Source organism: Acinetobacter lwoffii (assembly GCF_022967985.1).
Classification (GTDB): Bacteria; Pseudomonadota; Gammaproteobacteria; order Pseudomonadales; family Moraxellaceae; genus Acinetobacter.
In genome coordinates this window covers 1-115343 of record NZ_JALJVC010000005.1, presented here as the reverse complement: position 1 = coordinate 115343, position 115343 = coordinate 1, and the positions used below count along the sequence as shown (strand labels likewise).

Below are 115343 nucleotides of genomic sequence, written 5' to 3'. Positions count from 1 at the left end.
ATTGCGCATAACGCAACCTTCGATATGAACTTCCTGGATATGGAATTCAAACGTGCAGGTTTTAAAGCACTCTCCGAGGTTTGTGACGTCACCGATACCTTGGCACTGGCCAAGTCCAAGCATCCCGGGCAGAAAAATTCGCTGGATGCCTTAGTGCGCCGTTACGAGATTCCACAACGTGACCGTACTTTCCACGGTGCCTTGCTCGATGCGGAAATCCTGTCCGATGTTTATCTGGCGATGACCGGTGGACAGGTGTCTTTTGATATCGATGCCCTGTCCCAGTCTGAAGACCAGAACAGCCGTTCAGGGATGGCCAAAGTTGAAATTGAATTACCGGTGATTCTCCCGTCAGAACAGGAATTACAGGAACATGAGAATTGGGTCAAACAATTCGAAGAAAAACATGGAACTGCTTGCCTTTTCGCGAAATAAAATCTACATTTCCGGGGATACTTTAGGTTTAAAACTATCGTTCTTCAGTTATAGTAAATACAAAGAGGCCCCGTAGTTTAAAGCGGGGCTCATATATAGATAATACTCCAGGAAAGGTGCAGATCATGTCTTACCAAACCTCTATACATTTTGATCCAACAGCTTTACTGATAATAAAAAATGAGGTTGATAACTCGATCAAGTTAGTCGAATCAGCAGTAAGCACCTTGGTAGAAGACCAGACTTTACCTTTTGGTATTGATGATGCATTAAATCAGTTCGAACAATGCGCCCAAGTTCTGGCACTCATCGACATGTCCAGTCTGGCAAAAGTCGCTCAATATTCAGCAGAACTGATGCGCAAGATTATGGGGAATCCGGCGCAGGTCAATACTCAAGAAGTGATCGCCTTGAGTGAAGGCACCACCATGCTGAAACGCTATATCGAATTTATCTGTTTGCGTGAAGTGAAAATTCCACAGTTTTTGCTGGATACCCTGAACCGTCTGGAACTGGCTTTGGGTAAACCGCTGACGACTGAAGGCCAGCATGTAGAATCGCTACTGGATTGCGTCACCCCTGATTTTGCACTGCCACAAGCACCAAGTCTGGAAAAATCCCAATATGTACACCGCCTGTATAAGCTGTCACTCAACAAGCTGATCAATCAGGAAGAAAGTGAACTGGATCTGCAAGCCATCAAACTGGTGGGGGCTTATCTGGCAGGACTTGCAGAACAACATGACAGCAAGCAGTACTGGAATCTGGTCTATGTCGCGTTGAACAATATTGATCACCTGCTGATTAATGAGCCACGCCTACGCACATTGGTGAGCATTGAACGTAACATGGCACAGTATTTTAGCTCGGCAGACAGTTTCAAGGCTTCGCTGGCTGATCTGGCCAATGTGCTCAGCCTGTGTATCAGTCAGGAAGATGAAACTGCGCAATCTATCCGTAGCCAGCTCAATGTGGGCGATGACCTGCTGACCGATATGCAATTACAGGTCTTCAGTCGCCATCTGTATGGCCCAGACTTTGAAACCATGCATACCATCAGCGAATTGGTGACCACGGAAATGGCGCAAATTCGTAATGACATCGAGTTCAACTATCAGAACATGACGCCTGAAAAGACTCAGGAACTGCAGGCACAACTGAATAATCTGGCGAATATCTTCAAGGTATTGAACCTGAATGAAGCCTATCATGACCTGACCCGTCAGGCCGCTTCACTGAGCCAGCCGGAGATGATGCAGGATGCCAGCTTTGCCCAGCAGTTGATGAATGTCATTCTGTCTGCCATGAACTCGATTGGCGTACTGGAACGTCATCACACTTCGAGCCGCTTGCAGCTGCGCGTCAACAACATGAATATTTCTCTGGACCGTCTGGATGAAGCACACGCTGCTTTACTCACAGAAACCAAGGCCCTGATCGAGCTTTCTAGCCAGATTCTCAGCAATTACCTGCAAGATCATGACTTGACTGCACTCGAACCTGTTCCAGTACAGTTTTGCGAGATTGGCGGCGCGATGCTGTTCCTGAATGCAGAACATGTTCGTACTGCATTCACCACCACTGCAGAATTCATCAAGAACCGTATTGATCTGTCGATTGCATTAAGTCCGGAAGAAATTCATCGTGCTTTAGACACCCTGGCCAGTGCCGACATGATGATTGATAACTTAAAGAACAAACAGCCTGTATTACAGGCGATGTTTCAGGTAGCATTGGACAGTAGTGAGAAACTCAAAATAGTTGCCTAATGTCCAAATTATCACTTGCTTATATTTTTCAACAACAGCAACTGCTGGTCGATCAACACTTTCAACTTCCACGAGTTGAAGCCTTAGCAAGTGATTTGCTACTCCACACGGGTGATCAAGTGATTGCCCGTGATCTCCTTCCCGATGAGCCTATTCCTGCAGGCTTACAACTGGTTCCCATCCGTCAGCTGTTACAGTTCTGGAATACCCAGCAATTTGAACAGGCCAGTCGTGCGGTACAGCTTTTAGAATGGCGTCGTAACCATAAATTTTGCAGTCATTGCGGCACAGCGACTGAAGCGCATGCTGTTGAATATGCCATGGTCTGCCCATCCTGCAACTACCGTCAGTATCCACGGGTACAGCCTTGCGTTATTACTGTTATTACCAAAGGTGAAGACGAGATTCTGCTGGCCAAAAATGCACGTAATACTAAAAGCCAGATGTATGGACTGATTGCCGGTTTCGTTGAAGTGGGTGAAACGCTGGAAGATGCAGTACGTCGTGAAACGCTAGAAGAAGTTGGCTTACAACTCAAGAATATTCAGTATCTGGCCAGCCAGCCCTGGCCTTTCCCAAGCAATCTGATGATTGCCTTCAAGGCAGAATATGCTGGCGGTGAGCTACAGCTGCAGGAAGAAGAAATTAGCGATGCGCAATTCTTTAAATTCGATCAGCTGCCTGAAATTCCGTTTAAAGGCAGTATTGCCCATGCCATGATCATGCATGTGACTCAAGGTACGCCCGTCGCAGACGACACCAAGACCTGGCTGTAAATCTGTATTTGAAAGATTTAGCCCAACGGCTCAAAAAAAGAATCCAGGGGAGATCATCCACTGGATTCTTTTTTATCTAGTGCTTGGTTAAACTAACATATCAGTATCAGGATTTAAATGCATCCTCGAGCGCCCAAAGCACCTGTGCCTTGGTCTGGAAAAACCGGCTAAACAAACTGGAGAGTGAACCCACAATCGTAATATGACCAAGTTTCGGAATTTGAATCAGATGGCTATGATTGCCCTTCTCTTTCAGTACGCGGTCCAAATCCTGGCTATTGAAATGCCCAACAATCTTGTCTTTTTCGGCAATAAACAGATAATGCCGGATTGAGCTATTTTTAACAAAATAATAAGGCATCACCTGCTGATAAGGCACCGCCTGATCAAATGCATCGGCACAGATCGGATCATTTTTGTAATCAAAATGATAAGGCCCCGCCAGACCAATAATCGCCCGAATTTGACCGTGGTCAATACTGGCAGATTGCGGATGGTACAAGGCAGACATGACATTAAAGGCCCCGGCAGAATGTCCCATCAGGACCAGATTATCAGCACAGATCTGCAAGTGCTTAGCCGACTGCTGCAAATGATTCAGTAACAAATGCAGATCATGAATATAAGTTGGGAAAATATGTTGTGGTGCCAGATGATAATTCATTACCACCACGTCATAACCTTCTTTGGCAAAAGCCTCGCCAATAAACTGATAATCCTTTTTATCGCCATGTAACCAGGCACCGCCATGCACAAAAACAATCAGGGGACGATGGAGCAAAGGCTGCTGACTCCGAAACAGGTCAAAGCGTTGCCGGGATTTCAGGCCATAGGCCAATTGGGTTTCGACTGTGTAACCTTGTTTCGGAGTTAAACGATTTAAAGCATAACTACCAAAATCGTATAACCGGAAATCTTGATAGTGCTGTTGAAACTGCAAAATACGCTGTGAGAGTTGGGTTTTAAACTGGCCGACCTTATGGTTCATAGGTCGGTTCAACCGTATCAGGATCAATCGCCACTGGCGTCTGTTCAATACCCGGCTGCGCATATGCCGGTGCGGCAAAGTTTTGATTAGCCAGACTTGAATATTGCTCCACATTATCAATTAGGGTCACAATTTTAGTGACATTACCCACCTGTTGTAACACCTGATTCAGGTCAGCAATCTCGGCACCATTTAAACGACCCATCACATACAGTACGCCATCTTCAGTATGCACATGCACTTTACTATCCGCTACCACAGTCGCTTTCATGATCAAGCCACGGGTATTTGCAGTCACCGCAGTATCCTGCATGATGGTGCTATAGCTGATCTGATTGCCGACAGTAATAAAATTATGTACCGCTTTGACATCACTCATGGATTTGACATTGTCTTCGGCTAATTGTTTCAGATGGGCATCCGGCACCTGACCGGTCAACAAGACATTGCCATGGAAACTTTCAATATTGACCCGGGCCTGCTTAAAGCGCGAATCCAATTTATAAAGATTAATTTTTGCAGTACGGACAATTGAGGAATCAATAAATACCTGCCCCAAGGTACGCGCCCCACTTTCAGTTCCGACAGGAGCCGTACCTGTGCCGCTGGAAATAAAACTTGCACAACCTGATAAACTTGCGACACACAGCATTGTTATTGCAATACGCTTAACCACTCAGCAAGACTCCTTCATTTTATTACGTCTTTTTTAATCTAATCATCTGTTTCATGCTCAGATCATGTCAATTCTGCTTGAACTTTACAATGATCTTGAAGCAAATATAAGCATCTTTAGACCTTATTTTGTTCAAAGGTTAATAAACTCTTGATCAAAAGTAAAAGCATTTTCAATCCATTCCAGATCATAAGGGTATTGCGAAAAGTCATGCTGTATGGTTTTTGCAAATTGCTGTTTAAAATCAAAACAAATCACGTCAAAACGATAGTAATAGTGTGCAAATTGTGGATTTTTCTGAATAAAGCACATTGCCGTCTTGAGCATCTTTACCTGTTTTGCTCTGGAAATCGACTCGATCGCTTGCGCATATCGGGTTTGCGCACGTGCTTTGACTTCCACAAAGACCAGTTCCTGATCACGCACCAGAATCAGATCCAGCTCGCCATAGCGACTGTGATAATTGGCTGCCAGGAACTGAAATCCATGGTTTTGCATCAATTGGGCCGCTTGCTGCTCCGCCCATGCACCTAATTGCTGTCGTAGCATTCCTCTTTCGCTCATAGTAGCTTGACGCCTGTGCCACTATACTGAAAACATTGTGGACTACGCTGAATACTGTGGTCCGTGATTTCAATCCGGCCAGTTCTACCCTGAAATTCAATATGCTGCAAATGCGGTTGTGACAGGTACTGCTGGGTAATCTGCCAGGCATCTCCCCCGAAGGCAATCAGCCGCTGATAGGACATATCCACCGGTTCTTTAGCATAGGCCTGTACAACATCTGGCCAGTCAGCCAGATAAAGTACCGGAACATCACAGAACTTGATCCCTTTCGGGGGTCTATGCTGCTCGCTGATCGCATTGGCCACGGTATACATCCGTTTATGGCTTAATTCAGGTATGGCAGCCAGCCCTTCTGCATTGCCGAGGTATAACAGCCCTTGTTTTGGTATTAAAAAAATGGGGGCCTTGTTCACGATCTTGAATTTCAGATCACTTTGACTGAACAATGACATCAGCAACAGTTCATGCTCGGCTTCACTGCCCGGCTGGCGTAAAATCAGCAGCTGTTGAATTCCATCTTTGTGCAATAAGGTTTTTAAGGCAGCGGCATCTTCTTTTTTGGACAGGCTGAATTGCCAGACTTGGGGTGATGACCCTGCTACATCATTCAGGCTGAGGGTACGTACTTTAGGTTTGCTCTTGAGTAGTTGTTCCACATCGCTACGTGCCAATGGACCCACCACCATTTTGGTCTTTTTATTGACATGCTGTTTCAGTAGCTGGGAGATATTTTTCTGATTGGAATTGACCCATTTTAATGGAACTTTCTGCCCGGAAGTAGCATAAGCACTGAGAAAACCCTGTTTGATACTCGATGCAGCTCGCGCCAAAGGCCCGGATTCGGGTAGAATGATCAGCACTTCTGCTTGTACGCTGCTGATGGAGCTGACCAAACACAAGCCCAATATTTTATTTTTAATCTTCCATTTTTTATTATTCAATTTATTCCACATGGAGAAACCTATGAGTGCTCAGTTATTTGTTGTTGCGACTCCAATCGGGCACTTAGATGATATTAGTTATCGTGCACTTCAGGTGTTAAAGTCGGTGAGTCTTATTGCTGCCGAGGATACACGAACTTCAGCACAATTGCTTAAACACTTTAATATTCAAACACCTCTGACCGCTTGCCATGAGCATAATGAAAGCAACAAGATTGATCAGCTGATCCAGCGCCTGCTGAATGGCGAAGATATGGCCCTGATCAGTGATGCTGGCACTCCCCTGATTAGCGACCCTGGCTTTAAATTTGTCCGTGCTGCACAAGCGCATAATATTCGCGTGATTCCTGTACCTGGTGCTTGTGCGGCTATTGCTGCCTTAAGTGCTGTTGGCTTGCCGAGTGACCGCTTCAGCTTTGAAGGTTTTCTGCCATCCAGACAAAGTCAGCGCCTGCTGAATCTGGAAAAACTGAAAGATGAAACCCAGACTTTAATTTTCTATGAAGCACCGCACCGGATTCTGGAGTCCGTTAAAGATATGGCCAGCGTTTTCGGAGCAGATCGCCCGGTCGGTTTTGCGCGAGAAATCACCAAGACTTTTGAAACTATCAAGAAAATGACCTTGGGTGAATTGGTGGAATTCATTAGCAATGATCACAATCAGCAAAAAGGCGAAATTGTTCTGGTGATTGGCGGTGCCACCGAAGAAAAAGATCTGGATCAGGAAAAGCTGGATAAATTATTGAATCGCCTATTACAGGACCTTTCGGTCAAAGCTGCTTCACAACTGGCGGCAGATTTAACCGGAATCAAAAAGAAAGTCGCTTATCAACGTGCTTTAGAACTGACTTCGGCAAACGACTAATTGCTTTAGATTTTCTATTACGTTTGGATTTGCAAAAAAAACACCACATTGAATGTGGTGTTTTTTATAAGAAACAAGTTAATCAATAACTTATTCTTTGGCTACTGATTCATCTGCTGGGACTTCAACAATACGACCACCATTGGCAAGGAAAGCCGCAATTTCGTCTTCAAGTGCCTGACGTTTCTTTAACTTTGCAGTGACGGTTAAGGTTTCAGCTTCTGCAAGATCGGTATCATTGACGACCTCTGTGCTATCTGCTGCGCCTTTTTCAGCTGCTTTTGCTTCATCATCGTCAACGATTGAATCTTCAACGTCGTCATCATAATCATTCATGTCTGTCATTTGCATCTCCCCAAAAATGGCGCTTGCTTGGTATTCCAAGCCAGGTGTCGAATTAAGTGAAATTTAGCAATCTCTTTGGGCTTCGCCTAGTACCAAACATCAAAAAATCGTATCTTTTTTAAACAAAATCGTTACTCTTTATTGGTGTTTGTTTAAAAAATTTACATTTCTGTCTTAAGCTGCGTAGCGTGTGTCTTTAAGTAAACCCAGACCATTGGCTTGCGCCATAAATGCATCTTTCAACATGGGCTGATTTTCTACCTGTTTCAGGCCGAAATTGCGTGCCCAAACCATCGGGAAGAATAATGTGGTTTCCATCCAGCCAATCGCAGACATGCTGTGCATCATGGCATCGTTCTGGCCCTTACGGCGATGCTCATAGCGTTTTAGGGTCTGCTCATGTGCCCATACGCCACGCGCCTGATCATGCAGCAAAACATCACAAAGCACGGCAGCATCCAGACAGCCAATATTCACCCCTTGACCTGCTAGTGGATGAATGACATGTGCGGCATCTCCAATCAGTGCTAAACCATCTTGAACGTATTGCTGGGCGGCGCGGGCTTTTAAAGGGAAAGTGGCACGTGGTGTCGCCTGCAATACTTCACCCAGCATATGCTGGCTTTCACGGGTTAATAGCTGGGTAAACTCAGCATCTGACAACGCTGCATATTCTTCGGCATAATCCTCTGGCAAGGTCCAGACAATCGATTGCCAGTGTCCCTGCTCTTCCGGATTAAGGCTGGCCATAGGTAGAAAAGCCAATGGACCGGTTTCGAGAAAAATCTGACGTGCCATATGCTGATGAGGCTGTGCAGTTTTAATGGCACAACTGATGCCCGCCTGTTTATAGTCCAGTACATCAATATCGATAAACGCTTGCTCACGGACAAAGGAGTTTGCACCATCTGCGCCAATCACCAGTTTAGTTTGGAGTTGTGTACCATCAGCCAGATGAATGACCCACACACCGACGCCACGTTCGATGCGGCTGACTTTGACCTGTGTTCTATAATCTTGAATATCTTCAAGCATCTTTTGCTGAATGGCCAGATTCAAAATGCTTGGTTCCACCATCGAGCCTAAAACCTGTTCTACCGAAGGTGTTTTTGCAGAAGGCTGGCCAAAATTGATTTCGCCATAGCCATTTTTATTCCAGACCTGCATGCCGGTATAAGGCTGCTGACGTGCTAAATTTTCCCAGACACCCACCGTTTTCAACAGGTGAATGGTTGCCTGACTTAAAGCCAAGACACGCGGATTGGCCACACACAAAGTTTTATTTGCATACAGAATTGGTGCTGCATCCAGAACTGTAGGCTGCACACCACCTTGAGCTAACAGAAGCGCTGTAAGTCCACCAACCAGCCCACCACCAATAATGACGACGTCTAATATTTCGTTAGTTTGATTTAAGCTCATGCTTTTAACCCCATGGCATAATTTGCAACGAGTGGCTTGATGCCAGGAATCGTATCAAAAGCGATTAAACCTGTATTACGCATCAGCTTTAAAAATGGATTCTGGTTACTAAAGCCACGTACCACTGAATCACAGAACTTGATCACACGCTGCTGGTCACTGAGACGAGATTTTTCATAGTCTTGTAATATTCCAGCATCGCCCAAGTCTGCGCCTTGTACCTGCTGTTCTTTCAGGTAACGCACCAATACATGCGCATCACGCATACACAGGTTAAAACCCTGACCAGCGACCGGATGAATCGTATGGGCAGCATTGCCCATCAATACGACACGGCCAACAGCCTGTTTTTCGGCTAACACTTGAGACAATGGAAAACTGAACCGTTTTCCGGTTTTCTGGAATTTTCCGGCACGATCACCATACGTTTCCTGTAAGGCATCCAGAAAATGCTGGTCATTTTCATCCCCCAACCATTCTCCTTCAGTACCTTTTTTCACTGGCCAGACCACTGAACGACGATACTCACCCGGTAGTGGTAAAAGTGCCAAAGGCCCTAAATGGCTGAAACGCTCAAAGCCCACATGAGCATGTGGCTTTGAAGTTTGTACTGTGGTCACAATCGCAACCTGATCATAATCATGTTCTGACGCACCAATACCCAAGGCTTTACGGCAGAAAGAATCCCGCCCATCGGCGGCAATAACCAGTTTGGACTGTAATTTTAGTGACGATTCACCACGCTGAGCTTCGATATAAGCAAAGTCTGTATCTTGGATAAGGGATGTCACTTGAACACCATCAATCAGTTCAATCAATGGCTCTTTTTTGACTTGGGTCAGCAGTACACGACCGAGCCAGGCATTTTCAATGACCTGACCAAAGCTTTCGACTTTTTCCTGTTCGGCTTTCAGTCGAGCCTTACCAAAACTGCCCTGTTCGGTAATATTCACTTCCAGAATTGGGGTAGCATGTTCTTGCAAGGCATTCCAAAGTCCAAGCTCCTGATAGATCTGCACGCTACGGCGTGACAAGGCACTGTTACGTGCATCAAAACTGGAATGATATGGCGCAAGATTTTCATCATCATAATTTGGGTATTTAATGGCTTCCAACAGTTTGACTGCAATATTGATTTTCGCCAACATCAATGCGAGGCTTAAGCCGACCATACCACCACCGACAATGATGACTTCTTGTTGCATGCTTACTTCCTTATCTGTTTATTCGCATCTATGGCGAATTACATAAAACGTATACTGATTTTATCTTACCTCAAGGCTTTAAATTTTTATAATGATTCGTTTTATTTAGTTTTCTCCATGATGATCCAGCCTATATTGAAAAACCAAGACATCGCGCTTTTCAGTCCCCAACTTCGGCAATACAGTATAGGCATTGATCCGTTCAACGATTTCAAACCCTGTCTTTAAAAGCACTTGGTGTGCCTGTATATGTTCTGCATCACAGAAAGTATCTAGTGATTTAAATGTAAGATATTGTCTAAAATACTGAATCACTGCTTTCATCGCCTCAAGCATATAGCCCTGCCCCTGAAATCGAGGACCAAGTCCGAAATGAATTTCAAGGCTGTTATTTTGCTGTTGAATGATCGTTAGTAACCCGATTGCCGGATGACTTTTTCGCTCAGCAATCACCCATGAAAATCCTTCACTAGGTTGCTGCCAATAGCTTAACGCCCATTTCTGCAACATCTGTTGAGTTTGACTGACTGTTGTATGCACCTGCCGTTGTAAATATTTTGATGCTTCAATGTCGCCACAATACTCTTGGAATAATAAAAATTCATCTCCAACTTTATATGCTCTTAAGTCCAACCGAGTTGTCTTTAATTCAGCAACTAAAATATTTATACTCACTTTTATCAACTCAGCATTAAAAAACGGAATGTTGTAATTTCATTTGGCACTTATACGATTCGATCGCAAACCTAGTCAAATTGGTATAACTCGATCTACTCGCTTCGCACAATTTTGAATACATATTGCTACTGGTAAATCCTGAATGATAAAATTGTGAATCAAGCCATTTATAAATAAGCTGATAATCACTGTCAGGAGCAGAAGGCCCATTTTCAATCACTATTATTTTCTTATTTTGAGAGAGTTTTATAAATATAACTCGATTTTTTAGCTAACAGATATTTTAAAAAAAATTTATCCAACCATGTACAACCTAATCTTATTTGTATGATAGTAATCATTAATCTTTAGCTAAGTGTTGTTGTAGATCTGAGGATGGTTCTATTAATAACCTATAAACACCTATATAAAAAACCCCGGAAATCTACCGAGGTTTCTTCATCTTCCACACTATTTCTATCCTCTCGGCAAGTTACTCGAAGACATGAATCCTATCTTGCAAGAAACTCGCCCAAGAAGATTAGCTTAACGCACAATATTGGTATGATGATCTGTGTGGTGTACTGTTTTACTCAACTTCGTTCCTGTATAAATCAGGTACAATGCCGACAAACCAACCAATACATAAACAATTCGAGATAAGGCGCTCATATCACCAAAGATTGCAGCGACCAAATTAAAATCGAATGCACCAATTAAACCCCAATTAATGCCACCAATGATTGTTAAAGCATAAGCAATCCAGTCAATCGTATTTAATCTCATAAGTGTTCTCCTGCTGTTATTTAAGTTTATTTAAGGATCAGAGAAAGTATGAGAATCTCAGCGCATTTAATATGTAGCTTTGATGCTAAAAACAGATTTTCTGTGTTGACTTCCTGTCACTTTTTAAGCTGTAAATTTTACTTAGGTTAGTTTTATTTGACTTGTTCGAGATAAACGTAAGCTAAGTCACTTTTTGATCGATTCGATATAGCTAGGAATTCTTATTTAAAACGACATAGAAATTTCATAAAAAAAGCCGATCTCGCGACCGGCTTTCTGTATTTTTTCAAATTAAGCAGCGCGGGCTTTCGCCATCAATGCTTCAATCTCTTCTACCGTTTTGACGACTTTCGCAGTTAAAACTAGCGGGCCATTTGCAGTGGCCACGACATCATCTTCAATCCTGATGCCAATTCCACGCCATTTGGCATCCACTGTTTCATCATCAGGCGCGATGTAGAGACCCGGCTCAACGGTCACGACCATGCCCTCTTCATACGAGCGCCATTCACCATCAACCTTATAAGCACCGACATCATGCACATCCATACCGAGCCAATGCCCCGTACCGTGCATGTAGAACTGACGAAAAGCTTCTTTTTCTATAATCTCGTCGATATTACCCTGCATCAAGCCAAGATCGAGCAAACCCTGCACCAAAATAAGCACTGCAACATTGTGAGGTTCTTTATACGAGTTACCAATTTGCACGGCATTGATCGCAGCGATTTGAGCATCCAGTACTACGTTATATAAGGCTTTCTGTTCCGGACTGAATTTACCATTTACCGGAAAGGTACGGGTAATGTCTGAAGCATAGAACTGATATTCAGCTGCAGCATCAATCAGGACTAAATCGCCATCTTTCAGTTCTTTGTCATTTTCTACATAATGCAGGATGCAGGCATTTTCACCGCCACCGACAATACTGTTATAAGCCGGAACACCGCCATTTTTGCCAAAGACATAATTCAGCTCGGCTTCCAGCGCATATTCCATCATACCCGGACGTACTGCTAGCATCGCTTGAGTATGTGCATCAGCAGAAATATCGGAAGCAATCTGCATTAGTTCAATTTCATTTGCATCTTTATGCAGACGCATTTCATCGACAATACGATCCAGCTGAATGACTTGCGCTGGCGCAGAAGTCCCACGACGGCTTTCACCACTTGCAGTCGCAATCCATTTGGCGACACGCGCATCAAACTCTGCATGCTGTCCAATGCGATAAAATAACTGATCTTTATTTTGTAACTTTTCTAAGATTTCTTCATCCAGCAAATCAATCGCATAGGCTTCATCTGCATCATAATCCTGAATAGCCCCGTCAATACCCGCGCGGTAGCCGTTCCAGATTTCCATTTCCCGATTACGTTCACGACAGAACAAACTGTAGCTATAGCCTTCTTCTTCAGTGTCAAAGGTTTCAATCACAGCCACAGCTTCAGGTTCCGCGAATCCGGTTAAATAGAAGAAACTACTGTCTGCACGGTATTTATAATCTGCATCACGGTTACGCATAGCTACCGGACTGGTCGCGATAATAGCGATACTGCGTAAACCGATTTCCCCTGCGAGGATTGCGCGACGCTCCTCAAAAACTGCCTGTGTCAATTTCTTCATTACACCTTACTTCTTATCGATCAATACTTGTATTTAGAATATAGTCTTGAAATCAGACTATAGATTTCACTGTAAACAGCAAAATATATGCCTGATTTCAAGCAGGTGATGACTCACCTCAGCATTTCATCAGCTTAGACGTTTAGGCGAGAAAATCTCGACTACACTTTGCGCTTCTGTAGTAGCGACTTTAGGCTGATTTTTTTGACTAAATTGCTGTAAGAGTGGCGTTTCTTCAACTTCGACCTTTTTACGCCCTAAAGACAGACTGACAGGAATCAGACGCACAAATTCGTACAATTCCTGATAGCTTTCTTCACCTTCAGCATCATCGTCTGAGTCTTCAACTTCAACTGCGGCTACATCTTGTAAATGTTCAATCAGCTCAACTTCATCCTGACGGATATGTCCTGAAGCCAGTCCGAAACCTAAGACCACGCCTGCACACCAGTCCGCCAGAGCCTGTACGCGTTCTGAAAGCACATGCTCATCATCAGGCAGCAAAGGTAAATAATCCAGCTCATCTTCAGACAATGCATGGAACACATCTTCAGCTTCGCCCGTCAACAACTCTAATGCTTCGGCATCCAGTTCAGGTACATCCAGTGTTTCTAAAATCTGTAACCACTCTTCACTGCTTGGCGCCTGGGTGACACACACAATGCCCGTGAGCAAACCATGTAGTTCGCTAGGGCTAGAAATTTCCTCAATTGAAGAAAAATTGCGGTGCCATTCGGTCCAACCTGAAATATCGTCTTGCATTCGTTTATCCAATCTTTATACTGCTTATATATTACCTTTGTTTGCAACACTGTGCGACCTCGATATGTTAGAAGAATTACAGCGTCTACAAGTGCAGATCGGCGTGTTAAAAACGCGACTTGCACGGCTTGAAAGTGAAAATTCCAGTTTGCGCGAAGAGCAAGACTCTTCAATGATGCAACATCAACAGCAAATTGAACAAAAAAATAGCGTGATTGCGCAAAAACAACAAGAAAATGAAAATCTGACAGAACAATTGACGGATTCTCGTGCCCAATTTCAACTGCTCAATAATGATGCAACTGCACTGGCAGACCGTTATGGCCGTCTGGAAAAAAGCTGTACCGACCTAAAAAACCGTTTTCAGGAAATTCTGGCTGAACGCAATGAGCTGCGCATAGTTAAGGAAAAGATGATCCTTGAACAGCGTCATGCTCAGCAGGAAATTCAGCGTCTGACTCAGGAATCTGAACGCTTAACCCAGAAAAATGAAAATGCCAAAGCCAAGGTTGAAGCGATTATTCAACGTCTAGCGATTCTCGGTACTGCGCAGGATCATCATGCACAGGAAATTCAACAACTGGCCCATCCGACTGAAGCGACTGAGGAAGCCTCATCATGAGTGAACAAATTGCAATTGATCTCAGAGTATTGGGGCATAGTTTCCGTTTGGCCTCTACTCCTGACAAGCAGGAAGAATTAGAACGTGCGGCACAGTTATTGAATGATAAATATGATGAATTTCGCCGTAAAGCACCACGCATGGAACCGAGTAAGCTGATTATTATGGTAGCACTTGAGCTGATGCAGGAGGTCTTGAATATGAACAGATCACTGCAACAATATGCGCATTGCGAGCGTTTGTTACAAACTATTTTAGAAGAAGTTGAAGAACTGACTGAATAATCTCGAATTCTGTTTAAACTTCGGACATTCGACCGAACTGTTTACAGTTCATGAACAGCATAGAGTTGCCACACCGGGATTATTGTTTATAATTAACTTAACTCTGAGGTGTTCGCCAGCGGGTCTATTCCCCTGCCGATACTAACACTTATGGGTGTGTTCTGTATATTTAGAGTGTATGCCCATCTCCGTATGGGAAACCCAGCAAGTATACGTCGCATCCTCCTTGAACTCATCGGGTTCAGGGTAACGACACATGCAGCGGCATCTTCGGAGTACTTCAATTTCTTTTTCAAAATATAATTATAATTTTTCCTGAATTTCCTCTTATTTTAATTTTATAGTCTTTCTCTCGAACATTCTTCCAGATTCATTTTATTGATGTAATAATCATCTTGCATGAAAATGAACTCTTTTAAATTAAAAAAAGAAATCTAAATTGCTTTAAGTTAAATAAAGATGAAAAAGTTTTTGGTAACTCACTCCCCTATTTTTTAGGCAATTTTATCTCGATATAAAATATGCATCGCCCAGATTGCAGCAGGAATCCAGCCTAAAATCGAAATTTGAAGCATTAAGCACACTGTCGCTTCGACTGGTCGATGAAGGGTCATAAATAATGACCAAGGGAAGATAAATGCAATAATTGATTTCATTTTTAAAACCCTCTTTTGCCATGTTTTAAATTTTTATATCCAGTTTTTATGGGCACTTAAAACTGGTACTAAGATTTAGATATTTTTAATGGGATCAGCAGAATCTCTGTACATGCTGTAATCCCGCGTAAAAATATCCTGAAAGCCTAATTCAGCCAGCTTAAATGAAGCTTAAAAATTATTTTAAATCCGCTAACCTTTGCATATTTTCAATCAAAATATTGACGTTTGAATGAAACAGTCTTTGCTTTAACTTTTACTTTCCATAGATTCAGATCTGAATAAAATCTTGAATCCCTAGACCTTTATTTACTTACTGCAGCTAGTGTACTCAAGGGTGATACTCGCCAAATCACATCACCGACATCATCAGCAACCAAAATGGCACCTGAAGAATCTACCGCCACACCGACCGGTCGCCCATATGCATCGCCCTGATCACTTAAAAATCCAGTCAAAACATCTTGAGGTGGGCCCATCGGTTGCCCATTCTGAAAGGGAACAAAAATCACTTTATAGCCACTATGCGGTTTGCGGTTCCATGAACCATGCTGGCCAATCAGCGCACCGTTTCGATATTGAGGCATCAGGTCTGCCCTATAGAAGGCCAAGCCCAATGAAGCTGTATGATTGCCCAATGCATAATCCGGTGGAATTGCTCGCGCAACTAAGGCAGGTTTTTGCGGTTTGACCCGTGTATCTACATGTTGGCCATAATAACTATAGGGCCAGCCATAAAAAGCACCTTCTTTGACAGAGGTCAGGTAATCAGGAACCAGATCATTACCGAGCTCATCACGTTCATTCACCACTGTCCAAAGTGTGCCGCTCTTAGGTTGCCAATCCATGCCATTCGGATTACGCAGTCCGGTGGCAAAAGGTCGCGCTTGAGCACTGGCTATGTCAAATTCCATGATCAGTGCCCGGCCCTGCTCTTGCTCTAAGCCATTTTCAGCGACATTACTGTTGGAACCCACCGTGATATAGAGTTTGCTTCCGGCAGGATTGGCAATGACATTTTTGGTCCAGTGATGGTTTAAACGACCTGCCGGTAAATCCAGCATCTTGGTACCAGTTGCTGTAATTTGAGTCGCACCGTTCTGATAAGGAAAACGCATCAGGGCATCAGTATTCGCCACATACAACATATTACCGACTAGCGCCATGCCAAATGGAGAATTGAGATTCTGTAAAAATACGGTTTTTTGTTCAGCCACCCCATCTCCATTGCTATCGCGAAGTAGACTGATGCGGTTGGCACTGGGATGAGATGAACCTGCACGTTGCATCACCCATTTCATGATTTTGCCTTTGATCCCTTTACTATCATCGGGCTTAGGCGGTGCATCGGTTTCGGCCACTAGTACATCACCATTCGGCAATACGTACAGCCAGCGCGGATGTCGCAGTCCTTTGGCAAATGCCTGAACTTTCAAACCTGTCGCGGGTATAGGCATTTCGCCCGCAGGCCAGCCTTTGGCAGGCGCAATATTGACCGTAGGCAGCAAGCTTGATTTTGGTTTGGGCAAATGTGGCTGGGAACCATAACTGTCAGTGATGGGCGATTTGGAAGGCATCGTACATCCTGTCATAGCCAAGAAAGATGCACAGGCGGTACCAGCAACTAAAAGTCGTATGTGCTGAATAAGCATTTTTATCTCTTGTTATTATCATCCTCGACTTACTTTAAAAAACAATTTGAGATGCCACTAGCGGGTTCTTGTTTTTTCTGGTTATGAATTGGTTATCAATTTTAAGTCAGGTCTGATATTTTTCTTGCTATAAAATAAATTTATCCTGATTAACTTACGCAGGACTAGAGGATAACATTTCCAGTGTAATTTTTTTCACCTCATTACGGCTGTGCCGGATATGGGCATCCAATATAGAGAGACAGAACGCTGCATCTTGTGCAAGTAATGCCCTTAAAATCTGTTGATGTTCGGCATAGGTCGCTGTAACCCGATAATCCTTGGAAAAATCCAGACGGCGTATGATGCGAATTTTCTCGCTGATCTCACTGTGAATTTTCGCCATTTCTGCATTGCCGGCTGCAAATACCAAATGACAATGAAATGCTTCATCTTGTGCAGATAGCTCCCTGAGATCATAGACATACTGTTCTGGTTGAACACACCAGGTTTGAATCAAAACAGCTAGGGCAACCTGCAACTGGTCTTTGGGCATTAGACACAGTTGTTCGACTGCATAACATTCCAGCAAAATTCGCAGATCATATAACTCTTCATAGGCTTTAAAGTTTAGTGGCCGGACCTTCCAGCCACTTCTAAACTGAACGTCCACATAGCCTTCCTGCTGCAAACGATACAAAGCTTGCCGAATAGGTGTACGGCTGACGGCATAGCTTTCAGCAATTTCCGATTCGGTAAACCGCTCTCCCGGCATCAGTTTAAAGTCAAAAATATCATTTTTAATTTTCTGGAGAACCAGCTCAGACAGATTGTCTGAGCTTTTTCCGGTCGCTTTAGTACTTGGATTGCGAACAATAGTCATGGCTCACTCCATTACTCCATATAGACCAGTGGCTCACCACTATGCACGGTCTGACCAGAACGGCAGATAATCGCTTTAACGATACCATCATCGTCAGCATAGACCGGCAGTTCCATTTTCATGGCTTCAATGATGGCCACCGTGTCGCCTTTTTTCACAATCTGCCCCGCTTCTACAAAAATCTTCCAGATATTGCCGGTCATAGAGGCGTTGAGAGGGACATACTGGCTGTAATCGGTGTCATCCTGCAGCACTTCTATTTCTACAGGTGCATCAAACTCGTCTTTCCAGCGTTCTACCTCGGCACTAAAAGCAGCCTGCTGCTGCGCTTTAAAGGTGGCAATGCTGTCCTGTTCTGCAGCAAGGAAATCCTGATATGCTGCAAAGTCAAACTCGCATTCCTCAATTTTAATTTCTGCCAGACCATGGGCGAAATCAGCACGGAACTGATCCAGTTCGGCCTCAGTGACCTCATAATATTTAATCTGGTCAAAAAAGCGTAAGAACCATTGCTGATCGCCAAACTGCTTGTTCTTTTTAAACTTGTTCCAGATCGGCACGGTACGGCCAATCAACTGATAGCCACCCGGTGAGTCCATGCCATAAATACACATATACATGCCACCAATCCCGACAGTCCCTTCAGCGGTAAAAGTACGGGCCGGATTATATTTAGAACTCAGTAAACGGTGGCGAGGATCAATGGGCACTGCACAAGGTGCAGTCAGATATACATCACCTAGCCCTAAAATCAGATAATTGGCATCATAAATGATGTCCTTGACCTGCTGGCGGTGACTTAAACCATTAATCCGCTGAATAAAATCGACATTATTCGGAAGCCAGGGGGCTGTGGCACAGACGCTTTCCTGATAACGCTCAACAGCACCCAGAGTCGCCGAGTCCTCAAAGGCCATGGGTAAATGGATAATTCTTGAAGGGATTTTAATGTCACGCAAATCGCCCATCTGTTCTTCAAGACCAAGCAGGAAGTGAATCAGTTGCTGTTGACTCAAACGCAGACCATCATATTTAATTTGCAAGGACCGTACACCAGGTGACAATTCCAGGATACCGTCCAGATCAGCCTCACGGATCAGTTGCATCAAGCGGTGTACGCGCAGGCGTAGGGCCAAATCCAGTACGTTGTCACCATATTCCAGCAAGATATAACTGTCACCTGCCTGACGATATACAGCTTTTGGTGCATCTGGCGTAGCTTCACGCAATGCCAGGATACTTTCTGCCTGAACTGCCACGATTTCAGCCTCATGGGTCATCTCTGCCTTGGCAAAGTTTTGGAGGGTTTGAATTTGCTGCCGCTCCAGCGCATTGGCCTGTTCTACCGAGATTGGATAGAAGCTAATCGTGTCATCGGCTTTTAGTTGACCAATTTTCCAGAGTTCAGCTTTGGCAATGGTCACCGGACAAACGAAACCGCCCAGGCTCGGACCATCTTTGGCAAGAATTACGGGGAAATCACCGGTAAAGTTGATTGCACCAATGGCATATTCACAGTCATGTACATTGGATGGATGCAGACCCGCTTCACCGCCATTTTCACGCGCCCAGCTTGGCGTCGGTCCGGTTAAACGGATACCCAACCGGTTCGAGTTAAAATGCACTTTCCAGCTTGATGCAAAAAACTCCTCAATATATTCAGCTTTAAAGAAATCAGGAGCGCCATGCGGGCCATAGAGCACACCAATTTTCCATTCCTTGCCATAACTTGGAATCAGAGCTGTTGCCAAAGCTTCAGGTTCTGCAATCGCTAAAGGTAGACCATCGGCCGGCAGCTCAGGATTCACCATCTTAATCATGTCACCAGCCCGTAACACTCGGCCTGCATGTCCACCAAAATTACCTAAAGCAAAGGTAGAACGGCTACCCAGATATTCCGGCACATTCAGACCATTTCGTACAGCCAGGTAGGTCCGGCATCCAGATTCAACCTGTCCAATTTTTAGGGTTTGGCCTGCTTTTACCTGAATAGGCTGCCAGAAATTTACTGCTTCATCATCCAGACTTACCAGACAAGGTGCGCCAGTTAAAGCAATGATATTTTCTGCATGAAATTTGAGGATTGGACCTTGCAGGGTAAATTCAAACCCGGCGGCGGCCTCGACATTCCCAACAATTTTATTGGCCAGCCGGAAGGCATAATCATCCATTGGGCCTGAAGGCGGTACACCAATATCCCAATACCCGACACGACCCGGATAATCCTGAATCGAACTTTGTGTACCCGGCTGAATCACCTCAATCACATTCGGCACATATTTGAAATCATCCAGCATGCGTGTCCAGATCTGCATCTGTTCAAAACGTGGATCTGAAATAACAGTATGCACATAATCCAGATTGGTACTAATACCATTCAGGCGAGTTTCAGCTAAAGCTGATTTAAGCGTATGAATGGCAGTATCACGATCTTCAGCATGCACAATAATCTTGGCAATCATCGGGTCAAAGTATTGGGAAATTTCAGTTCCGGTACTCACCCAGGTATCAACCCGGACATTTTCCGGAAAAAAGACATCGGTCAAAATCCCTGGACTCGGCTGGAAATTCTTAACTGGATCTTCGGCATAGATGCGTACTTCAATCGCTGCACCTTGAGGCTGAATACTGCTTAGATGCTTCCAATCCAGAGTATCACCTGCTGCAACTTTCAACATGCATTCAATCAGGTCTAAACCGGTCACCATTTCAGTCACCGGATGCTCCACCTGCAAACGGGTATTCACTTCAAGGAAATAAAACTCGTCATGCACTGCATCATAAATAAACTCAACCGTACCGGCACTGCGATATTTCACCGATTTGCCCAGTTCAACTGCCGCCTGATGCAGTTTTTGACGGGTTGCTTCAGGTAAATGAGCCGCTGGGGTTTCTTCCACGACTTTCTGATTACGGCGCTGCAATGAGCAGTCGCGTTCGCCCAAAGCCACCACCTGTCCCTGTCCATCTCCAAAAATCTGAACTTCGACATGACGGGCTTTATCGATAAAGCATTCCAGAAATACTCCGGCATCTTTAAAGAACTGCTCACCCAGACGTTTTACACTTTCATAAGCCTCCTGAAGTGCATCTGCATCATCACAACGGGTCAAGCCAATTCCGCCACCGCCTGCTGTACTTTTCAGCATAATCGGATAGCCAATTTTTTCAGCTTCTGCCAAAGCTTCGTCCAGACTATTTAGCAGCCCTGTACCGGGAGTCATGGGTACATTGGCAGCTGCAGCAAGTTCACGCGCCCTGTGTTTTAAGCCGAATTCCAGAATCTGCTCCGGTGTTGGCCCCATGAAAGCAATATTATTTGCTTCGCAGGCACGGGCAAAGTCAGCACTTTCTGACAGAAACCCATAACCCGGGAAAATTGCTTCGGCTCCGGTATTTTTGGCTGCAGCAATCAATTTTTCGATACTCAAATAGGTATCGCCAGGTTTGGTCCCTTCTAAGGACACTGCAATATCTGCATCAATCACATGCTGTGCATAACGATCTGTTTCTGAATAAACGGCGACACTGGTTACACCCATTTTTTTTAATGTGCGAATGGCGCGAACAGCAATTTCGCCGCGGTTTGCAATCAATACAGTCTTAAACATATGAATCCTCTGTTATTTTATCTATTTTCTGAATCTGCCGAATTGATCTATTTTTTTTGATTAAGCTGCTGCATATAAGCCTACCGCCGTCACTGATCTCTGGCAGCCTCTGATACATACAGTCCGAAATACAGTTTTTTGAATACATCAATTTTTGTTTGAATAAGATATGCAGCAGTCCTAACCGGAATCCAGACAAGTTCACCCACCTCAACATGGGTAGTGCGTTGAGCAAGATGATTCAGTTGAAGCTGTTTTGGCTGATCGGCATCGCGCCATTTTCGGACTGTCCAGCCGATCATTTTCTGATGAAGCATTCTGTATCCAATCTTGTATCCAAGTTTGAATACAGTTATGCAGAACTTATGCCAGTTTAATTTTTATTTTATTTTCAATGTCTTAATAAAATTTAAGATGTATAAATTAGGGAGAATTTCATTGGATGGTTGTTTTTGGTTCAGCCTGTTTTCAATTCAGTGCAAAAATTATTCTGGAACTCATATTGCATGATCTGCATCATTTCAGCTTTTGCAATGCTCATATAAAAGCCCATCTTTCGATGAGCTTCTAAGTAAACTATTCTATTTATAGCTTAGGACAGTCATAAAAATTGAGTGTATTAAATACCTGAATTGAAAGGTTGAATCAGCGTGCATTTGTTATTACGGTGATTCATTACTTCACAGGAATCATTAAGTGCTAATAAGGCGTCCCAGACCACATGACATAAGGCACAGCGGTATCCGGTTGCGTATGTTTAGGATACATATCATAGAAACGAGCTTCAGCACCGACGATCATGACATGGGGACCCGTTTTGACCCAATGATTGCCCGCACTAGGCTTCTTGGCATAGGGATCGACATTACTGGCATCCGTACCACCTGCCAGCATATACATGAAGCCTACTTTTCCAACTGTGGGCTGTTTATTCCCCATCCAGGCTTCTGCCCATTCTAGAGCGGCCTGATCCATACACATTGGGTCTGGACCTGGAGCGGTCAGATTATCAGGCATACAGGTAAAACCATTATTGCCCTTGCGCAAGGTACGTATTTTGCCATCTGCACCGACAGCGACAATCGTGGCTGCAGCGGCTACTTTCTTAGGTGCAGCAGTCATGGCACTTGCAATGGCTTTCTTATCGGCAGCAGATGAAGCTGCGCCTGAGCTGGCTTTGCCCGACATGGGCGGTTCAACGGCTAAAGCGGCAGGTGCAGACAGCGCGACCCATCCCGCCATAAGCAGTAATTGAGGAAAATTCATGGCACATTCTCCTTGAATCATCATGAAGAAATTGGATTTAGGTTCAGATCAAGTTGGATTAATCTGTAATTTTTGTAACGTATCCTTATAGAGTTGAGGGATAATTTGAGTTGATCAAAAGAAAGGAGAAGATTTAACTATTGCAGTGAAATTGCGCTACACAGCAATATCAACTGCAATGAAAGACAATATCTTTGGCGCTTAACCACGAAATGCTGCTTCGATCACGGAGATGTCAATTTTCTTCATGGTCATCATCGCATTAAATGCGCGCTTGGCCGCAGCACGGTCAGGACTGTTACAGGCGTTGATGAGGACCGCTGGCGTAATCTGCCAGGAAATGCCCCACTTGTCCTTGCACCAGCCACACTCACTTTCCTGACCGCCATTGCCCACAATGGCATTCCAGTAGCGATCTGTTTCCTCTTGGTCTTCAGTAGCCACCTGAAATGAAAATGTTTCATTATGCTGAAAACCAGGACCACCGTTCAACCCGATGCAGGCAACGCCCATTACTGTAAATTCGACCGTAATGACATCACCTTCTTTCCCAGAGGGATAATCTCCAGGGGCAAGGTTGATCGCGCCAACTGAGGAGCCTGGAAAGGTTTCTGCATAAAATCGTGCTGCACCTTCGGCATCGTCATCGTACCAAAGGCAGACGGTGTTCTTCGCAATATTCATCATCTTCAATCTCCATTGATTTAGGTCTTACGCGTTCTGCCTAAGTCCAATGTGTCCCATATATCGGTCGAGAATAGTTATATGATCCCTTGTCTATCTTTCACCAAAAACAGAATAAACCTACTTTAGAATTGTATTTTTATTGATCGAAAGCTGTTTCAAAGTGCTTAAACTCATGCATTTCCAGAGTTTGTCACTGAACAATTGATTGCTTGGAAAATCGTGAATCAAAAAAAATAAATTGACCGTTTCAACACATTTTAACAACCAGTGATGCAACTGTTTTTTAACTTTGAAACTGGTGACAAATTAGCTAAATTTAAATCAGCAGATACGGAATAATATAAAATTGCAGCTTACAATTATTTTTTACTTTTCCAGAATTCCCACTTAGACTAGAGCACAAATTTGTTGCATATGCTTTTTGCCCTATGACCATTCAGGAATTAAGAAGATACCTTCGTAAAACGCGTCGTCATCTCTCTAAATTTGAGCAAAGGCAATCCGCACAAAAAGTTCTAAACCGTCTGATCCGCAGTCCAGAATTTATTCATGCCCAACGTATTGGCCTGTATTTGCATGCTTTTGGGGAGATTCAGACCCAGGCGATTATTGAACGCTGCTTTAAACTGGGCAAACAGGTGTATCTACCAGCGATTTGCGACATGAATCAGCAGCTGGTCTGGATCCGGATCACCCAGCACCAATACCATAACAAGCGCTTTGCCCATCATCGGCTGGGTATGCGAGAGCCCATGAGCACCCGTGGTGTACATGTTTCCAAACTGGATTTATTGCTCATGCCACTATTGGCCTGTGATACTTCGGGCACACGGATTGGTATGGGCGGCGGTTTTTATGATCGTACCTTGGCTTCTGCACCTGGGCGTCCATTCCGTCTGGGGCTGGCGCATGACTTTCAACTGCTGGCACAGCCGTTAAAACGTGAAACATGGGATCAGCCCCTTGATGCTTTAATCACCCCGACAGTTTTTATAAAATTCAAACGTTAATTTTGCAATTTTACCCTTGCTAACTACTTTAAAATCACATAATTAGTCATTTTTCATACAATTTAATCTTAACTGCCCTTGTATTTTTAAAATTACCCATCACTATTAAAAGCATGGCAACACCGTTGTCACTCATTAGGAGTGCTCATGTCTGAAATTATTATGAATCAAGAAACCTTAGAGCCTCAGGTTCCAAGTGTACTACCCCTTTTGGCGTTGCGTGATGTGGTGGTTTATCCGCATATGCAAATTGCGCTGTTTGTCGGTCGTGAAAAATCGATCAATGCAGTTGATGTGGCTCGTAACAGTGACAATCTAGTATTTGTAGTTGCGCAAAAAGATTCGCTTACAGAAGAAATTGATCACGACAATTTATATCAATACGGTACTGTCGCGAAGATTGTGCAAGTTGTGAATCACGAAAATGATGAAAACTGTATTAAAGTCCTGATCGAAGGCCTACACCGTGCCAAGCTGAAAACCATCATTGACGAAACTGAGTATCTGACAGCAGAGCATGAACTCAGCCCAATGACGGTGAGCGTCGATGCAGACACCCAAGCTGTGCGCTTGCAGGAATTACGTGCGCTTTTCGCTCAATATGCAGAAGCGAAACTTCGTAATGCGCGTGAACTGATCACCGCAGCCAACAAAATTGAAGATCTATTACAGTTATTGTTCTTCGTCGCAACCCGTGTTCCATTGAATATTGATGTCAAACAGAAATTCCTGGAACATGACGAATTCGAAGCGCATTTGACTGAGTTGATGACTTATCTATTGCAACAGTCTGAAGAACAACAGATTGAGCAAACCCTGCATGACTCTGTTAAACGTCAGATGGAAAAGAACCAGCGCGAATACTTCCTGAATGAAAAAATGAAAGTCATTCAGCGCGAGCTTTCTGATATGAACGGCGGCGCGGAAGATGATGTCGCTGAAATTGAAAAACGTCTTGCTGAAGCAGATTTGCCTGAGCATGTACGCAAGAAAGCTGAAAACGAGTTCCGCAAGCTGAAAGCGATGCAGCCTGCTTCGAGTGAAGCTGCTGTGGTACGCAACTATCTGGAAGTGATTCTAGATACACCGTGGAATAAAGCCAGCAAAGTCAGCATTAACCTGAACAAAGCACAGGAAATTCTGGATGCAGACCACTATGGTCTGGACGATGTCAAAGATCGCATTGTGGAATATCTGGCAGTTCAGTCTCGTGTGAAAAAATTGCGTGGTCCGATTCTGTGTTTGGTTGGTCCTCCAGGTGTCGGTAAAACTTCACTCGGTGAATCAATTGCTAAAGCAACTGGTCGTGAGTTCGTGCGTATGGCGCTGGGCGGCGTACGTGATGAAGCGGAAATTCGCGGTCACCGTCGTACCTATATCGGTGCGATGCCAGGTAAAATTGTGCAGTCATTGACTAAAGTGGGCGTAAAAAACCCGTTATTCTTGCTCGATGAAATCGACAAGATGGCGCAAGACTACCGTGGCGATCCGGCTTCTGCGATGCTTGAGGTACTTGATCCATCACAGAACAACAAGTTCAGCGATCACTATCTGGATCTTGATCTGGACCTGTCTGAAGTAATGTTTATCTGTACCGCAAACAGCATGAACATTCCTGAGGCCCTGCTAGACCGTATGGAAGTAATTCGTCTTCCGGGTTATACCGAAGAAGAGAAAGTCAATATTGCGGACCGCTACCTTGTTCCTAAAGCCATCAAGAACAATGGTCTACGTGCCAAAGAGTTGACCGTGCATGAAGAAGCAATTCGTGACATCGTGCGTCGTTATACGCGTGAAGCCGGTGTTCGTAACCTTGAACGTGAAGTGTCAAAAATTGCACGTAAAGTGGTGAAAGAGGCTGTTAGCAAGAAATCTAAAAACCTTCAGGTTGAAGTGACCGCAGCGAATCTTCCAGAATACTTAGGTCCACATAAATTTGACTACGGTATGGCGGAAGAAGAAGCGCAAATCGGCCGTGTAAATGGTCTGGCTTGGACTTCTGTTGGTGGTGAATTACTGACCATTGAAGTTGCAGCAGTACCAGGTAAAGGCAAGTTCATTACCACCGGTTCTCTTGGCGATGTCATGAAAGAATCGATTACTGCTGCAATGACTGTGGTGCGTACCCGTGCGGATGAACTCGGCATCGAAGCCTCGCGCTTTGAAGAAACCGACGTGCATGTGCATTTACCTGAAGGCGCAACACCGAAAGATGGTCCATCGGCAGGTTTGGCTTTGACTACAGCATTGGTATCTGCTTTCACAGGTATCCCGATTCGTCCGGATATCGCGATGACAGGTGAAACCAGTCTGGGCGGCCGTGCATTGCGTATCGGTGGTTTGAAAGAAAAACTGCTTGCAGCCCATCGTGGTGGCATCAAGTTGGTGTTCATTCCACAGGAAAACGTACGTGACCTGGCGGAAATTCCAGAAAATGTCAAAGAAGGTCTAGAGATTAAAGCAGTAAAATCGATTGATGAGATTTTACCGCTGGCATTGACTTCTTTGCCAAAAGCTCTGGTTAAAGCACCGATTGTGAAAACCAAAGAAGAAGCGAAAGCAGCGCGTCATTAAGACCTGATGCTTCGTATAAAAAACCCTGCTTCGGCAGGGTTTTTTATTGAGTTATTAAATAAAGCAATTGAGTTATGGCTGTAGTGCCATATCAACCAGCCCATCCACCACATGAGTCATCTTGTTCAGATCAAGCTTGTCTAAAGTATCCAATTCGGTATTGTAATAAGGATTACGATAACTCGCAGTATCGGTAATCAGCATGGTCGAATAGTTGAATTTGGCATAATTCAGATAACCAGAAAAATTCATATCCTGAGCAAAACTTGGGCTGACAAAACGCTGACACTCCAGACGGTTAAAACGCTGCATAGCAGCACAATAATCTCCAGTCAGGCCAGTCGATGCTAAATGCCCGATCGTTGCAATGAAATTACCATGTCGTGGATAAATCCATTTTAATCCGACGGGATAGCTCTGCACCTGATGTTCATCAAAATAGCCAATCGAATCCAGAATCACCACGCCCTTAATTTTCTGCTTCTGCTTTTTTAAAGATTTGGCATGCATATAACTACCCATATGTTCTGTCTTGAAAAAAGGCGGCTCTTCAAGCGTATAGAAAGCAAATTCGACATTATGTTTGAGCTTGGATTTTTGTAAAGCGAGTAGTCTTGCCGTTTCCAGTAAACCCGCTACCCCTGAGGCATTATTATCGGCACCTTTTTGGGTACTAAAGACATCATAATGCGCTCCCATCACCATTTTGGTCTTTGCTTGAGTATCCAAATTACAGATGACATTTCGGTAACTCAGGTTATTGACCACATAGACCTGAAACTGGCATGGGATGCCAAAGCGCTGCATCTGCCCTTTAATCCAGGCAGATACCCGATTCAGCTCTTTCAGATTTTTATAATTTCGGTATTCATCAACACTCATGATCTGGCTAAAAAATAATTCCAGATGAGAGACCTGAGCATTTTTGCTCGAATTGGCTGCACAGAGACTAGGCCCCATGAGGCCTATCAGTAACAGCAGCACAGTACAACATCCTTTTATCATGACACTGTTCCGCATTTATTATTATTCCATTCCTTTATCAAGCGGATACTTGAACTACGGACATTAAAGCAACACTAAATCTCCCATTTCAATTTCAATTTGTTTCCCTGCTCAACTTCATGTTGTTTGATCGTTATAATGAGGTATCCAATTATTGATCTGTCTGTATGAAAATCCGTATCCTGACCATTGGTCAAAAAATGCCAGCGTGGGTGCTGACTGGTTTTGAAGATTATTTCAAACGTATTCAGCCTTTTGTACAGACCCAGATTATTGAACTGCCGATGGCCAAGCGCGGGAAAAATGATTCTGAAGCGGATATTCTGAAATACCGTAATATTGAGGGCGACAGTATTTTAAATGCGCTCAAGCAGAATGAAACCCTGATTGCGCTTGAAGTGGGCGGACGTGAATTCAGTACCGAAAAACTGGCTGAAACCATGAAAGGCTGGATGCTGGAAGGCAATGATGTAGCACTTGCGATTGGCGGGCCGGATGGTCACTCAGAAGCCGTGCGTAAAGCTGCTGCATGGCACTGGTCACTTTCCAAGTTAACCCTGCCGCATCCACTGGTACGTGTCATGCTGATCGAGCAGCTTTATCGTGCCATGAGCATCAATAACAACCATCCTTATCATCGGGCAGGCTAATGATTTTGCTGAAGCGTTCTTTATATGCAACGTTTTGTTGAATAATATCTCCTGCTCTTATTTCTATTTTTCATGCATTATTGAGGCATCTTTCCAGATGTGGTTTGACTTATGAACTTACAAACGTTGCCCGGCTTATTTATTTCTCATGGCTCTCCTATGCTGGCGCTGAATCCTGAGCAAGTGGGTCCTGCCTTGCATCGTTTGAGCGAAAATCTGCCACGCCCGGAAGCGATTATTGTGATGTCTGCGCATTGGGAAAGTGATGCGTTGGAAGTCAGTAGCGCAATTCGCCCAGAAACCTGGCATGATTTTCGTGGTTTCCCGCCTGAACTGTATCAATTGCGCTATCCTGCACCGGGAAATCCTGAACTGGCCGAGAAAGTCTTAGGCTTGCTGGCTAATGCCGGTTTTTCTGCACATGCCAACAGTACCCGTCCGCGTGATCATGGTGTATGGATGCCGCTGCTACATATGTATCCAGATGCCAACATTCCCGTGGTAGAAATTTCCTTACCCATGTCGATGAGTGCGGATGAAATTTATCAGATTGGTCAAAGCCTGGCACCTTTACGTGAACAACAAATCCTACTGATTGGTTCGGGCAGTATTACCCATAACTTACGGGAACTGTCTTGGGATGGAACGGCTGCTGATGTACCCGAATGGGCTTCTGGCTTTCGTAATTTTGTGGTGCATAAACTGACACATAGTGATTATGACGCGGTACTGGACTGGTCCAATATTCCGCATATGGCGCGGAATCATCCAACGCTGGAACATTTTGCTCCGATTTTCTTTGCGATGGGCACAGGTCAGCGTTTTAGTCTGGTGCATAGCAGTTTTACCATGGGTTCACTCGGTATGGATATTTATCGCTTCGATTAATTTTGCTTCAGCGCTAAAATCTTAATGATGGATACATTTTGCAACTCAAAGCTGCGAAATGTATCCATATTTTTTTGCAATACATCCATTATTATTGTTTGAACTTTATATACTTCATTATAAGTCCATGAAATTAAAATTTATTGTGCTGGCATTATTGCCTTTAACTTTTGCAGGCTGTCAGTCCAGTGATATTCAACGAGCTGGAGATCTTGCGGTGGCCACCATCCAACAAAAAAATGCAGATCAGATTCTTCCAGCCTATTACTGGGAACTGAATCGTGGACTAGAACGACCCGTTGTACTGAGTTTCAACGCTCAAGGCCGGCTGAGCGCCGTGACGGGCTGTAATGGACTCGGGACGACCTGGTCAGTCAAAAACAATATCATCACCACCAGCGAAGTTATAGGCACTGAAATGGCCTGTGATGCAGCATTGATGGAGCAGGAACGTTTTGTCAGCCAACTTTTACAGAAGCGTGACATTCCTTTTACGCTCAATACCACAGATCCTGACAAGCCGACCCTGACGTTGATGGCCGCAAATGGTCAAACCTATGAATTTATCGGGAAAATGACTCCGGAAACCAAATACCAAGGACAGGCTGAAACAATTTTTCTGGAAATTTCCCCCGATACCAAACAATGTACCGGCGTAACCCAACAAAGCTGCTTGCAAGTCAAAGAAGTGAAATATGATCAGAATGGCCTGAAAACTCAGGTCGATAAGGACTGGACTTTATTCTATGATCAGATTGAAGGTTTTCGGCATTCACCAAATGAACGGCAGATTATTCGGGTCAAACGTTTTGAAATTAAGCATCCGGCAGCTGATCAATCGAAATATGCCTATATTTTTGATATGGCGGTTGAGCGTGAATTAGTTAAGGGTGCTCTTTAAGGCTAAAAATACCAGATATAAAAAAACCGGGGCAACAGCCCCGGTTTTTTCAGCTTAGACTAAGTCAGACTTAGAATACGCCTTGAGCAAGCATCGCATCAGCAACTTTTACGAAGCCAGCAATGTTTGCACCGTCTACATAGTTCACAGTACCGTCTTCCTTAGTACCGAATTTTACGCAATTGCGGTGAATTTCTTTCATGATTGCGTGTAAGCGCTCATCAACTTCTTCGAAAGTCCAGCCTAAACGCAATGCGTTTTGAGACATTTCCAGACCAGAAGTTGCCACACCACCTGCATTTGATGCTTTACCTGGCGCATAAAGAATTTTCGCTTCAACGAATTTCTCAACCGCTTCAAGCGTAGAAGGCATGTTCGCACCTTCAGCCACACAGATTACACCGTTTGCAAGAAGCTGAGCAGCGTCGTCTGCATCAAGTTCGTTTTGAGTCGCACATGGCAATGCGATATCACACTTGATACCCCAAGGACGTTGTCCTTCAAGATATTCGAAACCATGTTTAGACGCGAATTCTGAAATACGGCTACGTTTTACATTTTTAAGTTCCATGACTTCAGCAAGAAGCGCCTCAGTGAAACCGTCTTTAACGTGAACTGTACCGGCAGAGTCAGAAAGTGAAACCACTTTCGCACCGAGGTACATTGCTTTTTCAGCAGCATATTGCGCAACGTTACCAGAACCTGAAATCGCAACGACTTTATCTTTGAAGCTTTCGCCACGAGACTTAAGCATTTCCTCAGCGAAATACACAGTACCGTAACCCGTTGCTTCCGGACGTGCCAATGAACCACCGAAAGTTAAACCTTTACCAGTGAATACACATGCCGTATCGTTACTTAATTTTTTCATCATGCCGGCCATGTAGCCCACTTCACGACCGCCTACACCAATATCACCTGCAGGGATATCTGTGTTCGCACCAAGGTGACGATACAGCTCGATCATTAAAGCCTGGCAGAAACGCATGATTTCGCCTTCTGATTTGCCTTTAGGGTCAAAATCAGAACCGCCTTTACCGCCACCCATAGGAAGTGTGGTTAAAGCATTTTTAAATGTTTGCTCAAAGCCTAAGAATTTTAGGATTGAAAGATTCACTGAAGGGTGGAAACGCATACCACCTTTAAATGGACCGATCGCTGAGTTGTACTGTACGCGGAACGCACGGTTTACTTGAGTCTGACCTTGATCATCTACCCAAGAAACTCGGAACTGGATCGCACGTTCTGGCTCAACTAGACGTTCTAGTAAACCATGTGCTGCGTATTGTGGGTTCTTTTCAATGAACGGCCACAAACTGGTCATCACTTCTTCTACAGCTTGAAGAAATTCTGGTTGATGTGCATCACGTGATTTTACGTAATCTAGGAACTCATTAAGTGTGTTGTATTTCAACGCTTAATCCTCAGCAGAAAATGGATCAAAATTGGTCAAATTTACAATCAATGTTAAATTTTGGCGCAAAATATTAAATATCTTTTGTAACTAATCTACAATACTTTTTTTGAAAATACTTTAAAATTAATTTGATAACAAATATTTATATTGATTATGAAAATTTTTTCTATGTCAGGAAATGCCAATCGAATCAAGGCTTATATTCAGATTTATGCCTAATAATAAGGCACAAGTTGACCCTTAATTGCGCACGACTTAGGAGTTTAAAAATATGTTAAAATTGATGAATCGACATATTTTGTTTCACTTACTCTCTCATGCTTGCCATGAGTAACGCTGGTTATACATGAATTCGCCCATTTCTCTGGTCCAATCGATTGACGCTTTACTCCCTCAAACCCAATGTGGACTCTGCGGTCATCGTGACGGATGTTTACCTTATGCCCAGTCGATTGCTGAGGGTGAAAATGCCAATAAATGTGTGCCGGGCGGACAGCCTGTTGCCGATGCTTTGGCTAGATTATTAAATCGCCCTAAACTTGTGGCAGAAGAAAGTGTCTGGCCAGTTCAAGCCGATGGTCGTCCTCAGCGCATCAAAGCCGTAATTCGTGAAGATGAATGTATTGGCTGTACCAAATGTATTAGCGCCTGCCCAGTCGATGCAATTATTGGTTCTGGTAAACTAATGCATACCATTCTGACCGACCTATGTACCGGCTGTGAGTTATGTATTCCCCCTTGTCCGGTAGACTGCATCGATCTGGTTGAAGATCAACAACCCTTGCCGACTGAAGCTCAGCGTCTTGCTGAACAGGATGATCTGCGTCAGCGTTACTATGCGCACATCCAGCGTGAAGAAAAACGGCGTACCGATCGTAAGGGACCTGTGGTCCGTGCAGAAATCGATACTGCCCTGTTTGCCCGTTTCTCAGCTTTAAATGAGCAACTTCCTGTGATTGAAGTCGCGAGCAAGCCAGAGAATGCGCCTGTATCACTTGATTCCAAGACCACGATTGAACTGGCAAAACTACGTACCCAAATTAAAAAACTGGAAAAACAGCTTTCGGTTCGTGAAAATGCCCGAAAACGTACCCAACTGGAAGAACTGACACAGCAATTACAGGCTTTACAGGGATAGAACATGACCACAGCAAAGGCCAAGCCCGTTAAAAACATGACCAAAAAGCAGATTCAGACCTTTTTTGAACGCCTGCGTGAACAGCGTCCCAATCCGAAAACCGAACTAAATTATTCTAGTCCTTTTGAATTGCTGGTCGCGGTCACGCTCTCTGCTCAAGCCACCGATGTCAGCGTCAACAAAGCCACAGACAAACTCTTTCCAGTCGCCAATACACCGGAAGCCATTTATGCGCTAGGTGTGGACGGCTTGAAGGAATATATCAAGACCATTGGTTTATATAACTCAAAAGCGGTCAACGTGATTAAAGCCTGCGAGATGCTGATTCAGAAGCACAACAGCATCGTACCGGACAATCGTGCAGACTTAGAAGCCCTGCCGGGTGTAGGTCGTAAAACGGCGAATGTGGTACTGAATACGGCCTTTGGTCAGCCGACCATGGCGGTTGATACCCATATTTTCCGGGTAGGTAACCGTACCGGACTAGCGGTTGGCAAAAATGTGCTGGAAGTTGAACACCGTCTGGTCAAAGTCATTCCCAAGGAATTTATCATTGATTCACATCACTGGCTGATTTTACACGGTCGTTATACGTGTATTGCGCGCAAACCGAAATGTCATGAATGTGTAGTATCCGATGTGTGTAACTGGCCGGATCGGTTTGAATTTGGTGCAGCCCGCCAAATTGCAGTGAAAAATATTGAGCTTGCTGAATAGAACGGCGTGATCAAGCTGGGATAAAAATAGGTGACCAATGTGTCACCTTTTTATCGACTATGAGAAGAGTGCTTTTCGTTCAAACCAAATTCTTAGCTGAGCTGAACTATTATGGATTATTTATCCTGATCTTGTTCAGCCTTTTCCTGCTGCTTGCGCTGTTCAAGTTCGGCTTGTAATTTTGGATGGAGCTGGCGCTCAGGTCGCTTTGCTGCATTTTCAGCACGTTCTTCCTGACGTACTTTGTTGAGCATTTTAAAACTGAAATAGAACAGACCTACCAATACTGCCAGAAAGACTACCATCAATACCAATACGCCAAATTTCATAGCAACAAGTACCCTGTTCAAATACGCAATAAAAAAGAGCCCTAATATGACTTAGGGCTCTCCGATTGTCAAAATCATCGTCAGCCGATTATTTTGCCTGATCCAGAATCGCGAAAAGATCAGTCTGAACTTCATCGATTGGACGTAAACCGTTTAGCTTGTCATAAGTTGGTGCATTTTCACCAGACGCTGCACGGCCTTGATAGAAACCAACCAGTTGCTCGGTTTCAGTGTGGTAAGAACCTAGACGCTTGCGAATGGTTGCTTCCTGGTCATCAGGACGCTGAACCAGATCTTCACCCGTTTCATCATCTTTACCTTCCACTTTTGGCGGGTTGTAAACGATGTGATAGACACGGCCAGATGCCGGGTGCTGACGACGGCCAGAAAGACGTTGTACGATCTCTTCATCTGGTACATCAATTTCAATCACGTGATCAATAGTGATGCCTTCATTTTCCAAAGCTTCTGCTTGAGGAATGGTACGCGGAAAACCATCAAAAATGCAGCCATTTACACAGTCAGGTTGCGCAATACGCTCTTTTACTAGACCAATGATCAACTCATCAGAAACCAAACCGCCATTGTCCATGACACTTTTAGCTTGTAGACCTAATTCAGTTCCTTCACGAATTGCAGCACGGAGCATATCACCGGTTGAAATTTGTGGGATATTGTAGCGCTTACAGATCAACTGAGCTTGTGTACCTTTACCTGCTCCAGGTGGTCCGAGTAAGATAATGCGCATATATAAACATCCTCATTTAAACAATATGTATGACGCCACGACCACAATCACCTGATTGTGTCCCCCGACATCTCATTATAAGAAAGCCACAAACAAATGGATTAAACCCGCGACAAAACCGGTTACCCCACCCAATAAAATCAGAATCCATTCATCTTCCTGAAATGCAGGACGTAAAAGATTCTGAAACTCCTTCGGAGTCAACTCACGTATGCGGTCTCTAAACATTTGATAGATTTTCTGTGCACGGCTCGCATTAAATGCTGGGTCGCATACAGGTACCATCGTAATTTCAATCGAGCGATCGATCAAGTCCGTCTTGAGTTTTGCATACTCTTTTGGTCCTAAAGACAGCTGTAAAGAGGTCCGAACCAGGGGTGTTTCCATAATTTCATTAATATGACGTTTGATAATGCGGCGGGTTTTGTCTTTTCTGCCGCCATACATCATCTCGGTCATGATCGATTTTAACGTAATAAGGTCTTCTGTGACTACACTTGCGAAGACGTCAGAGACTTCATCCTGACGTTTCATAAATGCGCCTTGTATGTTATAGGTGCCAATACGCGGAATGACCGGTTTAATCCACGGAAATTTGCGGTTTGTGGTACGGGCAAAGAATTGCGGGTACTTTACCGGGTGTGGATAGAGCGGGTTGAATACCATCCAGATCGCGATCCAGTTGGTCAAAAAGCCCCAGATGGCCGCCCAGAACGGTACGGTCCAGTGCCACGGCACCACAAACCAGACAATCATTTGGAAGATACCAAAGAACATCCCGATGAGGGCACTGATATGCCAGATAAAGTTGATCTCTTTTTGACCCACTTTCAGGAACATCCGCACCATTAACCGGCGGTCACCTTCCATCTGGCTGACCACCATTTCACGCATATCCACAAGTGACTCGACGTTCATGGTCAGCTCAGTCACTAATTCACGCAAAATTGCCGGCATTTGTTTTTGTGCTTGTGCATAAATTCTGCGCTTAATAGCAAAAGGTAGGTTTTCCCAGAGCACCGCATTGCGATCCATCATCACTTCATCGATCAGGTGTTCCAGTTCGAAACCGACCTGCTCGCCAATGATGCGTGCCATATCATCCGGATCCATCGCCTGTAAAAATTCGCGGATAGAGCCTAATTTTGACAGTGTGTTATCGGTAATAATGCCTGAAATACGTCCAGCTTTGCGTGGCACAATCCCTTGCCAGCCCACAGGTAAAGGCCCGAGATGGAAACCCCAAAAATTGATCGGATAAAAGACCATTTTCAGCGCCATCCAGACGTGAGCCCAGGTTACAAATGCAGTCACTGGAATAATGCTGAGCACGGCCCAAAAATCCGGGCGGTTTACAAAGGTTTGCCACAACTCGTTGACGTACTCAAGCATGCATAACTTCCATATTTAATTTTTTGTTCACAGAATACACATATTAATAAGGTCGAATATTTTGTCTATAAACCGATACTTAAAGTATAGGAAAATTGTAGCCGGGGTTCTGTTTCAGCCACAGCACGACCATTTCGGTCTTCGAGTTTCTCTCCGGCACCGATCCCGATACTAAAACTGCTGATCCGTTCTGAACTAAGCAAAACATAGGCCAAATCAACGCCAGCACCTAAACGGCCTTCATACTCGCCATCAACCTGTTTGCTGTCGATATGACCGGCATAAACCCCGACATAATAACCATTTTTGTCTTTGCCGGTGAGGTGTGCTGGATAACGAAAGCCTGCCTGGCCGCCAATCGTACGATCATCATCCAGAAAAACACCACCTTTCACATAAGCAATCCCATAAGGGTTCACCCATTCGGTATTTAAATGCAGTAATTTCTGGGTAAAACCAACACCCACATTAAAGGCTTTTGCCTGAGCAGGCTCTATTTTGGTTGCAGTATTATTAATCTGATCATGTGCATAAGCCCCGTTCGCCCACAATGCAGCTAACAAAGGGTAAACCTTGTTCATTCCTTCACCATCTTCCTTAATTATAGTTTTTGGTATAGTCCTATTTTTATTAGATTTTACTCTAGCAGAATTATCACAACTCTTATATACAGCACTTTACAATTTTAATGTCTGCAAAGTCAAAGCTTAAAGGAACTGATTGCAAGGGCAGTTTTTCATTATCAAATCAAGTGCAGTTGCGTTAGAATACTCCACTTTGATTCTTTTCTACCACTCTCAGGTCTTAAGTCGATCGCGTATGAAGCAGCACTTTCCTTTAAAAAATGCACAACAAGAAAAGCGCATCTATCGCAGTCGAGTCTTGATTTCCATGGGGATTGTCATTTTCTTTATGCTGCTGCTGGTCAGCCGCTATGCCTATTTGCAACTGTTCAACTTTGAAAGCTTTACTACAGCTTCTGATGAAAACCGGATTCGTCTACAACCTTTGCCGCCAGCGCGCGGTTATATTTATGACCGAAACGGCGTTCTGCTGGCCGATAACTATCCGGTATTTACTGCCACTTTAAGTCGTGCCGACGTACAGGATATCGATCAAACGCTCGAACGCCTCAAACCGATTCTGGAACTGACCGAAGAAGACCTGGAACGCTTTCAAACCCGGATTAAAACAGCGCGTAAAACCGAACGGGTTTCAATCAAGCTCAATCTGAACGAAAATGATATTGCCCGTTTTAGTGAAGTTAAATATCAGTTTCCGGGCGTGAATATTGAAACCCAGATGACCCGCTACTATCCGCATGGCGATCTGTTCGCACATGTGATTGGCTATGTTGGTCGTATTAATGACAAAGAACTGAAAGCCATTGATAAGGATCTCTACGCCGGAACCAACCTGATCGGAAAGATCGGGGTGGAAAAATCATATGAAGAGCTTCTGCATGGTGTACCAGGAAATGAATCGGTAGAGGCCGATGCCTTTGGTAATGTGCTACGTCATCTGGGCCGCAAGGATCCGGTGCGCGGTAACGACCTGTTCCTGTCACTGGATTACGGCTTACAGGTAGTAGCTTCAGAACAGCTGGCTGGGCGTCGTGGCGCAATTGTAGCGATGAATCCCAAAACTGGGGAAATTCTGGCGCTGGTCTCCAGTCCAAGTTTTAACCCGAATCTGTTTGTGACTGGGATCAGTACCAAAGATTATTCATTCCTGCGTGATAATCTGGATCAACCTTTATATAACCGTGCAGTGCAAGGAGTTTATCCGCCCGGCTCTACTATCAAGCCAATGTTTGCGCTCGGTGGTCTGCATCATGGTCTGGTCGACTGGGATACTACGATTTCCGATCCGGGTTATTTCAGCCTGCCGGGAGACAGTCACCGTTTCCGTGACCATAAAAAATCCGGGCATGGCGCAGTAAATATGCATAAGGCCCAAGTCGTCTCTTGTGATACTTATTTCTATGTGATGTCCTACCGGATGGGCATTGAAAAAATGAACACCTGGATGCGTCAGTTCGGCTTTGGTGAAAAAACCGGAGTGGATTTACCAAGTGAAAGCTCAGGACTGTATCCAAACCCGGAATGGAAAATGCGTACCCGCAAGGCCAAATGGTCACGTGGTGAAACCATTTCTGTCAGTATTGGTCAGGGTGCTTTTACTTCAACGCCATTGCAGCTGGCTATGGCCACAGCCATTACCGCCAACCATGGCAATAAAGTCATTCCCCATGTTCTGCGCGAAAGTCGCGGTGCCAAACCATTCAAGGTGCATAATGGCACGCATGGCAAGATCGATTTTAACGGTCAGGAAGAAGACTGGATCAAGATGCGTGATGCGATGGTAGACGTGATTCAATCCGGTACAGGCCGAGGCATTAAAAGCGGCTTACAATATTCTATTGCCGGAAAAACCGGTACGGCACAGGTGAAAAGTATTGCTCAGGGCAAGCGCTATAATGAATCCTTATTGACCGATCGTCAGCTGGATCATGGCCTGTTTGTCGGTTTTGCACCTGCTGAAAATCCTGAAATTGCGATTGCAGTTATTCTGGAAAATGGTCGCGGTGGTAGTGCCGCAACGGCTCTGGCCCGTCCAATTTTTGATTATTGGTTACTGCATAAAGATAAAAATCCGGTACGCCCACAAGGTCACCAATTAAATGGTGGTCTGATGACGGCCGGAATCAAGCCAGCTGAATTACCAAGTGGTGCAGGCATGTTAAGTCAAGATGCAGCATCTAGTGCCGTTCCAGCCAGTGACCAGCCCGACACTGCTGCTCCGACTGCGGCAAATACGGCTGCATCTCCCGCAGCAACACCTGCTCCGACACCGGTAGAGCGAGATTAAAGATGAAAAACCAGCTTCGAATTATTGGTGGTGACTGGAAACGCCGCCAACTGCCTTTTGCCAGCATTGAGGGTTTGCGCCCGACGCCTGACCGTGTTCGGGAAACACTGTTTAACTGGCTGATGTGGGATGTACAAAATGCACAGGTGTTGGATATTTGTGCTGGCTCTGGGGCATTGGCGTTTGAGGCATTATCGCGTGGTGCTGCATCAGTGGTGATGATTGAGCCGGATCGTACTCAGGCACAATTTCTGACCCAAAATCTGGAACTTTTAAAAGTCACCAAAGCACGTGCACAATTAAAAGTGGCTACGGCGCAGCAAGCTTTGTCTACCCTTCAGGCACAGTTTGATCTGGTTTTTCTAGATCCGCCATATAGCCTGGATTTATGGGAAGAACTAGCGCTAAAGGCAGATCCTCTGATCAAGGACAATGCCTATATTTATGTAGAAGCAGATCGTGATTTACAATTACTTAAATTACCGTCCTCATGGCGTTTAATTAAAAATACCAAAGCCGGTACAGTTCGTGCGGGGCTTTATCAAAAAAGTATTTCTTGATTTAAATTGTTTTGAAGAGCCATTAAAAAAGGATTCCTCAGTGGAATCCTTTTTGTCATTGTAGTCAGTCAAATTTAAAGACTGTGATTAACGATCACGGCGCCAGTCGCGGTTATCTCGGTCACGTTTCCAATCCCGATGATCTTTATGGTCCTTATTTTTCCAGTCATGATTTCTGTGGTCTCGATCATAATGTCCATTACGATCTCTGTTGCCACGATAATCATCATCCCAAGGATCAACCACACAACCGGTTAATGACACAGCCAATACAGAAAGTAATATCACTTTTTTCATCATGTCCATCACCTCTTACTGCACTCTGTCAGTATCAGGCGAGTTCATGGAGAGTGAACGGAGCCATTGTTGCACTCTTGTAGAGATTTATGCATGTTTTATGCATGGCCGTAAACCTCTTTTTTCTTAATTAGCATTCATGCTTTTATGAGAATTTGAACTTTCATTTGCATAAATCCAGCTAAATGGAAGCTTGGCTTTTGTTTAAATCTTGAGAATACTGCTGCCTTTGCTTATGACCTGATCTTTATGACTTGGCTGTTATTTATTCTTGGTGCAATGGTCGCAGGTTTTGTCCAGGGGCTGACCGGCTTTGCCTTTGCCCTGATCGCCATGTCTTTCTGGGTCTGGGTGCTGCCTCCGCAACTGGCCGCGCCCTTGCTGGTATTTGCCTCGATCTGGAGTCATGTGATTTCACTCAGTCAGGAAAAAAAGCAGCTAGTTTTATCCAGGCAGTTGGTGCTGCCTTATCTGATTGCTGGTCTGATTGGCGTGCCGCTGGGTACTTATCTGTTGCAGATCATTCAAGCAGATACCTTTAAGATGATCTTGGGATTTTTTCTGGTACTGTGGTGTCCGGTGATGCTATTCAATCCGCAATTCAAAACAATTCAGCATTCAGGAAAATTGACTGATAGCTGCATCGGTTTTATTGGCGGAATTTTAGGAGGACTGGGCGGTTTTTGCGGTGCTATTCCTTCGGTCTGGGTGATGTTAAAACAATTACCCAAAACCCAGCAGCGCTATATTTTACGGCACTTTAATTTTGCAATTCAGCTTTTCACGCTGGGTACTTATGTATGGCAAGGCCTGATCAATCAAAGCCATTTACCCTATATGGCCTTGCTGATTGTTTTTGTGAGTATTCCGGCAATTTTAGGCGCAAAACTATTTTATAAAATTTCGGAATTACTGTTCAAACGCATGATCTTAAGTTTACTCTTTAGTGCAGGCTGTTTTCTATTAGCGTCCCAATTCATTTAAACACAAGATCAAGCCGAGTCTGTCTTCCCCGCTAAAGCTTGAATCCGGTGAAATAACTGCTATGTTAAGGCCAATCTTTGTAAATATAGATCATCATTATGCAGATTCGTGATCAGATTGTTCTTGTTACTGGTGGTGCACGTGGTTTGGGTTTAGCCATTACTCAGGCTTTACTGGCTGAGGGCGCGCGCGTGGTCGTCAATTATCATAGCAGTCAGCAGCAAGCTGAACAGCTGGCCCAGCAGTATCCTGAACAGGTATTTATTTATCAGGCAGATGTCACTCAAACTGATCAGGTCCGCGCTTTATTTGCCGCAGCTAAAACCCATTTTGGGGAAGCGATTCATGCTGTAATCAATAACGCACTGATTCAATTTGAATTTAATGGTGATGCACGCCCTAAAGTAGAAACGCTGACTTGGGATATGTTGCAACGGCAATTTAGCGGTGCAGTACAGGCTGCCTTAAATACTACACAAGCCGCACTGGATGATATGAAACAGGCAGGGTTTGGCCGGATCGTGAATATTGGTACAAACCTGGTGCAAAATCCGGTGGTTCCTTATCATGACTATACCACTGCCAAAGCTGCATTATTGGCCTTTACCCGCACCACGGCGCAGGACTTGGGACAATATGGCATCAATGTGAATATGCTCTCTGGTGGCCTGTTACAAACCACGGATGCCAGTAAGGCCACACCTGACATTGTCTTTGACCTGATTGCTCAATCGACGCCTTTACGCCGCGTAATTACACCAGAAGAATTTGCTGCTGCAATCCTGATGTTTTTGTCACCTTATTCACGTGCCGTCACAGGACAAAACCTGATTGTAGATGGTGGCTTGGTCAAAGGTTAAATGTTTAGAGAATGGACTTGAATTTTCAAATTCTGTTGTTCTATTTTTTAACCATTTGGTAGATTAAAAAGGTTTTGTGACCGGGTTTTACTTCTACAATAGTGCGCTCCCATAAAGCCTTTAGTCTACTTTCCATGAAATTTATCACGACATTGCTCAGTACCTTGCTACTGGCAGGTTGTATGTCCAGCGATTTGAAAAAATCAGAACAATTACTGCAAAATTTCCATTGTGCCAAGGTAGATACCGCCCAAATGCCACATAGCAGTATGACCGACTATTATCAGCAGATGTTGTATAGCAGCAAATCCAAAGTCGAGTCTTATATCAAACAGTATCATCAAGGTGAAGAGCTGTTTGACCTGCCACTGCATGAAGTGGTGGAGCAACAATATGATCTTTATAAAGATGCCTGCCAAAATCTGGGTGGAATTTTACCCGCTTCTGAAAATGCATCTTAAGTCTGTCAATCTTCATGATGATTAGGCAATAAAAAAGCAGGAGAATTTTCCTGCTTTTTTTCAACTCAATTTTAATTCTGATAATAGCGCTGATCTACGCTGAAGCATTCAGGGAATTTTGGCTGAATCTCTGCATAAAATGCCATGATTTCTGCCATGTCTTTTTCATAATCCCCTGTCGGATAAACAATTTTACCTACACCAGTTTTCTTCTTCTCATAATCCATATAGGCCAATGCAATCGGCACACCTGCATTAATCGCAACATGATAAAAACCTGTCTTCCACTGTTCCTGTTTAGCACGAGTCGCTTCTGGCGTGACCAGCATCACCAGTTTAGGATGGGTCTTGAATAATTCCGTCATCACCTGAACCATACTCGGACTAGGCTCCCCCGGCTGTTTAGGACGGCGATCAATCCCGATACCGCCCATAGCACGCACAAAAGGTCCAAATGGCAATTTCATATAACTGTCTTTAATGGTTAAGCGAACATTCACGCCTAATGCTTTTAAGGCCAGTCGCGCATACAGTGCATCCCAATTACTGGTATGAGGCGCAGCAATCATGACACATTGGTCTAAATCTAAGGGCCAATGGTTATCAATTTCCCAACCCATCAGCCTCAGGCTTTGTTCTGCTAACTTCTCAAACACGTCACGCACCAATTCTATTCAAAATTGCGCGAATTTTAGCAACCTCGGCAAATATAGATAGTGCTCTATGATCAATAAATAAACAGTTAATCTATATTTGTATAATTAGAATTTTTAAATGAATAGTTGATTATTTTTGCCACCTTTCAACTTATCTCATACATCAATTTACGGATAGTTAAGATTGCTTCCCAATATAAATAGGAATTTCTTTCTAATTTAAAGGATTCATGCATTAAAAAGCTCTTAACCTCCTCATTTTGGGATATGGCAAATATAAGGGTCTTTTTATACTGAATCCACATTATAAATTTCAGGAAGATTCTAATGAAAAAGACTTTACTTTGTATTGCTTTAGCAGGGTTACTTAGTGCCTGTGGTGGTTCGGATGATAACTCAAGTACACCTCCAACAAGTAATATTGGAACCCAGACCGGGGTACTAACGGATGCTGTGATTGCTGGGGTACGCTATGTCACAAGTAGTGGTGCTACAGGTTTTACCAATGACGATGGTGAATTTAACTTCAATGAAGGAGAAACGGTTAAATTCTATATTGGTGATGTTCAACTCGGGGATGAAATTGAAGCAAAAGAACGTGTTACCCCTTTGGATTTAGCTGAGACTGAAAATGCTCGCCTTAACTTACTGGTATTTTTACAATCCTTAGATGGAGATGATAACGATGACAAACTTAAAATTAGTACGGCCACTACAGATGCCTTAAAAAATCAGAGTATCAATTTTGACCAACCTTATAATGACTTTAAAAATGAAGCTATTGTCAAAACAGTAATTCCTGAAGAAAAGTTAGTGAATGAAGAGGATGCTAAAGCACACTTCCAAGCGACCTTCTACAAAGATATTGCCGGCACTTGGGAGATTAACCGTACCGATAACACTGCTGTGTTGATTCACATTTTGGAAGATGGACGCTATGCACTAGGTGAAGCAGAAGCAAAAGATGAGAGTGGTCAAGCAGGCATTGAAATGGGCCGCTTAAAATGGAATGCAACAACAACCGTGATTGAACCGGAAATCCTACATGACACCAATGGTGAATGGGGACTTTCACATCCTGCCGAGAATAAACCTTATTCTTTAAACTTTAATGGAACTCAATTAATTCTTACTGAACCCGGCGTTAGTACTGAATACCGTTTAAATCGAGTTAAGCAGTCTAATAGTCTCGTCGGCACGTGGCGACTCAATGAAACGCACCTATTTGCTTTCTTTGATAACAACTATTATTTCTTCCTAGACACTGAAGGTGGAGATGACTGTGGTTGGCCAGGAATTGAATATGGCAAATATACATTGTCAGCAAATACTCTCACCACAACCGAGGTATTATTCGATACCAACGAGTGTGGTGGATTACAAGATAGTTCAAATGGCAGCAAGACAATTGCAAGCATCAATATATCTAACAACAATCTTATCTTACATCCGCAAGGTGAAGATCCTGTAACTTTACAACGTGTTAAATAACCCATATAAACCGGCTTGAATATGAAATTCAGGCCGGTTTAATCAATATGTTCAAATTGAATGGTACAACCCATCAATAAATGCATCAGTTCGATTTGCGAACAACATTGGGTTTTTTCATAAATATTTTTAAAATACGTCCGTACCGAACTCAGCGTAATGCCACACTGTTCTGCAATATCTTCTATTTTATAACCATTAATTAACAACTCACATAAATCAAACTCTCGTTTGGAAAGCTGGTAACACTGTTGTAGGTAAGTTCTTGACAGGGAATAATGCTGGTTTTTATCCGTCATAAATAATGCAATCTGATGCTGAGCAGACTGTAAATGTTGCATATTTCTTAATTTCTTAAAGGGGACTACCGTCAGCATGAATTGCGAGCCTGCCCCATCACTCAACGCCAGGACTCCACCCACTTCAGTTTGAATGGTCGTATCTTCCAGCAAAGCACTTTCCAGAAGCTGATCAAAACGTATCTGCTGACTATAATTGGTTTTTAGACGGTTATGTATATCCAGATCCAGACATGAACTTTGATCAAGCATCTTTTGCGCAATGGGATTGGAATAACTTAAACACAGGTTTTGATCAAGCAGTACAATTCCGGTTTTTAAACTATCCAATACGGTATACAAGCTTAAATTATCTTGCTGAATCAAGTTGATTTGCCGGTGAATTTGCAAAGCCCGGCGTAAATGAATACTGATACGTCTTAGAAAATCCAGCTCAGGCTGTTCAAAAGGCTGTACTTCAGGTGCACGATGAATACCCAGTACCGCCCAACGATAATTCCCCCGATCCAGCAATACTCCCGCCAGATAAGATACACCGCCAGGCTTTAAACACTTCTCATAGAACACATAGTGATCCGTACCCGGCTGTTCTGCATAGTGCTGACAGTTATGACTTAAAGCATCGCCCATCTCGATCGCATTCCATAAGGGCATATGCAGTTTCATATCAATCACTCTGATACGCTCCTCTTGATAAGCGGCCAGACTTTCATTCGGGATATTGTGCGTATAGACAAAGTCATAGCCTGGATTAAGCTGATCCAGACCGGTAAAAATTGCACTCTTACTTTTAGTATAGCTCACGATATCTTTGATCACGTCCAGCCACAAAGATGGTAATACAGCAGCATCATAAATTTTTGCAATCAGATTATTTTCTTGTTCTAATTTCATTATCCCCTCCGCATTATCATTATTTTCTAATCATAGCGTTCAGAATTGGTTAACGAAACAGCATAAAGTGACTTTAAACTTGGCTAAAAATTCTTAAATCCTGCTCACTTATCAATAACTCTGGCCTCATTCACCTAATGAATCAAACTTTAACAAGATTGCCCTATTTATCTGTACTGACTACTTTTAATGTAATTCATAACAAATAATTTAATAGGGTTAAAACAATGAAAAAATTAACGCTTACTGCTGCGATAGCAGTCGTTCTTGCAGGAGCTTTAACCGCCTGTTCAAAGCCCAATGATAATGAGCCGATGAGTAATAATGCTCAATCCAGCCCAGCCATGATGGAGCAAAATAACGCGGATACTAGTGTGAACCGTGCTGATAGCGCAGAAACTTCGCTAGATTGGGCAGGTGAATACGAAGGTGTTTTTCCTTGTGCTGACTGTGAAGGGATTAAGGTCGAGTTAGATCTCAATCCGGATAAAACCTATGACCTAAATGAGGAATATTTAGGTAAAGCTGGAAATAATGAGACGGAAACTAAAGGTAGTTTCAGTTTTGACCCTCAAGATCCTTCAATCATCACATTAGATAACAAAGCTGAAAACCGTAAATTCTTTGTTGGTGAAAATTTTGTTGAAGCACGCGAGATGAAATCAGGTAAAAAAATCGACAGTAATTTAAATTATAAATTAGTTAAAAAGTCCGCATCATAATTTTGTAAACGCATAAAAAAATCCCCGCTATTGCGGGGATTTTTTATGAAATGCTCGGATGATGAATTACATCATGCCGCCCATACCACCCATGCCACCCATATCAGGCATTGCAGGTTTGTCTTCTGGGATTTCAGTGATCATGCATTCAGTGGTCAGCATCAAGCCAGCAACAGAAGCGGCGTGCTCAAGTGCAGAACGCGTTACTTTAGCAGGGTCAAGAATACCCATTTCCAGCATATCGCCATATTCGCCAGTTGCAGCGTTATAACCGAAGTTACCTTCGCCATTCTTCACAGCGTTGATCACTACAGAAGGCTCATCACCTGCGTTAGATACGATTTGACGAAGCGGTGCTTCAATCGCACGACGAAGAATGTTGATACCTACGTTTTGGTCATCATTCGCGCCTGTTACGCCTTCAAGTGCAGATGCAGCACGTACTAGTGCAACACCACCACCCGCAACGACACCTTCTTCAACTGCAGCGCGAGTCGCATGAAGCGCGTCATCTACACGGTCTTTTTTCTCTTTCATTGCAACTTCAGTTGCAGCACCGATTTTGATGACAGCAACACCGCCAGCAAGTTTCGCTACACGCTCTTGAAGTTTTTCTTTGTCATATTCTGAAGTAGATTCTTCGATCTGTGCACGGATTTGCTGTACACGGTCAGCGATTTGGCCAGCATTACCAGCACCATCTACAATTACAGTATTTTCTTTAGATACAGTTACTTTATGTGCTGTACCCAAGTGATCAAGCGTCGTTTGATCCAGCTGCATGCCGATTTCTTCAGAAATCACAGTACCGCCAGTCAAGATCGCGATGTCTTGAAGCATAGCTTTACGACGATCACCAAAACCAGGTGCTTTTACCGCACATACTTTGATAATACCGCGCATGTTGTTGACAACAAGCGTCGCAAGCGCTTCGCCTTCAACATCTTCAGAAATGATTAAAAGCGGTTTGCCAGTTTTAGCAACAGCTTCAAGTACTGTAATCAATTCACGAATATTGCTGATTTTCTTATCAACAAGAAGAATGAATGGATTTTCAAGTTCAGCTGTTAAAGTATCTTGCTTGTTCGCGAAGTACGGAGAAATATAACCGCGGTCGAACTGCATGCCTTCAACTACGTCAAGCGAATCTTCGAAGCCTGAACCTTCTTCAACCGTGATCACGCCTTCTTTGCCCACTTTTTCCATTGCTTGCGCAATCAGCTGACCTACAGTCGTATCAGAGTTAGCAGAGATCGAACCTACTTGTTCAATCGCTTTAGAGTCTGATGCTGGTTTTGCAGTTGCCTTGATGTTTTCAACTACAGAACGTACCGCAATATCGATACCGCGTTTCAAGTCCATTGGGTTCATACCCGCTGTTACTGACTTGATGCCTTCATTCAAAATCGCTTGTGCCAATACAGTTGCAGTCGTTGTACCATCACCTGCGATGTCATTGGTTTTTGAAGAAACTTCACGAACCAGTTGAGCACCCATGTTCTCGAACTTGTCTTTCAGCGTAATTTCTTTGGCAACAGTGACACCATCTTTAGTGATGTGCGGTGATCCAAAAGAACGGTCGATAACAACGTTACGGCCCTTAGGACCCAAAGTAACCTTTACTGCATCTGCAAGGGTGTTTACACCAGCAATCATTTTTGAACGAGCTGAATCACCAAATTTTACGTCTTTAGCTGACATATTTGACTCCGAATATTGTTGTATCTTTACAAAATCTGATTTGGAACGAATAAAACTTTTTTAGCGCAGATTAAGCTTCTAATACCGCTAAAATGTCAGATTCTTTCATGATTAAAAGCTCTTCGCCGTTTACTTTTACAGTAGTGCCTGCATAAGTACCGAACAATACTTTGTCGCCAACTTTTACGTCTAACGCGCGTACGCCATTGTCAGTGATTTGACCATTACCAACTGCAATGATTTCACCTTGAGCAGGTTTTTCAGCAGCCGAACCTGGAAGTAGAATGCCCCCAGCTGTTTTAGTTTCTTCTTCAACACGACGAATAACAACGCGGTCATGTAATGGACGAATGTTGCTCATAAATAACTCCATCAGACTAAGTCTTTTTTAGGTCACTGATGACGACTTAATTATTCCATGGGTCATCATCAAAAATTTTTGATGTCACTTTTATGGAGATGGAATAAAACGCTTCAAGGGCAAAAATGAAAAAAAATTGGTTTTTTTTAACGAATCATAGGTTTTCGTCTATTTATTCGGCAGATCAGCCTTCAACATAAAGGCTTGTGCCACTTCATCGAATAAATATTGAGAAATTTTTCCTGTGGCATCAATCAGATTAAAGCTGTTCGGTTCATCTTTATGTAGACGATTTGACGCAGAAGTCCCTGCATGTACATCATATACAGGATGATCCATCCCCAATCCGAACATCTGATTCAAATCATAAATCGCCGGTTGATGCAGATGCCCATGTAACACCGCAAACAGACCATGCTCTGCCCAGGCCTCTAAAGCAATTTTGGCCATCAATGGGCTGTCCTTGAAACCGCGCTTATTTTGAAAAGGCACATAAAAAGGTTGATGGCTGACAATGATTTTTAATTTGAACGCAGGCGCCTGAGCCAGTTGCAAATCAATACGCTGAATCTGCTCAAGGGATAAATGCCCTTTGGTATGATATCGACGTCGGATCGAATTCACCCCAATCAGATAAAAATTTTCAGTTTCAAATATTGGCTCCAATTCACCAAAAAAAATCTGGTAACGGGTAAATGGATTGAAAAGCCGATTCCACAAATGATAGAGCGGAATATCATGATTCCCCGGGATCACCATATAAGGCGTATTGAGCTGATCTAAAAATTTTTTGCAGGCAAAGAATTGACCCAAACGTGCGCGCTGAGTCAGGTCACCACTGATGACGACGGCTTCAAGTGGATGGGTCTGACAGAAATGCCGAATCGCTTCTAAACACTCCGGCTTCTCTGTTCCAAAATGCAGATCAGACAGATGCAGGATCATGTGGCACCATTACGTTTAGGCTATCTTTTAATACAGAAATATTGAGTGGCGGGGCCATTTCCACAATTTCCCCATCAATCGCTACCATCAGTTTCTTGGCTCGGGATTCGATTCGAACTTGATCGGCTGCAAAACTATAAACATCCGATGCCTGGTCAATCTTGCCACGAATCAGCTGATACACTAGCTTAAATAAAGTAAGCTTATCACTTTTAGAAACTACAACTCCCGCCACTTTGCCTTTTTCAGCCGCTTCTGCAATGCGCATTTTCATATCCGCCAGTTGCAAGGGATTATTGCCAAAAAAAATCAGTGGTGTTTTTACCGGATATTTCTTTTGATCCACCCAGATTTTTAGTTTTAATTCTTTACGGTCGCGAATTAAAACATCCAGTGCAGAAGTATAGGCATGTAGCGGTAAGCGACCAAAAATACGATTATAGTCTTCACGTTTTTTAATAAATAAAGGATATAGACCTAAACTGGCATTATTCAGATAAATTTCCTGATTGATACGAGCAACATTCATACGTTGTGGCTGTCCTGTCGCAATCACTTTTGCCGCTTCAAGCAAATCCAGCGGAATCCCCAATAATCTCGCCACATAGTTAAAAGTCCCTAAAGGCAAAATACCGACAGGAATTTGCGTATTCAACACATGTTTGGCGACTGTATTTAAAGTGCCATCTCCGCCTGCCGCAACGATGATTCCTGACTCGCTAGATGCCAAATGCTGTTCAAGCACCTCAACCATAATTTTATCAAATTGCTGTGAATCATTGATTTCATAAGCTTTAGTTTGATAACCCTGCGCTGAAAATATATCGATCAGCTGTTCATAAATGCCTTCTGGCCCCTGTATGCGAAAACCAGCTTTATGATTAAAAATCAGCGATAAGGGTTTAGATTGATTAGACATTTTTCGCGCAATTTCATTGAAGCCTATTGGCATTTTGTCCAATTCATAGACAATTAACAGTGGCTTTATGTAAAATTCAAATGGCAACCATTTATTTAATCAATAATGAATATTAGAGATCTTATAAAATTAAGATAATGATTTTAATATCAATTTTTAAAATAAATACCACTCATCACTTATATAAATAACCTTAATAATTCAAATATTTAGTTTTATCTTGTTGTTTTACTTATATTTATAAATAAAATAGCATTATATTCCAAAAGAAATCTAGCACTTCTTTGGTCTTATTTTTTTTATCATTTTATGCTTTAATACAGCCACTTTTTTTCATACTTCATCTGGGCGATATTTTTTATTGCTCGGATTGTACTTTGTACATCTAATTTGTACACATTTGAGATAGGCCTCACCATGACCCAAGTGAACGCACCAGAATTCGTTCGTCACCCTAAGCTTATTGCTTGGGTGGAAGAGATTGCTAAATTAACAAAACCAGCAAAAATTGAATGGTGTGACGGTAGCGCAGAAGAATATCAACGTTATATCGACTTGATGATCGCTAACGGCACAATGCAAGCGCTGAATCAAGAAACTCATCCTGGTTCTTATCTTGCAAATTCTGATCCTTCTGACGTAGCACGTGTTGAAGATCGTACTTACATCTGTTCTGAAAACAAAGACGATGCTGGCGCGACCAACAACTGGGAAGCACCTGCTGTCATGCGCGAAAAATTGAACGGTTTATTTGACGGTTCAATGGCAGGTCGTACACTTTATGTGGTTCCATTCTCAATGGGTCCATTGGGTTCTCATATCGCTCATATCGGTATCGAGTTAACTGACTCTCCTTACGTTGCAGTAAGCATGTCTAAAATGGCTCGTATGGGTAAAGCTGTTTATGACGTTCTTGGTACTGACGGTGAATACGTTCCTTGCGTACACACTGTAGGTGCTCCGCTTGCGAATGGCGAAAAAGATGTTGCATGGCCTTGCAACAAAGAAAAATACATCGTGCATTACCCAGAAACTCGTGAGATCTGGTCTTATGGTTCTGGTTATGGCGGTAACGCATTGTTGGGTAAAAAATGCCTGGCATTACGTATTGCATCATTTATGGGTCGTCAACAAGGCTGGTTAGCTGAACACATGCTGATCCTTGGCGTGACCAATCCACAAGGCGAAAAACACTACATCGCAGCTGCATTCCCATCTGCATGTGGTAAAACAAACTTCGCTATGTTGATTCCACCAGCAGGCTATGAAGGCTGGAAGATTGAAACTGTAGGTGACGATATTGCTTGGATCAAACCAGGTGAAGACGGTCGCTTATATGCAATCAACCCTGAAGCTGGCTTCTTCGGTGTAGCGCCTGGTACCAACACCAAGACCAACCCGAACTGTATGGCAACCATGCACAAAGACGTGATTTATACAAACGTCGCTGTGACTGACAACGGTGAAGTATGGTGGGAAGGTCTGACTAAAGAAGCGCCTGCCAACCTGACTAACTGGAAAGGTCAACCACACACTGGCGAAGAAAAAGCAGCGCATCCAAATGCTCGTTTCACAGTTGCAGCTGGTCAATGCCCTTCTATTGACGCTGACTGGGAAAATCCAGCTGGCGTGCCAATTTCTGCCTTCATCTTCGGTGGTCGCCGTGCAGACACTGTGCCTCTAATTTCAGAAGCATTTGACTGGGTTGACGGTGTTTACAAAGCTGCAACGATGGGCTCTGAAACAACTGCTGCTGCTGTTGGTCAACAAGGTGTTGTTCGTCGTGACCCGTTCGCGATGCTGCCATTCGCTGGCTACAACATGGCGGATTACTTCACGCACTGGTTAGAAATGGGCGAGCAAGTGGGCGCGAAAGCTGCCGCTGCTGGCAACAAACTTCCAGGTATCTACAACGTGAACTGGTTCCGTCGTGATGCTGAAGGCAACTTCGTATGGCCTGGTTTCGGTCAAAACATGCGTGTTCTTGAGTGGATCATTGACCGTTGTGAAGGTCGTGCTGATGCTGTTGAAACACCAATCGGCCTAGTTCCTACTTACGAACAGTTGAACTGGACTGGTTCTGACTTCACTAAAGAACAGTTTGACCTAGTAACTTCTCAAGATAAAGATCAATGGATCAAAGAACTTGAAAGCCACACTGAATTGTTCGACAAGCTGGGTGAGCGTTTACCGGAAGCGTTAAAAACTCGTCAAGCAGAACTTATTGCTGCGGTTAAATCTGCTTAATTGCTGATTTAATTAAAAAAGGTCGCGTAAGCGGCCTTTTTTATTGGCTGTTTAAACAATTGATCACAATTGACCAGAGCAGCAGTTTAAGCAAAATATGGCATACTTAAGCCAAGACTTCAGGAACTATAAATATGAAAAGAACAACAGTAATTTTGGCTATGGCTGCGAGCAGTTTCGTACTGAGTGCATGTCAGACCACACCCCATCAATTCAATGGACAAAGTGGCTATGAAATTCTGGAACGTTCAGGCAATACAGCAACCTTGAGCTACACCCTCTCAGGACGACCAAGCCAGGATGAAAATCGCTTGCAAGCCGCTTGCAGACACGTATTAGGAAGTTCCAAAACTTACAACATCCAGATTTTAAGCACCAATGAAATTTCCAATCCAACTGCGGAACAGGAAAACTATGGCCGCCAACTGGGTAATAGCCGCACGCAAATCAGCTTGAGCAATACGCCTGATTTACATAATAGCGAGAACCCGGGTGCACGCGAAGCTTTAGAAGCCCGCCCTACGACCATGCGGGTTATTCGTTATACCTGTTCTTAATATCTGATACTTAGTTACTTAATCAGAGTAAGACAATCAAAAAGGGCCTAGTGCCCTTTTTAATTTTTTAAATTTAACGTGTTTTATAGAAACTGACATTACGAAATTCGGGCGATTCATCCAAATCCGGCCAGGTCGTCGCACTACGCTCATCCAGTTTTTCATATTGAGGATGACTAAAGTTTTTTACCCGACTGTCTGCAACCCACACCTCAGGTGCAAATTTTAAAAACTCATCCAGGAAGAAACGGTTACATTGATCATAGAGCACATCTGCGGCTAATAAAATATCCACCTTCTCTGCCTTATATAGGTCATCCAGATATTCAAGCTCGACATCATTTAGCTCTGCATTGGCACGACAGGCATCTAGACTAACTTGATCGATATCACAGCAGATCACACGTTTTGCACCTGCCATTTTCGCCGCAATGGCAACTACGCCCGATCCCGCCCCAAAATCCAAAACTACTTTGTCTTTAACATGATGCGGCTCTGCCAATAGCCACTGCGCCATCGCCAAGCCTGAGGCCCAGCAAAAGATCCAGTATGGTGTATCATTCCAAATGCGACGAATCACCTCATCATCCAGCTTATCTGTTGGGAATACTGGCGGAATCAGCCACAGGGAAATGGGTGTATCCGGCAATTGCTGTGCATGTAGCTCACAGTGTGGAATCACATCATGCAAGGCTTTTAGTAGATGTTCTGGGGCTTGAGGGAGTCGGAAGGTGCAGCTCATTAGATTTCTTTTAATTAGTATTAATGTCTTTGAAGAATCTCCCCTAGCCCCTCTTTAAAAAAGAGGGGGAAACTCCATCCAAAAATAGTGATCAGAGTTCCCTCCTTTGAAAAAGGAGGGTTAGGGAGGATTTGATTAACCTAAAGCTTTTTCAGCAGCTTCAACCGTTTGACGGATTAAAGTGGTAATCGTCATTGGACCTACACCACCCGGAACTGGTGTGTAAGCAGAAGCAATTTCTTCAATGCCTACAAGTTGGATATCACCTACACCACCACCATCACGTGGATGGAAACCAGCATCAACAACCACAGCACCTGGTTTGATCCAGTCTTTTTGAATTAATTCTGCTTTACCTACCGCACCGACAATGATGTCCGCTTGCTTAACAAAGCTTGCAAGATCTTGAGTACGTGAATGGCAAATGGTTACGGTTGCATTCGCTTCTAGCAGCATCGCTGCCATTGGTTTACCCAAAATTGCAGAACGACCGACAACTACTGCATGTTTACCTGCAATTTCAATGTTATGTTCTTTCAGGATGGTCATGATACCCGCAGGCGTCGCTGAACCATAGGCTGCTTCGCCCATTGCCATACGACCATAACCAAGACAAGTGACGCCATCTACGTCTTTTTCAAGCGAGATTGCATCGAAACAGGCACGCTCATCAATTTGAGCTGGAACCGGATGTTGCAGCAGAATACCGTGCACATCAGGATTTGTATTTAATTTTTCAATTTCAGCCAATAATGCTTCAGTTGTGGTTTCTTTAGGAAGTTCCACTTTGAGTGAATCCATACCAACACGGCGGCAAGCATTGCCTTTCATGCGAACATAAGTTGCAGATGCGCCATCGTCACCTACCAAAATCGTCGCAAGAATTGGAGTACGACCTGATTTTGCTTTCAGCGCTTCTACGCGAGTAAACAAGTCAGCTTCAATTTGCTTCGCCAATGCACGACCGTCTAGAACTAATGCCACGGCACTTCTCCCAAGTGTTGATATGAATCAATTTTGCACATTCTACATGAATAATTTAAATATTTTCCGCCAGATGATGTTTTTATGCGCATACAGATGAATACACTATTGTTTTTTTTTCTGAGCTTGCTAATATACGCATCAACAAGACGCGGCGGGGTGGCAGAGTGGTCATGCAGCGGACTGCAACTCCGTGGACGCCGGTTCGATTCCGACCTCCGCCTCCATCTTGTTAAAGCCCGAGTGGTGAAATCGGTAGACACAGGGGATTTAAAATCCCCCGCCCACAAAGCGTGCCAGTTCGAGTCTGGCCTCGGGCACCATTCTTCTACTATAGAAAGATGGTGCAAATAAAGAACCCAGCGAAAGCTGGTTTTTTTATGTCTGTAATTTAGTTAGTCAAAAAATAAGTAAATTAAATTCCCATTTAAAGTGTCATCATTAATCAGGCCCTCCTGCTCTGCTTTCTCAATATCATCCAGCAGAACGTAAATATCCTTGCAAATCCTGTTCCAGTTTCTGCTGAAAATGAATCGGCTCAATAATTTTCACATAGGGCAACCAGTAACGCACCAAAGGCAACAACTGCATTTCGTGACGAATCTGGCAACTGATCACTAACTCTCCAGTCTCGGCTTCCTGCTCGATCTGCTGTTCTGGAAATAAACGGCGCTCTTTAAAAAAGACCGTGACTTCAGGTTGTACCCTGATTAAGACTTGCTGCTTTTGCTGCCCAAACCAGATGCTGTCTTCATCTGCCAGCATTTTCAGTATTTCAGGATCATGCGCAAAGCTCTCCGCCTTAGAAACCAGCTTGAGCTGTTGCACCTGACTTAAGCGATAAGTGCGCAACTTGTCCTGATCTACGCCCACCAGATACCAGATACCATGATGGTGAATCAAGCGATAAGGCTTAATGATTCGCAATTGATCTGAATATTGCAACTCAACCTGCTGACGTTTATAGATTGCGCTTGCAAGCAACTTGAAATGTTCGGCAAACTGTTTGGCATCTTCAAAATAATAGCCTTTTGCCGAAAATACCTGATTTGCCCGCTCATCCAGCAGTTCACGCATAAAAGACATATCCAACGCCGGATACAACTCACTGATCCCCGAAAGCTGGGCAAAAGTCTGGATATCCTGCAATTTAAACCGCCCTAAATAAGAGGGTTCCAGATAATATCGTTTCTGTTCATCTTGAAGTAAGGGTAAGTAAGAGCCTAGACGATCAAAATCACGCTCAATGGTGCGGGTGCTGACCTGAAATTCTGCAGCTAGCTCTGCAGCCCGGAGTTGATATCCGACGTTTAATTTGGTCAAAATTCTGGCTAAACGCTCTGCAAGACGCTCATGTGTTGAAGCTGGGCGCTTCATAAATCCCCACTTAATACATTCTCATGTACTTATTTATCGCTAGATGTTGAATGATTATACTGAATGCCGATCAATGAATAATATTAGGACAAAGTCTAAGATATTTTTTTGCATCAGATCTTGACCCTTTATTCACCCTAAAAATACAAGATCTTATTTGGATTTTCTGGATGCTTTCTTGCTTGAATGACGATTTTGTATTGTTAATCTTTCTATATAACGCTCCAGATGCAGCATCGCCCGATACATTTTATGTAACTCTACCCAGCTGATGGTTCCGCGAATAATCATTTTATGAATACGTCGTAATGCTCTTAAACTATGTTTTGAACTATATGCTGTTGAAATAATTTTCATCTTATTTTCCCTCTCACATTCATGTGAATGTTTAACCATTTGGTCGGAATTATCTATACATGCAATTTACGTGTCATAATTGACAGGTTGTGTCGAACAGTTAACATTTTTTAATTTTTATTCAAGATTTTATATATTTATTTGTAATAATATTTTACTTAAAATTAAAAAAAGCCAGTAAAATTACTGGCTTTTTTTGAATCACTTATCTCGTATTAAATAATTTCAACTACAACTTTACCCACATGCTCTCCAGTATCCATTGTGGCATGGGCATCCTGAATCTGATCGAACTTAAACGTTTTATAGATCATCGGGAGACATTCGCCTTTTGCCCACAATGGTGCAATCTGCTCTTTCAGGCCTTGTGCAATTTCCGCTTTTTCAGCCGTGCTGCGTGCACGCATGGTCGAACCGGTAATGGTCAGACGTTTCATCATGATCTGACCCAGTTTGACTTCTTTGGCCTTGGCACCACCCAAGAAAGCGATATAGACCAGACGTCCATCACGGCGCAACAAATTCAAATTACGCTCTAAATATGGTGCACCGACCATATCTAAAATGACATCAACACCACCATTGTCAGTGGCTTCATTAATAACTTGCTCAAAGTCCTGAGTTTTATAATTAATAGCCGTGGTTAAATCAGAAATAGCCGCAACTTTTTCATCTGAACCGACAGTTGCAAAGGTTTTGATGCCAAGTGATTTACACAACATTAAAGCAGTCGTACCAATCCCGCTCGTTCCACCATGTACCAGTACAGTTTCCCCTGCTTTAGCCTTACCCATCTGGAACACGTTCGCCCATACAGTAAAGAAAGTTTCAGGAATGGCCGCTGCCTGTACAAAACTTACGCCTTCAGGAATATTCAAGGTCTGGCTTTCAGGTATGACGCAATATTCAGCATAACCGCCACCATTGGTCAAACCACAGACTTGATCACCAACTTTAAACTGACTTACATCACTACCAATCGCAACCACCTCACCTGCCACTTCCAGGCCAGGAACTGGCGTTACCCCTTTCGGCATCGGATATAAGCCTTGACGCTGCAGGATATCTGGACGGTTAATACCAAAGGCATGAACTTTTACCAGAACTTCGTCTGCCTTGGCTTCTGGTATAGCGACCGTTTCAAAGCTAAGTTTATCGACACCACCTGGTTCTGTAATAATGACTTGCTGCATGGTTTGTTGCGACATGATTTCTTTCCCTAATCTATGCATTTCATATATCTTGGACTTATTTGAACATAGTTAGCATGAGGAATGAAGCTACATCGGACTTATGTATAATCGGGGGACTATTCAGGAAATTGATAATAGGCCAACCATGACCCAAGTGATCGAATATAACGAAAACAATTACAGTAATTTTGAGTGGTTTGAAGGTTTTGCCGTGATTCGCTTTTATGCAGACTGGTGCAAGCCCTGTGTTCAGAATTTTCCGATCTTTGCCGAACTGGCGACATACTATGCTGAGGTAAATCCTGAAGTTAAATTTGGCAAGATCAATGTGGATCAGTCTCCGATTTTAACCTTGCGCTATAATGCCTATGGTTTGCCTTCTACGCTTATTTTTAGAAATGGAGAAATTATTAAAAGGATTGCAGGCGTGAAAAGTTTAACTGAAATGAAAGCAATTCTGGCCTTAGTCCTCAATGATTCTTATGAATAATTACCCATGTGAAGCCAAATCTAACAAAAATATTTCTTTTAGCTCACTATCTAAATATGGAGCCTTTAATTAACTACGCCCTTTATATTCCTTTACCATTCGATCACTCACATCTTCCGGATAACACAGCGGCGCATATCCGCCTGCACGATTATAAGCACTACGCTTACCACAACGACTACCATTACTTGCAGTATTGTAAGGACACGGACAATTTCCCGGATAATTCTCAATCGACTGCTGGATTATTTTTTGCTTGATTGCTTCAACGCTTTGGCTGCTCTGTTTGGCTTCAGCTCCAAAAGCCACACACAAGCCAGCCAGCAATATTAATTTTTTCATATATTCCCCAAATCTAGGGAGTATTGTATTAATTGACTAGTAAATTGAAAGATCACATTTTGACTAATCGAATGATTTTCATGCAATCAAAATTTAGGCAATAAAAAACCCGCTTTTCAGCGGGTTTCTTCAAATCAGTCCAGTCTTAAAGACGAACCAATTCCACAATCTTCTCAGCAAGTTCTTCAACTGTATCTACGGTTAAAGTCGTGTCTGTACCTTCAGCAGCATCGGTAATCACAACCACACCAGTTTCACGAACCAGTGCAACCTGCTCCGCATTCAAACCTGCTTTAGCAATAGCAACGATCCCTTGCTGAATCAGCAAGCTTTCTAGCGCCTGAGCATTTTCCAAAGCTTTACCAGATACAGTCACCGCAGCAGGTTTTTGACCCAAACGTGCCGCACGTGCTTCTGCAGTGACAGGCTCATCGTGTGCAGACCATTCAACTGATTCTTCCACCATACCAGCACCAATCGTCACGTTATTCAAACGATCGATGAAGATAAACGAACCGGTGAAACGGCTGTCTTGATAACGGTCAAAGACCACTGGTGCATCAAATTCAACAGTCACATTGGCGATTGCATTTAGCTCAAGTTTATCCACCTGAACTTTTTCCAATGTGTTAACGTTGGTACGGTAATGAATTGCCGTTACTTTTGCCGGAACGGTTTGCGTACCAATCTTGATGTTGTACAGCTTACCCAGTACAAGTGGTTGATCTGCCATCCACACAACAGTCGCTTGAACTGAACGGGAAATATTTGGAACAGCTTGATCCGCACGAATTAACACGTTACCACGTGAAATATCAATTTCATCGTTAAGCGTTAAAGTCACTGCCTGACCTGCAACTGCATGCTCAAGATTGCCATCAAAAGTGACAATTTCTTTGACAGTCGATGATTTACCAGAAGGTAATGCTGTTACGGTATCGCCAACATTGATATCGCCAAGTGCGATCGTACCGCAGAAACCACGGAAGTCGAGGTTTGGACGGTTCACGTATTGCACAGGGAAACGGAAATCCTGCTTCGCTGAACTACGGTTAATTTCCACCGATTCAAGTGTACCCATCAGCGTTTCACCAGTGTACCATGGCGTATTGGCTGACTTGTTCACCACGTTATCGCCATTCAATGCAGAAATAGGCGTAAAGATGATATTGCTTGGTTTACGATCGCCCAATTGTGCAACGAATGCCGCATATTCAGCCTGGATTTCATTGAAACGTGTTTCAGAGAATTCCACCAAGTCCATCTTGTTGATCGCAACAATGATGTTCTTGATCCCGAGCAAACTCGCAATAAAGGTATGACGACGTGTCTGGGTTTGCACGCCATAACGTGCATCAATCAAAATGATTGCAAGGTCACACGTCGATGCACCTGTCGCCATGTTACGAGTGTACTGTTCGTGTCCCGGCGTGTCCGCGATAATGAACTTACGTTTTTCAGTCGAGAAATAACGATATGCCACATCAATGGTAATGCCTTGCTCACGCTCTGCTTGCAAACCATCGACCAGAAGCGCCAAGTCAGGTGCATCACCTGTCGTACCGACTTTTTTCGAGTCACGGGTCACAGCCTGTAATTGATCTTCATAAATCAATTTTGAATCGTATAGCAGACGACCGATTAACGTCGATTTACCATCGTCCACGTTACCGCAAGTCAGGAAACGCAACAGGTCTTTATTTTCATGTTGTTTCAGATAGCCCAAGATATCTTGGCTGATTAAATCAGATTGATGAGACATCGCTCAAAGCTCCACATATTCTTTAGAAATCGGTTAAATCTAAATCCACCTAAGTCCTCCTTTGATAAAGGAGGACTTTCCTCCATTTACTTTTAGGAGCTTCCCCCTCTTTCTCAAAGAGGGGCCAGGGGGAGATTAAATTAGAAGTAGCCTTCCTGCTTCTTCTTCTCCATCGAGCCTGCTTCATCATGGTCAATCATACGACCTTGACGCTCAGAACTGGTTGCCAGCAACATTTCCTGAATAATTTCCGGCAAGGTATTGGCTGTAGATTCCACAGCACCTGTTAATGGATAACAACCCAACGTACGGAAACGTACCGATTTCATTTGTGGAACTTCACCTTCTTTTAAAGGCATACGTTCATCATCAACCATAATAAGTGTGCCACTACGTTCAACCACAGGACGTTCTGCAGCCAAATAAAGTGGTACTAATGGAATACTTTCCAAATAGATGTATTGCCAGATATCCAGCTCAGTCCAGTTAGATAATGGGAATACACGAATACTTTCGCCCTTGTTCACTTTACCGTTGTAAAGATTCCAAAGTTCTGGACGCTGGTTTTTCGGATCCCAACGATGTTTCGAATCACGGAATGAATAAACACGTTCCTTGGCACGTGATTTTTCTTCATCACGGCGCGCGCCACCAAAAGCAGCATCAAAACCGTATTTATCCAGGGCCTGTTTTAAGCCCTGAGTTTTCATGATGTCGGTATATTTAGAACTACCGTGGTCGAACGGGTTAATACCTGCCTCAACCCCTTCTTTATTCTGATGCACGATCAAATCGAAACCATGGGTTTTCGCCATGTTGTCCCGGAAAGTGATCATGTCTTTAAACTTCCAGCCTGTATCGACATGTAATAATGGAAATGGAAGTTTTGCTGGGTAGAACGCTTTTAGCGCAAGATGCAGCATGACCGCTGAATCTTTACCAATCGAATACAGCATGACCGGATTTTCAAACTCGGCAGCAACTTCGCGGATGATATGAATACTCTCAGCTTCAAGCTGTTTGAGATGAGTAAGTCTTTCCTCATTTAACGACATGGACAACACCAGCTTAGAAAAACGTGTACTTATGACACTTTTGAAAATTTATATTCATTATAGTGATTTACTTATCCTATCCATTGCTTGTTTTATGATATTGATATATCAAAAGCTCATATAAAAATTCATCAATAATGAATATCAGTTTTTATGAATCAATAATTTGCCCAATTCAAGCGAGGATATTGTGTGGTATAGCTATATATTACCCTGTCGCTAAGCCAATAAAATCCTAGGAAAATAATCTAAAGTAGTGGTTCTCAAATAGTTAAAAAATTACTAGAGTAAGACTCAATTCTCCCTATTGATATACTTCGTTTATGCCCTATAGCGCTTTTGATCTTGCCACTGTAAAAACCCGTCTGGAACAGGCCCAGCTTGCTAGTTATATTTATCAGCACCAGCAAAATATTTTGGTCTTGCAAGAACCTTTCAGTGATGATGGCAAGCCTTTAAATATCTATCTGCAACACGAGCTGACCGCGGATCAAATCGGATTACAGTTTGGTCTACGTTTGCAAGAAGGTCATTGGGAATTTCTAATCGGCGTTACTTATAGCAACCAGAACGCAGCTTACGAAATCGGTGCTGGCAACCTCAAAGGTGATCAAAAAGCCTTTAACTTATTATATGCCTTTTATAATTATCCTAAAGCGTTCTATCTGGTGGCATTACCTTTGACAACCAACAGTCAGATTTTGGAGCAAACCTTGCAACAGCAGCTCTTCAAGCAGCCTAATCTCGACTTCCTGAATACTGCAGTCAAGGTCAATCCTATGGGCGAACAGGTCAAATGGATGCAACACTATATTCTGCAACAGACTTTAGATATGAAAGTCCGGATTCAGACTGCCCTGCTTTAGACTTGAATAGAAAAATTTAGAGATACTCAGGTCGATGTATCTCTATATCTTTCTCAGGCAAGCATACACAGAATGCCATGCTATTCAGAATTCCTATTGCCGCTATGACATCACTTGCTCAAACATCCATTTAACTTATAGTTTATTATTAATTTTAATAGTTTAATAATTATTAAATAATCAATATATTCAATCCTTGTTTATAAGGTTTTTTGTTATTTTTTTGCATACAAAATCAACAATTACTGTTATCGTTATATCAATAAAAACTTTCAGATACTTTTCCTAAAAACATAATTATAGAGATAAAAAAATGTGGGAACTGTTTACGCATCCATCCAATATCGTATTTAGTATTAGCCTGAGCCTAATGCTGATGTTTGCAGCACTAGAATGTATTCTATTGCTGCTTGGCGGCGGCTCTCAGCATATCTTTGAACAGTTTTTACCTGAAGATCCCCTGCAACCGGAAATAAGTCCGGATCAATCTCCGGGTGTTTTCAGCAAAGTATTTGACTGGTTATATCTGGGACGTCTGCCTTTATTTATCTGGCTGATTATTTTTCTGACCAGTTATGGTTTGAGCGGTTTATTGATTCAGGGCATATTTGAACGCCTGACCAGCCAACTTTTCAGTGTCTGGCTGATTTCTCCGGCCTGCCTGTTTCTGTGTATGCCTGTGGTGCGCTTTCTTGCCATGGCCGCCAGCAAACTCCTGCCCCAAGACGAAACCTCTGCGATTCATAGCGATGAACTCATCGGACGTACCGCGACCATTATTCTGGGAGATGCCAAAGTGAATTCTCCCGCACAAGCCAAAGTCCGGGATCAACATGGCCAGACTCATTATGTTCTGGTTGAACCAGAAAACAATCAAATTCTAAATCAAGGTCAGAATGTAGTTCTAACCCACAAAACCAAGAACGGCTTTCAAGCCATTGCACTTTAATTTTATTTAGCTAGCACTCAATTGAGACTTTATAACAATGTTAACATTTGATTTATATAATATTTTAATTATTTCGGGAATTATTTTTGTAGCACTGGTGACCTTCGGTCTCATCATTGCACGTTTATACCGTCGTTCAAGCAAGGAAATTTCCTTTGTACGTACCGGTTGGGGTGGAGAAAAAGTGATTTTAGGTGGAGGCGCAATCGTGCTCCCTGTCTTGCATGAAATCATTCCAGTAAATATGAATACCCTACGTCTTGAAGTCCGCCGTGCTGATGATCAGGCACTGATTACCCGTGACCGTATGCGAGTCGATGTCATGGCCGAATTCTATGTCCGAGTCAAACCTACCGCAGATTCAATTGCCACCGCAGCACAAACCCTTGGTCAAAAAACCATGTCACCGAATGAACTAAAAAATCTGGTGGAAGGTAAGTTCGTTGATTCACTGCGCGCAGTGGCTGCAGAAATGGCCATGGAAGAACTGCATGAAAAACGCGTCGATTTCGTACAAAAAGTACAGCAAGTCGTTTCGGAAGATTTACATAAAAATGGTCTGGAGCTTGAAACGGTTTCCCTAACCGGACTGGATCAGACCGGATTTAAATACTTCAACCCGCAAAATGCATTTGATGCTGAAGGTCTGACCAAGCTCACTGAAACCATTGAAGATCGTCGCCGCAAGCGTAACCACATTGAACAGGATACCGATCTGGCGATCAAAACCAAAAATCTGGAAGCTGAACAGGCGCGCCTGCAAATTATTCGTGAAGAAGAATATGCCAAGCTGCAACAAGAACGTGAAATTGCCATTCGCCGTGCTGAACAGCTGGCTGAAATTGCCGCTCAGGAAGCCGGCAAAAAACGTGAAGCAGAAGAAGCACAAATTGCCGCTGAACGAGAAGTTGAACTCAAGCGTATTCTGGCCGCCCGTGATGTTGAAAATGAAAATATTCAAAAGGCTCAGCTGATTCAAAAGGCTCAGGTCGAGCAAAAGAAAACTATTGAACTGGCTGAACAGGATCGCGCCATTGCCATTGCGGAAAAATCACGTGCTGAATCTGAAGCCAAAGCCCAAGCCGATCAGGCGCGTGCACAAGCGGTAAAAGCGGAAGAAGAAGTCATCACCGTACGTCAAATCCAGCAGGCAGAGCGTCAAAAAGCAGTTGAACTGGTCGCAGCCAAAGAACATGCTGAAAAAGATGCAATTGCAATTACAGTTGCCGCTGAAGCTGGCAAACAGGCGGCAGCAGATGATGCAGAAGCAGTGCGGATTGCGGCTGAGGCTGACGCAGAAAAAGTCCGCCTGAAGGCCAAGGGCGAAGCGGATGCAAAAATCCTACTGGCTCAAGCGATGGAAAAACAGTATCAGGTCGATGCTGAAGGTACCCGTGCGGTCAATGAAGCCAATAACGTCCTGTCACCTGAACAGGTTGAAATGCAGATTCGTTTAGCTATGCTGAAATACTTGCCTGAAATTATCCGGGAAAGTGTCAAGCCAATGGAGAATATTGATGATATCAAGATTCTCCAGGTGAATGGCCTACATGGCGGTCATGCCGGTGCCTGTCAGGCAGATGCCCATCATGAGAATGGTAATGTTGCTCTATCAGATCAGGTGGTGAATAGCGCCCTACGTTATCGTAGCCAAGCACCGCTTATTGACAGTCTGATGAGTGAGCTTGGTATTCAAGGTGGTGATATCAACGGCATGACTCAGAGCCTTAAAGCCAAAACTTAAAAATAGACTGAGATATAAAAAAGCTCCCATCTGGGAGCTTTTTTATTAAAGGTCTAATGTGAATATCAAACTAAACCTTTATCTTTTAATACTTGCAGCATGGTTGAACCAAGTTCGGCTGGACTACGTGTATACGCCATACCCGCACGCTCAAAGGCAGCAAACTTTTCTTCTGCTGTGCCCTTACCACCTGAAATAATCGCACCTGCGTGACCCATACGTTTGCCTTTAGGTGCAGTCACACCCGCAATATAACCAACAACTGGCTTAGTCACATTCGATTGAATATATTCCGCAGCTTCTTCTTCCGCAGTACCGCCAATCTCACCAATCATAATGATAGCTTCAGTTTGTGGATCTTCCTGGAACAGTTTCAAGCAGTCAATCTGGTTCATGCCCGGAATCGGGTCACCACCAATACCGATACAGGTCGACTGACCTAAACCGAGTTTTGTAGTTTGCGCCACAGCCTCATAAGTCAGTGTGCCTGAACGTGAAATAATCCCGATTTTACCGGGCTGATGAATATGTCCCGGCATGATCCCGATTTTACATTCACCCGGCGTAATAATACCCGGACAGTTTGGTCCGATGAGACGTGTGCCATTACCATTGGTTTCCAGATAACGCTTGGCTTTGAGCATGTCGATGGTCGGTACACCTTCAGTAATTACCACAATTAACTCAATGCCAGAATCAACCGCTTCAACAATAGAGTCCAGTACAAAGGGTGCCGGAACATAAATCACTGAAGCATCTGCACCTGTTTCTTTCACTGCTTCACGCATGGTATTAAATACAGGCAATTCTAAATGGGTTTGACCACCTTTACCCGGGGTTACACCACCCACGACTTTAGTGCCGTAGGCTAAAGCCTGTTCAGAATGGAATGTACCGTTTTTGCCTGTAAAGCCCTGTACCAATACTTTAGTGTCTTTATTAACTAATACGCTCATGTTAGATACTCCTTAAGCTTTTACAGCAGCAACGATTTTTTCTGCAGCATCAGCAAGACCATGTGCAGAAATCAATTTTAAACCTGATTCATCCAGTAATTTTGCGCCCAGTTCCGCATTATTGCCTTCGAGGCGAACAACTACGGGAACGGTCACATTTACTTCCTGAACCGCTGCAATAATTGCTTCAGCAATCATGTCACAACGTACAATTCCACCAAAAATATTGATTAATACACCTTGAACAGAATTATCTGCCAAGATAATTTTAAAGGCTTCAATCACGCGCTCTTTGGTTGCACCACCACCAACATCCAGGAAGTTGGCTGGTTGACCGCCATAAAGCTTGATAATATCCATGGTTGCCATGGCAAGACCGGCACCATTGACCATACAACCAATGTTACCCTCTAAAGCCACATAGTTCAGATCAAACTCAGACGCTTTTAACTCACGTTCATTTTCCTGAGACTTATCACGCAGTGCAGCGACTTCAGGTAAACGATATAGTGCATTCGAATCAATTCCGATTTTGGCATCGACACAGAGAATGTCGCCATTTTCACGCACAGACAACGGATTGATTTCAAAAAGTGCAAAATCATTGTCTACAAATGCCTGATAAGCAGCCGTCATGACTTTAACAAACTGATTGATTTGTCCATCTTTGAGTTTAAGTGCAAAAGCAACTTCACGCGCCTGAAATGGCACTAGACCAACTAAAGGATCAACTTCAACTTTAATGATTTTTTCAGGAGTTTCTTCGGCCACTTTCTCAATTTCAACACCACCCTCAGTCGATGCCATAAAAGTGATGCGGCGAGTCGAGCGATCCACTACAGCGCCCAAGTACAGCTCGCGCTCAACCGGATAAACATCCTCAGAGACCAAAATGCTATTGACCGGCTGACCATTGGCATCAGTCTGGTAAGTCACCAAGCGTGAACCAATAATCTGGTTGGCATATTCAGCAGCCTCGGCAGCCGATTTTACCACTTTTACCCCACCAGCCTTACCCCGGCCACCCGCATGCACCTGTGCTTTCAATACTGCGAACTTTCCGCCAAGCTGCTCGAAAGCATGCACCGTTTCATCGGCATTGGTGGCAAGTATTCCTTCCTGTACAGGCATACCATATTTTTTTAATAGCGCTTTTGCTTGATACTCATGTAAATTCATTGAATAACCTTTTATTACTTCTTTGCCTTGTTATAACCCACTAGCACCCAGACGTCCGTCAAAGCAGTACCAGCATTTCTTAAAATCGTTATCTTTATTTTTAGATGATTGTTCCAATAAAAACAACCATGAAATGTAAAAAGAGCGACCTAAGTCGCTCTTTTTTCGAATTACTTACGCTTACGTTGGATCGCGTGAATCGCACGCCCATCAACTGCAAGTGCAGCTTCATGTACCACTTCAGAGAATGTCGGGTGACCGAAAGTCATCAACTGAAGATCTTCAACTGAAGATACAAACTCAAGCGCGATCATACCTTGGTGAACGATATCAGACGCAGCAGGTCCAATCACGTGCATACCGAGTAAACGATCCGTTTTTGCATCAGCAACAAACTTCACGAAACCGGCACCTTCACCTGCAGCTAAAGCACGACCGTTCACGGCAAAACCGAATTGACCCGTTTTAACTTCGTGACCTTTTTCAGTCGCTTGCTGTTCTGTTAAACCTACCCACGCCGCTTCCGGATGTGTGTAAATTACAGAAATAATGGTGTCATAGTTCACTTGTGCAGCATGACCGTGAATACGCTCAACCGCCATTACGCCTTCTTCCATTGCTTTATGCGCAAGCATTGGACCACGTACCAAGTCACCAATTGCGTATACGCCTTCAACTGAAGTTGCACACCAATCGTTGACTTCAACCAAACCGCGTTCAGTCAATTTAATGCCTGAATCATCAGCCAATAAACCTTCAGCATATGCGCGACGACCGACACAAACGATCAATTTATCGAAAGTTTCAGTTTTGTCTTCACCAGCTTGGTTATATTTAACCGTTACTTCACGACCATTGATTTCAGTACCTGCAACTTTTGCACCGATACGGATATCCATACCTTGCTTAGTCAACAGTTTTTGGAAGTCTTTTGCCAATGCTTTATCAGCCATTGGTAAGAATGCATCCATTGCTTCAAATACAACAACTTCAGCACCAAGACGACGCCATACAGAACCAAGCTCAAGACCGATCACGCCCGCACCAATTACACCTAAACGCTTAGGTACTTCTGGGAATTCAAGCGCGCCAGTAGAATCAACAATTAAGTCTTGATCTACAGGAGCCACTGGAATATTTACTGGTACAGAACCCGTCGCAAGAATAACATATTTAGGCTCTAAAACTTGAGTTTCACCTTCGTGAGAAACAAATTCTACTTTTTTACCTGCAAGCAGTTTACCCGTACCTTTTAACCACTCGATGCCATTACCTTTAAGTAACTGATCGATACCGCCAGTCAATTGATCTACAACTTTGTCTTTACGAGCCAGCATTTTAGAAAGATCGAATTTAACTTCACCAGTCGTAATACCATGGTCATCTAGATGTTGAACTGTATCTTCATAACGATGTGAAGAATCAAGTAAAGCTTTAGACGGGATACAACCGACGTTTAAGCAAGTACCACCTAAAGATGGTTTACCTTTATGAATACGTTTTTCGATACACGCAACTTTAAAACCAAGTTGAGCTGCACGAATTGCTGCTTCGTAGCCGCCCGGGCCACCACCAATTACGACTAAATCGAATTGAGACATGTTTATCTCCAACTAATCCCCCTTATTAATCCCCCTTTTCCAAAGGGGGATCTTCCCCTCTTTTTAAAGAGGGGTTAGGGGAGATTTTTAATGAATAAATTACAGATCAAGGATCAGACGCGCTGGCTCTTCTAACAATTCTTTGATTGTTACAAGGAAACCGACTGCTTCTTTACCATCGATTAAACGGTGGTCATAAGACAGTGCAAGGTACATCATTGGCAAGATTTCTACTTGACCATTCACCGCCATCGGACGTTCCTGGATTTTATGCATACCCAGAATCGCAGTTTGTGGCGTATTTAGAATTGGTGTAGAAAGCAATGAACCAAAAGTACCACCATTAGTAATAGTGAATGTACCGCCAGTCATGTCTTCGATGCCCAGCTTACCGTCACGTGCCTTGCCAGCATATGCACGGATGCCATTTTCAACTTCAGCATAGTTCATGCGGTCTGTATCACGAAGTACAGGAACCACTAGACCACGTTCAGATGAAACTGCAACACCGATGTCATAGTAACCGTGATACACGATGTCATCACCATCAATTGAAGCATTTACCGCTGGATAGCGTTTAAGCGCTTCAGTTGCTGCTTTAACGAAGAATGACATGAAGCCAAGACGCGCACCATGACGCTTCTCGAATGCATCTTTGTATTGAGCACGCATTTCCATGATTGGTTTCATGTTCACTTCGTTGAACGTAGTCAACATTGCAGTTTCTTGAGTTGCTGCAAGTAAACGTTCAGCAACACGCTTACGAAGACGAGTCATAGGAACACGTTTTTCGATACGCTCGCCCACTGCAACGCTTAATGGTTGCGCTGCAGGTGCTGCCGGTTTCGCCTGATGATTTGCCACATCTTCTTTCGTGATGCGACCGCCACGGCCTGTACCTGCAACATCAGCAGCTGCAACACCAGATTCAGTCAATGCTTTACGCACTGCTGGAGCCTGGTCCTGTACTTGTTGACGTTCAACGATCGGTGCATTACCCGCTTCAGTTTGCGCAGCAGCTTGTTCAACTTTTTCTTCAGACTGAACTGCTTGAGTTTGCGTAGCGCCAGAAACAGCACCTTCTTCAAACTGTGCAATGACTTCAGCTGAAAGAACAGTATCACCTTCACCTTTAATGATAGATGCAAGTGTACCGTCTGCAGGAGCAACAACTTCTAAAACAACTTTATCAGTCTCAATATCGCAGATCACTTCATCACGTGACACTGCTTCACCTGGTTGTTTGTGCCAAGTTGCGATCGTACCGTCCGCAACTGACTCTGGGAATACCGGTGCTTTAATTTCGGTTGCCATTACTTAGAATCTCCTGGATTATTCAGCGTCGATCGCAAGCGCGTCGTTGATGAGCTGAGCTTGTTGTTTTGCATGCAAATATGGTGAACCACATGCCGGTGCAGCAGAAGCTTCACGGCCTGCATAGCTAATACGTACTTGTTTACCCGCTTTCATCACATCGTCATACAGACGCGGTGCGATGAACAACCAAGCACCTTGGTTCTTCGGTTCTTCTTGCGCCCAAACGAGTTCTTTAACGTTTGGATATTGCGCAAGCACTTCTGCCAGGCGTTTTTCTGGGTATGGATATAATTGTTCAATACGTACAATTGCAGTGTTGTTCAATTCTTTTTCACGACGTTTTTCAACTAGGTCGTAATACACCTTACCACCACACAGAACCAGACGGGTTACATCTGACTTGTTGATGTTGTCTACTTCATCAATCACGGTTTGGAATGTACCGTTTGCAAGCTCTTCAAGGCTAGATACAGCAAGCTTGTGACGAAGTAAAGATTTTGGCGAAGTAACAATCAATGGCTTACGGATTGGACGAATCGCTTGACGACGTAATGCGTGGAAAATCTGCGCAGGCGTAGTCGGTGTGATGACTTGCATGTTGTCTTCAGCACATAGCTGCAAGAAACGTTCCAAACGTGCAGATGAATGTTCTGGACCTTGACCTTCAAAACCGTGTGGAAGAAGCATAGTTAAGCCACATACACGCTCCCATTTGGTTTCACCAGATGAGATGAACTGGTCAATGACAACCTGTGCACAGTTTGCGAAGTCACCGAATTGTGCTTCCCAGATGATCAAACTCTTAGGAAGAGTCGTCGCATAACCATATTCAAATGCCAATACAGCCATTTCTGACAACAAAGAGTCATAGATTGCAGTACGCGGCTGGTTTTCTTTCAGGTTACACAGTGGAAGATAAGTTGAACCATCTACCTGATTATGCAGTTTTGCATGACGGTGTGAGAAAGTACCACGACCTACGTCTTCACCCGTTAAACGAAGCAAGTAACCATCATCTAGTACAGTTGCATACGCCAGAGTTTCAGCAGCACCCCAGTTCAGAGGCATTTCACCCGTTTGCATTTTCAGACGGTCATCAATTACTTTTGCAACTTGACGCTGCATCACGAAGCCTTCAGGAAGCTCACGCATTTTCTTGCCAAGCTCTTTTAGACGTTCGATTGGGAAAGTTGTATCCCACTCGTCTGTGTACTCATGACCTAAGTAAGGAGTCCAATCCACAAACATTTTTTTGTTTGGTTCAAGTACCAGTGCATTGGCAACGTGATTACCCGCTTCCAGGTCTGCACGGTAGTTTTCAACCATTTGATCTGCACTTGCGCGATCAAGAACACCCTGTTCTACCAATTGATCCGCATAAAGCGTACGCGTAGTCGCTTTCTTGTTAATCACTTGATACATCATTGGTTGAGTTGCAGCTGGCTCATCCGCTTCGTTATGACCACGACGACGGTAGCAGAACATGTCAATCACAACGTCTTTACGGAAGGTATGACGGAAGTCATGTGCCAATTGTGAAATGAACACCACAGCTTCAGGATCATCACCATTCACATGGAAGATCGGTGCCTGAATCATTTTTGCGATGTCAGTACAGTATTCTGTAGAACGTGCGTCACGTGGATCAGACGTCGTGAAACCAACCTGGTTGTTAATTACAATGTGCACTGTACCACCCACGGTATAACCGCGAGTTTGTGACATCTGGAAAGTTTCCTGGTTAACGCCCTGACCTGCAAATGCAGCATCACCGTGTACGATTAGTGGCAATACGTCATCGCCGCCAATGTCTTTACGACGTACTTGACGTGCACGTACTGAACCTTCAACCACAGGGCCAACGATTTCAAGGTGTGACGGGTTAAACGCCAATGCCAAGTGAACTTCGCCACCTGGCGTCATCACGTTTGAAGAGAAGCCTTGGTGATACTTAACGTCACCAGAACCTTTCTTGTGAATAGATTTACCTTCGAACTCACCAAACAGGTCAGCCGGGTTCTTACCCATGATGTTAACAAGAAGGTTTAAACGGCCGCGGTGAGGCATACCGATCACAACTTCTTTACAGCCTACAGAACCTGCACGCTGAATAATTTCGTTGACCATCGGGATGAATGCTTCACCACCTTCAACGCCGAAACGTTTGGCACCAACGAATTTATTACCAAGATATTTTTCTAGGCCTTCAGCCGCAGTTAAACGCTCAAGGACATGTTTCTTTTGATCAGCATTGAAGCCATATTGACCGCGTGCACTTTCTAGACGTTGTTGAATCCAACGTTTTTCTTTGGTGTCCACGATGTGCATGTATTCAGCACCGATTGAACCACAGTAAGTGGCTTCCATTGACTGAACCATTTCAGCCAAAGTCGCTTCTTCTTTACCGATCGCCAGGTTACCAGTATTGAATACTGTGTCTAAGTCAGACTGAGTCAAACCATGCGCAGCAAGATCTAGATCAGGCACAATTTCACGCTTCGCCAAACCTAATGGATCCAGTTTTGCTTTCTGGTGGCCACGGTTACGGTAAGCAGCAATCAGCTGTAGCACGCCAATTTGACGACGTTCATGCTCTGAGCTGACTGTCGACTGAACAATAGGCTGAATACGGCTTGAATTGCGACCTAAAAGTAGGAATTGCTCACGTACATTACTGTGTGGTTGATCACCTTTTGGGAATTTATCGAAGTACGCTCTCCAGTCAGCACCCACTGAGTCTGGAGCAGTCAGATACTGCTCATAAAGTTCTTCAATATACGCTGCACTATCAGCGGAAAGTTCAGTGTCAAGACGCAGAGCGTCAGCAACTTCTTGCATTTGTGGACCCATTTCCTATTGCAAAAACATTTTCAGGATGCTTTTTAAGCAAAACCCAGGATTATTAGCATCAAATTGGTAATATGATACTAGTCCCCCATAAGGCATAAGCCATGAGGCGTTATCACCACACCAAGAAAATCTTGATATGTTTAATGAACAATAACGCCCCTCAGCGGCATCATCACTCATTGAATACCCGATCGAAACCGGGCAATTTTTTGCAAATCGACTTAGAAAAAAGCAAGCATTAACAAAGATTTTTTCTAAAGCGACTCGGGTCTACCTTTATATACCAGTCCCTGATTATGCAGTGTTTAAAAAATGTACCTGGCGTGGCATTTTTTAAACATAGTCATGGGCTAAATGCTAACATAATCTCAACTTTTCAATTGATTTTTTTGACACATACCTTCCATAAATTGGCTAAATACAGTTCAGATATTTTACTCTAATATATGGTGCTTTATCTCAAAAATAGATTCAATGTAGACTTAAGTCCTAAGCATTTCCGATAAATAAAAAGAGAGCAAACCTTTCAATCCACTCCCTCCTTAAATTTCCGTTATATAATAACATCGTTCTTGCTATTTTTCAGGTCAGTTTTACATCTAAAAATCATAAATACCCAAAATAATCACATGTTCTTCTTATATGGCGCTCAAAGCCCTTACCCTTTTCCTGACTGTTTCACTCAACTTTATACATTTTAAGTATAGTATCTTTATTTTTATCTTATGATTTTTTAATTTTTCCAATAGTTTGCATAAAAAAAGCACACCTGAAGGTGTGCTTTTTTCTAAACTGCGAAGAGCAGCCTATTAGCCTGCCATATCTAAAAGCATATTACGGATGTGACCGATTGCTTTTGTTGGGTTCAAGCCTTTAGGACATACAGATACACAGTTCATGATGCCTTTACAACGGAACAATGAGAACGGGTCGTCTAGACGAGCCAAACGCTCTTGTGTTCCAGTGTCACGCGAGTCAATGATGAAGCGGTAAGCGTTCAACAATGCTGAAGGACCCAAGAACTTGTCCGGGTTCCACCAGAATGACGGGCATGAAGTTGAACAGCATGCACATAGAATACATTCATATAGACCATCAAGATGCTCACGCTCTTCAGGAGACTGTAAACGTTCCTTAGGAGGCGCAGGCTGGTTGTTGATCAAGAATGGATGGATCTTGTTGTACTGATCATAGAACTGGTTCATGTCAACCACCAAGTCTTTCACTACAGGAAGACCAGGCAATGGACGAACAGTAATTTCATTTGGTAAATCGTTCAGGTTCCAAAGACACGCCAAACCGTTTTTACCATTGATGTTCACGCCATCAGAACCACAAATACCTTCACGACATGAACGACGGAACGTTAAAGTCTCGTCCTGTACTTTCAATGCAAGAAGTGCGTCAAGCAACATACGGTGCTTATCAGTCAGTTCAAGTTTGAAAGTTTGCATGTACGGTGCTTTATCCTTGTCAGGATCGTAGCGGTAGATATGAAATGTACGAGTACCTCTACTCATCTGAATTCTCCTGATTAGAATGTACGTGGTTTAGGTGGAATCGCGTCAACCGACAATGGACGGTAACGAACTGGCTTGTACTCTAGACGGTTATCCGCAGAGAACCATAAAGTGTGCTTCATCCACTCATCATCACGACGACCATATGGGTATTCAGCATGGTCTGGAGACTCTTCAAAGTCTACAACCGTATGTGCACCACGGCATTCTTTACGAGCAGCAGCTGAAATAAGCGTTGCTTTCGCAACTTCATACAAGTTTTCAACTTCAAGCGCTTCAATACGTGCAGTGTTGAATACTTTAGATTTGTCTTTCAAGTGAATATTGCGTACGCGCGGTTCAATTGCAAGAATCTGCTTCACACCTTCGTCTAGAAGCGCAGATGTACGGAATACACCAGCGTGGTCTTGAACGATGTCACGGATTGCATCAGCAACGTCTTGAGCATTCTCACCTGTAGTCGATTCGTCAAGTTTACGAATACGTTCAACAGTTTCTTGAAGCACAGTTGTTGGAAGTGGCTCATATTCGCCATCGTGCTGTTTAGTCACATATTCAATGATATGTTGACCAGCAGCCTTACCAAATACAACCAAGTCAAGCAATGAGTTCGTACCTAGACGGTTCGCACCGTGTACAGATACACATGAACACTCACCGATTGCATAGAAGCCTTTTACTGGCTTAGCAAAGTCACGACCTTCGGCATTTGTAGAGTAAACGTCGGTGTCTTTATTGTAGTTAGCAACAAGCGCTTCAGTTTCACGAGACTCAGGAACAACCACTTGACCATGAATATTCGTTGGAATACCACCCATTTGGTAATGAATTGTTGGTACTACAGGAATTGGCTCTTTAGTGATGTCAACGTTCGCGAATTTCTTACCAATCTCGAATACAGATGGAAGACGTTTCATGATCGTGTCAGCACCCAAGTGCGTCATATCAAGCAGGATGTAATCGCCTTTAGGACCACAACCACGACCTTCTTTGATCTCTTGGTCCATAGAACGTGATACGAAGTCACGTGGCGCCAAGTCTTTCAAAGTTGGTGCATAACGTTCCATGAACGGTTCGCCGTCTTTGTTACGAAGGATTGCACCTTCACCACGACAACCTTCAGTCAACAATACGCCTGCGCCCGCAACACCCGTTGGGTGGAATTGCCAGAATTCCATATCTTGTAATGGAATACCTGCACGAGCAGCCATACCAAGACCGTCACCAGTGTTGATATAAGCATTTGTAGATGCACGGTACACACGACCAGCACCACCAGTAGCGAACAAAGTCGCTTTTGCTTGGAATACTGCAATTTTACCAGTTTCCTGATCAATTGCTGTAACACCAAGAACGTCGCCTTTTTCGTTACGGATCAGGTCAAGCGCAATCCATTCAACGAAGAATTGAGTGCCCATTTTCACGTTGCTTTGATAAAGTGTGTGAAGAAGTGCGTGACCGGTACGATCGGCAGCAGCGCATGCACGTGGCACAGCTTTTTCACCGTAGTTTGCTGAGTGACCACCGAATGGACGCTGGTAAATTGTACCGTCAGCATTACGGTCAAATGGCATACCCAGGTGTTCAAGTTCATAAACCACTTGAGGCGCTTCACGAGTCATGAACTCGATTGCGTCTTGGTCACCTAACCAGTCCGAACCTTTTACAGTGTCGTAGAAGTGGTAGTGCCAGTTATCTTCTTGCATGTTACCAAGAGATGCACCAATACCACCCTGCGCTGCAACAGTGTGCGAACGAGTTGGGAATACTTTAGTCAGAACCGCAACTTTCAAACCAGCTTGAGCAAGTTGGTAAGACGCACGCATACCTGAACCACCACCACCAACGATGACAGCATCGAAAGTTTCATGCGGAATATTTGTGTAATCTTCTTTAGGGTTTATAGCGCCCATGATTGTTTCCTATCAATTCGCCCAAAAAATCTGGATCGCCCAGATTGCATATGCAAGTACAGCAATGATCACTGCTGAAGTCAGTACAAGGCGTAAACCTGAAGCTGAAGGACCCATTTGACGAGTAGTCACATAATCCGTGAATACCTGCCACATGCCGATCCATGCGTGTGCAACAAGAGATAAGACCGCCAATAAAGACATGATCTTCATTGGAACTGTCATCATAAAGCCGTACCACTGTTCAAAGTTGAAACCACCATTCAGTAGAATCCAACCCAGTACAACAACGGTATAAACAGCTAGAACTACAGCACTGACACGTTGGAGAAACCAATCGCGAGAACCTGAACCTGTTAAACCAGTAGCGCTTTTCATTAGAGTACGATCCATACAAATGCTGCAACAATACCGATTGCAGACAAGATTAATGCGATAGTAGATGCAACACGGCCACTTTCTAGTTCTTCAGCAACGCCAATGTCAGCAAGTAAATGCTTAACACCCGCAATAAAGTGAAAAATCATGCCGGCGACAAATACCCATACAATGAAGCGAACAATGAAACCGTTAAAGATTTCTTGAACTTGCGCAAAACCTTCAGGCGAAGACAATGACTTGTCTAAAATCCATAGAAGGACCGGTACGAGTAAGAATACGATAACACCTGAAAGACGGTGTAGAATTGATGCAATAGCCACGGGTGATTTTAAGTTTACTTCTAAAACTTGACCCATGGACAAATTGACAGGTCTGTTGCTTTTCACAGCGGGCATCCTGTAAGTAAAAACTCCATCCGGAGTTTGTTGGAATTAATTCGAAGGAAAGCTGGCATTCTCAGGCAAATACATGCCTAAAATCAAAACGACACTGAATTATAAAACGTGAACTATTAAAATACAAACGGCTGAATTTGGCTTTTTGGATAAAAAACCATTAAATAAGAATCATTAACAACAATAAGTCAGACTTTATATATTATTCCACCCTTTCAATTCCTATCTATATGATTGTTTTTAAATAATTAAGATGATTAATTTACTCGGTTTTCAGCCTACAGGATCATGTTTGAGTTTTAGACTAAAGATGCACAGTTCCATCACAAATATTATTTAAATCTCTTTTTAATTCAGATTTAAATCAAGTGTCTAGATTTAACAGACCAATTGTCCCAATTCATCAGCAGCGCAGTGATTCAGATAACCTGATGTTAAATAGCGACTTAGTACACCACACGATGGGTTTTTCAATCGATTTGAAGCATTTAGATTCAAAAAATCATTCATTTATTTTTATACTGCTTACCTTTGCTGCAAAACTGGCCATTTATTAAGCTATTTTTTAATCAATTGAACCATATTCAAAATTCAATTAATTGCTTTTATTTATAATTCTACCTGTGAAATTCAGCTTGGCAAAAACGATGTAAGTTATGAGATTTATATAGTTTTAAGCATGCTCACCTTAATCTTTCACTATTTTCGCCCGCATTTCTTGCTAGGAAAAAACGCTTACAAATGCCCCAAGCAGTCTATTTTTTTCTGCACCTCTGCATCAATTTGACTTATTATAGAGGTTTGATGCTGTGATTTTACTGAACTTTTTATACTGAGCGAATGTGACTAAACTGCTGTGCGGCCGTCATTTTTCATCCATAAGTATAATTGACAAAATTTCAGTACTCACTAATCTTATAGCAAATTTTTGATCCGTCCGTTTTGTGCATTAAAAGATTGATAGACAAAGCGGATATACATTCACCAGGACAGGAGATCTATTGAATGTCTGAAGCAACTGGCAAGAAAGCCGTTTTACAGCTTGATGGCAAAGAAATTGAACTACCAATTTACAGCGGCACATTGGGCCCAGATGTAATCGACGTTAAAGATGTGTTGGCTGCAGGTCACTTTACTTTTGATCCTGGTTTTATGGCGACAGCTGCGTGCGAGTCTAAAATCACGTTCATCGATGGTAACAAAGGTGTACTTTTACACCGTGGCTACCCAATCGATCAATTGGCGACTAAAGCTGATTACCTGGAAACTTGCTATTTATTGTTAAATGGCGAACTTCCAACTGCTGAGCAAAAAGAAGAATTTGACGCTAAAGTACGTAACCATACAATGGTTCACGATCAAGTTAGCCGTTTCTACAATGGTTTCCGTCGTGATGCGCATCCTATGGCGATCATGGTAGGTGTGGTTGGTGCGTTGTCTGCATTCTATCACAACAACCTTGACATCGAAGATGTGAACCACCGTGAAATCACTGCGATTCGATTAATCGCGAAGATTCCTACGCTGGCAGCTTGGAGCTACAAGTACACCATCGGTCAACCATTCGTTTACCCACGTAACGACCTTGGTTATGCAGAAAACTTCCTGCACATGATGTTTGCTACTCCTGCAGACCGTGATTACAAAGTTGATCCGATTCTTGCAAAAGCAATGGACCGTATCTTCACGCTTCATGCTGACCACGAACAAAATGCGTCTACGTCTACAGTACGTTTAGCTGGTTCTACTGGTGCTAACCCGTATGCATGTATCGCTGCGGGTATCTCTGCACTTTGGGGTCCTGCTCATGGCGGAGCGAACGAAGCTGTTCTTAAGATGCTTGACGAAATCGGCACTGTAGAAAACGTTGCTGGCTTCATGGAAAAAGTGAAGACTAAAGAAGTTAAACTGATGGGCTTTGGTCACCGAGTTTACAAAAACTTCGATCCACGCGCGAAAGTAATGAAAGAAACTTGTGACGAAGTTCTTGGTGCACTTGGCATCAATGATCCACAGCTTGCACTGGCTATGGAACTTGAACGTATCGCACTTTCTGACGAATACTTCATCAAGCGTAACCTATACCCTAACGTAGACTTCTACTCAGGTATCATCCTTAAAGCGATTGGTATCCCGACAGAAATGTTTACTGTGATCTTCGCGCTTGCACGTACTGTTGGCTGGATCAGCCACTGGTTAGAAATGCACAGCGGTCCTTACAAGATCGGTCGTCCTCGTCAGCTTTATACTGGCGAAGTTCAACGCGATATCGTTCGTTAATTCGAACCGCGTCGAAAGACTCAAGAAAACCACCCACCCGGGTGGTTTTTTTAGCACTGACAAAAGCCTACAAAAAATTGACCTGAAACGTTTTAAAATGAATATATCAAAATCATATTCACGGATTAAGTCACCTAAAAACAGGACGTATATTGAATGCTGTTGTATTTTCTGCCCTTTATTTTAAGACTGGTTCGTTTTGAACAGTTTAAGTGCCGCAGTCTAACGCCTGGTGAAATCAAAATTTCCCAACAGGTATTTGGCAACCTGATCGATTATTCTCGCGTTAAAATCATGAATCACCCCTACCTGCCCTGGCAATCCAAACATGTCATTATGGCCCCCAGTGGCTACATCCATGTACGCAATTTAAATTATCGAGAAGATTATTCGCGCGAGAGTTTATCTTATCAAGCGCTCTTTATTCATGAGATGGCGCATATTTATCAACACCAATGTCAGATCAATGTGCTTTTAAAAGGGGCATTTTTACAAAGTGCTTATTTTCTCAGCTTGGGAAAATATAATCCGTACAAATATCAATTTAATCCCAACAAATCATTTTCAACCTACAATATTGAACAACAAGGCGATATTGCCCGGGATATTTTTCTAAAAAAAATTCCGAATATTATTTTAAATCCAAAAATAAACAGATGATATTTAATCAGTTTAATTCCAAACAATATAGCTAAGGCATATTTTAAAAGCCAAAATTTAGATTTCAGTCTTTAAATCTACATAAGCCTAGATGCATAAAAAATCAGCATATTTTCTAATTTTATATAATAACTTTTTTTACTCAATGCCTGTTCTGCTAAATCAACTCTAGCTTATCGATAAAATTTCGATAAAATAGGCCGGTATGATTATTTTGCATCGCACATTAAGATTCAATGATCATGCGATAAAAAGTTTTTTTATTTAAGCCATTTGGCATTTTCTGAATATCGAAGTGCACTCAACTGAATAATTAGAATTATAAAAATCAGTAATTTAGTGTATCAACCTATAGGAATAGGATTTACTTGGAATGAAAAGTTTTAAAATTGCGATTGCTCAATTCTCTCCACACGTGGGCAATCTGGATGCAAATACGCAAAAAATGATTGATCTGGCCAATCAGGCTAAAAAAGATAAAGCGGATCTGATTATCTTTCCTGAACTTTCAACGCTGGGCTATCCTGCAGAAGACTTATTAATTCGCCCAAGCTTGGTGAAACGCACCAAAACTGCTTTTGAAAAGCTGACTGAAGTAAAAGATATTGTCATGGTCTTTGGTTTTGTTAATCAAACTGAAGATGGTCAGCGTTATAACTCGGCTGCTGTCATGAAAGATGGCGAAGTACTGGGTGTTTATAACAAACAAGTGTTGCCAAACTATGGTGTATTTGATGAAAAGCGTTATTTTGGCGAAGGTCATCAGCATCTGGTATTTGAGTATCTTGGACATAAATTTGGCGTACTGATCTGTGAAGATGTCTGGTCTTTGGCGACTGTTCAGCAACTGGCAAAACTGAATATCGACACAGCTTTGGTACTGAATGCCTCGCCATATGAAGTGGGTAAACCACAACATCGCATTGAAACCATGGCGGCCTTGGTCAAACAGCTGAATATCAATCTGGTGTACTGTAATCAGGTCGGTGGTCAGGATGATCTGATCTTTGACGGTACCAGTTTTGTGCTCAACAAATCTGGCGAGGTGGCTTTACAGGCACCAACTTTCCAGGAAAATCTGGCAATTGCAGAATTTAATGCTGAACAACTGCAATTCAGTAAATGTGCAATTGCACCTGCTTTAGACACCATGGCTGAGATTTATCAAAGCCTGGTCATGGCTACACGTGATTATGTACAGCGTTCTGGCTTCCCAGGTGTGATTCTGGGACTGTCTGGCGGCATTGACTCTGCCCTGACCCTAGCGATTGCTGTAGATGCGCTTGGCGCAGACAAAGTTCAGGCTGTGATGATGCCTTATACCTATACTGCACAAATCAGTGTAGAAGATGCAGCAGCTCAAGCCAAAAATATGGGCGTGACTTTCGGTATTGCTGAAATTAACCCTGTGGTAAGCGGCTTTATGCAGGTGCTATTCCCATTCTTTGGTAATGCTCCAGTCGATGCCACCGAGGAAAACCTGCAAGCACGTTCACGTGGCACCTTGTTGATGGCTCTGTCTAACAAATTCGGTAATCTGGTGCTGGCAACCGGTAATAAATCTGAACTAGCTGTCGGTTATTGCACCCTGTATGGCGATATGGTCGGTGGTTATGCAGTTCTGAAAGATGTGTATAAAACCATTGTGTTTGAACTGGCGAAATATCGTAACAGCATTTCAGAAACTCCAGTGATTCCGGAACGTGTGATTACCCGTCCACCTTCAGCAGAACTGCGTCCAGATCAGGTCGATCAAGACTCTTTACCTGCCTATGACATTCTAGATGCGATCTTGTACTCTTATATTGAAGAAGATATGAGTCAAGACGATATCATTGCCAAAGGCTTTGATGCTGAAGTCGTGAAAAAAGTGATTCGTCTAGTTGATATCAATGAGTACAAGCGCCGCCAAGGTGCCATTGGGCCACGTATCAGTTCACGTTCTTATGGCCGTGAGCGTCGTTATCCAATCGTGAATGGCTGGAAAGCAGGTAGCTAAATTCTGTTTTCAATGATGTAAATCAGAATCGTCCAAGTGAATGCTTGGACGATTTTTTTATGCGGCAGTAAAATGAAGAATAGCCCCAACATTAAGAAGGAAAAATGATGTTTTGAGAAATCTGAAAAAATTAGTGGATGCTTCAAATATTTTTTATAGTTTGCAGTACTTTTTAAAAGACAAAAAAAGAGACCAAGCTGAGAGCTTGGTCTTTTAAAATGGTGGCTATGACGAGACTTGAACTTGTGACCCCCGCATTATGAGTGCGGTGCTCTAACCAACTGAGCTACATAGCCGTAAACTGTGTGCGCATTATCGTAATTTCAGCTTCTATCGTCAAGCATTTTAAAACACAAATGCTCAGTCTTTATGCAAATACGGAATAAACTTTTAAATTTTAAACAAAAAAGGTTTTTTAGTATGTAATTCACGCATTCATAGCACCCTTTAATTCTTCGAGGATTCTTTAGATGTATAAAATCAAAATATCTATTTTACTCATTGGCCTTTCAAGCCTGAGTGCCTGCCAGATCATCTCGCCTATTTTCGTAGATTATAATGGCGTCAGACGTGATGTGGCACAGTGGATTAATCAGCAGCAACTGATGAGCATGCAGCAAAAACGATCTTTGGCACAACTCAGCAGAGCACAGCAGAAAATCGAGCGCTATCCGGAATATGAGCAGCCTCAACGACTGGCGGTAACCTGGGAAAATCAGATTGCATTACATTGTGCGCGCTTGCATGTGACAGAACATAAAATCCAGCAGCTACAGCAAAAAATTTATGCAGGTGAAACTCAAACAATTTTAAATCGCTATGAACAGCTGTCACCGCAAATAAAATTAGACCCGACCTCTATTCGATGTGATTAATCACTGTCTTAAGCTATCACATTAATTACATATAAATTATTAACTTAGGCTAAATAAACAACTCGGTTCAATAGCTCTAAACAGGTGCTTTATTCTTTAATCTATTAGACATTATACCTATGTGATTTACTTGGTTTTATTTTTATACAATACAGGCTATGATCAAAGTATAAACAACTATTCGTACCCGGTTTAACGCGTCATAATTTTATAACTCTAAATTCCCCTTAGGAGAATTCTAATGCCTTTTGAACATATTTTAGTACCTGTTGACGGTTCAGAAACATCGTATGCTGCAGTGGATAAAGCTGTAGAAATTGCCAAAGCATTTAACAGTAAAGTCACAGTGGTTCAAGTGCTGGCACTGGACCCTTATATCGCTGCGGAATATATCTCTGCGGCACAAACCAATGACCTGATTGAACGTGCCCGTACTTCCATCCTGAAAACGCTGGATGAAGCCAAAGCAAAATTCTCTGGTGCCGGTGTTGAAGTGGATACACAGCTCCTTGAGGGTCAGGTAATTTATAGCGAGATTGTCAAAGCAGCTAAAGATTTAAATTCTGACCTGATCGTGATTGGTTCTCATGGCCGTACTGGCTTCAAAAAGCTGTTCCTTGGCAGCGTAGCGCAAAGCATTCTCGGCCAAGCGGATATTCCAGTAATGGTGATTCGCAACTAAATTATCTTTAAAATCCCCACTTTTCACCAAGTGGGGATTTTTTTTTATATCTCGACCAGACCATCCCATTGATAGCGTTTTAAATCCAAGCGATCACCTTTAAGAAAAATTCCTTCCTGCATGAGTTTTTGCTGCTGGATATTCTGGCCATGTTCGTCCAGTTGCTTCACACTGATTTTCGCCTGGGCATTGATCACCCGATACCAAGGAATATCAGTGTCCGAATCTAGATGACTTAATACCCGTCCGACCAATCGCGCATGTTTGGGTAAACCTGCCAGTCTAGCAATCTGTCCGTAGGTGGCGACTTTGGCATACGGAATCTGATTGACCACAGCCAAAATCATTTCTGCCATTTCCTGACTGGCTGAACTTGTCTGGGTCATTTTCATCTCATTAATAGCTTATTTAAATCAAAAATCACAATCCACCCCCAGTAAAAAAGCTATAGGAGAGTGATTAAGCCTGATGAAATACGCTGATTCAAGCTCTCATCTCACTATAAAAACCAATCTAACAGTCTCTTGATCTTCTAAGTTTTATCTTTAGAAATTATCCGGATTTTCCAGTCTTTTTACTTCCTGAACTTTATCTGGATGATGCACCGTGGCAACGCCATCTGCATCTTTCTGATCAATCAGAATTTCTGGCTGAAAGATAGTAATAGTCTCATTTCCTTTGGCATCTTCTCCAACAATATAGCGAAAACCCTTACGATTCATTTTATGACACATGCGTTGATACCAGCCTTTAAAGCCCTGCGTCTCTTCATTGGGATTATAATAAAACGTATTCATCACCGCAGGCAGGCCCAAGCCACATACCACACCGGACAATAGCACTACAATAAAGGTATAGCCCACCAGAATACTGCTATAGGCTTCCAGCTGAGGAACATTGGCGACCGCCAGAATTAAGGCCAAAGAAATCCCGCCCCGTACTCCGCCCCAAGACAGGATGGTCAAACTGCCGTTATAGCTTTTCTTGCTGACTTTTGGGAACATGGCAAAGGCCAGATAGTTGGCTGCAAAACGGGCCAGATGTAGAATCACAAAAGCCACCATTCCGCCCAGAACCAGACTGGTACTCAAGTCCAGAATAAACAATTCTAGACCAATCAGGGTAAACAGGAATGAATTGATAATTCCCTCAACCGTATGCCAGAAATGATTAACGTCACCAATTTCAGCATCTGCCAGGATTTCTTTCCATTTATTGCCAACAATCAAACCACCAATCACACAGGCAATTGGCGCGGAAGCATGTGCCAGCAAAGCCACCAGATAGGAACCACAAGCCAGCAAGGCCGTGGTCAAAATCAGAGATTCCATTTCATGCTTACCGCGCAAAATCCGCAAGATCGCAAAACCGAATCCGAGACCAATCAGCACCGCCACGACAATTTCATAAAGCAAGGTTTGCAGCACTGCCAGTACCGTAAAGTTTTCACCTTGCAGAACATTGAGCAAGGTCATAAATAAGGCAATACACATTGCATCATTAAACAGTGATTCGCCTTCAAGCTTGACAATCAAATGATGCGGTGCGCGAACCGAACTCAATACGCCTTTGATGCCGATCGGATCTGTGGCGCCCAAGGCCGCCCCTAGCAAGAGCAAAACCAGCAGGTCAACATGTTTACCAATCAGGAACTGATAACCATACAACACCACACCAAAGAACACTGCACAGAACACCAAAGCCAGACCAGCCAAAATACTGATCGGCCGCCAGTGGTTACGCAAATCTGAGACCTTAAACTTCAGCGCAGATGAAGTCAGGATAAAACAGATCACCCCATTGATCAGAAAATCATAGAAATCGACGTGACGAACAGCCTGCTCGATATTGTCAATATTGATGCTAAAGAATGGATTGCCATGCAGTAAACTGGCGCCCCACTGCAAAATAAAAACAAAGATTGCTGAGACAATCGGGACACCGATCGCTTGCGGAAAACCCAAAACGCGCTTATTAAACATCGTCGTAGCAATGGACAAGGCAAATACGACTGTGAGTAGCTGAAGAAAAAAGAAATTTCCCATTCGGTTTCCTAAAATCGGGCGAGATGGAGCACTATGCGCCGAGAGGCGTTGTTAAAATAGAGATTTGAATAGCAAGGTATTCTGGCAAAACAAGTTTAGTCCGTTTTTTATCGAATTGAGTTAAGTTTCTTTTCAGTATTTTCGAATGATGATTTAACATACAGGTCAGCACTCGGCTTTTGCTTTCCCATCATTCTATTTTGAATTTTTCTCCCATGCATCAAACTGTCAAAACCATTTTTCGTCTCTGTTTTGCCAGCGTGATTTTTCTGATCACGTTGTCCTTATGTTTTACCTGCTTTGCTAAAATTCAGGAAATTCTGCAAGCAGAACAGCATTATCAGCAAGCCACCAGCATTCCCTTAAAAAGTTCAACCGGGGAGCAGTATGTATTGGTGTCCAATAACCAGCGACCGGACAATGCCATTTTTATTCTGATTGCAGGAAATGGTTATGTGGCCAAAATCAATTGTGAGCATTACAGCGCTTTATGTAGCGATGAAGACAATCAATCGCATACCCGACAAATCCAGAGCGTTGACTTAATTAAAGCGGGAAATCTCTTCTATATTGAAAAAATCCAGTTCAGAGATAGCCGGACTGGCAAAGCAACTGCTTTAGAATATAACAAACAAGATATTCAGCAGTTTTATCAAAATGACATGAGCAACCTCAAATATACGGTCTTTGCAATTGCCCTGTTTGCTTTGGCTGCGTTATTTGTCAGTATCAAGATATTAAGAAACTTCCGACGTTTTCTGCATAAATAAAAAAAGGAGCATCTGCTCCTTTTTTTATCGAAGTCATTTAAATATTTTGATTAAAGGTATCACAATTCGCAACCTGACCAGATTTCAAGCCGGTATTAAACCACTGCACCCGCTGCGCGCTGCTGCCATGAGTAAAGCTGTCCGGCACCACCTGCCCGCGAGCACGTTTCTGTAAATAGTCATCGCCAATTTTATGGGCGGCATCCATCGCTTCCTGCACATCGCCCTGTTCCAGAAATTGGGTCCGTTCATGATTATGGTACGCCCAGACCCCGGCCAGACAGTCTGCCTGCAATTCCTGACGCACTGAAAGCTGATTACTTTGCACTTCGCTTGCTTGCTGACGTGCTTGCTGTACTTGAGAAGAAATACCTAAAATCGTCTGGATATGATGCCCCACTTCATGGGCCACGACATAGGCCAGCGCAAAATCCCCCGCCTGATCATTACGGGAAAGTTCGGTGGCATTCTGTTCTCCAGTAATGCCCATTTGAGTGCGCATATCTTTAAAGAATGCCGTATCGATATACACTTTCTGGTCTGTCGGGCAGTAGAAAGGCCCCATCGCCGCCTGAGCCGTACCACAACCAGAATTCACGATGCCGTTAAACAACACCAGTTTCGGTGGGACATACTGCTGATTTAACTGCTGCTGAAACACCTGATTCCAGGTATCTTCAGTATCTGCCAATACAGTTCCAACAAAATCAATCGACTCCTGCTGTTCTGGCGTGGGATTTTCCAGGCCACGTGTTTCTGCCGCACCTGATACCCCCTGAGTGACCTGCTTGGTGGTTTGATAAGCCTGTTGTGGATCGACACCGAAAAACTTCCAGGCCACAAAGGCCACAATCAATCCAACAATACTGATTCCGCCAGCTTTGGCACCACCACCGCGACGGTCTTCTACATTGCTACTGACACGACGACCTTTCCAACGCATAGTCTTTTCCTTTTCTTAATCTGCTCAATATCCAGATATTTCGACACCTTAAGCTTTTGATGATTTAGGCCAGATTTTCTTAATCAGGCTAATCACCAACATGACCAGCAGACCCGCTAAAATTCCCACTGCGAAATTAATCAAGGTCGGCGTCACGGCACCGACAATGTTTCCAATGCTGGGAATATCCTGCACATAAGCAACACTGTCTTCAGTAAAGTGATGAATAAAAGGAATTGCATGGTTAATAATTCCACCGCCTACCAGGAACATCGCCGCAGTTCCAACAATGGAGAGAATTTTCATCAGGACCGGAGCAAATGCCAACAAGCCACGTCCTATTTTTTGTTTAAAATCGGACTGCTGTTCAGTCAGATGCAGACCGATATCATCCAGCTTGACAATCAGCGCGACAAAACCATAAACACCAATGGTCATGACCACCGCGATCAGGCTTAAAACAGTCACTTTGGTCAGCATCGAGGCTGCGGCGACCGTTCCCAAAGTAATCACAATAATTTCAGCAGACAGGATAAAGTCGGTGCGGACGGCACCTTTCACTTTTTCATTTTCAAACTGATGCAAATCCATTTCCGTATGGATCAATTGCTCACGTGCCTGTTCCGCATCCTTGGCCTTCGGTGTATGCAAGGTATGAATAATTTTTTCCACGCCTTCATAACACAAAAACAAACCACCCAGCACCAACAAGGGATTAATCAGCCAGCCTGCAATAAAGCTGATTAATAAGGCCAGCGGCACCAAAATCAGTTTATTGACAAAAGAACCTTTGGCGACTTTCCAGACCACCGGCAATTCACGATCAGCCCGCACACCTGTCACTTGCTGCGCATTTAAAGCCAGATCATCACCAAGGACGCCTGCAGTTTTTTTTGCTGCCATTTTGCTCATGACAGCGACATCATCCAGGACTGTAGCAATATCATCTAATAATAGTAATAAACTGCTCGCCATACTTATTATCCTTATCTTCTTTCCACCTAGTTTAATCAAAATTCTTAAAAATATTGTATTCACTTGTTTAATTTATAAGATTTTTTTACGACAGCTTTTTTTCTGGCTGACAATCAAAAACAGAATGCCGTACAATGTTGCCATTCGTTAAAATACAGCTGTAGTACTGACTACCCTTTGGAATAGATAATGAGTAATCAAGATAATCGTCCAGTGATCTTGACGGGCGACCGTCCTACCGGACAACTCCACCTCGGCCACTTTGTGGGTTCATTACGCTCTCGTGTAGGTCTGCAAGATTCTCACCATCAACATTTGTTACTCGCGGATGCTCAAGCCCTAACTGATAATGCGGACAATTTTGAAAAAGTACGTCGTAACATTATTGAAGTGGCGACGGATTATCTGGCTGTCGGTATTGATCCAACCAAGACTACGATTTGTGTTCAGTCATGCCTGCCAGCACTAAATGAACTGACCATGCTTTACCTCAATTTCGTGACGGTTTCACGTTTAGAGCGTAACCCGACCATTAAATCTGAAATCCAGATGCGTGGTTTTGAGCGTGATATTCCAGCCGGCTTCTTGTGCTATCCGGTGGCTCAAGCTGCTGACATTACAGCATTCAAGGCAACGGTTGTTCCTGTGGGTGAAGATCAAATTCCAATGATCGAACAGACCAACGAAATCGTGCGTCGTTTGAACCGTCAAATTGGGCATGACCTGCTACCAGAATGTAAGGCTCTTCTTTCCAATGTCGGTCGTTTACCAGGTTTTGATGGTAAAGCAAAAATGTCAAAATCTTTGGGCAATACCATTGTGCTGGATGCGACAGATAAAGATATTAAGAAAGCGGTCAACGCCATGTATACCGATCCGAATCACCTACGTATTGAAGATCCAGGCCAGGTCGAAGGCAACGTGGTATTCACTTATCTAGATGCTTTTGATCCAAATAAAGAAGAGCTGGAAGAGCTCAAAGCTCATTATCGTCGTGGCGGTTTAGGCGATGGTACAGTGAAAAAACGTCTGGAAGGCATTTTAAAAGAGTTGATCGGCCCAATCCGTGAGCGGCGTATCGAACTGGTTAAAGATCCGGATTACATCATGGATATCCTGAAAACCGGTACGGATAAATGTCGCGATATTACCCAGGCGACACTGGATGAAGTCAAATCTGGCCTCGGCGTATTCCATTTTTAATTAGAAAAAATTGCTCTTAAAAGCTCTTCTGATGAAGAGCTTTTTTATTTAAGCTAAAATTGCGCAAAAATGATGCAAATATCCCCACATAATCTTCATAGTTTTAACCTTATTTAACATGTATTAACATGAATACTGATGAGTCATATGAGAATGCGTCCTATTATGGTCATATTCAGTAAGGAATCAGATTTAACTCTCTCCACAGTTAATTTTGAAATAGTTTGAAAAAACATTCCTTTTTCTACGCAATGACAACCCCAATCATTGCGTTTTTTTTGCTTATAGTTTTTTAAAATGATAAAAAAATCCTGCGTTTAAGCAGGATTTAATCATGGCTAAGAATTAATAACTGAACAAGCCTTTTTCTAATGGTATTTCGATACCTAAAGAAACTCCGCTATCTCGACCATTTACCTTTGAATCACCGACCCATGCATTAATTTTAAGCGGCATTTCTGGACGTATATAATGTGACCAGGTCAAATCCAGTGCTTTAATCTCATCATTAAAAGCAAAAGCAGCATTATTAACAGCGGCAAGTTCTGATTGATTCACATCAGCAAAAAGTATACGCCCTGATAAGCGGTTCATAAAATCAATACGAATATCTCCACCCACGGAAATCATCTGCGCATCGCCACCTAAAGCATGTGCTAGAGGATAACCATGCTGATAAAAACCGTCTGTATAATTCGTATGGTTGTAGGAAATGCCTTGAACCTTGCCATTAGTCCGCGTATCTGCCCATTCTGTGTAGAGCTGATATGGCATATTTTTTACAGTGGAAGAATAGTCAATGCCGGCAAGATACATTTTTTTTGCAGGTAAGCCCCCAGCCTCATCCTCTCCTACATATTGAGCATATAGACCTACCGGAATTTGGGTAAGAGAAAATAAATTTAACCGCGCATCGAAGCCGGCAATCTGGTTAGATGGGTCTGGTTCACCTGTACCCCCATTATCTTTACTACCCACAAAAGCATCCCACAGCGAACTTAAACTTTCAGGTCGTCCTTCCCCACCCCACTGAATCGCACGCGAGGCACCAAGCTCTAAATAAGGTAAAGGCTGTGCTGTAACACGCAAACCAATCAATTTGGCGTCTGGAACTGCGCTATAGTCATCGAGTTGACCCGCAAAAGCCTGATACTGCCACGGCCCAATCCAAGATAACCATTTATTTTCAAATGCTGTCTGTTCTGCACGTTGAACTGTAAAGCCATAGACTGGACGACTGGCATCACCACGCATCAAGCTGCCATCATGGCCTGGCCCCCAATAAGTTGGAATCTGCCCAGCAATCAACCATTGATTCCAAAGTTTCCCCGCCAGATAAGAACCTTCGAGATTTACATCCTGATCATTATCAATTTGTGGATCTTTTTCAGCATTCACCCTGATTTTGGCATCCCAATTCGTACTGCCAGCATTAAACTCTAAAGCTGCCTGATATTGTGCTTTTTGCTGATCCCCGAAAGTCTGTGGAATATTTTTTTGATCGGTTTCTGCAAATACACCCAATTTTAGCAGTTGATTATCTGCCTTTAGTTTAGCCAGAACCGAATCGATTACACGCTGCTGTATAGTATTGCTGATCTGCGCATTTGTTAAGGCTCGTTGAATTTCATCCCCACTCAGCGGCCAGGTTGAGGTACTGATTTGAATAACCCCTTGCTGGTTTAACCAGTTCAGGTCAGTACGCAAATTTGCATCATTTAGAACCAGGCCCTGAGCAAAAGCAGGAAGAGCAAGCGTAGTCAGCAACACACTCAATAATGTTTTTTTTAGCAACATGGGATGAATATTCTCAAGTTTATTTTCTGCTTCACCTTAATCGCTCCTATGTTAATTTTCAACGATTAAACTGTTGTTTTTTACTCAAGCTTTCAGATGTATCGATAAAAAATAACCCACACAATGGTGGGTTATTTTGAATTCAGCATTTAAGCATTTTTATGACGCATATGCGGGAACAAGATCACATCGCGGATACTTGCTGCATTGGCAAAGATCATCACCAGACGGTCAATACCAATACCCTCACCTGCTGTTGGAGGAAGACCGTATTCCAATGCTTCTACAAAGTCTGCATCGTAATGCATAGCTTCATCATCACCAGCATCTTTTTCAGCAACCTGTGCCTGGAATCGTTCAGCCTGATCGATTGGATCATTTAATTCCGAGAAGCCATTTGCCAACTCACGGCCACCGATGAAGAATTCAAAACGGTCGGTAATGTGTGGATTGTGATCATTACGGCGTGCCAATGGAGAAGTTTCCGCTGGATATTCAGTAATGAACGTCGGCTGACGCAATTTGGTTTCTACGGTTTCTTCAAATACCATAGTTTGCAGTTTGCCCAGACCAAAACCTGGCTTCACTTGCTCTTTCAATTCTTCCTGAAGGAATTTTGCCAGGAACTCACGGTCATTGACATTTTCAGGAGTAAATTGCGGGTTATTTTCCAGAATCGCATCGAACATTGAAATTTTCTTGAATGGCCCTTTGAAGCTATACACTTCATCGCCATAAGGCACGTCAGTCGTACCCAAGATATCAATCGCCAGACGCTCCAGCATTTGCTCGGTCAATTCCATCAAGTCTTTGTAATCTGCATACGCCTGGTAGAATTCAATCATGGTGAATTCAGGGTTATGACGGGTAGAAACACCTTCGTTACGGAAGTTACGGTTAATTTCAAACACACGTTCAAAACCGCCAACTACCAAACGCTTTAAGTAAAGCTCTGGCGCAATACGCAAGAACAATGACATATCTAATGCATTATGATGTGTTTCAAAAGGACGTGCCGATGCACCACCTGGAATCACATGCATCATTGGCGTTTCAACTTCCATATAGCGCTTTTCAGTCAGGAAGGCACGGATACCCGCCACAACTTTGGCACGAATTTCAAAAGTTTTACGTGTTTCTTCATTAACGATCAGGTCAAGATAACGTTTACGATACTTCACTTCAGTATCGTTCAGACCATGGAACTTGTCTGGAAGCGGACGCAATGATTTGGTCAGTAATTCAAAATGTTCGATATGTACATACAAATCGCCTTTACCCGAACGACCGATATAACCTTCGACTGCAATGATATCGCCAAGGTCCAGACCTTTAATGGTAGCCAGTACATCTTCAGCGAGTTCTTTACGCGCCACATACAGCTGGATACGACCTGTCATGTCCTGGATCACGATAAATGAACCACGGTTCAACATTACACGACCGGCAACTTTGACGTAGACCTTTTCGCCTGCTTCAATTTCTTCTTTAGATTTATCAGCGAACTGGTCTTGTAAATCCTGGGCATAATGCTCACGCTTAAAGGTATTCGGCCATGGGCTCTTACCTGTTTCTTGTGCCTGAGCTTCAATTTGCTTTAACTTGGCATGACGCTGTGCAATTAAATCGTTTTCGGAAATGATTTGTTCAGAAGTCGATTGAGCGTTAGTTTGCGTCATCTCTGCCTCGAATAAGATTAGTTAAAAAATAGAAGTTGCATAGAATAGCAGAAATCCTTCTCAAATCGTAGCGCAAACACTCTCAGGAACCGGCTTTTCTTTGGAAAAATCCACTATCCTGCTATTTACACCATTCGGTTGAGCCCTTCTGTCACTCTTTTAAATTCCCTTTCTTCAACCTTTTGCAGCACCCCGCTGCTCTCAGTTGGGATTAAAGTTTAAATCAGACAGGGGTTATACAAAATCATTGCACTGCAAAATTGTGGCTTAGACCAATAGCTAACTGCCTTGTACACCCAGACGTTCTACAATGACGCTCAGATTGAAGATGATGTGCCAATCAACAAATAACCAATATGGCATGTCCCATAAAAATGAGTAATGAACTATGTCTAAGATTTTGTTTTTACATGGCTTAGATTCCTCCAGAGAATCCACCAAGTTCCATGCCATTGATGTGGTACATAAATACTGTATCGATGTCGATTATCGAAATCTGAGTTATAGTTCGGTCACCGAGTTTTATCATGAGATGATTGAAACCATCAAACCGGATATTCTGGTCGGCCACAGTCTTGGCGGTTATTGGGCACTGAAAATGTCACAAGCGTATCAAATTCCATGTGTAGTGGCCAATCCCATTTTGCAGCCTAACTTCCGCGATGATTATCCGCCGATTGGGCATCACGATTTACAGCATGATATTCCTCAGTTTGCCTATCTGGAGCTGGGCGATGAAATTCTGGATATGCATGCGGTTCAGACACAACTTGAAGACTATATGCAAATTCAGGCAGTTGATGGCGGCCATCATCGTCTGGAACATCCTGAGCAAATTAATACACTGATTCAGGAAATCGAAGATCATTTTATCAGGCAATAAAAAAGCCCCACAATTTTGGGGCTTTTTTTAAATGTATAACTTAAGCAACTGCCGCTTCAGGCTGAGATTTGTCATCCAGCACTGACCAGATATCCAGGCCTAATTCAGCATGCAGGTCAGGAAGATCAAGGAAGATACTTGCACCAAGTACTTCATGTTGACATTTTTGAGCCAGTTCATTTACAGCTTTTAAGGTTCCACCAGTTGCCAGAACATCATCCACAATAATTACTTTCTGGGACTGAACGTTCGCAGACATTTCTAAACGATCCATACCATATTCCAGGCTATAACCTACACCGACCACTGGAGGTGGCAATTTACCTGCTTTACGCACCAGCAATAAGCCTTTGCCTGTACGTTGTGCCAACAAGCTTGCCAACACAAAACCACGCGCTTCAACCGCAATAAAGCTTTCTACTTCTGCCAGTTTGTCAGCAGGAATGCTGGCAATCAAAGCGTCAGTCAATGGACCAATATTGCTCATGAAAATTGGGGTCAAATCAAAGAAGCAAATTCCTGGTTTTGGAAAATCTTGGACCGTACGAATGTGAGACCACAAAGAAGTAGACAAATTGCTCATGGGAGATCTTAAAAAAAGAAAAGGAATATGGGAATTTTAAACCTATTTGAGTGAAACGAACAAGCCAAGCTGTCTAATAAAAACCCGATGTTTAACCACAAGATATTGATTTTATTATATTGATTTATTTTAAAAATATTTAACCCAGACTTTACTGATTCTAAATTACCTAAAAACTCAAGTTTTTACTGCACGACTTTGGTCTATCCCCCAAGATAAACGCTCATTTTTGCCATCCTCAGCTTTTTATCCTTTAACCGTCTGCGCTAGAAAAGCTGATTGGCGTGATTTTCTGATAAATGAGGAATGTGTCGTCTATTCTGCTGCTAATTTCGCTGATTAAGCTTTTATTCACTTTACTTTCTGAATAGAACTGCGTAAAAATTTAGCCAAATATGTTCACTGTTAAAAAGTCATATTCTTTTAGAGTCTTGCCTTTTATGGATTTTAAGCTGACGCCTACAGTTGCTCAGTTTTGGAGAGTTACATGAGAAAGTTTCAATGCATCGTATGTGGATGGATTTATGACGAGGCAGAAGGTTGGCCTCAAGACGGGATCGTGGCAGGCACCAAATGGGAAGATATCCCCGATGACTGGACCTGTCCAGATTGCGGCGTGTCTAAAATTGATTTCGAAATGATCGAAGTCTAATCACGTCCAGTTAAAGGCCATATCCATATGGTCTTTTTTATGCCTTTCAATCATTTATACAGCATGGAGCTCTACCATATGGAAACAACTATGCATCCTATCGTCATTATTGGTTCAGGTATGGCGGGTTATGCCGTAGCACGTGAATTTCGTAAACTCAATCCAGAACATGAATTGCTGATGATCTGTGCGGATGATGCGGTCAATTATGCCAAACCGACGCTTTCCAACGCTCTGGCCGGCAATAAAGCACCTGAACAAATTCCACTAGGCGATGCGGCTAAAATGTCGGCACAGCTGAATATGCGCATTGAACAGCATACTTGGGTTAAGGCGATTCATCCGGAAGATCATCAACTGGTTTTGGAAAAAGATGGCCAGGAAAGCACGCAACATTATAGCAAACTGGTATTAGCCATCGGTGCCAATCCGGTACGTCTGGCGATTGCCGGTGATGCCAGCGATGACATTCATGTCGTCAACAATCTAAGTGATTATAAAACTTTCCGTAGCAACCTGGCAGCACGTGAAGACAAACGTGTGGTGATTTTAGGTGCAGGCCTGATTGGCTGTGAATTTGCCAATGACCTGCAAAATACCGATCATCAGGTTACAGTCATTGATTTGGCACCTCAGCCGCTTGGCCGTTTATTGCCAGAACATGTTGCTACTGCCTTCCAGAAGAATCTTGAAGAAACCGGCATTCACTTTGTCTTGGGCACAACAGTCGAAAAAGTCTCTCGTGCGGACAATGGTGATTATCTGGTCACGCTGGCCAATGGTCAGTCTCTGGTTGCAGATGTAGTATTGTCTGCGGTGGGCTTACAGCCAAATATTTCTTTGGCGAAACAGGCAGATGTACACACCAGTCGCGGAGTTTTAACCACTGCACAACTGGAAACCAACCAAGCCGACATCTATGCTGTGGGTGACTGTGCCGAGGTCAATGGAACCTTATTGCCCTATGTCATGCCGATCATGCAACAAGCCCGCGCTTTGGCAAAAACCTTAAATGGCGAACATACTGCCGTGCATTATCCGGCTATGCCGGTGGCAGTAAAAACGCCTGCTGCACCTTTAACAGTATTGCCTGCACCGGTTGATATTGATGTTACTTGGGAAACTGAAGAGTTTGACGATGGCATGCTGGCTAAAGCGTTCGATGCTAACGGCACCTTACGTGGTTTTGTGCTTTTGGGCGCCACTGCAGCCAAACAGCGTCTGACCTTGACCAAGCAGGTTCCTGACTTGATTCCTGCTGCGGTTTAGAGGTTTAATAGCAAGGATATTTTTTAAACGAAATATCCTTTAATTAGGACAGCGACCATGTACAGCGCAACACAGTTTAATCTTTCCCCCTATACCTCGTTCATGCATGAAACCAAGGTTGATCTTGGTAATGGGATCCAGTTACATGTCGAGGTTGGTGGAAATCCGGAACATCCCACCATTTTACTGATTATGGGGCTGGGTGGGCAAATGCTGTACTGGCCTGACTTTTTCTGCAAGTCACTGATTGACAATGGCTATCACATCATCCGTTTTGATAATCGTGATATTGGCCTGTCTTCAAAAGTTCATCACAAAGGTCCACGCCTGAATACCCTAAAAATGATGAGCCGGTTTGTGCTGGGTCTGGGTAATCAGGGTGCACCTTATGATCTGTATGATATGGCCGAAGATGTCAGCCTGCTCATTGAAAAAATGCAGCTGGAACAGGTCTATGTGCTGGGTGCCTCAATGGGCGGTATGATTGCCCAGATTCTGGCAGCGCGTTATCCGGACAAAGTCAAAAAACTGGGCTTACTGTTTACCAGTAATAACCAGCCGATGTTGCCACCGCCCTTCCCTAAGCAACTCTTTAGTTTGATTGACAAACCGGCTTCAACAGATGAAGATGGCATTGTTGATCATAGTTTGAAACTGTTTAAGATCATCGGCTCACCAGGTTATGTCAATCATCTGGAAGCGGTGCAGACCGCCCGTAAATTATATAAGCGAAGTTACTATCCTGCTGGTGTACTTCAACAGTTTTTAGCAATATTATGTACAGGCTCATTGCTGCAACTGGACAAGCAAATCAAACAAGAAACCCTGGTGGTCCATGGTTCTCGAGATCGATTGCTGCCTCCTAGCCATGGCAAGGCCGTTGCGAAAGCAATCTCAGGGGCTAAATTTGAATTAATTGATGGAATGGGGCATGATATCCCACCGCATTTTATTCCATATCTTAGCGAATTATTTGCTGATCATTTTAAATCATAAACATTAGGACACTATGGCTGCATTACCATCTTTAAGACAGCTGTCATACCTCGTAACACTGTCAGAGACGCTACATTTTACAGAAGCTGCTCGTCGTTCGTTTGTCACCCAGTCAACCTTGTCTGGCGGCATCATGGAACTGGAGCGTTTACTCGGTGGCGTACTTGTTGAACGCGACCGCCAGAATGTTCGTTTAACGCCTCTTGGTGAACAAGTGGTTGCACGCGCACGTGTTCTACTGGCCGATGCTCAGGACCTAATGCGTCTAAGTCGTGAGATGAGTGAACCTTTAACCGGTGATCTACATCTCGGCGTCATTCCAACAATTGCACCTTTCCTATTGTCCCAACTGCTGGATGAAGTACATAAGCAATTACCAAAAATCCAGTTGCATCTGCATGAAGCACAAAGTGAAAAGATTGTAGAAAAGCTGGAACATGGCAACCTGGATATGGTGGCTTTGGCATTGCCTTTCGACACCCGTGGTCTGAAAGTTGCTGAAATTGCCAAAGAGAATCTGTATCTGGTTTACCAAAAATCTGATCAGCATGCTGCACAAGCAAACTCTTTAGAAGATCTGGATCTGTCTCGCCTGATGTTACTTGAAGAAGGTCATTGCCTGCGTGATCATGCCTTGAGTGCCTGCCCGATTGGTGAGCGTAAAAATGATCACCGTTTAAAAGCCAGCTCACTGCCGACTTTAATCGAAATGGTGTCTGCAAATCTGGGCTTTACCCTGCTGCCTGAAATTGCGATCCATACCAATATGATTAAAGGCAATCCTGAGATTCAGGTAAAAGCGATCGATTCAGCCCCAAGTCGTACCCTGGCATTGGTAACCCGTAAAAGCACACCGCTGCAAAGCGAGTTTGATGTGCTATTACAGATTTTCCAGAAAATCACTCAGCACGATGCTGCCTGATCTATAGATAATAAAAAGGAGCACATGTTGCTCCTTTTTTATATCTTGAATTGAATGCATCCAGTCCGCCTAGAAACTTAGAATCTCTACATTTCAGCTAAATCACTATTCTTTGGGATAGGCATTTGCATCTGCCTGATTCACAGTGTAGCTCTCTATCGCATCTACAGGATCGCGTTTTATTGGCTAGCCTTTTGCCTGCACCGGTTTTAGTGATTCGTTCACCGACTGGACTCGACCTGTCAAAAATCCAGACCGTGCTACAGCAACTCGGCTATCAGCCAGATATGCTGCTGTATGCGGACAATATGCTGTCCGCACAATCCATGATTACTGAACATCTGCCCAACCTGATTCTTTATCATGCAGCAACAACTTCAGAGATCAGTGTGATCCGTCCGCTGAAACAGCAAAGCCTAGATACGCCCGTTATTGCCATACTCAATACTCATTCCACAGCACTGATCTATTCAGCCTTGCTGTCCGGCGCAGATAGCTATATGCAGCATCATGATTCATTACCCCAGTTCGCTGATAGTCTAAAAACTGTCTTGCGCGGTGGAGCCTACATTCATACTGAATTGGCAGACTATCTCCTGCACCAGCCCAGCGTTAAAGCCTGTCTCAACTTCGCTGAATTACAGTTATTACAAGTAATGAGTCAGCATAAATCGCAAACCGAACGACAAAACCAGCTTCAGATGAAAGATTATCAGATGTATAGTCAGGTCAAACACATCTATCGAAAACTGATCAGACTCAGCTTAAACAGTTCAATTGTATGTTCGAAATAAAAAAGAGGCTGAATATTCAGCCTCTTTAAATACTTAAACTTATTTAAACAGCTCTAACAGAATACGTTGTGCATTATGTGGTTTTTCACCTTCTTTTGGCTGTGCCCGCAGCCAGGTACCATCACCTTGCAATAACCAGGATTGCTGGTTGTCTTTCAGGTAATTCAACAGACCTTGTTGATAGATGCGTTTTTTCAAGGCTTCATCTTCGACCGGGAAACAGGCCTCGACCCGATTAAACAGGTTACGATCCATCCAGTCTGCACTTGAACAATAAATACGTGAATTTCCATTATTGCTGAAATAATACACGCGGGTATGTTCCAGGAAACGTCCGACAATTGAACGCACCCGGATATTTTCCGACAGACCCGGCAAACCCGGACGCAAACTGCAAATCGACCGAATAATCAGGTCAATCTGTACTCCGGCCTGAGAGGCTTCATAGAGTTTGTTAATCAATTGCATTTCGGTCAGCGCATTGACTTTGACAATAATCTGCGCCGGTTTCCCTGCCTGAGCATAGGCAATTTCATTATCGATATAGTTCAGTAACTGGGCATGTAAGGTAAACGGCGCATGCAGCAACTTTTTCAGCTTGGCCATTTTCCCCATACCGGTCAGTTCCTGGAAAATACGATGCACATCTTCACACAGATCTTTATCCGTCGTTAACAGACCATAATCGGTATAGATTCGCGCATTGCCGGCATGATAATTACCGGTGCCCAGATGCACATAGCGCACCAGTTTGTTATTTTCCCGGCGCACCACCAGAATCATCTTGGCGTGAGTCTTGTAACCGACAATGCCGTAGACCACGACTGCACCGGCTTCTTGCAGGACATTGGCCACCGCAATATTGGATTCTTCATCAAAACGTGCACGCAATTCAATCACTGCGGTCACTTCCTTACCATTGCGGGCAGCTTCCGCCAACACCTGCACAATTTCAGAATCTGGCCCACTGCGGTATAAAGTCTGCTTGATCGCCAGTACTTGCGGATCGCGTGCCGCTTCACGTAATAATGAAATCACCGGCGCAAAAGATTCAAAGGGATGATGCAGCAGAATATCCTGCTTCTGCATTGCACTAAAAATATTTTCAGATTTTTTCAGTACTTTAGGAATGATGGGAGTATGCGAGTCATAACGTAAATGCGGACGTTTAAAGTTAGACAGCAAACGTGCCAGATTGACCGGGCCCGCGACTTTATAAAGCTGCTCGTCGTCCAGATCAAATTCATTCAGCAGATATTCATAAATATGCTGCGGACAATTTTCTGTCACTTCCAGACGTACCGCACGACCAAAACGGCGTGAACTGAGTTCGCCTTTGAGGGCCTTGGCCAGATCTTCTACATCTTCATTCAAGGCTAAATCGGCATTTCGGGTAACACGGAACTGATAACAGCCAGTCGCCGTCATCCCCGGGAACAGATCAGACACATGCTCATGAATAATCGCCGACAGCATCACATGATGTTCTTTTCCATCGGTCAGTTCATCCGGTAAACGTACCACGCGTGGCAGTGAACGCGGTGCGGGTACCACAGCCAGATCAATCTGACGGCCAAAAGCATCTTTCCCTTCCAATGTGACAATAAAGTTCAGTGATTTATTCACCAACCGTGGGAATGGGTGCGCAGGGTCCAGGCTGATCGGCGTGAGAACCGGCGCCACTTGCTCCTGAAAATATTTTTTAATCCAGGCAGATTGTGCCGGAGTCAGCTCACCACGGCGCAAGAAGCAAATATCTTCCTCACGCAGTTTTGGCAAAATTTCTTCATTTAAAATACGGTACTGGCGTTCAATGGCGGCATGTGCTGTTTTAGAAATCTGTTCTAAAACCTGCTTTGGAGTCAAGCCATCCGGACTCCGACTTTCATTATCCAGATCCAGCTGTTCCATCATTCCTGCGACCCGGATTTCAAAAAACTCGTCCAGATTACGCGAGAAAATCAACAGGAAATTCATGCGTTCGAGCAATGGATGTAAAGGATCGACAGCCTGTTCCAGGACACGTAAATGGAAGTCTAGGATAGACAGTTCGCGATTAATATAACGATCATTATATGTATATTCGGGCTGTGCTGAAGTTGTGCTGGCTGCCGTATTCATATCAAACCTATGCGGATTTAAAATTGTGCTTATCCCTCCAAGTATGCTTCAAATTGATGACAATTTCATAAAAAAAGCCCAAATAATTGGGCTTTCTCTTCAAATCATCAATTAAGGTAATTCTGCATAACGCATATAGCGCTGAATCATCCGCTTACGAGCATTTAATGCAGAGGAATTGCGATGATCCTGGAAATATTTCGGATTGGTCAAAATGGCAGCCAGAAAGATGGCTTGATCGCGGGTCAGGCTTTGTGCGGTTTTACCGAAATAATGTTTGGCCGCTGCTTCAACGCCGTAGATATTATCCCCGAACTCGATCGAGTTTAAATAGACTTCCAGAATTCGTTCTTTCGACCACATGCGTTCCATCATCCAGGTCGCGACTGCTTCCTGACCTTTACGCACAAAGGAACGCTTGTTGACGAGGAACAGGTTTTTCGCCAATTGCTGGGAGATTGTCGAACCACCGGCCACTACACGGCCCTGATTTCTGTTTTTATTCAGCGCAGTTTGAATTCCGTCCCAGTCAAAACCATGGTGATGAATAAATTTTCCATCTTCCGCAGTGACGACAGCACGTTTCAGATTCAGGCTAATCTCGTCATAGGGACGCCACTGATGCTGAATCGCTTTGGAGGGTTCTGTCCAGTAATCAATCCGCATCATCATGGTGGTGTTCACCGGATTGGTTCGCCACCAGGCCAGACTGGCAAAGATCCACAATTGAACCAGCAGAATCACACTGACGATGACGAGCATCGTGCGGATCAGAAAGGCTTTCATGTCAGTGCGTTACTCCTGAAAATTTAATTTTTCGTGTTAAGCTTATTCGAAATATACAATCACAGCAAAAAAATAGCATGTCTGAATACTCTCCCCCTGTCGAACATCGCAAACTTGAAATGCATCTCTGGTGGATCACCGCCATTTTAATCGGGATCAATGTTGGATTATTTGGCTGGCAAGCCATGCATGGCATGGATGTTAGCCAGCCGAGTACCCGAGATGCCATTCTCTGGGGTGCCGATTATGCACCTTTAACCTATTTAGCGGAACCCATGCGCTTGTTTAGCAGCATGTTTTTTCATTTTGGCCTGATTCACCTGATGTTGAATATGTGGGCCTTGTATATTTTTGGTAGTGTTGCCGAACAACTGTTTGGCCGGATGTATTTTATTGGCCTGTATGTGTGTGCCGGATTAATGGGCAGCCTGCTCAGTGGCTATATGAATATTCAAGACAGCTATAACCTGATTGAAGGCGGTGTGGCCAATCCCGATTTATTGCCTGCGGTCAGTGCCGGCGCATCCGGTGCCGTGATGGGACTCGGGGCTTCACTGACGGTGCTGGCCTTATTGCCGATGCTGCCACAGCAACGTTTTATCCTGGATAAAAAAACCCTGGTGATGGTGATGGGTCTAAACCTCGCGCTGGGCTTTATGATCAGCGGAATCAACAATGCCGCACATATTGGCGGCATGCTGATGGGTGCTTTTCTCACCTTGCTCTGGTACATCGGTCAAAAAATGCAGCGTAGCCACCTGTTCAATCTGATTGCCCTGCTTGTCGGTTTCGGCATTTGTGTGCTGCTTTATCAACATAACTTGGCCTTGATTGAAGCAATTCGCCCACTGTGGCAAGAGATTCTGGAAATGATGCAACAGCAACTAAAACTTTAACTCTCAGCCAGTTTAAAAATCACGGAGATGAATCTTATTGATTCATCTCACGCAAGCTTTGTAAGGGCGGAATTTCTGACAGATAACTCAGACGATAACGGCCGATCAATGCACATAAAACGGTCATAAAAATCGGCAGGATAATCCAGATTTCCCAATGCGGCTGAATCATTAAATCCATTTTATAACTGGCAATCGCACTGATCACTTCGGCAAACAGGCAGGAAACAATTCCGGCAAACAGTCCGATAAAACCAATTTCCAGACTCATCATGGTTTTCAGTTTCTGCTTGGAACTACCGAATGATCGTAGCAAAGCCACTTCACGTTTGCGTTCATCCATCAACAGGTTCAAACAGGCCATCAGCACCAGAAAACCGGAAATGCTGACCAGTACCGCCAGAATCGTCACGATTTGCACCAGCACATTCACAATGCGTTTGATCTCTTCCAGAATCAGGCTGACATCAATAAAGACCGTGTTGGAAAATTGCTGGATCACAGGGACCAGTTTGCCTTTATCTGTTTCCGGGACATAAAAACTGCCCAGATAACTGCCGGCATTGGCATCCATGCTATTCGGTGCAAAGATAAAGAAGAAATTCGGGCTAAAACTTTCCCATTCGACGGTTCTTAGATTAACGACTTTAGCTTCCAGTATCCCTTCCGGCAGGCTGAAACTGAGTTTATCTCCAATCTTGATCCCTAACTCTTCAGCAGTATTGGCTTCGACCGATACGGTGCCGACTTGTTTTAATACCGCGTCACCACTGACAATCACATTATCCTGAGGATAGCGGTTTGACTGGGTCAGATTCAGCTCACGTCTTAAAGTATTGCTACTTTTAACCAACTCTTCGGCAAATGGCTGATCATTTTTGGCGACCAGACGCCCACGGACATTTGGATATAGCGGTGTGCTTTTCCAGCCATTCTGCTCAAGTTGGGCTTTGAGATCCGGCATATCAAAAGGCGGTAAGCCATAAACAAACTGGTTCGGCGTACCTTCCGGTAACTGTTGCTGCCAACGATCTAGCAGATCGGTACGCAAGACTGCCAAGACTGTAATCAGGCTCAAGCCCAAGGCTAAAGCCGTAATCTGCAAGGCGGTCTGAGAAGGTGTGCGTACATAGGCTGACAGATTCAGCTTCATATTACGTAGCAGTTTCAACACCCCCCATACCGTCAGATACAGCACTGCACATAATACAATAATCGCGCCAATCACCCAGGCGGTCAGCAGCAAGTTTTCAGTCAAAATCACACTAAAAATAATCAGGCTGAGCGTTCCAGTCAGCAGCATCCACAGCATAGATTGCACTGATTTTTCCTGCTGGCGGATCACCCGGATCGGTGGCGTATTCAGCAGTTGCAACAAGCTTGGCATGACAAAGCCGAGTAACACTACAGCACTGGTCAGCATCGCGACCGGCAATGGCCCAAGCAACATTGCGATAGCGGAAAACTCAATCTGCAAATTTGGAATCAGCTGCAACATCAATTGCAACAGTCCATAACCCAAACTGATCCCGACCACGGTACCAATTAGCATGGCAATCAACAGCACCATCCCGAGTAAAGCCAGATAAGCCGACAGAATCTGCTGCTTGGTGGCACCGATACAACGCATCAAGGCAATATGATCCTGATTCTGCTGCACATAACGCTGCGCGGTTAAAGCAATGGCAATCCCACATAATAGAATGGTCAGAATATTGGCCAGTTGCAGGAAAGTGTCCAGATTGGCGATTGGCTTCATCAAGCGGGTATTGCCTTCACTGGCATTGCGTAACCTGAGACTGCTTTGCTCCTCAAATTCCTGTCCTTGTACTTCCGCTGGCGTTTCAGCCGAGCCGTTTGCTGACTTGACCTGCTGCTTGAACAGGGCTTCATATTGTTGGGTGTCGTCCGGACGGCCAGCCATGAGTAAACGATATTCAATCCGGCTACCCACCTGAATCGCATTGGTTCGTGCCACATCTGCCTGGGAGATAATCACCGTTGGTGAAAATCCGGAAAATCCAAGTTCCTGATTGGAGTCCTGTTCAATCTTGGCGGTGACTTTAAACGCCGCATCGGCGATATTGAGCTGATCCCCCAATTTGACTTTGAGCAGATCCATGGCTCGTGGACTGAGCCAGATTTCACCAGACTGAATCGATTTTTTTGCCGGTTGCACCCGAAGTTCGCCACGCAAAGGAAAAGCCTGATCAATGGCTTTGACATTGACCATGACAAACTGTGCATCGGTATAGGCCATACTGCTAAAGAAAGTGACTTCTGACTGCTTTAAATCCAGCTGCTTGGCCTGATCACGCCACTGCTCCGGCAAAGGCTCATTATCTGAAAGCACCAGATCACCAGCCAGCATTTCTGCTGCCTGCAAGGCAACTGCATTTTGGATCTGCTCATTACTAAACTTAAGTGCAGTGGTCGCGCTAATTGCCAGCGTTAAGGCAATAATCAGCAGATAAATTCCGGTCGTTTTAAAGCTTTGCGTCAGTAAGGGGCGAAATAATGGATTCATTTCATCCCCCACTCGGATGTTCAATCAGCTCGCCATTCAGCAATTCAAAATGCCGCTGGCACTGCTGCGCCAGTTTGCGGTCATGCGTGACCAGCACCAAAGTCGTCCCCAATTCCCGATTCAGTTGAAAGAGTAGTTGTTCAATTTCTTTGGCAGTTTCGCCGTCGAGGTTACCCGTGGGTTCATCGGCAAAAATGATTTTTGGTTCACTAACCAGTGCACGAGCGATGGCTACACGTTGCTGCTCTCCCCCGGACAATACTTTTGGGGTTTGCTGCGTCTGTCGATCCAGACCAACTTTATGTAGTAATGCCAACGCCTTTTGCTCAGCTTCTGCATATTTAAAACCAGGTTGCAAACGTAATGGCAGCATTACATTTTCAAGTGCAGTCAGGTGCGGTAAGAGCTGAAAAGACTGAAAGACAAACCCGATATTTCTTAAACGTACCAGTGCACGTTGTTCTTCATTCAAGTTAGACACTGATTCGCCACAGACCATAAGCTGACCTGAATTTGCCTGATCCAGTGTCGCCAGAATACCCAGTAATGTGGATTTTCCGGAACCGGAACGACCGGTAATTGCCACTTGTTCTCCGGCCTGAATATCCAGATCAAGATCCTCAAAAATGGTGAGCTGTTTTTGTGAAAGTTGTATCTTTTGTGTCAATTTCTGGGCAGAAATAATAGCCTGTGGCATGATGGTCGAATCGTTGCTGCTTTGAATCATACGTGTCCTATATGAAAGATCTTAATCAGAAAACTCGGCTATTGCCTTACTTTTTTTTGCTCAGTCTGTGCCTGTTACCTCTTGGGGTTTCAGCAAAGACGATTATGATTTTAGGTGATAGTTTAAGTGCAGGTTATGGTATCCAGCCCCAGCAGGGTTGGGTACATTTATTACAAAAGCGTTTAGAGCAACAGTATCCGAAACAGCATAAAGTGGTCAATGCAAGTGTCAGCGGTGAAACCACCAGCGGAGCACTGGCCAGACTGCCAAAATTGCTGCAGACGCATCGTCCAGACCTTGTGGTGATTGAGTTAGGTGGCAATGATGGCTTACGTGGACAACCACCACAAATGATTCAAAAAAATTTAGCCAGCCTGATTCAGCAGAGCCAGAAAGCCAAGGCCAAGGTCATTGTATTTGGCATAAAGATGCCGCCTAATTACGGGCAGGCCTATAGCAAGGCGTTTGAAAATAATTATAAAGTGGTCAGTCAGCAATATAAGGTGAAATTATTGCCTTTCTTTATGCAAGGTGTCGCCGGTAATAAAACCCTGATGCAAAAGGATCTGATTCATCCAAATGCCAAAGCACAGACGATTCTGTTAAATAATGCTTATCCATACATTAAAGGCGCTTTATAAAGCGCCTTTAACTTATTTTAGAATATATTTAGATGAATCGTGATTAGAAATCGAAGAATGTCACTTCACCAGTTTCCAGTGAATATTCAGCACCCACGACTTTTAGTTTTCCTTGTCCAATCAGGTTTTCCAGAACGGCTGAACCGTGACGCAACTGATTCACCGAAGCAAATACGTTGGAACGTACTGCATGCTTGGACAATTTTGCCAAGTCATTTTTCAGTTCAGTTTGCATTAAAGTTTCAACTGAAGGACGTACGCGGTTCACAATCGACATCAGGTTTGCCGATGGGGGGCAATCTGGACACATCAAGGTATCAATAGTCGCTTTAATCGCACCACAGTGACTGTGACCTAACACCACCACAATCGCGCAATCATAACGTGCCGCGGCAAATTCAACACTGCCGACCTGTGAGGGTGCAACAATATTACCTGCAACACGAATCACAAAAAGATCGCCGAGACCCTGATCAAAAACCATTTCGGCTGGAACGCGCGAATCTGAACATCCCAAGACAATCGCAAACGGATTCTGATCCTCTGCCATTTCTGCGCGCTGTTGGTGGCTAAGTTGTTTTGGATGCGTGGTATCGCCACTGACAAAACGTTGGTTACCCTGTCTAAGACGTTCTAAAGCTTCTTGAGCTGTGAGCATTCTTTTCTATCACCGATGGTTTTAGTTGCAATATCTTACTGCCAGTTTTTTTGAATGTCACTTGCAAAAAATCTTAGCTGATTAAATTTTTAGCATTTATCTAATTTCATTTCTACAGGGAATTTATGCGTAATACATCACATTTTCCAGTCATTTAATGCAACCTAGCAAAAAACTAATGGGTGACAAGCGCAAAGATTGATTTAAAATAGAATGAAGAATAATGTTTTTATTTGAATGAAAATTGCAAATTTATAACATGGAAGTATTTTGATTGAGCAATTTGCTCACTGGGTTTGTTTTGGGGAATGGCCAATGAAGAAAATAATAAAATTGCGCTCGAAAATGATTTGTTCAGGCTTGGTTGCCTTAAGCATGGCATTACCGGGCCTGACACATGCTCAAATACTGTTTAGCCAGAAAAATGAAACATCTGCCAAAGTCTTGCAGCAGCATCTGTTGCAAGAACGCAGCCTTGCCGGTCTCAAATCCAAGACCCTCAAAATTGGCGAGGTCACCTGGAGCTATAGCGAAGGCGGTGCCAAGAACAAACCATCTATTCTACTGATTCATGGTCTGGCAGGCACGCGCGACAACTGGAACCGGGTCGCCCAGTTTCTGACGCCCTATTATCATGTCATTATTCCGGATCTGCCGAGCAACGGTGACACCAAAGTTCCGGACAATTTTGATGTTTCTGTGCCCAATGTGACGTCCCAATTACGTCTATTTATTGAAACCTTAAATGTGGACGAGAATTTACATATTGCTGGGCACTCTCTGGGTGGATCGATTGCTACGGTGTATGCTTCACAATATCCTTTCGATACGCAAAGTCTTTTTTTAATCAATAGTGCTGGTATTTACAAAATGGGGAATACTCCCTATACCAAAGATCCTCAAGCCTTAAAAGACCTGATCGTCAGCAAACCCGGTGATCTGCAAGATGTTTCCAAACAGCTGATGCAGAATCCGCCAGTGATTCCTTATCAGTTACGGCATGCACAGGAAAAACTGTTGATTTCACGCGCTGAACAAACCAGCAAATCGATTGATCAGGTGGTGATGCTAAATCGGATTTATACACCGGAAACCTTTGCCCGCCTGACGCGTACGGTTGAAGCACCCACCTTGATTTTATGGGGCAGACAGGATCGGATCATTAATGTCGAAGTAGTCAAAGAGCTACATGCCCTGCTGAAACGTGCCGAGAAGCCAGTGATTTTAAATAATGTCGGGCATATGCCGATTCTTGAAGCAGAAAAACAGGTTGCACAACATTATTTGCCTTTTCTGGCCAAGACGCAGACCCTAAAAAACCCGCTTGCTGATAAACTCATTCCTTTAAATTAAGTTTCAGAGATGCTATGCAGAAACACCCGATGATTGAGCAGTTGATCGATGCTCAACTTGATTTTCTCGATCAGGCATTTTCTCAATCTGAAACGATTCAAAGCGAGTTTCATGCATTTTATTTGTGGCTACGTAAACAGACGCTGAAAGAGCTGTGGAGTTGTGAACTGATCAACCAGCTTTTACAAAAACAGATTCTGGGTACTGCCGCCAGCAGCTTTCTGATTGAACAGATTGCCGAGCATATCCGTTTTGCCCTGGTGCATCCGACCAATGATTCCACCACGATTGCCGATCTGATTCCAGTACTGACCGTAGACAAAATCGCCCAGTATGTGGCCAGTAAAAGTGGCCATCGGCAGCGTCTGATTAAAACCATAGTGAATAATCCGGCATTTTCCGCCATGATTACCCAATTGATCCAGCATTCCATTCAGGATTATCTGGATAACTCCATGATTGCCAAAAGCGTACCCGGGGTTTCCCGCTTTATGAAAATGGGCAAATCGGTACTGGAAAATGTTACCGATACCAACCTCGATAGCACCATTGCACGTTATCTGCAAAAGAACATTCTAAAGCTCAGCCAGATGAGTGAGCATGTGCTGAACCAGCATTTTGACGATGAAAAACTCTATCATTTTCAGGCCAATCTCTGGCATAAAATCAAAGACATGCCAGTATCGGTCTTGAAGAATTATATTGAGCTGCAGGACCTGAATCAGACGGTCGGCTTAGGTCATGATATCTGGGATCATATACGTCAGACAGACTATCTGCAGCAGCAAGTGCATGACGGAATTCATACCTGGTATGTCCGCAATCAGGAACATACCTTTGATCAGTTATTACGTGATCTGAATATTGATGAAGCGCTAATTCAGAATGAATTGCAGCAACTGCTCAGTCCGGTAATCCAGCAGATGGTTTCTCAAGGCCATTTACGTGAGCGTGCACGCAAATATCTGGAACAATTTTATTATCATGAAGATACTTTGAAAATTCTTAAGATTTAAATAAAAAAGCCGCTATAAAGCGGCTTTTTTTGTCTGCTTAGATTAGAAATTATAGGTTAATCCGGCAAATACTTGCTGACGATCCAGATAATAATCATTTGAAGCATTTGACAGTTTTTTATCAAATAAATTATTTAACCCGGCCCGAACAGTGACTTGGTCATTCACCTCATAATTTGCAGACAGATTAAATACGGTATGTGGCTTTTGCATCACCACTGTATCTTCAGCACTTGCCGTATATTGCTCACCAGTATATTGCGCTGCAAGTTCCAAGGACAGTGGATCAGTGGGTGTCCAGTTGAGTGCACTATAAACTGACAACTCTGGAATCGTTGAGAGATTTTTGCCTGTTACTAAATTTTTTGACTCAAAATAATAAGTTGCATTAGTTTCCCAGCTCAAACTATCTAAAAGTGGTAAGACCACACTTGCTTCCAAGCCTCGTACACGCGCTTTTTCAGCATTTTGATATTGTGTCCACCACACACCATTGATTTCTCCTAAAGCACGATATTCGATTTTATTTTTAAAATCTGTGTGGAAATAGGTTAAACCGAGATCAAAGTCATTTTGAGCAAAATTAAATCCAATTTCATAATTAGTACTTTCTTCAGGCTGCAAGTCTGCATTACCAGCCATATAACATCCGCCCGATACATAGCCCAAAGGCTTAAGTGATGTACATCCATTCCCCCCTGAACGAGTCGCGGCACCTGCAGTATTCTCTTTTAATGAAGGTGCTCTAAAGCCCTGAGCAACACCGCCTTTGACGGTCAATACTTCATTTGGCTGCAGCACCAGATAAGCACGGGGACTATTATGTGTGCCAAATTTATCGTGATGATCGAAACGGTTCCCCAGTGTTAAATGTACTTGATCATTAAAAATAATTTTATCTTCAATAAACAGCGCCCAAGTATCTCCTTCTAGCTCTGAACCATATTCATTTCCGTCATAACTTGGAATAGACAGCCCAATATTACGTGTATTGATCAACTCTTCTGATTTCCACTGGCCTCCCACTGTAGCGATATGCTCAACACCTAACTGAAACGGAATATTGAGATTACCCTCTACAATGCTTTCCTTGGATTTTTGTGTGGTCGGCCCCGTCTCTGTTATCTGACTTTGATCATAATCATTATAGTAAGCAGTAATTTTTGAATCACCAAAAGCCCACTTGGCATCATGTGACAAAGAAATTGAACGATGTTCTAACTCTGACGGACCCCAGGATAATACGGCCTGTTTTTGGCCATCCACCACCTGTGATGTGGTAGACGGGTTGTCTTGCTGCAACCCATAGCCCAGTTCTAAAGACAGGCTATGAATATCATTCGGCGTATAATCAAATTTTAAATTCGCATTTTGATCACGGCTACCCGATTGTCCTGTTGCCTTACTTCCCGCCATTCCAGGAATATTACGATCAGAAATTTGATAGCCTTGATCCGCTTCCTGTTCAGTGATCCCGACTGTGGCACGCATGCCGAGCGTATCGGTTAAAGGGCCATATCCGACGAGTCCTGATTGGATCGTTCGGCCCAAATCAGAAGATGTAGTCGGCACGGTATGGTTTAAGGTAAAAGACCCTCCCCATTCTGAAGGGATTTTTTTGGTAATGATATTGATCACTCCACCCATCGCATCAGAACCATATAAAGAAGACATTGGCCCACGTACGACCTCAATGCGTTCAATCATTTCTGGTCTAACCCAGTTTAGATCTTGATGACCCAAGTTTGCACGATAGTTGGTATCTCTGGATGAACCTACACGTTTTCCATCAATTAAGATAAGTGTGTAATTTTCAGGCATGCCACGTAATTGAATTTTTGAGCCAGTACCATTTGAACTCAGCCCCCCTGTTACACCAGGTACACGTTTTAAAATATCTGCCAGGCTTGAAACAGGTTGTTTTTGAATTTCTTCGGCAGTAATGACACTAATTGAAGCTGGCGCAGATTTAACATCCACTGCCTGCCCACTCGCAGTCACCACAATCGTTTGTAACTTGGTCGTCTCAGACTGCACTACGCCTTTTTTTTCTTCAGTAACTTGGTCTTGCGCTTGCACTGAAACAGTCATTGCTGTGAATACAGCAAATGCTAAAGTCTTTTTTAAGAATGGCTTATTCATACCTTGTGCGCCCCAATATTTATGAAGAGATCATGTTTATTCGGTTGCGAAGTGTAACAGCTTTCCACTTAAATACAATTGCTATTGATAATTATTATCATTAATATTCACTATATTTTAAGCCAGATATAAAAAAACCTCGAACTGTCGAGGTTTTTTAAAATGCGATAAATAAACTGTTATATGGAACGGCTTATTTCATATACGCACCTTCAGACTGACTATGATCCGTTTCATCAACGACATGCATTAATTCAGGTACATGTTGTTTTAATGTGGTTTCAACACCTTGTTTCAAAGTGATATCAATCGCTGAACAACCCTGGCAACCACCACCAAATTTAAGTACAGCGGTTAAACCTTTTTCAGGGTCTTCTTTGACTTCGACCAGTGCACAGTTACCGCCATGGCCTGCTAGGCCCGGGTTAATTTCAGACTGCAATACATAGGTAATACGCTCTTCTACCGATGCATCTGGCCCTACGCGTGGCACTTTGGAATTCGGTGCACGGAAAGTCAACTGACCACCAAAACGGTCTTTGTTGTAGTCAATCACGGCATCGAGTAAATACGGAATAGATGGCGAGTCGATAAAAGCAGGGAAATCAGGATATTCCTGCTTATAATCTGTCGGTACAACTTCATCAGGTGCACTATAGGCCATGCAACATTCAGCGCGAGGAGTACCCGGATGCTCTACAAAAACACGCACACCAATACCCGGGGTGTTCTGTTTATCCAGTAGATCCTTTAAATACTCTTGTGCTGTTGGTGTAATCAATAAGTTGGGAATTTCACCAACAACTGGAGTGCTGCTGTTCTCAGTCGACATAACAATAATTTCCTCAAGCTCAAGCGGCCATTTTAACTGAAGATGCGGGGTAATTTTTAAAAATCAACTAAAATTGTCGGATTTATTATAAAAGTACAACTTTAGCTTAATTTTAATGGCATGATAATTGGCAAATAGGCACCCTTAGAATCATTTATATGCTTGATTTACCTTTTAATCATACCGTGACCATTATTCTGATCACCTGTATTGTGTCATTTATTGCTTTCTCCAAAGAGACGGTGATGAATCGCCTGATTTTCTGGCCACCGGCACTGCAACGTGGACAATATGACCGCTTTATTACGCATGGCTTTATCCATGCGGATGGAGCTCATCTCTTGTTTAACATGATTACCCTGTTCTTCTTCGGCAGCGTGATTGAAAGCTTTTATCGTCAATATCTGTATGACCTGGGTTTTATCCTGTTTTACCTCGGTGGTCTGATCGCAGCGATTCTGCCAAGTTACCTGAAGCATAAAAATGATGCGCGCTGGGCCAGTCTCGGCGCTTCCGGTGCAACCTCGGCTGTACTGTTTGCCTATATTCTGTTTGAACCTTGGAAGTTGATCTTTGTGTTCTTCATTCCGGTTCCTGCCATTATTTTTGCTGTGCTGTATGTAGCTTATAGCATCTGGTCAGGCAAAAAAGGCAATAGCAACATTAATCACAGCGCGCATTTATGGGGAGCGGCTTACGGGGTGGTCATGACGATTATTCTGGAGCCACGCCTGATTCCGCATTTCCTGAATAAACTGATGCAAGTTCCATTTTAATTAGGGTTATTTAATGATAAGAGAATGAGGCTATATATGAATTGAACCTCATATTTCTGCTAAAAATTGATAAGAGAGCTGCTGCTCTCTTATTTGTTTGAAACATCTAGTAATATATTAGAAAGTCATGATGTCACTTAATGCCAATCTTGGACTGAATTTTGCAGCGATAATGTATACATCTGTATATTAATTACTGTCATTCTCGAGATATTTTGCATGTCCACTACACCAGACGGTCTTCAATTTCCTCTTCAGTCTCCGCAACAAAAACCAAGTAGCTCTAAAGCAGGGCGCGCAATCATCGCGGCAGCGCTAGCCAATGTCGATTCACGCAGTTCTCAACAGGCACAATCAGAAAAAAACTGGCGCAAACACTACACAGTACATTTTAAGCAGCTGGTCGAGCAAGGATTAAGTTCCCCTGAATCCAGCTTGAAAATTGCCGAAGATGGATTGGCAAAAGCACATCAGACTTTTGAATTTTACCGTGATGGTCAAAAGTATGTATTACAAGATGCTTTAACTCTGCCCGCGGGTCAGTTGCATACCTTCAAGCTGACAGGTAATAGCAAATCGGCACCAGAATGGTATGTGCCTTACCACGGTCAAAAGCTGCAAGGTGACGCCTTATTGGAGCAGATTGAGCGCTGGGAAAGCCAAGGCATCGTGGAAACCAGTCATGCCAATGCCCTACGTGAATGTGTGGTGCATCCTGAATGGTTTGATCTTTCCGATCGAACCACGGTGCTGTTTGGTGCAGCATCTGAAGCCGGTCCTCTGACCTGGCTGGCGAAATGGAAAGCCAATATTGTAGCGATTGATCTGCCGAATACCCGTGTATGGGGCAAGATTGTTGATACCATCAACCAAGGCAATGCCACGCTGTATGCGCCATGTACTGAAGACCTGCCTGCTGATACTTCACTTGATATTTTAAAAGAAAAACTGGGCGCAAATTTGCTCACCCAGATTCCTGAAATTGCCACATGGCTATTACAGTTTGAGCAGGACCTAGATCTGGCTGCAATTGCCTATCTGGATGGTGAAAAGCATGTTCGGGTCTCCATGGCGATGGATGCCATCATGCAGCATGTCAGCCAGCAAAAAGCTAATACCAGCCTGATGTACATGTGTACGCCGACCGATGTTTATGCGGTTCCGAGTGAAGTGATCGAAGCCTCTAAAGTAAAATATACTGAACGCTCTAAGGTACAGACGATCCTTTCTAAAGGGGTTTCAGCTTTAAGCCGCAAACACTTTTTCCAGAAAAATGCGCATGAACTGATTCAGTCTGGTGATCAGGCGTATGGTATTTGTGACTGTCTGGTGGTTGAACAAGGCCCGAACTATGCGCTGGCAAAACGCATTCAGCAATGGCGTGCTACCTTAGCTCGTGCTCAAGGTCAGCGGGTCAGCATCAATATTGCCCCTTCTACTACGACCTATTCCGTGACCAAAAATCCGCTATTAAAAGCAGCGTTCAACGGCGCCAGCCTGTTTGATGTTGAAGCCTTTGCACCTGAAACCACCAATGCAATTATGGCTGCACTGTGGATTCATGACCTTCGCAATCCAGAATCGGTGGCCAATCCTGAAGTGAAGCTGAACCATCCGCTTGAATTAATGATGCATGGCGCGAATCATGGTGGTTTGTGGCGAGTGGCCTATCTGGCACGTACCGCACTACCTTTTGCTGCACTATATGGTTTTGCGACAGAGAAGTTGCCAAAAGGATTATTGAGTAAGTTGAAGAAGTAATTTTTTTATTATCTTCATCCAATTTTTCCATAAGAAAGGTAATCGTTATTTTTAAAGTTCTCCCCTCGTTGCG

The 115343-nt window shown here is 43.5% G+C and carries 107 protein-coding genes, 3 tRNA genes and 1 other RNA gene (1 of these 111 running past the window's edge); 48 read left to right on the top strand and 63 right to left on the bottom strand.

Going from position 1 to position 115343, the window contains the following annotated elements; genetic code table 11:
* The 3 genes from dnaQ to nudC form a co-directional block, all read left to right on the top strand.
* On the top strand, positions 1–435 hold the 3' end of the coding sequence (dnaQ, locus tag MWG72_RS04970; RefSeq protein WP_247143346.1) for a DNA polymerase III subunit epsilon. 951 nt of this gene lie to the left of the window's left edge; only the last 435 of its 1386 coding nucleotides appear in the window; its start codon lies off the left edge, out of view; the stop codon is at positions 433–435.
* Positions 436–560: 125 nt separating this feature from the next.
* On the top strand, positions 561–2204 hold the full coding sequence (locus tag MWG72_RS04965) for a chemotaxis protein (RefSeq protein WP_085064806.1): 1644 nt from the start codon (positions 561–563) through the stop codon (positions 2202–2204).
* Positions 2204–2980 (top strand): NAD(+) diphosphatase, encoded by a 777-nt coding sequence (gene nudC / locus MWG72_RS04960; RefSeq protein ID WP_004730202.1) that lies wholly within the window; start codon positions 2204–2206, stop codon positions 2978–2980. Before MWG72_RS04965 ends, nudC begins: the two co-directional genes overlap by 1 nt.
* Positions 2981–3086: 106 nt before the next feature.
* Here the strand turns inward: nudC and MWG72_RS04955 are convergent, their stop codons facing one another.
* The 4 genes from MWG72_RS04955 to MWG72_RS04940 all read right to left on the bottom strand — a co-directional run bounded on the left by MWG72_RS04955 (position 3087) and on the right by MWG72_RS04940 (position 6164).
* Positions 3087–3968, bottom strand: coding sequence for an alpha/beta hydrolase (locus tag MWG72_RS04955; RefSeq protein WP_004279524.1), 882 nt, complete (start codon positions 3966–3968; stop codon positions 3087–3089).
* Positions 3958–4644, bottom strand: a complete 687-nt coding sequence (locus MWG72_RS04950) for a BON domain-containing protein (protein ID WP_004279522.1) — start codon at positions 4642–4644, stop codon at positions 3958–3960. The genes MWG72_RS04955 and MWG72_RS04950 overlap by 11 nt, the downstream gene beginning before the upstream one ends.
* Positions 4645–4776: 132 nt before the next feature.
* A complete protein-coding gene (locus tag MWG72_RS04945) occupies positions 4777–5193 on the bottom strand; it encodes a YraN family protein (RefSeq protein ID WP_005107460.1) in 417 nt (138 codons plus the stop codon).
* An 11-nt stretch (positions 5194–5204) separates the two neighbouring features.
* Positions 5205–6164, bottom strand: coding sequence for a penicillin-binding protein activator (locus tag MWG72_RS04940; protein ID WP_247143345.1), 960 nt, complete (start codon positions 6162–6164; stop codon positions 5205–5207).
* Positions 6165–6174: 10 nt separating this feature from the next.
* Here MWG72_RS04940 and rsmI point away from each other — a divergent pair, with 10 nt between their 5' ends.
* Positions 6175–7017, top strand: a complete 843-nt coding sequence (gene rsmI, locus MWG72_RS04935) for a 16S rRNA (cytidine(1402)-2'-O)-methyltransferase (protein WP_004279519.1) — start codon at positions 6175–6177, stop codon at positions 7015–7017.
* Between the two features lie 90 nt (positions 7018–7107).
* On the opposite strand, the gene MWG72_RS04930 is transcribed toward rsmI, so the two are convergent.
* From MWG72_RS04930 to MWG72_RS04900, 7 genes are all read right to left on the bottom strand, one after another.
* On the bottom strand, positions 7108–7362 hold the full coding sequence (locus tag MWG72_RS04930; RefSeq protein ID WP_005246889.1) for a hypothetical protein: 255 nt from the start codon (positions 7360–7362) through the stop codon (positions 7108–7110).
* Between the two features lie 174 nt (positions 7363–7536).
* Positions 7537–8784: an FAD-dependent monooxygenase gene (locus tag MWG72_RS04925; protein ID WP_247143344.1), complete on the bottom strand. Its 1248-nt coding sequence runs from the start codon at positions 8782–8784 to the stop codon at positions 7537–7539.
* A complete protein-coding gene (gene ubiH / locus MWG72_RS04920; RefSeq protein ID WP_005107466.1) occupies positions 8781–9989 on the bottom strand; it encodes a 2-octaprenyl-6-methoxyphenyl hydroxylase in 1209 nt (402 codons plus the stop codon). The genes MWG72_RS04925 and ubiH overlap by 4 nt, the downstream gene beginning before the upstream one ends.
* Before the next feature lie 105 nt (positions 9990–10094).
* Positions 10095–10664: a GNAT family N-acetyltransferase gene (locus tag MWG72_RS04915; RefSeq protein WP_247143343.1), complete on the bottom strand. Its 570-nt coding sequence runs from the start codon at positions 10662–10664 to the stop codon at positions 10095–10097.
* A gap of 528 nt (positions 10665–11192) precedes the next feature.
* Positions 11193–11432, bottom strand: coding sequence for a DUF378 domain-containing protein (locus tag MWG72_RS04910; RefSeq protein WP_247143342.1), 240 nt, complete (start codon positions 11430–11432; stop codon positions 11193–11195).
* Positions 11433–11723: 291 nt separating this feature from the next.
* Entirely contained in the window at positions 11724–13058 is a 1335-nt protein-coding gene (pepP, locus tag MWG72_RS04905) for a Xaa-Pro aminopeptidase (RefSeq protein ID WP_247143341.1), read from the bottom strand.
* Positions 13059–13187: 129 nt separating this feature from the next.
* Positions 13188–13820 (bottom strand): UPF0149 family protein, encoded by a 633-nt coding sequence (locus MWG72_RS04900; protein ID WP_247143340.1) that lies wholly within the window; start codon positions 13818–13820, stop codon positions 13188–13190.
* 64 nt (positions 13821–13884) lie between these two features.
* Between MWG72_RS04900 and MWG72_RS04895 the strand changes: the two genes are divergently transcribed.
* The 3 genes from MWG72_RS04895 to ssrS all read left to right on the top strand — a co-directional run bounded on the left by MWG72_RS04895 (position 13885) and on the right by ssrS (position 15007).
* Entirely contained in the window at positions 13885–14442 is a 558-nt protein-coding gene (locus MWG72_RS04895) for a hypothetical protein (RefSeq protein ID WP_005107471.1), read from the top strand.
* Positions 14439–14726, top strand: coding sequence for a cell division protein ZapA (locus MWG72_RS04890; RefSeq protein WP_004279505.1), 288 nt, complete (start codon positions 14439–14441; stop codon positions 14724–14726). Before MWG72_RS04895 ends, MWG72_RS04890 begins: the two co-directional genes overlap by 4 nt.
* Positions 14727–14823: 97 nt before the next feature.
* A non-coding RNA gene (gene ssrS / locus MWG72_RS04885) (6S RNA) lies at positions 14824–15007 on the top strand.
* Positions 15008–15220: 213 nt separating this feature from the next.
* Here ssrS and MWG72_RS04880 read toward each other — a convergent pair.
* The 7 genes from MWG72_RS04880 to MWG72_RS04850 all read right to left on the bottom strand — a co-directional run bounded on the left by MWG72_RS04880 (position 15221) and on the right by MWG72_RS04850 (position 23457).
* On the bottom strand, positions 15221–15382 hold the full coding sequence (locus MWG72_RS04880) for a YqaE/Pmp3 family membrane protein (protein WP_004279504.1): 162 nt from the start codon (positions 15380–15382) through the stop codon (positions 15221–15223).
* Positions 15383–15687: 305 nt separating this feature from the next.
* A complete protein-coding gene (locus MWG72_RS04875) occupies positions 15688–16974 on the bottom strand; it encodes a PQQ-dependent sugar dehydrogenase (RefSeq protein ID WP_247143356.1) in 1287 nt (428 codons plus the stop codon).
* Between the two features lie 214 nt (positions 16975–17188).
* A complete protein-coding gene (locus MWG72_RS04870; protein ID WP_213687030.1) occupies positions 17189–17896 on the bottom strand; it encodes a GntR family transcriptional regulator in 708 nt (235 codons plus the stop codon).
* Between the two features lie 11 nt (positions 17897–17907).
* Positions 17908–21507, bottom strand: a complete 3600-nt coding sequence (gene uca, locus MWG72_RS04865) for an urea carboxylase (protein WP_247143339.1) — start codon at positions 21505–21507, stop codon at positions 17908–17910.
* A gap of 89 nt (positions 21508–21596) precedes the next feature.
* Positions 21597–21824 carry a hypothetical protein gene (locus MWG72_RS04860; RefSeq protein ID WP_247143338.1) on the bottom strand — a complete coding sequence of 76 codons (228 nt, stop codon included), beginning with the start codon at positions 21822–21824 and terminating at the stop codon, positions 21597–21599.
* Positions 21825–22206: 382 nt separating this feature from the next.
* Positions 22207–22773 (bottom strand): hypothetical protein, encoded by a 567-nt coding sequence (locus MWG72_RS04855; RefSeq protein ID WP_247143337.1) that lies wholly within the window; start codon positions 22771–22773, stop codon positions 22207–22209.
* A gap of 201 nt (positions 22774–22974) precedes the next feature.
* Positions 22975–23457: a VOC family protein gene (locus MWG72_RS04850; RefSeq protein WP_213687764.1), complete on the bottom strand. Its 483-nt coding sequence runs from the start codon at positions 23455–23457 to the stop codon at positions 22975–22977.
* Between the two features lie 431 nt (positions 23458–23888).
* Here MWG72_RS04850 and MWG72_RS04845 point away from each other — a divergent pair, with 431 nt between their 5' ends.
* Together MWG72_RS04845 and lon are read left to right on the top strand one after the other, a co-directional pair.
* Positions 23889–24470 carry a 5-formyltetrahydrofolate cyclo-ligase gene (locus MWG72_RS04845; RefSeq protein WP_005267045.1) on the top strand — a complete coding sequence of 194 codons (582 nt, stop codon included), beginning with the start codon at positions 23889–23891 and terminating at the stop codon, positions 24468–24470.
* Between the two features lie 147 nt (positions 24471–24617).
* Positions 24618–27044 carry an endopeptidase La gene (gene lon, locus MWG72_RS04840; protein WP_138742669.1) on the top strand — a complete coding sequence of 809 codons (2427 nt, stop codon included), beginning with the start codon at positions 24618–24620 and terminating at the stop codon, positions 27042–27044.
* Positions 27045–27116: 72 nt separating this feature from the next.
* On the opposite strand, the gene MWG72_RS04835 is transcribed toward lon, so the two are convergent.
* Positions 27117–28049, bottom strand: a complete 933-nt coding sequence (locus tag MWG72_RS04835) for a M28 family peptidase (protein WP_180086609.1) — start codon at positions 28047–28049, stop codon at positions 27117–27119.
* Positions 28050–28216: 167 nt separating this feature from the next.
* Here MWG72_RS04835 and rlmH point away from each other — a divergent pair, with 167 nt between their 5' ends.
* The 3 genes from rlmH (at position 28217) to MWG72_RS04820 (ending at position 30488) form a co-directional block, all read left to right on the top strand.
* Positions 28217–28699 carry a 23S rRNA (pseudouridine(1915)-N(3))-methyltransferase RlmH gene (gene rlmH, locus MWG72_RS04830; protein ID WP_004646335.1) on the top strand — a complete coding sequence of 161 codons (483 nt, stop codon included), beginning with the start codon at positions 28217–28219 and terminating at the stop codon, positions 28697–28699.
* 111 nt (positions 28700–28810) lie between these two features.
* Positions 28811–29587: a DODA-type extradiol aromatic ring-opening family dioxygenase gene (locus MWG72_RS04825; protein ID WP_180037738.1), complete on the top strand. Its 777-nt coding sequence runs from the start codon at positions 28811–28813 to the stop codon at positions 29585–29587.
* 127 nt (positions 29588–29714) lie between these two features.
* The gene (locus MWG72_RS04820) at positions 29715–30488 is read left to right on the top strand and encodes an META and DUF4377 domain-containing protein (RefSeq protein WP_219309842.1); all 774 of its coding nucleotides are present in this window, start codon (positions 29715–29717) and stop codon (positions 30486–30488) included.
* 70 nt (positions 30489–30558) lie between these two features.
* On the opposite strand, the gene gdhA is transcribed toward MWG72_RS04820, so the two are convergent.
* A complete protein-coding gene (gdhA, locus tag MWG72_RS04815) occupies positions 30559–31902 on the bottom strand; it encodes an NADP-specific glutamate dehydrogenase (protein WP_247143336.1) in 1344 nt (447 codons plus the stop codon).
* A gap of 349 nt (positions 31903–32251) precedes the next feature.
* On the opposite strand from gdhA, the gene MWG72_RS04810 reads away from it, so the two are divergent.
* Positions 32252–33043, top strand: coding sequence for an RnfABCDGE type electron transport complex subunit B (locus MWG72_RS04810; protein ID WP_247143335.1), 792 nt, complete (start codon positions 32252–32254; stop codon positions 33041–33043).
* 3 nt (positions 33044–33046) lie between these two features.
* Positions 33047–33760, top strand: a complete 714-nt coding sequence (gene nth / locus MWG72_RS04805) for an endonuclease III (protein WP_247143334.1) — start codon at positions 33047–33049, stop codon at positions 33758–33760.
* 116 nt (positions 33761–33876) lie between these two features.
* On the opposite strand, the gene MWG72_RS04800 is transcribed toward nth, so the two are convergent.
* The 4 genes from MWG72_RS04800 to MWG72_RS04785 form a co-directional block, all read right to left on the bottom strand.
* Positions 33877–34089: a hypothetical protein gene (locus tag MWG72_RS04800; RefSeq protein WP_004279489.1), complete on the bottom strand. Its 213-nt coding sequence runs from the start codon at positions 34087–34089 to the stop codon at positions 33877–33879.
* 88 nt (positions 34090–34177) lie between these two features.
* Complete coding sequence (gene adk / locus MWG72_RS04795) at positions 34178–34837, bottom strand: adenylate kinase (protein ID WP_005262314.1); 660 nt, start codon at positions 34835–34837, stop codon at positions 34178–34180.
* Positions 34838–34912: 75 nt separating this feature from the next.
* Positions 34913–36229 carry a DUF445 domain-containing protein gene (locus MWG72_RS04790; RefSeq protein WP_004279487.1) on the bottom strand — a complete coding sequence of 439 codons (1317 nt, stop codon included), beginning with the start codon at positions 36227–36229 and terminating at the stop codon, positions 34913–34915.
* A 65-nt stretch (positions 36230–36294) separates the two neighbouring features.
* Complete coding sequence (locus tag MWG72_RS04785; protein ID WP_247143333.1) at positions 36295–36810, bottom strand: hypothetical protein; 516 nt, start codon at positions 36808–36810, stop codon at positions 36295–36297.
* Between the two features lie 238 nt (positions 36811–37048).
* Between MWG72_RS04785 and mrdA the strand changes: the two genes are divergently transcribed.
* Both mrdA and rsmD read left to right on the top strand, forming a co-directional pair.
* Positions 37049–39100 carry a penicillin-binding protein 2 gene (gene mrdA / locus MWG72_RS04780; RefSeq protein WP_247143332.1) on the top strand — a complete coding sequence of 684 codons (2052 nt, stop codon included), beginning with the start codon at positions 37049–37051 and terminating at the stop codon, positions 39098–39100.
* A 2-nt stretch (positions 39101–39102) separates the two neighbouring features.
* A complete protein-coding gene (gene rsmD, locus MWG72_RS04775; protein WP_004279484.1) occupies positions 39103–39660 on the top strand; it encodes a 16S rRNA (guanine(966)-N(2))-methyltransferase RsmD in 558 nt (185 codons plus the stop codon).
* A gap of 87 nt (positions 39661–39747) precedes the next feature.
* Here the strand turns inward: rsmD and MWG72_RS04770 are convergent, their stop codons facing one another.
* Complete coding sequence (locus MWG72_RS04770) at positions 39748–39960, bottom strand: hypothetical protein (RefSeq protein WP_004646324.1); 213 nt, start codon at positions 39958–39960, stop codon at positions 39748–39750.
* Positions 39961–40206: 246 nt separating this feature from the next.
* Here MWG72_RS04770 and MWG72_RS04765 point away from each other — a divergent pair, with 246 nt between their 5' ends.
* The 3 genes from MWG72_RS04765 to MWG72_RS04755 all read left to right on the top strand — a co-directional run bounded on the left by MWG72_RS04765 (position 40207) and on the right by MWG72_RS04755 (position 42262).
* Positions 40207–40941, top strand: a complete 735-nt coding sequence (locus MWG72_RS04765; RefSeq protein WP_247143331.1) for a sulfite exporter TauE/SafE family protein — start codon at positions 40207–40209, stop codon at positions 40939–40941.
* Positions 40942–41039: 98 nt separating this feature from the next.
* On the top strand, positions 41040–41801 hold the full coding sequence (locus MWG72_RS04760) for a 3-oxoacyl-ACP reductase (protein WP_005246935.1): 762 nt from the start codon (positions 41040–41042) through the stop codon (positions 41799–41801).
* A gap of 134 nt (positions 41802–41935) precedes the next feature.
* Entirely contained in the window at positions 41936–42262 is a 327-nt protein-coding gene (locus MWG72_RS04755) for a hypothetical protein (RefSeq protein WP_005107497.1), read from the top strand.
* A 71-nt stretch (positions 42263–42333) separates the two neighbouring features.
* Here the strand turns inward: MWG72_RS04755 and MWG72_RS04750 are convergent, their stop codons facing one another.
* Positions 42334–42882 (bottom strand): 1-acyl-sn-glycerol-3-phosphate acyltransferase, encoded by a 549-nt coding sequence (locus MWG72_RS04750; RefSeq protein ID WP_085064787.1) that lies wholly within the window; start codon positions 42880–42882, stop codon positions 42334–42336.
* 363 nt (positions 42883–43245) lie between these two features.
* Between MWG72_RS04750 and MWG72_RS04745 the strand changes: the two genes are divergently transcribed.
* Positions 43246–44409: a putative periplasmic lipoprotein gene (locus tag MWG72_RS04745; RefSeq protein ID WP_224216595.1), complete on the top strand. Its 1164-nt coding sequence runs from the start codon at positions 43246–43248 to the stop codon at positions 44407–44409.
* 38 nt (positions 44410–44447) lie between these two features.
* Here the strand turns inward: MWG72_RS04745 and MWG72_RS04740 are convergent, their stop codons facing one another.
* Positions 44448–45602 (bottom strand): LuxR C-terminal-related transcriptional regulator, encoded by a 1155-nt coding sequence (locus MWG72_RS04740; protein WP_005267061.1) that lies wholly within the window; start codon positions 45600–45602, stop codon positions 44448–44450.
* A gap of 227 nt (positions 45603–45829) precedes the next feature.
* On the opposite strand from MWG72_RS04740, the gene MWG72_RS04735 reads away from it, so the two are divergent.
* Positions 45830–46324, top strand: a complete 495-nt coding sequence (locus MWG72_RS04735; RefSeq protein WP_247143330.1) for a copper resistance protein NlpE — start codon at positions 45830–45832, stop codon at positions 46322–46324.
* A gap of 66 nt (positions 46325–46390) precedes the next feature.
* On the opposite strand, the gene groL is transcribed toward MWG72_RS04735, so the two are convergent.
* The 4 genes from groL to MWG72_RS04715 all read right to left on the bottom strand — a co-directional run bounded on the left by groL (position 46391) and on the right by MWG72_RS04715 (position 50250).
* Positions 46391–48025 (bottom strand): chaperonin GroEL, encoded by a 1635-nt coding sequence (groL, locus tag MWG72_RS04730; RefSeq protein WP_121980355.1) that lies wholly within the window; start codon positions 48023–48025, stop codon positions 46391–46393.
* A gap of 70 nt (positions 48026–48095) precedes the next feature.
* Complete coding sequence (locus tag MWG72_RS04725) at positions 48096–48386, bottom strand: co-chaperone GroES (protein WP_004646315.1); 291 nt, start codon at positions 48384–48386, stop codon at positions 48096–48098.
* Between the two features lie 168 nt (positions 48387–48554).
* A complete protein-coding gene (locus MWG72_RS04720) occupies positions 48555–49331 on the bottom strand; it encodes a metallophosphoesterase family protein (RefSeq protein ID WP_247143329.1) in 777 nt (258 codons plus the stop codon).
* On the bottom strand, positions 49312–50250 hold the full coding sequence (locus tag MWG72_RS04715; RefSeq protein WP_034438446.1) for a diacylglycerol/lipid kinase family protein: 939 nt from the start codon (positions 50248–50250) through the stop codon (positions 49312–49314). The genes MWG72_RS04720 and MWG72_RS04715 overlap by 20 nt, the downstream gene beginning before the upstream one ends.
* Positions 50251–50667: 417 nt before the next feature.
* Here MWG72_RS04715 and MWG72_RS04710 point away from each other — a divergent pair, with 417 nt between their 5' ends.
* Together MWG72_RS04710 and MWG72_RS04705 are read left to right on the top strand one after the other, a co-directional pair.
* Positions 50668–52497 carry a phosphoenolpyruvate carboxykinase (GTP) gene (locus tag MWG72_RS04710; protein WP_004279470.1) on the top strand — a complete coding sequence of 610 codons (1830 nt, stop codon included), beginning with the start codon at positions 50668–50670 and terminating at the stop codon, positions 52495–52497.
* Between the two features lie 134 nt (positions 52498–52631).
* A complete protein-coding gene (locus MWG72_RS04705) occupies positions 52632–53054 on the top strand; it encodes a hypothetical protein (protein WP_247143328.1) in 423 nt (140 codons plus the stop codon).
* A gap of 73 nt (positions 53055–53127) precedes the next feature.
* On the opposite strand, the gene MWG72_RS04700 is transcribed toward MWG72_RS04705, so the two are convergent.
* Both MWG72_RS04700 and folD read right to left on the bottom strand, forming a co-directional pair.
* Complete coding sequence (locus MWG72_RS04700; protein WP_004279468.1) at positions 53128–53796, bottom strand: class I SAM-dependent methyltransferase; 669 nt, start codon at positions 53794–53796, stop codon at positions 53128–53130.
* 135 nt (positions 53797–53931) lie between these two features.
* Complete coding sequence (folD, locus tag MWG72_RS04695) at positions 53932–54780, bottom strand: bifunctional methylenetetrahydrofolate dehydrogenase/methenyltetrahydrofolate cyclohydrolase FolD (protein WP_247143327.1); 849 nt, start codon at positions 54778–54780, stop codon at positions 53932–53934.
* Positions 54781–54933: 153 nt separating this feature from the next.
* On the opposite strand from folD, the gene MWG72_RS04690 reads away from it, so the two are divergent.
* A tRNA-Cys gene (locus tag MWG72_RS04690) sits at positions 54934–55007 on the top strand.
* 10 nt (positions 55008–55017) lie between these two features.
* A tRNA-Leu gene (locus tag MWG72_RS04685) sits at positions 55018–55103 on the top strand.
* A gap of 151 nt (positions 55104–55254) precedes the next feature.
* Here the strand turns inward: MWG72_RS04685 and MWG72_RS04680 are convergent.
* The 3 genes from MWG72_RS04680 to MWG72_RS04670 all read right to left on the bottom strand — a co-directional run bounded on the left by MWG72_RS04680 (position 55255) and on the right by MWG72_RS04670 (position 57722).
* Positions 55255–56157: a helix-turn-helix transcriptional regulator gene (locus MWG72_RS04680; RefSeq protein WP_071850596.1), complete on the bottom strand. Its 903-nt coding sequence runs from the start codon at positions 56155–56157 to the stop codon at positions 55255–55257.
* Positions 56158–56310: 153 nt separating this feature from the next.
* A complete protein-coding gene (locus MWG72_RS04675; RefSeq protein WP_004646307.1) occupies positions 56311–56514 on the bottom strand; it encodes a hypothetical protein in 204 nt (67 codons plus the stop codon).
* Positions 56515–56729: 215 nt separating this feature from the next.
* On the bottom strand, positions 56730–57722 hold the full coding sequence (locus tag MWG72_RS04670) for an NAD(P)H-quinone oxidoreductase (RefSeq protein ID WP_247143326.1): 993 nt from the start codon (positions 57720–57722) through the stop codon (positions 56730–56732).
* 130 nt (positions 57723–57852) lie between these two features.
* On the opposite strand from MWG72_RS04670, the gene MWG72_RS04665 reads away from it, so the two are divergent.
* Positions 57853–58197, top strand: coding sequence for a thioredoxin family protein (locus MWG72_RS04665; RefSeq protein ID WP_247143325.1), 345 nt, complete (start codon positions 57853–57855; stop codon positions 58195–58197).
* Positions 58198–58266: 69 nt separating this feature from the next.
* Here MWG72_RS04665 and MWG72_RS04660 read toward each other — a convergent pair whose 3' ends face one another.
* From MWG72_RS04660 to cysD, 3 genes are all read right to left on the bottom strand, one after another.
* Positions 58267–58539: a hypothetical protein gene (locus MWG72_RS04660; protein ID WP_004279462.1), complete on the bottom strand. Its 273-nt coding sequence runs from the start codon at positions 58537–58539 to the stop codon at positions 58267–58269.
* A gap of 145 nt (positions 58540–58684) precedes the next feature.
* Positions 58685–60301, bottom strand: a complete 1617-nt coding sequence (gene cysN, locus MWG72_RS04655) for a sulfate adenylyltransferase subunit CysN (RefSeq protein ID WP_004279461.1) — start codon at positions 60299–60301, stop codon at positions 58685–58687.
* Positions 60302–60441: 140 nt separating this feature from the next.
* On the bottom strand, positions 60442–61356 hold the full coding sequence (gene cysD, locus MWG72_RS04650; protein WP_004730252.1) for a sulfate adenylyltransferase subunit CysD: 915 nt from the start codon (positions 61354–61356) through the stop codon (positions 60442–60444).
* Between the two features lie 323 nt (positions 61357–61679).
* On the opposite strand from cysD, the gene MWG72_RS04645 reads away from it, so the two are divergent.
* The 3 genes from MWG72_RS04645 (at position 61680) to MWG72_RS04635 (ending at position 64915) form a co-directional block, all read left to right on the top strand.
* Complete coding sequence (locus MWG72_RS04645; RefSeq protein WP_071850591.1) at positions 61680–62222, top strand: hypothetical protein; 543 nt, start codon at positions 61680–61682, stop codon at positions 62220–62222.
* A gap of 313 nt (positions 62223–62535) precedes the next feature.
* Entirely contained in the window at positions 62536–63171 is a 636-nt protein-coding gene (locus tag MWG72_RS04640; protein ID WP_180037696.1) for a YqiJ family protein, read from the top strand.
* 37 nt (positions 63172–63208) lie between these two features.
* A complete protein-coding gene (locus MWG72_RS04635; protein WP_247143324.1) occupies positions 63209–64915 on the top strand; it encodes a flotillin family protein in 1707 nt (568 codons plus the stop codon).
* 65 nt (positions 64916–64980) lie between these two features.
* Here MWG72_RS04635 and sucD read toward each other — a convergent pair whose 3' ends face one another.
* From sucD to sdhC, 9 genes are all read right to left on the bottom strand, one after another.
* On the bottom strand, positions 64981–65871 hold the full coding sequence (gene sucD / locus MWG72_RS04630; RefSeq protein ID WP_004646291.1) for a succinate--CoA ligase subunit alpha: 891 nt from the start codon (positions 65869–65871) through the stop codon (positions 64981–64983).
* A 12-nt stretch (positions 65872–65883) separates the two neighbouring features.
* Entirely contained in the window at positions 65884–67050 is a 1167-nt protein-coding gene (gene sucC, locus MWG72_RS04625) for an ADP-forming succinate--CoA ligase subunit beta (protein WP_153567074.1), read from the bottom strand.
* 170 nt (positions 67051–67220) lie between these two features.
* The gene (gene lpdA, locus MWG72_RS04620; RefSeq protein WP_004279436.1) at positions 67221–68651 is read right to left on the bottom strand and encodes a dihydrolipoyl dehydrogenase; all 1431 of its coding nucleotides are present in this window, start codon (positions 68649–68651) and stop codon (positions 67221–67223) included.
* A 99-nt stretch (positions 68652–68750) separates the two neighbouring features.
* The gene (gene odhB / locus MWG72_RS04615) at positions 68751–69965 is read right to left on the bottom strand and encodes a 2-oxoglutarate dehydrogenase complex dihydrolipoyllysine-residue succinyltransferase (protein WP_004279435.1); all 1215 of its coding nucleotides are present in this window, start codon (positions 69963–69965) and stop codon (positions 68751–68753) included.
* Positions 69966–69983: 18 nt separating this feature from the next.
* A complete protein-coding gene (locus MWG72_RS04610; protein WP_247143323.1) occupies positions 69984–72806 on the bottom strand; it encodes a 2-oxoglutarate dehydrogenase E1 component in 2823 nt (940 codons plus the stop codon).
* 821 nt (positions 72807–73627) lie between these two features.
* Entirely contained in the window at positions 73628–74338 is a 711-nt protein-coding gene (locus MWG72_RS04605) for a succinate dehydrogenase iron-sulfur subunit (protein ID WP_004279433.1), read from the bottom strand.
* 14 nt (positions 74339–74352) lie between these two features.
* Positions 74353–76251, bottom strand: a complete 1899-nt coding sequence (locus MWG72_RS04600) for an FAD-binding protein (RefSeq protein ID WP_004646289.1) — start codon at positions 76249–76251, stop codon at positions 74353–74355.
* Between the two features lie 12 nt (positions 76252–76263).
* A complete protein-coding gene (gene sdhD / locus MWG72_RS04595) occupies positions 76264–76629 on the bottom strand; it encodes a succinate dehydrogenase, hydrophobic membrane anchor protein (RefSeq protein ID WP_004279431.1) in 366 nt (121 codons plus the stop codon).
* Entirely contained in the window at positions 76629–77027 is a 399-nt protein-coding gene (gene sdhC, locus MWG72_RS04590) for a succinate dehydrogenase, cytochrome b556 subunit (protein WP_004279430.1), read from the bottom strand. Before sdhC ends, sdhD begins: the two co-directional genes overlap by 1 nt.
* A 1005-nt stretch (positions 77028–78032) precedes the next feature.
* On the opposite strand from sdhC, the gene gltA reads away from it, so the two are divergent.
* The 3 genes from gltA (at position 78033) to MWG72_RS04575 (ending at position 81966) form a co-directional block, all read left to right on the top strand.
* Positions 78033–79307, top strand: a complete 1275-nt coding sequence (gene gltA, locus MWG72_RS04585) for a citrate synthase (protein ID WP_004279429.1) — start codon at positions 78033–78035, stop codon at positions 79305–79307.
* A 156-nt stretch (positions 79308–79463) separates the two neighbouring features.
* Positions 79464–79967, top strand: coding sequence for a hypothetical protein (locus MWG72_RS04580; RefSeq protein ID WP_004279428.1), 504 nt, complete (start codon positions 79464–79466; stop codon positions 79965–79967).
* 373 nt (positions 79968–80340) lie between these two features.
* Positions 80341–81966 carry an NAD+ synthase gene (locus MWG72_RS04575; RefSeq protein ID WP_247143322.1) on the top strand — a complete coding sequence of 542 codons (1626 nt, stop codon included), beginning with the start codon at positions 80341–80343 and terminating at the stop codon, positions 81964–81966.
* 219 nt (positions 81967–82185) lie between these two features.
* On the opposite strand, the gene MWG72_RS04570 is transcribed toward MWG72_RS04575, so the two are convergent.
* Positions 82186–82262 (bottom strand) — tRNA-Met (locus MWG72_RS04570).
* Positions 82263–82436: 174 nt separating this feature from the next.
* Between MWG72_RS04570 and MWG72_RS04565 the strand changes: the two genes are divergently transcribed.
* Together MWG72_RS04565 and MWG72_RS04560 are read left to right on the top strand one after the other, a co-directional pair.
* Positions 82437–82841, top strand: a complete 405-nt coding sequence (locus MWG72_RS04565) for a hypothetical protein (protein ID WP_247143321.1) — start codon at positions 82437–82439, stop codon at positions 82839–82841.
* Between the two features lie 241 nt (positions 82842–83082).
* On the top strand, positions 83083–83523 hold the full coding sequence (locus MWG72_RS04560; RefSeq protein WP_004279425.1) for a universal stress protein: 441 nt from the start codon (positions 83083–83085) through the stop codon (positions 83521–83523).
* A gap of 44 nt (positions 83524–83567) precedes the next feature.
* On the opposite strand, the gene MWG72_RS04555 is transcribed toward MWG72_RS04560, so the two are convergent.
* On the bottom strand, positions 83568–83909 hold the full coding sequence (locus MWG72_RS04555; protein ID WP_247143320.1) for an MGMT family protein: 342 nt from the start codon (positions 83907–83909) through the stop codon (positions 83568–83570).
* A gap of 159 nt (positions 83910–84068) precedes the next feature.
* Complete coding sequence (locus tag MWG72_RS04550) at positions 84069–85568, bottom strand: cation:proton antiporter (protein WP_247143319.1); 1500 nt, start codon at positions 85566–85568, stop codon at positions 84069–84071.
* A gap of 215 nt (positions 85569–85783) precedes the next feature.
* Between MWG72_RS04550 and MWG72_RS04545 the strand changes: the two genes are divergently transcribed.
* Positions 85784–86338, top strand: a complete 555-nt coding sequence (locus tag MWG72_RS04545; protein ID WP_005107529.1) for a hypothetical protein — start codon at positions 85784–85786, stop codon at positions 86336–86338.
* Between the two features lie 37 nt (positions 86339–86375).
* On the opposite strand, the gene ypfJ is transcribed toward MWG72_RS04545, so the two are convergent.
* Together ypfJ and MWG72_RS04535 are read right to left on the bottom strand one after the other, a co-directional pair.
* On the bottom strand, positions 86376–87281 hold the full coding sequence (ypfJ, locus tag MWG72_RS04540) for a KPN_02809 family neutral zinc metallopeptidase (protein WP_004279421.1): 906 nt from the start codon (positions 87279–87281) through the stop codon (positions 86376–86378).
* A 48-nt stretch (positions 87282–87329) separates the two neighbouring features.
* Entirely contained in the window at positions 87330–88256 is a 927-nt protein-coding gene (locus MWG72_RS04535) for a DUF808 domain-containing protein (protein ID WP_180086569.1), read from the bottom strand.
* A gap of 189 nt (positions 88257–88445) precedes the next feature.
* Here MWG72_RS04535 and trpS point away from each other — a divergent pair, with 189 nt between their 5' ends.
* Complete coding sequence (gene trpS, locus MWG72_RS04530) at positions 88446–89459, top strand: tryptophan--tRNA ligase (RefSeq protein ID WP_005246965.1); 1014 nt, start codon at positions 88446–88448, stop codon at positions 89457–89459.
* Between the two features lie 345 nt (positions 89460–89804).
* Here trpS and MWG72_RS04525 read toward each other — a convergent pair whose 3' ends face one another.
* Positions 89805–91256: a capsule assembly Wzi family protein gene (locus tag MWG72_RS04525; RefSeq protein WP_247143318.1), complete on the bottom strand. Its 1452-nt coding sequence runs from the start codon at positions 91254–91256 to the stop codon at positions 89805–89807.
* Positions 91257–91405: 149 nt separating this feature from the next.
* Positions 91406–92935 carry a lysine--tRNA ligase gene (gene lysS, locus MWG72_RS04520; protein WP_071850582.1) on the bottom strand — a complete coding sequence of 510 codons (1530 nt, stop codon included), beginning with the start codon at positions 92933–92935 and terminating at the stop codon, positions 91406–91408.
* 388 nt (positions 92936–93323) lie between these two features.
* On the opposite strand from lysS, the gene MWG72_RS04515 reads away from it, so the two are divergent.
* Positions 93324–93818 (top strand): YqiA/YcfP family alpha/beta fold hydrolase, encoded by a 495-nt coding sequence (locus tag MWG72_RS04515; RefSeq protein ID WP_004279417.1) that lies wholly within the window; start codon positions 93324–93326, stop codon positions 93816–93818.
* A gap of 40 nt (positions 93819–93858) precedes the next feature.
* Here the strand turns inward: MWG72_RS04515 and MWG72_RS04510 are convergent, their stop codons facing one another.
* On the bottom strand, positions 93859–94401 hold the full coding sequence (locus MWG72_RS04510; RefSeq protein ID WP_247143317.1) for an adenine phosphoribosyltransferase: 543 nt from the start codon (positions 94399–94401) through the stop codon (positions 93859–93861).
* Positions 94402–94888: 487 nt separating this feature from the next.
* Here MWG72_RS04510 and rubA point away from each other — a divergent pair, with 487 nt between their 5' ends.
* The 5 genes from rubA (at position 94889) to MWG72_RS04485 (ending at position 99034) form a co-directional block, all read left to right on the top strand.
* On the top strand, positions 94889–95053 hold the full coding sequence (rubA, locus tag MWG72_RS04505; RefSeq protein WP_004646274.1) for a rubredoxin RubA: 165 nt from the start codon (positions 94889–94891) through the stop codon (positions 95051–95053).
* 90 nt (positions 95054–95143) lie between these two features.
* Entirely contained in the window at positions 95144–96322 is a 1179-nt protein-coding gene (gene rubB, locus MWG72_RS04500; protein WP_213687762.1) for a rubredoxin reductase RubB, read from the top strand.
* Positions 96323–96379: 57 nt separating this feature from the next.
* Positions 96380–97318: an esterase EstB gene (gene estB, locus MWG72_RS04495; RefSeq protein ID WP_247143316.1), complete on the top strand. Its 939-nt coding sequence runs from the start codon at positions 96380–96382 to the stop codon at positions 97316–97318.
* A gap of 13 nt (positions 97319–97331) precedes the next feature.
* The gene (gene oxyR / locus MWG72_RS04490; protein ID WP_004279412.1) at positions 97332–98240 is read left to right on the top strand and encodes a LysR family transcriptional regulator OxyR; all 909 of its coding nucleotides are present in this window, start codon (positions 97332–97334) and stop codon (positions 98238–98240) included.
* Between the two features lie 182 nt (positions 98241–98422).
* Positions 98423–99034: a response regulator gene (locus MWG72_RS04485; protein ID WP_039902034.1), complete on the top strand. Its 612-nt coding sequence runs from the start codon at positions 98423–98425 to the stop codon at positions 99032–99034.
* A gap of 39 nt (positions 99035–99073) precedes the next feature.
* Here MWG72_RS04485 and ppk1 read toward each other — a convergent pair whose 3' ends face one another.
* Both ppk1 and mtgA read right to left on the bottom strand, forming a co-directional pair.
* On the bottom strand, positions 99074–101155 hold the full coding sequence (ppk1, locus tag MWG72_RS04480; protein WP_005246972.1) for a polyphosphate kinase 1: 2082 nt from the start codon (positions 101153–101155) through the stop codon (positions 99074–99076).
* A 111-nt stretch (positions 101156–101266) separates the two neighbouring features.
* Positions 101267–101941 (bottom strand): monofunctional biosynthetic peptidoglycan transglycosylase, encoded by a 675-nt coding sequence (mtgA, locus tag MWG72_RS04475; protein WP_005246974.1) that lies wholly within the window; start codon positions 101939–101941, stop codon positions 101267–101269.
* A gap of 77 nt (positions 101942–102018) precedes the next feature.
* Between mtgA and MWG72_RS04470 the strand changes: the two genes are divergently transcribed.
* Entirely contained in the window at positions 102019–102837 is an 819-nt protein-coding gene (locus MWG72_RS04470; RefSeq protein ID WP_247143315.1) for a rhomboid family intramembrane serine protease, read from the top strand.
* A gap of 34 nt (positions 102838–102871) precedes the next feature.
* On the opposite strand, the gene MWG72_RS04465 is transcribed toward MWG72_RS04470, so the two are convergent.
* Together MWG72_RS04465 and MWG72_RS04460 are read right to left on the bottom strand one after the other, a co-directional pair.
* The gene (locus MWG72_RS04465; protein WP_247143314.1) at positions 102872–105364 is read right to left on the bottom strand and encodes an ABC transporter permease; all 2493 of its coding nucleotides are present in this window, start codon (positions 105362–105364) and stop codon (positions 102872–102874) included.
* A 1-nt stretch (position 105365) separates the two neighbouring features.
* Complete coding sequence (locus tag MWG72_RS04460; protein ID WP_247143313.1) at positions 105366–106091, bottom strand: ABC transporter ATP-binding protein; 726 nt, start codon at positions 106089–106091, stop codon at positions 105366–105368.
* Positions 106092–106102: 11 nt separating this feature from the next.
* Here MWG72_RS04460 and MWG72_RS04455 point away from each other — a divergent pair, with 11 nt between their 5' ends.
* Entirely contained in the window at positions 106103–106732 is a 630-nt protein-coding gene (locus MWG72_RS04455) for an arylesterase (RefSeq protein WP_005104662.1), read from the top strand.
* A gap of 43 nt (positions 106733–106775) precedes the next feature.
* Here the strand turns inward: MWG72_RS04455 and MWG72_RS04450 are convergent, their stop codons facing one another.
* Complete coding sequence (locus MWG72_RS04450; protein ID WP_004646264.1) at positions 106776–107390, bottom strand: carbonic anhydrase; 615 nt, start codon at positions 107388–107390, stop codon at positions 106776–106778.
* A gap of 315 nt (positions 107391–107705) precedes the next feature.
* Here MWG72_RS04450 and MWG72_RS04445 point away from each other — a divergent pair, with 315 nt between their 5' ends.
* Positions 107706–108743, top strand: a complete 1038-nt coding sequence (locus MWG72_RS04445; protein ID WP_247143312.1) for an alpha/beta fold hydrolase — start codon at positions 107706–107708, stop codon at positions 108741–108743.
* Positions 108744–108757: 14 nt separating this feature from the next.
* Complete coding sequence (locus MWG72_RS04440) at positions 108758–109759, top strand: hypothetical protein (RefSeq protein WP_004730306.1); 1002 nt, start codon at positions 108758–108760, stop codon at positions 109757–109759.
* Between the two features lie 42 nt (positions 109760–109801).
* Here MWG72_RS04440 and MWG72_RS04435 read toward each other — a convergent pair whose 3' ends face one another.
* Both MWG72_RS04435 and nfuA read right to left on the bottom strand, forming a co-directional pair.
* Positions 109802–111901, bottom strand: coding sequence for a TonB-dependent receptor domain-containing protein (locus tag MWG72_RS04435; RefSeq protein WP_247143311.1), 2100 nt, complete (start codon positions 111899–111901; stop codon positions 109802–109804).
* 193 nt (positions 111902–112094) lie between these two features.
* The gene (nfuA, locus tag MWG72_RS04430; protein WP_004279400.1) at positions 112095–112733 is read right to left on the bottom strand and encodes a Fe-S biogenesis protein NfuA; all 639 of its coding nucleotides are present in this window, start codon (positions 112731–112733) and stop codon (positions 112095–112097) included.
* 158 nt (positions 112734–112891) lie between these two features.
* Between nfuA and MWG72_RS04425 the strand changes: the two genes are divergently transcribed.
* Both MWG72_RS04425 and MWG72_RS04420 read left to right on the top strand, forming a co-directional pair.
* Positions 112892–113509 (top strand): rhomboid family intramembrane serine protease, encoded by a 618-nt coding sequence (locus MWG72_RS04425; RefSeq protein ID WP_191111972.1) that lies wholly within the window; start codon positions 112892–112894, stop codon positions 113507–113509.
* 219 nt (positions 113510–113728) lie between these two features.
* Positions 113729–115270: a hypothetical protein gene (locus MWG72_RS04420; RefSeq protein WP_247143310.1), complete on the top strand. Its 1542-nt coding sequence runs from the start codon at positions 113729–113731 to the stop codon at positions 115268–115270.
* The last annotated feature ends 73 nt before the right edge of the window (positions 115271–115343 follow it).

Coding starts and splice junctions, on each gene's coding strand:
- MWG72_RS04765 (WP_247143331.1), top strand. CDS start 40,207: ATGACTTGGCTGTTATTTATTCTTGGTGCAATGGTCGCAGGTTTTGTC.
- mtgA (WP_005246974.1), bottom strand. CDS start 101,941: ATGAAAGCCTTTCTGATCCGCACGATGCTCGTCATCGTCAGTGTGATT.
- pepP (WP_247143341.1), bottom strand. CDS start 13,058: ATGAAGAAATTGACACAGGCAGTTTTTGAGGAGCGTCGCGCAATCCTC.
- uca (WP_247143339.1), bottom strand. CDS start 21,507: ATGTTTAAGACTGTATTGATTGCAAACCGCGGCGAAATTGCTGTTCGC.
- MWG72_RS04735 (WP_247143330.1), top strand. CDS start 45,830: ATGAAAAAATTAACGCTTACTGCTGCGATAGCAGTCGTTCTTGCAGGA.
- rubB (WP_213687762.1), top strand. CDS start 95,144: ATGCATCCTATCGTCATTATTGGTTCAGGTATGGCGGGTTATGCCGTA.
- MWG72_RS04940 (WP_247143345.1), bottom strand. CDS start 6,164: ATGTGGAATAAATTGAATAATAAAAAATGGAAGATTAAAAATAAAATA.
- MWG72_RS04845 (WP_005267045.1), top strand. CDS start 23,889: ATGACCATTCAGGAATTAAGAAGATACCTTCGTAAAACGCGTCGTCAT.
- MWG72_RS04670 (WP_247143326.1), bottom strand. CDS start 57,722: ATGTCGCAACAAACCATGCAGCAAGTCATTATTACAGAACCAGGTGGT.
- MWG72_RS04605 (WP_004279433.1), bottom strand. CDS start 74,338: ATGAGTAGAGGTACTCGTACATTTCATATCTACCGCTACGATCCTGAC.
- MWG72_RS04770 (WP_004646324.1), bottom strand. CDS start 39,960: ATGATGAAAAAAGTGATATTACTTTCTGTATTGGCTGTGTCATTAACC.
- MWG72_RS04445 (WP_247143312.1), top strand. CDS start 107,706: ATGAAGAAAATAATAAAATTGCGCTCGAAAATGATTTGTTCAGGCTTG.
- MWG72_RS04545 (WP_005107529.1), top strand. CDS start 85,784: ATGCATCAAACTGTCAAAACCATTTTTCGTCTCTGTTTTGCCAGCGTG.
- nudC (WP_004730202.1), top strand. CDS start 2,204: ATGTCCAAATTATCACTTGCTTATATTTTTCAACAACAGCAACTGCTG.
- MWG72_RS04610 (WP_247143323.1), bottom strand. CDS start 72,806: ATGCAAGAAGTTGCTGACGCTCTGCGTCTTGACACTGAACTTTCCGCT.
- adk (WP_005262314.1), bottom strand. CDS start 34,837: ATGCGCATTATCTTACTCGGACCACCTGGAGCAGGTAAAGGTACACAA.
- sdhD (WP_004279431.1), bottom strand. CDS start 76,629: ATGAAAAGCGCTACTGGTTTAACAGGTTCAGGTTCTCGCGATTGGTTT.
- estB (WP_247143316.1), top strand. CDS start 96,380: ATGTACAGCGCAACACAGTTTAATCTTTCCCCCTATACCTCGTTCATG.
- MWG72_RS04675 (WP_004646307.1), bottom strand. CDS start 56,514: ATGAAAATTATTTCAACAGCATATAGTTCAAAACATAGTTTAAGAGCA.
- MWG72_RS04855 (WP_247143337.1), bottom strand. CDS start 22,773: ATGAATTTTCCTCAATTACTGCTTATGGCGGGATGGGTCGCGCTGTCT.
- MWG72_RS04870 (WP_213687030.1), bottom strand. CDS start 17,896: ATGACTATTGTTCGCAATCCAAGTACTAAAGCGACCGGAAAAAGCTCA.
- odhB (WP_004279435.1), bottom strand. CDS start 69,965: ATGGCAACCGAAATTAAAGCACCGGTATTCCCAGAGTCAGTTGCGGAC.
- MWG72_RS04425 (WP_191111972.1), top strand. CDS start 112,892: ATGCTTGATTTACCTTTTAATCATACCGTGACCATTATTCTGATCACC.
- MWG72_RS04755 (WP_005107497.1), top strand. CDS start 41,936: ATGAAATTTATCACGACATTGCTCAGTACCTTGCTACTGGCAGGTTGT.
- MWG72_RS04715 (WP_034438446.1), bottom strand. CDS start 50,250: ATGTCTAATCAATCTAAACCCTTATCGCTGATTTTTAATCATAAAGCT.
- MWG72_RS04740 (WP_005267061.1), bottom strand. CDS start 45,602: ATGAAATTAGAACAAGAAAATAATCTGATTGCAAAAATTTATGATGCT.
- ubiH (WP_005107466.1), bottom strand. CDS start 9,989: ATGCAACAAGAAGTCATCATTGTCGGTGGTGGTATGGTCGGCTTAAGC.
- MWG72_RS04835 (WP_180086609.1), bottom strand. CDS start 28,049: ATGATAAAAGGATGTTGTACTGTGCTGCTGTTACTGATAGGCCTCATG.
- MWG72_RS04455 (WP_005104662.1), top strand. CDS start 106,103: ATGAAAGATCTTAATCAGAAAACTCGGCTATTGCCTTACTTTTTTTTG.
- MWG72_RS04945 (WP_005107460.1), bottom strand. CDS start 5,193: ATGCTACGACAGCAATTAGGTGCATGGGCGGAGCAGCAAGCGGCCCAA.
- nfuA (WP_004279400.1), bottom strand. CDS start 112,733: ATGTCGACTGAGAACAGCAGCACTCCAGTTGTTGGTGAAATTCCCAAC.
- MWG72_RS04665 (WP_247143325.1), top strand. CDS start 57,853: ATGACCCAAGTGATCGAATATAACGAAAACAATTACAGTAATTTTGAG.
- MWG72_RS04580 (WP_004279428.1), top strand. CDS start 79,464: ATGCTGTTGTATTTTCTGCCCTTTATTTTAAGACTGGTTCGTTTTGAA.
- MWG72_RS04880 (WP_004279504.1), bottom strand. CDS start 15,382: ATGAAATCAATTATTGCATTTATCTTCCCTTGGTCATTATTTATGACC.
- MWG72_RS04465 (WP_247143314.1), bottom strand. CDS start 105,364: ATGAATCCATTATTTCGCCCCTTACTGACGCAAAGCTTTAAAACGACC.
- MWG72_RS04645 (WP_071850591.1), top strand. CDS start 61,680: ATGCCCTATAGCGCTTTTGATCTTGCCACTGTAAAAACCCGTCTGGAA.
- lpdA (WP_004279436.1), bottom strand. CDS start 68,651: ATGTCTCAATTCGATTTAGTCGTAATTGGTGGTGGCCCGGGCGGCTAC.
- MWG72_RS04900 (WP_247143340.1), bottom strand. CDS start 13,820: ATGCAAGACGATATTTCAGGTTGGACCGAATGGCACCGCAATTTTTCT.
- MWG72_RS04745 (WP_224216595.1), top strand. CDS start 43,246: ATGAAAAAGACTTTACTTTGTATTGCTTTAGCAGGGTTACTTAGTGCC.
- MWG72_RS04560 (WP_004279425.1), top strand. CDS start 83,083: ATGCCTTTTGAACATATTTTAGTACCTGTTGACGGTTCAGAAACATCG.
- ypfJ (WP_004279421.1), bottom strand. CDS start 87,281: ATGCGTTGGAAAGGTCGTCGTGTCAGTAGCAATGTAGAAGACCGTCGC.
- MWG72_RS04440 (WP_004730306.1), top strand. CDS start 108,758: ATGCAGAAACACCCGATGATTGAGCAGTTGATCGATGCTCAACTTGAT.
- MWG72_RS04810 (WP_247143335.1), top strand. CDS start 32,252: ATGAATTCGCCCATTTCTCTGGTCCAATCGATTGACGCTTTACTCCCT.
- MWG72_RS04860 (WP_247143338.1), bottom strand. CDS start 21,824: ATGCTTCATCAGAAAATGATCGGCTGGACAGTCCGAAAATGGCGCGAT.
- trpS (WP_005246965.1), top strand. CDS start 88,446: ATGAGTAATCAAGATAATCGTCCAGTGATCTTGACGGGCGACCGTCCT.
- MWG72_RS04515 (WP_004279417.1), top strand. CDS start 93,324: ATGTCTAAGATTTTGTTTTTACATGGCTTAGATTCCTCCAGAGAATCC.
- lysS (WP_071850582.1), bottom strand. CDS start 92,935: ATGACGCAAACTAACGCTCAATCGACTTCTGAACAAATCATTTCCGAA.
- MWG72_RS04820 (WP_219309842.1), top strand. CDS start 29,715: ATGAAATTAAAATTTATTGTGCTGGCATTATTGCCTTTAACTTTTGCA.
- MWG72_RS04565 (WP_247143321.1), top strand. CDS start 82,437: ATGTATAAAATCAAAATATCTATTTTACTCATTGGCCTTTCAAGCCTG.
- MWG72_RS04825 (WP_180037738.1), top strand. CDS start 28,811: ATGAACTTACAAACGTTGCCCGGCTTATTTATTTCTCATGGCTCTCCT.
- MWG72_RS04720 (WP_247143329.1), bottom strand. CDS start 49,331: ATGATCCTGCATCTGTCTGATCTGCATTTTGGAACAGAGAAGCCGGAG.
- MWG72_RS04790 (WP_004279487.1), bottom strand. CDS start 36,229: ATGCTTGAGTACGTCAACGAGTTGTGGCAAACCTTTGTAAACCGCCCG.
- MWG72_RS04640 (WP_180037696.1), top strand. CDS start 62,536: ATGTGGGAACTGTTTACGCATCCATCCAATATCGTATTTAGTATTAGC.
- MWG72_RS04600 (WP_004646289.1), bottom strand. CDS start 76,251: ATGGGCGCTATAAACCCTAAAGAAGATTACACAAATATTCCGCATGAA.
- MWG72_RS04420 (WP_247143310.1), top strand. CDS start 113,729: ATGTCCACTACACCAGACGGTCTTCAATTTCCTCTTCAGTCTCCGCAA.
- rsmD (WP_004279484.1), top strand. CDS start 39,103: ATGAAAAACCAGCTTCGAATTATTGGTGGTGACTGGAAACGCCGCCAA.
- MWG72_RS04575 (WP_247143322.1), top strand. CDS start 80,341: ATGAAAAGTTTTAAAATTGCGATTGCTCAATTCTCTCCACACGTGGGC.
- MWG72_RS04635 (WP_247143324.1), top strand. CDS start 63,209: ATGTTAACATTTGATTTATATAATATTTTAATTATTTCGGGAATTATT.
- MWG72_RS04725 (WP_004646315.1), bottom strand. CDS start 48,386: ATGAGCAACATTCGTCCATTACATGACCGCGTTGTTATTCGTCGTGTT.
- sdhC (WP_004279430.1), bottom strand. CDS start 77,027: ATGCCCGCTGTGAAAAGCAACAGACCTGTCAATTTGTCCATGGGTCAA.
- gltA (WP_004279429.1), top strand. CDS start 78,033: ATGTCTGAAGCAACTGGCAAGAAAGCCGTTTTACAGCTTGATGGCAAA.
- MWG72_RS04750 (WP_085064787.1), bottom strand. CDS start 42,882: ATGGGTTGGGAAATTGATAACCATTGGCCCTTAGATTTAGACCAATGT.
- cysN (WP_004279461.1), bottom strand. CDS start 60,301: ATGTCTCATCAATCTGATTTAATCAGCCAAGATATCTTGGGCTATCTG.
- MWG72_RS04760 (WP_005246935.1), top strand. CDS start 41,040: ATGCAGATTCGTGATCAGATTGTTCTTGTTACTGGTGGTGCACGTGGT.
- MWG72_RS04800 (WP_004279489.1), bottom strand. CDS start 34,089: ATGAAATTTGGCGTATTGGTATTGATGGTAGTCTTTCTGGCAGTATTG.
- MWG72_RS04680 (WP_071850596.1), bottom strand. CDS start 56,157: ATGAAGCGCCCAGCTTCAACACATGAGCGTCTTGCAGAGCGTTTAGCC.
- sucD (WP_004646291.1), bottom strand. CDS start 65,871: ATGAGCGTATTAGTTAATAAAGACACTAAAGTATTGGTACAGGGCTTT.
- MWG72_RS04705 (WP_247143328.1), top strand. CDS start 52,632: ATGAAAAGAACAACAGTAATTTTGGCTATGGCTGCGAGCAGTTTCGTA.
- MWG72_RS04435 (WP_247143311.1), bottom strand. CDS start 111,901: ATGAATAAGCCATTCTTAAAAAAGACTTTAGCATTTGCTGTATTCACA.
- nth (WP_247143334.1), top strand. CDS start 33,047: ATGACCACAGCAAAGGCCAAGCCCGTTAAAAACATGACCAAAAAGCAG.
- MWG72_RS04875 (WP_247143356.1), bottom strand. CDS start 16,974: ATGACAGGATGTACGATGCCTTCCAAATCGCCCATCACTGACAGTTAT.
- ppk1 (WP_005246972.1), bottom strand. CDS start 101,155: ATGAATACGGCAGCCAGCACAACTTCAGCACAGCCCGAATATACATAT.
- MWG72_RS04910 (WP_247143342.1), bottom strand. CDS start 11,432: ATGAGATTAAATACGATTGACTGGATTGCTTATGCTTTAACAATCATT.
- rsmI (WP_004279519.1), top strand. CDS start 6,175: ATGAGTGCTCAGTTATTTGTTGTTGCGACTCCAATCGGGCACTTAGAT.
- MWG72_RS04925 (WP_247143344.1), bottom strand. CDS start 8,784: ATGAGCTTAAATCAAACTAACGAAATATTAGACGTCGTCATTATTGGT.
- MWG72_RS04535 (WP_180086569.1), bottom strand. CDS start 88,256: ATGGCGAGCAGTTTATTACTATTATTAGATGATATTGCTACAGTCCTG.
- oxyR (WP_004279412.1), top strand. CDS start 97,332: ATGGCTGCATTACCATCTTTAAGACAGCTGTCATACCTCGTAACACTG.
- lon (WP_138742669.1), top strand. CDS start 24,618: ATGTCTGAAATTATTATGAATCAAGAAACCTTAGAGCCTCAGGTTCCA.
- MWG72_RS04710 (WP_004279470.1), top strand. CDS start 50,668: ATGACCCAAGTGAACGCACCAGAATTCGTTCGTCACCCTAAGCTTATT.
- groL (WP_121980355.1), bottom strand. CDS start 48,025: ATGTCAGCTAAAGACGTAAAATTTGGTGATTCAGCTCGTTCAAAAATG.
- rubA (WP_004646274.1), top strand. CDS start 94,889: ATGAGAAAGTTTCAATGCATCGTATGTGGATGGATTTATGACGAGGCA.
- MWG72_RS04955 (WP_004279524.1), bottom strand. CDS start 3,968: ATGAACCATAAGGTCGGCCAGTTTAAAACCCAACTCTCACAGCGTATT.
- MWG72_RS04550 (WP_247143319.1), bottom strand. CDS start 85,568: ATGGGAAATTTCTTTTTTCTTCAGCTACTCACAGTCGTATTTGCCTTG.
- MWG72_RS04450 (WP_004646264.1), bottom strand. CDS start 107,390: ATGCTCACAGCTCAAGAAGCTTTAGAACGTCTTAGACAGGGTAACCAA.
- cysD (WP_004730252.1), bottom strand. CDS start 61,356: ATGTCGTTAAATGAGGAAAGACTTACTCATCTCAAACAGCTTGAAGCT.
- MWG72_RS04785 (WP_247143333.1), bottom strand. CDS start 36,810: ATGAACAAGGTTTACCCTTTGTTAGCTGCATTGTGGGCGAACGGGGCT.
- MWG72_RS04965 (WP_085064806.1), top strand. CDS start 561: ATGTCTTACCAAACCTCTATACATTTTGATCCAACAGCTTTACTGATA.
- MWG72_RS04700 (WP_004279468.1), bottom strand. CDS start 53,796: ATGAGCTGCACCTTCCGACTCCCTCAAGCCCCAGAACATCTACTAAAA.
- MWG72_RS04930 (WP_005246889.1), bottom strand. CDS start 7,362: ATGACAGACATGAATGATTATGATGACGACGTTGAAGATTCAATCGTT.
- MWG72_RS04850 (WP_213687764.1), bottom strand. CDS start 23,457: ATGAATATTGCGAAGAACACCGTCTGCCTTTGGTACGATGACGATGCC.
- MWG72_RS04555 (WP_247143320.1), bottom strand. CDS start 83,909: ATGACCCAGACAAGTTCAGCCAGTCAGGAAATGGCAGAAATGATTTTG.
- MWG72_RS04470 (WP_247143315.1), top strand. CDS start 102,019: ATGTCTGAATACTCTCCCCCTGTCGAACATCGCAAACTTGAAATGCAT.
- rlmH (WP_004646335.1), top strand. CDS start 28,217: ATGAAAATCCGTATCCTGACCATTGGTCAAAAAATGCCAGCGTGGGTG.
- MWG72_RS04460 (WP_247143313.1), bottom strand. CDS start 106,091: ATGATTCAAAGCAGCAACGATTCGACCATCATGCCACAGGCTATTATT.
- MWG72_RS04895 (WP_005107471.1), top strand. CDS start 13,885: ATGTTAGAAGAATTACAGCGTCTACAAGTGCAGATCGGCGTGTTAAAA.
- sucC (WP_153567074.1), bottom strand. CDS start 67,050: ATGAATTTACATGAGTATCAAGCAAAAGCGCTATTAAAAAAATATGGT.
- MWG72_RS04525 (WP_247143318.1), bottom strand. CDS start 91,256: ATGTTGCTAAAAAAAACATTATTGAGTGTGTTGCTGACTACGCTTGCT.
- MWG72_RS04890 (WP_004279505.1), top strand. CDS start 14,439: ATGAGTGAACAAATTGCAATTGATCTCAGAGTATTGGGGCATAGTTTC.
- MWG72_RS04510 (WP_247143317.1), bottom strand. CDS start 94,401: ATGAGCAATTTGTCTACTTCTTTGTGGTCTCACATTCGTACGGTCCAA.
- mrdA (WP_247143332.1), top strand. CDS start 37,049: ATGAAGCAGCACTTTCCTTTAAAAAATGCACAACAAGAAAAGCGCATC.
- MWG72_RS04660 (WP_004279462.1), bottom strand. CDS start 58,539: ATGAAAAAATTAATATTGCTGGCTGGCTTGTGTGTGGCTTTTGGAGCT.